The sequence below is a fragment of the Ruegeria sp. AM5 genome (assembly GCF_056540645.1).
The window spans coordinates 449,362-562,807 of sequence record NZ_JBQFXC010000001.1; the positions used below are offsets into that span (position 1 = coordinate 449,362).

Sequence of the window (113,446 nt, forward strand, 5' to 3'; positions counted from 1 at the left end):
GCTTACAGGTGGTCAGTTGACACTTAGAAAGCGGCACAAGCTGAAGGGCAATGCAACAACGTTCAAGTTGGTTCCTGGGCCGCATCGGTTAGAGATTCAAGTGAACGGCCGCGTGCACGCAGGCGTCGATTTCGACCTGCTCGCCTGAGCCCTGTCACGGTTTCGTCAGATCGGGCGCTGGTGGATTGCGTGGTGTGGATTGCTGCACTAGCTGCAAAAGACCAGTGACAAAAGGATTGCCCCGATGAAGCACGAGGCTGTGCAGAACTACTACGGTGAGGTGTTGCAAGGCAGCGCGGATTTGCAAACAAATGCCTGCTGTACTCCGGATGATATGCCGGATCACTTCAAGAAAATTCTGTCGCAAATTCATGATGATGTGCTGACACGTTACTATGGATGCGGGCTGATTGCTCCGTTGGATCTGGAGGGAATGCGTATCCTGGATCTGGGCTGTGGTGCGGGGCGCGATGTGTATGCTTTATCCGCGATGGTCGGTGAAAAGGGCCGTGTCGTCGGCGTTGACATGACGCCTGAGCAGCTCGACGTGGCGCGTGCGCATCAGGACTATCACGCGATGGCATTCGGACATTCGGCCAGCAATGTCGAGTTTCACCACGGCTATATCGAAAAGCTGGATGAGCTGGACCTCGAACCGGGATCGTTCGATATCATCGTCTCAAACTGCGTGATCAATCTGGCGACCGACAAGGCTGCTGTGCTGCGCGGTGCGCATCGGCTGCTGAAAGAGGGTGGCGAGATGTATTTCTCGGACGTCTATGCCGACCGCCGGGTGCCCAAGGCGATGGCCGAGGATGAGATCCTGTATGGCGAATGCCTGTCGGGTGCGCTCTATTGGAACGATTTTCTGTCGATGTCGCGTGCTGCCGGATTTGGCGATCCCCGTCGGGTGACGCATCGGCCTTTGGCCATCGAGAACCCAATTCTTGAAGAACGGGTCGCACCGATGAGCTTTATCTCGGCCACCTACCGTCTGTTCAAGCTGCCGGAGTTGGAACCTGCGTGCGAGGATTACGGTCAGGCTGTGATCTACAAGGGCACAGTGCCGCATGCGCCGCATGAATTTGTTCTGGATGACCACCATACGATCGAGGCCGGCAAAGTATTCCCGGTCTGTGGCAACACGTGGATGATGCTGCAAGACACCCGTTTTGCACGACATTTCGAGTTTATCGGCGATTTCTCGACCCATTACGGGATTTTCGAAGGCTGCGGCGGGGATAGCCCGTTTGTTGTACAGGGCGAAGCTGCCTCGACCGGGTGCTGCTGATCCCTTGCGCCTGATGGGCGGGGTTGTTATCCCCGCCTAAGCCCGATGGAATTGATCGGGAAAGGCAATGGGGTCCATCGGTGACAGTGACGACAACTCCTCCTCGATTGGAAATCCGCAATCTGATTGCGCGCTTTGGCGGGCGGACGGTCGTGGATGATGTATCGTTGACCGTACACGCGGGGCAGGTGACTTGCCTGCTGGGGCCTTCGGGCTGCGGAAAGTCGACCACATTGCGGATGATCGCGGGGGTCGAAATGCAGACCTCGGGCGAGATTTATGTAGATGGCAAGCTGATCTGTGACACGGTGTTCCGAGTACCGCCCGAACGGCGCGAGATTGGGCTGATGTTTCAGGATTTTGCGCTGTTTCCGCATCTCAGCGTGGCGGATAACGTCGCGTTCGGCCTGAAAGGCAGCAAAGAGCAGAAACGCGCGCGGGTCGAGGAACTGCTGACCAAGGTCGATCTGATGCGGTTCATCGATGGATTTCCGCATCAGTTATCTGGGGGTGAGCAGCAGCGGGTTGCTCTGGCCCGTGCTTTGGCCCCACGTCCGCGGATCATGCTGATGGATGAGCCGTTCTCGGGCCTCGATAACCGTTTGCGCGACGGCATTCGGGACGAAACGCTCGCAGTCCTCAAAGAAGAGGACGCTGCTGTTCTGTTGGTCACGCATGAGCCGGACGAGGCGATGCGAATGGCTGATGAAATCGCGCTGATGCGGCGTGGCAAGATTGTGCAGCAGGGGGCGCCATACAATGTCTATACCCGGCCTGCAGACAAGGCAGCAGTTTCGTTTTTTAGTGATATCAATGTGTTGAAGGCCCAAGTTAATGGTGCGTTGGCGCATACTCCGTTTGGCCGTTTTCTTGCGCCCGGTGTGCCGGACGCGACCGATGTTGAAATCGTGTTTCGACCCCAGCACGTCAAGCTGGACTTCGACCGCAATGGCAAAGGGCCTGCGCCGACGCCGACAGACGGCATTGCCGCCCGAGGCGTGGTTGAGCGTGCTCGGTTTTTGGGAAATGAAAGCCTTGTCGAGTTTCGCATGGACTATGATGGCTCGATCCTGAAGGCGACGGTTCCGAACGTCTTTGTGCCCAAAGAGGGCCGTGTCATGTGGCTGACCATTCGCCGCGACCGGTGTTTTGTGTTCCCGGCCTGACGCTCAAATCCTGCATTTTCATCCAAGTGGTGCGTGAAAGCCTCAGATTGCGCATGTGCATTGCTTGTCGCAGCGCTGAGGCGGGTCTATCAAGGGCAAAACGAGGGGTGGACCGGGCATGCGAATTCTTCTGACCAATGATGACGGCATCAATGCGCCGGGACTGATTGTACTTGAAGCGATCGCGGCTGAACTGGCCGGTCCCGATGGCGAGGTCTGGGTCGTCGCGCCTGCCTTTGAACAGTCGGGCGTGGGCCATTGCATCAGCTATACCCACCCGATGATGGTCGCCAAACTGGGCGAGCGTCGCTATGCCGCCGAAGGGTCTCCGGCGGATTGCGTGTTAGCCGGTTTGCACGACGTTATGAAGGACGCCCCGCCCGATCTGGTGTTGTCAGGGGTGAACCGGGGCAACAACTCGGCTGAAAACACGCTGTATTCGGGTACAATCGGCGGCGCGATGGAGGCGGCGTTGCAAGGTGTGCCCGCGATTGCCTTGTCTCAGTATTTCGGGCCGCGCAATCTGGGGCTGGACGATCCGTTTGAGGCGGCTGCCAAATTTGGGGCCGATCTGGTGCGCCGCATTCTTGATGCGACACCCGAGCAGCAGGGCGACTATCGTCTGTTCTATAATGTGAATTTCCCTCCGGTTCCCGCAGATGAGGTGCTGGGTACGCGCGTGGCCCCGCAGGGGTACCGACGCGATACACATTTCTCTGTCGAGCCGCACAGCTCGCCCTCGGGTCGCCGGTTCCTTTGGATCAAGGGCGGGTATCAGCATAACCCGACCGCTCCGGGCACGGATGCGGCGGTCAATCTGGAAGGGTATATCTCGGTCACTCCGATGCGCGCTGATCTGACAGCATATGACACGCTCGAGGCGCTAAAGGTCATCGAATGACTGGGCCAAGCGCAGAAACCATAATGCAGTTCCTGTTTGCCCTGCGCTCGCGCGGGGTAACGGATGCACGTGTGCTGGCGGCGATGGAGCAGGTTGACCGGGGGCAGTTTGTCAAAGGCCTGTTCGCGGACCGGGCCTATGAGGACACTCCGCTACCGATTGCCTGTGGACAGACCATCAGCCAGCCTTCGGTTGTGGGGCTGATGACGCAGGCGCTGCAGGTGCGTCCGCGTGATACGGTTCTAGAGGTCGGCACCGGCTCGGGCTATCAGGCGGCGATCCTGTCCAAGCTGGCGCGCCGGGTCTACACGGTTGAGCGGCACAAGAGGCTGGTGCGCGAATCGGGAGAACTGTTCCGTGAGCTGGGGCTGACGAATGTGACCGCGATGCTGTCGGATGGATCGTTTGGCCTGTCCGAACAGGCCCCGTTTGACCGTATCATTGTGACCGCGGCCGCCGAAGATCCTCCGGGGCCGCTCTTGGCGCAGTTGAAAATCGGCGGTATCATGGTGTTACCCGTGGGCCAGTCGGACGCGGTGCAGACCCTAATCCGGGTCACGCGCACTGAAACCGGTCTGGACTATGACGAATTGTTGCCGGTCCGTTTTGTGCCCTTGCTTGAGGGGCTGGGAAAAGACGGAGCGTAAAGGTATATTAGAGGCGCCAGAACCCCGGAGAACAGGGGCAGGCGTTGAGGACAGTAAAATGAGAGCAGTTTCCAAATCAGCAATGCGCCGCTATGCGACAGGTGTTGCCGCACTGGCAATTCTGGCCGGGTGTGAAGGGCCATATGACTATGACCTGCGCGGCAATGTCGGCGGGTTCTCCACTGCAGATGCCGCCCTTGCAGCGACCGCCAACCGCCCGACGCCGGATGCGCGTGGCGTGATCACCTATCCGAACTATCAGGTCGCGGTAGCCCGCCGTGGGGATACAGTTGGCGATGTCGCCACCCGGATCGGCATGCCGGTGGCCGAATTGGCCCGGTTTAACGGATTGCAGCCAAATGACAGCCTGCGAGACGGTGAAGTTTTGGCCTTGCCGCGCTCGGTCGGTGGGACGAGCAATGTTGATATTGCGACCATTGCCGGAACCGCGATTGACGAGGCACCGGACACAGGATCTGTACAGACATCGACATTGGAGCCCGCGCAGCCTGCTGCGGCTCCGGCACCGGTTGCTACGGGGCCTGAGCCGATCCGGCACAAGGTCAAGCGGGGTGAGACAGCCTATACAATTTCGCGGCTCTATCAGGTGCCTGTGGAGTCTCTGGCAGAATGGAACGGTTTGGGACCAAACTTTATGGTGCGCGAAGACCAGTACCTGTTGATCCCGGTCAAGAATCAACCGGCACCTCGGGCAGCAGCGCCGGCCGCCACGGCAACTGCGGTAACCCAACCGGGCGAAGGCTCACCAACTCCTACGCCGCCGAGCGCGACGCAGCCATTGCCGGATGAGAAAGTTGCCGCGGCAACGCCTGCGCCGGATATCACAGCCGAGGCCCCGACCAATTCGGGAAGCTCGGCGCTGGCAAGCCCGGTGAGCGGCACCATCATTCGGACCTACAAGAAGGGTAAGAATGAGGGGATAGATATCGCCGCAGCGCCAGGCGCGTCGGTCAGTGCGGCCGAGGCAGGCACGGTCGCCGCGATCACCGCGGATGCGGATCAGGTTCCGATCATCGTTGTGAAACACAACAATGACTTGCTGACTGTTTATGCCAATGTCGACAATATCACCATCAAGAAAGGTGATCGGGTGCGACGGGGACAGAAGATCGCCTCGCTGCGCGGGGGCGACAATGCATATGTGCACTTCGAAGTGCGCAAAGGGTTCGAGTCGGTTGATCCCGAGCCTTACCTGAAGTGACCGAAATGGCCCGTTCCGGGCCATGCCTCCGGCGGAGGTATTTGGGGCCAGTTGAAGGACGGATCACGCATTGGGATCGTAGTCGCTGAGCCGTTTACCCGGTTCGTCAGTAAAGAGTTCCGGCAGAGGCGTGACGTTTTCTATCAGGTCGATGCGGAAGACGCGGAAGTCGTTGCGCAGCTCGCACCAGGCAGTCAGTGTCCAGACACGGCCCCAGTATTCCATATGTAGCGGTCGGATGGTGCGTCCGGTCAGCGCGCCGTCAATGCGACGGTAGCTAAGCTGCAATTTCTGGCGCGATTTGATCGCGGCGCGGATCGGGGCCATATGTGCCATTCCGCGTACGACATCAGCGAAGGGATAGACCGCGAATTTCCAGCTGTCGGCCTCGGCAATGACCTGCGTGGGCAGGACGGCGTCGATTTTCTCGGCTAGAGATTCTGCGGCGGATTTAAGATCGGGATCGGCGGCCTCGGCAACGATCGCCATGCCGAGGTTCAGAGCCTCAAGCTCGGCGGGTGTCAGGTTTAGCGGGGGCAGCGTGATCTGTTCACGCACCATGTAACCTACGCCGCGTTCGCCTTCTACAGGTACGCCCGAGGCCACCAACGTGTCCATATCGCGATAGATCGTACGGACCGACACCTCAAGTCGGTCCGCGATGTCCTGCGCGCGGTGCAAGTTACCATCGCGCAGGATCTGTATGATGTCGAACAAGCGGTCAGTGCGGCGCATGACACGCCGTCTGAGCCGCCCTTAGGCGGTCATGTTCCATAGCACGGTCTCGTGACGCATCTGGGCGCTGTCGGGGTTGATTGCCGCCATCAGAGCGGGTGCAAAATCCTGTTGCATGAATGCAGCAGCGGCATCCTTTGCGGATTTCATATCGGTCCAGACGACATAGTCGGTCCAGCGGCCATCTTCGCCATGACTTAGCTGGCGGTGGGTAAAGCCGGGAGCCGCGCGGACGAAGGCTTCGGAGGCTTGGCTTAGCCTGACGAACTGTTCGGGCTTTGTGCCGTCAGCAAGGGTAAAGGTGACGATTTCTGCGACATGGGTCATGTGGTTCTCCGTAGACCAGGTTTCGATATCGTCCTTCTAGGTGATGCCAACTGACATAAACCTGTCAGTTGAGAAATGCGAGTCCGCAAAAACCGCATGATCCGTTCAATTTTGCGCGCGGATTTGATCTGTCGCACTTTTGCTGATGCCCGTACGGGCGTAGACACGGGGCCAGACATATTCACGGCGCGCTGCGCCGACGTAGAAGGAGACAAGTCATGCTCAACAATATTGGCCTTCCGGGTATCCTGCTGATTGCTGTTGTGGTTCTCGTCCTGTTTGGACGCGGGAAGATCAGCTCGCTGATGGGTGAAGTGGGTAAAGGCATTACCTCGTTTAAAAAAGGCATCAAGGAAGGTTCGGAAGAACTGGAGCAGGATGCGTCCGAGCTGGCCAAGGACGTCACGCCTGAGACTGACAAAGACAAGGTCTGAGCCTAGATGTTTGATCTGGGCTGGACCGAGCTTCTGGTCATCGGCATCGTCGCGTTGATCGTGGTGGGGCCAAAGGACCTGCCTGTGCTGTTTCGCAATGTCGGACGATTCGTCGGCAAGGCGCGCGGCATGGCGCGCGAATTCAGCACGGCAATGAACGAGGCTGCGGACGAAGCAGGCGTCAATGAGATCAAGAAGGGCCTGAACGCGGCGACCAACCCGGTTAGTACAGCGATGGACGGGATCAACGAAGCCGCGCGCGACGTGGCCAAATCCATCGACCCAACCAAGTTCGACCCTGACAGCGAGACCGGCAAGCTGGCCACCGAGCGAGCAGAGCAAGCCAAGAAGATCCAAGCCACAACGGCCCGCGCTGCCGCTGAACGCAAGGCCAAGGAAGCCGCGGATGCGCTGGCCAAGGCGGAAGAGGCCGAAGCAGCGCTGAAAACCGAAAGCAAAACATGACCAAGACCGACGAGATCGAGGACAGCTCGGCACCCCTGATCGAGCACCTGGCCGAGCTACGTACGCGGCTGATCCACTGCGTTGTGGCGTTTCTGATCGGTATGATCATCTGTTTCACCGTGGCCACGCCACTGTTCAACTTCCTCACGCAACCGCTATGTGAGGTGTTGACCGAGCGTGGACAGGATTGCGGGCTGATCTTCATCTCGCCGCAGGAAGGGTTCTTTGTAGCGATCAAGGTTTCGCTGCTGGGCGGGTTCATTCTGGCCTTTCCCTATATCGGGATGCAGATGTGGAGGTTCGTGGCGCCGGGCCTGTATAAATCGGAAAAGAACGCGTTTCTGCCGTTCATGCTGGCCTCTCCCTTCATGTTCCTGCTGGGCGCAAGCTTCGCTTTTTATGTGGTCACGCCATTGGCCTATGACTTCTTCCTCGGTTTCCAGCAATTTGGAGCGGAAGGGGAAGCTGTAGCAGAAGGCGCAACCGCACCTTTGAGCGTGGTGTTTCAGGGTTCGGCGCAGGAATATCTCAACCTGACCATCAAGTTCATCGTGGCCTTTGGCCTGTGCTTTCAATTGCCCGTATTGCTGACACTGATGGGTAAGGCCGGACTTGTCAGTGCCGAAGGTCTGGGGGCAGTGCGTAAATATGCGGTGGTAGGCATTCTTGTGTTGGCTGCGATTGTCACCCCGCCGGACGTGATCACCCAGATCATCCTCTTTGTCGTAGTTTACGGTCTCTATGAAATTTCAATATTCCTGGTCGCCCGTGTCGAGAAGAAGCGCGAAGAACAGTTGCGCGCCGATGGATACTACGACGATGAAGAGGCCGAAGCCGACGCAGACGTGATGCAGGATTACGAAGAGAACAAGTAACCTGTTCCAATAGCTTTAAAGGCGCGCCCAAGGTAGGCGCGCCTTTTTCAATTGCTACTCTTGTTGTGTTGATCGGAACATGGTTGAACTCCGCCAGAACATCCCGGAGGAGCCGATGGACGACCAAGCCCTGAATCGCATTGCGGACGCGTTGGAACGCATGGCGCCCGCGCCGCTGGCGGCACCTGATTTCAACGCGGCCCCGGCTTTCGTCTGGCATGTCGAGCCTGACCGGCTGGAACCCGTCACACAGGTCAATCGGGTCGACCTTGATCTATTGGTGGGGATCAACCGCTCCCGCGATACGTTGCTGGACAACACGCGCCGCTTTGCTGCGGGTTACAAGGCTAACAACGCGCTCTTGTGGGGCGCGCGCGGAATGGGGAAATCCAGCCTCGTCAAAGCGGTGCACGGTACGTTGCAGGATGAGCATCCTGACCTGAAACTGGTCGAATTGCAGCGCGAGGATATGGGCTCGGTCGCGCGTTTGCTGAACCACCTGCGTGCCGCGCCGCACAGGTTCATCCTGTTTTGCGATGATTTGTCGTTCAGCCACGATGACCAGCATTACAAATCGCTCAAGGCCGTGCTGGATGGCGGTATCGAAGGTCGCCCGGAAAACGTTGTGTTCTACGCCACATCAAACCGCCGCCACCTGATGCCGCGCGACATGATCGAAAACGAACGCTCCAGCGCCATTAATCCGTCCGAGGCGGTTGAGGAGAAGGTCTCACTCTCTGACCGTTTCGGCCTGTGGCTGGGGTTCCACCCCTGCGATCAGGACGAATACCTAGCGATGATCGATCGTTACTGCGCCGCTCATGGCGTCAAGGTTGATCCAAAAACTCTGCGCGCGGAAGCCATCGAGTGGCAAGCCACCCGGGGGGCACGCTCGGGCCGCGTCGCCTGGCAATTCTTCGTCGACCTCGCCGGGCGAAACGGCGTCCATATCGGTTAGTCCGCCCGCTTCATCTGGCCAGAGATACCTCTGCCGGAGGCATGGCCCGTCAGGGCCATTCTCACAACAGTGCTATAATCCGCGCCGCCTCATCCGCAGTGCTGGTTAATACATCCCGATCCTCACCGGGATGGAAACGCGCACGTACGGCGGTCGGCATCGGTGCAGGCACAACAATCGACACGCGCGGTCCCGTCCGCGCGGTCTCGGTCGCCCAACTGCGAGCCAGCGCCATCTGCGCCGCTTTGGTGGCGCCGTAGATGCCATAGAACTTCTCGCCTGCCTTCGGGTCATCGAAGAACACGGCATGGCCAGTTTCGCCCAACAAAGGCGCGACATACGGGATCAGAACCGAGGTGGCGTTTGCATTGATGCTGACTGCCTTGTTCCATTCCTTCGGATCAACGAAATGCACTGGCGTCAGGGCTGAGGTATGGATTGCAGTATGCAACCACAAATCGATCTTGCCCCAGCGATCGTGAATGCCCCGGCACAGGGTCGCCATCGCATTGGGATCGGTGATGTCCATGGGGGCCAGAGTGGCCGAGCCACCCTTTGCCTGGATGCGGTCATCCAGCTCTTCCAGCCCGCCCTGAGTGCGAGCGACAGCGACGATGTGATAGTCGGGGGCCAGCGCTTCGGCCAGCGCCGCGCCCAACCCACGAGAAGCCCCGGTGATAAGGGCGATTTTGGTCTGATCGGTCATGAGGGGGGTTTGAACCTGCACGCGCAGGGCGTCAAGTCAGGATCAGCTGCCGGGGATGTCGATCCTTCGGTTCTGGCCGCTTTGTCGCAGCACAACACCATTTTCATCAATGGCGACGACCTTACCCGGGCCGACACGACTGCCGGGTTTCACTTTCTTAATGCGCCCCGACGACATGCGGACCAGGGCTTGCAGGTCCGCCTTGGGCCCAAAAATGCCCAATACCGAGACCGCGTTCTTCTTGAGCGCTCCCGCCTGTGTGGCGGCGCTTTTCACCGTTGCGTTTGCCATGATCTGTGGCCGAGCTGCGCGCCCGGACCCCGTTTTGTGAGTGGTTTTCGGCATTCGGGTAACACGGGCTTTGCCGGACCAAAAGGCCGGCAGCACTCGGTTGGAAGCGGTCCGAATGCCGCATACCGAACCCTTTGCAAATGCAGCCTGTTCAGCAATAGGTTGTCGGCGGATTCTGACCTATGGCCGCTAGCGCAAGTCTCTTGGCCGGCGCCTCAGGACAAAGCGATTCGCCCGATCACCCCGAGGCAAGTTTCGCCGCGTTCCACGAACTGCCGACCACCTGCATATCCTCACGCTTTTTGCTGACCCGACTGCTGTTTTCCAGACTACCCAGATATTCCTCATCGACGCCGGTGACGTAGTTGCCGTCAAAGCAGGAACAGTCAAAGGCTTCGATCTCGGGGTTGCCTTCCTTGGCAGCCCAGATCAGATCGTCGAGATGTTGGTAGAACAGCGCATCCGCACCCAGTTCTTCGCGAATCTCCTCGATCTCTTTGCCATTCGCGACAAGCTCGTGTCGGGTTGGCATATCGATGCCATAGACATTGGGGTATTTCACCGGGGGCGAGGCGCTGGCGATATAGACCTTTTTGGCGCCGGCCTCACGGCACATCTGGACGATCTTTTTGATTGTATTGCCGCGCACGATCGAATCGTCGATCAGCAGTACGTTATGACCGTCAAACTCCAAAGGCACCGCGTTCAGTTTGCGACGCACGGATTTCTGCCGTTCTTCCTGGCCTGGCATGATGAAGGTGCGGCCAACATAACGGTTCTTAACAAGCCCCTCGCGATAGGGAATGCCTGTGATCTTTGCGGCCTCAAGCGCGACAGGGCGGGCGCTATCTGGCACAGGGATGATCCGGTCGATCTCAAGTCCCGAGTCCTGAATTTGCTTGGCCAGCGTCTGCCCCATTCGCATCTGGGTTTTGTAAACCGACACCCCATCCAGCAGCGAATCCGGTCGGGCTAGATAGACATACTCGAAGATGCAGGGTGTCAGTTTACCTTCAACGGCCTGGAACTCGTGCATATTGCCGTCGAGGTCGATAAGGATCGCCTCGCCGGGACCTAGGTCGCGCAGCTTGTCAAAACCGTTGATGCCGAATGCCACATCTTCGGACGCAAAGGCGTAATCATCGCCGTCACCAGTTGCAGCACGCTTGGCAACAGACAAAGGTCGGATGCCGTAAGGATCGCGGAAGGCCAGCATCCCTACGCCCGCGACGAGGCAGATCACCGAATACGCCCCCTGAACCCGCTCCATCGTCATTTTGACACCGGCAAACAGGTTGCGGATCGGATCAGCATTACCATTGACCTTGATCGCATCAGCGACCTTGTCGGCCAGTACGTTCAGAAGGACCTCTGAATCCGAAGTTGTGCGCAGGTGACGGCTGTATTTGGCAGTTACCTTTTCGCGCTGTTCTTCGGTATTGGTGATGTTGCCGTTGTGAACCAGATAGATGCCATAAGGCGCGTTCACGAAAAATGGTTGCGCCTCGGCCGCGCTGAGCGAGCCAGCGGTTGGATAGCGGACATGGCCCATGCCGACCTTTCCCAACAGGGTTTCGGCGTCACTGGCATTGAACACGTCTTTGACGAGACCATTTGCTTTCTTCTCACGGAAGAACTCGCCGTTGTAGGTGACGATCCCCGAGGCGTCCTGACCTCGGTGCTGAAGCATCAGCAAGCCGTCATAGATTTCCGCAAAGACATCATGTGTCCGGCTTGCGATCCCCAAAATCCCACACATACACGGGCTCCAATTTCTATGACTTGCTTAGGATGGCGTTCAGGTCGGATCGGGTGCGGACGGGTATCTGAATGGTGTGTTTTGGTCCGTTTGCACGGGACTCAGGCACAAGCACGAAAGCGGCTAGCGCATAAGAAAACAGATACAGCAAGGTCGGCAGCTCCGATTCCATGTCGGTATGGCCTCCACATAATGCCAAACGATGCGTGTGTCATCAAAGGATCACATTCGCGATTTGACGCAGGTGCGAATTGTACACGCCGCGGGTTTAGGATGACAAATGTACAGACCTATGCTGTCATATCATTACGAAGGTTTTTTGCATGCAGTCCGGCAATACCTGGTGGAGCAGACGCCATGTGGCAACACAAGCAAAACACACCGAAGGACAAACCTGTCAAGCGGCGTTGCCACCGATGTCGTGGGGCAGGGCGCGCACCCTGCGAGATCTGCAAGGGAACCGGTGAAGTGATCAAGAGCCGAGACCAGTATGGCAAGCCGATCTCAAGCCGATGTGACGGATGCTTTGGCCTGAAGACCATCCGTTGCAATATTTGTGGTGGCGAAGGGTTTATCTGATTTTTCCGAACCAAACGCAAAAAAGCCCGGCTGAAACCGGGCTTCTCGTTGGAATTTGGTTTGATTAGCCCTCAGAGGCGTTGTCGGCGGTGCAGCTTGCGACCAGCTCTTCGTACTGGGCGGTAACCCAACCCAGCGCCGCCTCGGGGTTTTGTTCTTCGATCTGTCCGCTGAACTGTTCGAACACTTTGGCAGAGCGGCTTTCATCAACCATGGTATAAGACTGGCCGGTCATCACCGTGTCGTAGACAAAGAACGCGATGGCAACCAACAGGATGCCGCGGGCGATGCCGAAGAAGAAGCCAAGCGCCTGATCCAGCCCACCAAGCGCAGAACGCTGCACCAGTGAAGAGAATAGCGGCGTGAAGATGCTGACCACGATCAGTGCAATGGCGAAGACGGCGGCAAAGCCGGTAATCACCGAAAGCTCACAACTGTCGCGCAGGAATTCACCGACCACTGGCACTTCTTTGACCAGCGGCACAGCCTGCGGCGCAAAGATGAATGCTAGAACTGCCGCGGCGACCCAACCTGCGATGGCCAAAACCTCGCGCATGAAACCGCGCGAATAGGCCAGCAAGCCCGACAGCACGATGATCAGGGCCACAACCCCGTCAATTATTGTAAAACCTTCCATGGCCCTCGCCTGTTCGTTTTCTGCCCCTCAAGGCGCGACTTTACCCTGCTCCGAAGGTTTCGCCAACAAACCCCACCAAATCAGAGGGTCGGGTGAGTGTCAGACCTGCCACAGTACCGGTTTTGCCGCCTGCCGGAGCAATTGCCGCTGTGAAACCAAGTTTTTGCGCTTCTTTCAACCTGTTTTCGGTCTGTGGGGCGGGTCTAAGTGCCCCGGATAGCGAGATTTCTCCGAAAACAACCGTATCAGCGGGCAAGGCGGTGTCTTCTCGGGCGCTGAGCAGCGCAGCGGCTACTGCGAGGTCGGCGGCGGGTTCGCTGACTTTCAGCCCTCCGGCGACGTTCAGATAGACATCGAGCCCGGCAAAGGGAATGCCGCATCGGGCCTCGAGCACCGCAAGGATCATGGCGAGCCGCCCGCTATCCCATCCCACAACGGTGCGCCGGGGTTGAGAATGGGGGGACGGGGCGACCAAAGCTTGGAGTTCGACCAAAACAGGCCGGGTGCCTTCGATGCCTGCGAACACCGCCGAACCGGGGCTCGGTGTGCCGCGTTCCGACAGGAACAGGGCCGACGGGTTGGTGACCTGCGCGAGGCCCTTGCCGGTCATTTCGAACACACCGATCTCATCGGCAGGGCCAAAGCGGTTCTTGACCGCGCGTAAAATGCGGAACTGGTGTCCGCGCTCGCCCTCGAAATAAAGCACGGTGTCAACCATGTGCTCGACCACACGCGGGCCCGCGATCTGGCCTTCTTTGGTGACGTGGCCGACCATGATGATCGAAACGCCGTGGCGTTTGGCAAATGTCGTCAGTTCATGGGCCGCAGCGCGGACCTGACTGACCGAGCCCGGCGCGCTGTCCACATTGTCAGCCCACATGGTCTGGATCGAATCGATGATCGCAAGGCCGGGCTTTTCCGCCTCAAGCGTGGTGAGGATGTCGCGCAGGTTGGTCTCGGCCGCGAGCTGCACCGGTGATTCCTCAAGCCCCAAGCGACGTGCGCGCATTCGGACCTGTGCGCTGGCCTCTTCGCCTGAGACGTAGATGGTTTTCACGCCCTTGCGCGCAAAGCGCGCGGCAGCTTGCAGCAATAGGGTGGATTTACCGATGCCCGGGTCTCCGCCGACCAGCAGGGCCGAGGCCGGGACGAGACCTCCACCGAGAACCCGGTCGAGTTCTTCGACACCGCAGAGGGTGCGAGGCGGGGGTGTTTCTTCGGTCGACAGGTCCGTGAGCGCGATTGACTGCCCGCGTTTTCCGCCGAGGGATTTCTTGGCCGGTCCAGCCGAGAGCGGTGTATCCTGAACGATGGTATTCCATTCGCCGCAACCGTCGCAGCGGCCCGACCATCGTGTATGTGAGGCACCGCAGGCGGAGCAGGTGAAGGAAGGTGTCTTTGCCATGTCGCCCTTCGTGCCCGAGGCGGGGCGGTTCTTCAAGCCCTTGCGGGCTTTCCTCACCGCCGGGGGCGCGCCGCATCGTCAGGCCCTGCGGGCCATCCTTCGCAGCGGGCGCTAAACGCGCCTATTCTGCGGCCCGAGGTGGGGTCATGGCGACCACGCTGGCAGCTGTTTTGTCGTCGGGGGAAGACTGCAGTTGTGCCGAGAGTTCGGGCAGTAGGTCGAAAAGCTCATCCCTTAAGCGCGCGAGTTGGGATTTGGCGATCGACTCCTCGATCTCGATATCGCGCGTCCATTGGCGCAGTTCATGCTGGATGATTTGGGCTTCCTCGATGCGCTGCTGGAATTGCTCGATCTCTTCCTGCCGTTGCTGCAGGAAGGTACGAGCGCGGGCGACCTTTGCCTCGGAATAGGTATCGGCAAGCTCCTGACTGATCTGGCTCATCTGGGCGGCCAGTTCCAGCACCTGCGGTTCCAACGATTGCAGATCGGGGTGATCGCGCAGAAAGGCCATACGTTCTTTCACGGCGTCGAATTCGGAAGACAGTGCAAAGGCACCGCTTCGGTCGGCGGCATGGGCGACCTGATAGGCCCCGGCCACGTCCTGCATGTTCATTGTGAACTTACGATGGGTGTTTTCAAGCGCCATCATGCGGGCGTTCGATGGCAGATAGAAGACCAGCATCAGGATCAGGGCGGTCAATCCGGCCTGAACATATAGACCAGCGTCAATCGTTGCACCGTTGCTGAGACCGGCCTGCAACGAGAGCCAGGGCAGGATGCCAAACGCGGATAAAATGGTGGTCGTCACCGCGAACAATGCTGCGGCGCAGATCAGGAAAAAAGTGAGCCTTAATAAGGTATTCTGAAATTGCAATGTTATTGTGTGGAGGGCGGCCATGATCGTCGTTCTCCTTCTTCAACCGGTACAAAAACCGGGCCGAAGCGGAAAGTTAAACAGACGCGAAGTGATCCGCTACGGACCCATAAACTACAAAATTTACTGCTCGAAATATTAAGATGATACTCAGAAATCTGTTTTCAATCAATTAGGTCTGAGGTTTTCGTGATCCAAATGTCATCTCTGTAATATGGCCCAGTGCAAGTGAAGCCAGAATGCAGCCGGTAAACAGGTAGAGACCCCATGCGGTTTCGATGGTGGCGTATGAGATGCCTTTGGCCAACGTGATGTAAAGCGCGATGAGGAAGATATCGGCCATCGCCAGCTTGCCGAGGATGTTGAGCGCGGGCTGGACGCTCGGATCCAGCAGGTTCCATTGGATCAGCGCGGTCCCGATGGTTTTGATGTAGGGCGCGAAGAGGGCGAAGACGGTGACGATCAGCGCGAGGAAGATGTCTGATTTCCATAAGGACTGGAGGCCGGTGATAACGCTGATTTCGCTGAGGCCGAAGATCGGCAGGAGGCCTGCGCGCATCAGCGGGGCGAACCACGCGATGGGGTAGAGGATCAGCAGCGAGAGGGTGGCGAGGCGGAGGGTCATATGTACTTTTTAGGTGTTCCGCCGCCTATCGGGCGACGCGTTTCAGTTATGTGTTAGCTTAATTCAAGAATTCAAACTCGTTTTTGTCAGTGGGGAGACCTCAGATGCCAGCTTTTGTGGCTTTCAAGTCAATTGTTGATCCTTCGGATTGCGATTTTCTGGGGCATATGAATGTCTCGCGGTACTTTGCGGCTTGCTCAGATTCGGTGTTTGCTATCCAATCGGAGATGGGATTGAACGCAGACGATATGCGTTCGGGACGGAAGCTATCATTTGCGGTGGTACATGCGAAGAGTAGTTTCCTCGCCGAACTTCGAGCGGGGGAGGCTATTCAGATGGAGAGTGAGGTACTCGAGATAGGCGGGAAGTCGGTCACCTTCCGACACAGATTGCTGCGCTCTGCTGACAGAAAAACTGTATTCTCAACAGTGTTCAAATGCGTCTTGTTAAATCTCGAATCTCGAAAAGCCGAATTGCTTCCAGATGAGGTTGTCGCAAGCGCGAAAAACTGGCTAGTGAGTGAGAAAGATTAGCGCACTGCCTCAATCGGCCCCTCTGCACTCCCGCTGATGAACTGCTCCACATAGGGATCGCCCGAGGCGTCCATCTGGCTGACCGGGCCGGTCCACTGGATCACGCCTCCGTGCAGCATGGCCACGTTGTCGGCAATGGCGCGGACCGAGCTCATGTCGTGGGTGATGGTCATCGCGGTGGCGCCCATCTCGGTCACGATTTCGCGGATCAGGTCGTTGATGACGCCGGACATGATCGGGTCAAGGCCGGTGGTGGGTTCATCGAAAAAGATGATCTCGGGCTCGGCGGCGATGGCGCGGGCGAGGCCGACGCGTTTTTGCATGCCGCCCGACAGCTCGGCCGGGAACCGGTCGGCGACGTTGGATTTCAGGCCCACACGGCGCAGTTTCTCGATGGCGATCTCGCGCGCCTCATCCGCCGGGCGCTTTAGTGAGCCGCGCAGCAGGCGGAAGGCGACGTTTTGCCAGACGGGCAGGGAGTCAAACAGGGCCGCCCCCTGAAACAGCATGCCGAAACGCGCCAGAAACGCATCCCGGTCACCTTTCTGGGCGTCCTTGCCGTCGACATAGATCATGCCGCTGTCGGGCTTGATCAGGCCGAGGATACATTTCAGCGCCACTGATTTACCGGTGCCCGAACCACCGATGATAACCATCGAGGTGCCCTGTGGGATATCAAGGTTCATGCCTTGCAAGACGTGGTTGTCGTCAAAGGCCTTATGTACGTTCTCCATTCGGATCATAGCGAGAAGAACACCCCTGTAAGAACGAAATTGGCGGCGAGGATCAGCACAGCAGCAGCCTCGACCGAGCCCTTGGTGGCGCGGCCCACGCCCTGCGCGCCGCGGCCCGAGGACATGCCGTAATAGCAACCCATAATGGCGGCGATCACGCCGAAGGCAGCACCTTTGACGAGTGACGAAACGATATCCCGCGCTTCAAGGAAATCGACGGTGTTTTTCAGATAGGCTGCCGGATTGAAGCCCAGATTTTGCGTCGCGACCGTGTAACCGCCTGCGATCCCGATGATATCTCCGACCCCGACCAGCGCTGGAACTGTGATCAGGGCGGCCAGCACGCGTGGGGCGGTGAGGTATTTCATCGGATGGGTGGACAATGTGACCAGAGCGTCGATCTGTTCGGTCACTTTCATCGTGGCGATCTCGGCGGCGATCGAGGATGTCACGCGGGCGGCGATCATCAGACCGACGAGTACCGGACCCAGTTCGCGCACCATGCCGATGGCGACGATCTGGGGCACCACGGCCTCGGCGTTGAAACGCGCACCGCCTGCATAGATTTGCAGCGCCAGCGCGCCGCCGGTGAAGATGGCGGTCAGGCCGACCACGGGCAGGGACAACCAGCCGATATTCAGCAGGGCGATGCCGAACTCGCGCGGATAAAACGGTGGTCGAAAAATGTGCGAAACCGCGTCGAGCGCGAACAGCGCGACGCGGCCAAACGCGGCGAGCATGGTCAGGATAGAACGCCCCAGCTCACCCAGCAATGAAACGGGATTCATTCCACGTAGCCCCGCGAAAAGCGACTGCCGAGCGAGGTCAGAATTTCATAGCCGATGGTGCCAGCGGCTTCGGCCAGATCATCGACGGTTTGGTGCCCGTTCAGGATACGCAGGCGATCAGGTTTATACGGCAAGTCAGTCACATCCACGGTGATCAGGTCCATCGAGATACGTCCTACCACCGGGCAGGGCTGATCACCAGCGAATGTATCGATGCCGCCCCCAATGGCGCGATGCAGCCCGTCGGCATAACCGGCCGCAACGGTCGCAATCTTCGACGGGCGGCGCGCGCTCCAGCTGTTGCCGTAGCCGACGGTCTCGCCCACGGCGACGTCGCGCACTTGAATCACCGGCAGATCGACGGTGACGACCGGCTTGGCCCCGGCAAAAGGCATCCCGCCGTACAGGCCAATCCCTGGGCGGCAAAAGTCAAAGTGGAATTCCGGCCCCATCAGAGTACCACCCGTCGCCGCAAGCGAGCGCGGCGCGTCGACGCCATCGGTCATCTGTTTGAACGTGTTCAACTGTTGGCGGTTCATAGGGTGTTCAGGCTCATCCCCGCAGGCCAAATGCGACATCACGACCAGCGGGTCCAGGGCAAGAGCTTCGTGCCGCAGTTCGGCCCAGACCGCAGGCTCAAGCCCAAGGCGATTCATACCGCTGTCGAGCTGGATACCAAAGCCATGATCGGGCAGGGCCTGACGATGACGCTTGAATTGTTCGGGCGAGTTGATCAACGGCGTGAGATCATGCTGGCGCAGCAGATCCGTGTCACCCTCCATATGTCCGGAAAACACCGCAACCAGCGGGCCGGGGCCCACAGCCTCACGCACGGCCACGCCTTCCTCGGCAACGGCGACGAAGAATTTTGCAACGCCTTCCTCAGCCAGCGCAGAGGCGACCGGACCGGCACCTAACCCGTAAGCGTCAGCTTTGACCACTGCGCCGGTCTCAACCTGGGTCTTTGCGTCAAGCGCCTGCCAGTTCTGGGCGAGCGCGTGCAGATTTATCGTCAGATGTGCGGTACTCATAAACGCCGTTCATCACATAGGATTGGCCCAGGTCAAGGGGGGAGCACCTTAATTCTTGGCGGGTTTATGCGCCTCATAGGCCGCTTCCAGCTCGGAACGCAGGAAATCCGCAAATAATAAGGGGCTAAACTGAGGTTGGCCGGTCCCGGGTAGGGGTTCGATGATTGTGCTGACATGAGGATCAAAGAAGAACGGAACGCTATATCGTTCACGGCCCGAACGGTTGATGACCCGATGCGGCGTCGAAAGCAGGCGGCCGTTCGACATCCGGTGCAGCATATCCCCGACATTGACGACAAAGGCGTCGCGACGGGACGGAACGTCAACCCAATGCCCTGACGGTGTTTTGACCTGCAAGCCGCCCACCTGATCTTGAGCGAGCAGCGTTAGGCATCCGAAATCAGTGTGCGGGGCCGAGCCGAACAGATCATCGGGGCTGGTCTTTGCTTGCGGAGGATAGTGAAGCAGACGCAGCCAGAATGTAGGCTCATCAAACGCGGAAAGGACCGAGAAATCCTGCGCCTCGCAAGCGATCAGCGCGATATGCATCAATCTGCGTCCAAGGGCCGACATAGCCTTAACGTAGGTTTCCAGGGTGTCGCGAAAATCCGGTAGATCAGGCCATCGGTTTGAACCCGAGAGGTAGATATCGGGATCAACGCCAGCATCCTCGCGCATCATCATGAAGCTGGCGGATTGGTTGGGTTTTTTTACATCGGCCAGTGTTGAGTTCACATCTGTCGATGTGTTGATGACGATGTATCCGCGATGCGTGTGGTCGACTGCGATTGCCAGCTTTTGATCCAGCGGCAGCGCGTGAAACTGTTTTGAGGCTTCGAACACATCGCGCATCAGCTGCGGGTCTATTCCGTGATCTTCGATATAGCCGAAACCAGTCGTACCGTAGGCCGAACGAAACTCGGCCGCGATTTCCTCATCAGGGCGTGCACCCAGACGAATAACGGGGATCTCTGTGAACTCAGTCATGTCTCTCTCGCTTATATTGGGAAGATTGCAGGGGCAAAAATGCCCCCGGTCTATCCCGCAAAGCGTTTGCGGCGATGCCCGAAATGACGCGCCAGAATCACGCGCCGGGGTAGGGGATTGAGACAAGCTTGCATGGCCCGATCCGTACACATCGGACCGGGCTGGTCAAGGGATCAATAGCCCTCGATCTGGCTGTCCTGTTGCCAAGGTTTGACCAGATTGCCAAATCGGGTGAACTGAGCTTCGAACGACAGCTCGACTGTGCCGATGGGGCCGTGGCGCTGCTTGCCGACGATGACCTCGGCCTTGCCATGCAGGCGCTCCATGGCCTGTTTCCACTCTTCCATCTTTTCCAACTCGTGATCGCCGGGTTTTTCGCGTTCCTTATAGTATTCCTCGCGGAACACGAACATCACAACGTCGGCATCCTGTTCGATCGAGCCCGATTCCCGCAGGTCAGACAGCTGCGGGCGTTTGTCGTCACGGCTTTCTACCTGTCGGCTGAGCTGTGACAATGCGATGACCGGGATGTTGAGTTCCTTGGCGATGGCTTTCATGCCCATCGAAATCTCGGCGATTTCGTTGACCCGGTTGTCGGCCATTCCGCGGCAGAGCTGAAGGTAGTCGATCACCAGCAAATCCAGCCCGTGCGTCCGCTTCAGCCGCCGTGCACGGGCAGCGAGTTGCGAGATTGGCAGGGCGGGGGTGTCATCAATGAACAGCGGGCAGGCTTCCAGTTCTTTCGCGGCGTCCACGAAGCGGCGGAACTCGGACTCGGTCATGTCGCCCTGGCGGATTTTGTGACTGGAAATCTCGGAAGCCTCGGCCAGAACCCGGCCCGCAAGTTGCTCGGCGCTCATTTCGAGTGAAAAGAACCCAACCACACCGCCGTCGATCGCACCTTCAGAGCCGTCCGGCTTGGTGCCGCGCTTGTAGGCCTTGGCCACGTTAAATGCGACGTTTGTTGCCAGCGATGTCTTACCCATCGACGGACGCCCGGCCAAAATGATCAGGTCGGACGGGTGCAGGCCACCCAATTGCTTGTCGAGATCGGCCAGACCGGTGGAAATCCCCGCCATGCCGCCACCGCGTTGGTACGCCTCGTTGGTGACGTTGACGGCTTCTGTGACCGCCTTAAGGAAGGATTGAAAACCCTGTTCGGTCTGGCCCTGCTCGGATAACTGATAAAGTTGTTGCTCGGCCTCGACGATTTGCTCTTTGGGCTCGCTGCTGACATCGACCCTCGCAGCCTTGTCTGAAATGTCCCGGCCCAGCCGGATCAGCTCGCGCCGAATGGCGAGGTCATAGATCATTTGGGCGTAGTCATGCACCGCAAAGGCACTGATCGAGGCACCGGCAAGCTTGACCAGATAGGCCGGACCGCCCAGTTCCTTCAGGCCCTCATCCTCGGCCATGAAAGACTTCAGCGTGACGGGTGAAGCCAGCGCATTTTTAGCGATACGGGTCGACGCGACTTCGTAGATGCGCGCATGAACCGGATCATAGAAATGCTCGGCCCCAATAATCGATGCGACCCGATCATACAGATCGTTATTCGTCAGAATCGCACCCAGAAGCTGCTGCTCGGCCTCGATGGAGTGCGGCATTGTTTCTGGGTTCTGAATCTGTGCGGCGGCCTGCTCGATACTGCTGATCTCGTTCATTGCTGTTCTCTTTGTCCCCTGGACAGAGGCCATAGCGCGGCCCTGTGAGTCGGCGCAAATTGTATGTTTTCTGGGGATATGCTGTGCATATCTCTCTGCCCCATCATATTGAAGGATGAGGCAGGGTTGCGTCAACATCTTGTGGATGAAGCGATCGATGCAGCGGTCAGTGTTTCCATTCTGAAAACAGTTTGCGCAACGTCAGCTTTTATGTGCGTCCTGCCAACCGCGCGGGTCGTTCAGGAAGGCCTCGACGCCATCAAGCGTCTCTTCGTCAAAGGCCTTTTGCGCTTTGGCTTCCGCCAAAACATCCCACCAAGTACAAAGCGAGTGCAATTTTACGCCGTGATCGCCCAGCGTTTTCTCGGTTTCGGGGAAAATACCATAATAGAAGATCACAGCCGTATGCCCACAGGTCGCACCGGTTTCGCGGATCGCGTCGACAAAGGACAGTTTTGAGCCTCCATCGGTGGTCAGGTCTTCAACCAGCAGTACCCGCTCACCCTCGCTCATCGCGCCTTCGATGCGGGCGTTCCGGCCGTAGCCTTTGGGTTTCTTCCGCACGTAGGTCATTGGCAGTGACATGCGCTCGGCCACCATTGCAGCGAAGGGAATACCTGCTGTCTCGCCACCAGCGATATTGTCAAACGCTTCGAACCCCGCGTCGCGCATCACGGTAACCGTCAGGAAGTCCATCAGGGTCGAGCGGATGCGCGGGTACGAGATCAGCTTGCGGCAATCGATATAGGTCGGGCTTGGTAGACCGCTGGCCAGCGTGAAAGTTTCGCGGGAATTAAAGTGTACGGCTTTGATCTCCAGCAGCATCCGTGCGGTCAGGCGGGCGATTTCGGTGCTGTCGGGGAAGGAACTGGGGATCATGGCGCAAACCTCTGGGCTGAAAGGGTGTCGCAGGCTGATAGCCTGACCCCCGGCCCAGAGTCGAGAGGGCACGCTAAAAGAAAAGCGGACCCCCAAGAGGTCCGCTTGATGCCCTTGCGGGCAGAGCAGCCAAGGTGGGCTTGACTGCTCATTTCTCAGGCTCGCTTTCCGCAATCGGCAAGACCGTGCCTTCAATCTCGGTATCGACGTGTATGCGAGGCGAGGTAAGAAGCGCAACCACCATTGCCGTCACAAATGCGTAGGCTGCCGCGCAGTAACTGTATACAGCGCCCAGTATTCGAAATGATGCGCTGTAGACTGCAGGTATTCTTAGGTCTGAGCCAGATCAGCAAGAGCGTCTCTCAAAAGGGTCAAAGCGTGGTCCCGCGCAGCGCGACGTACGTCATCCCGTCCCTGCGCTCCGAATTCCACGGTCTCGGTTCGGGTCGGTTGACCCTGTGCAGCGAGGCCAAAGCATACGCGGCCTTCGGGTTTGTGTTCGGACCCGCCGGGGCCCGCGATGCCGGTGATCGAGACCGCCAACTGCGCCCGCGAATTCCGCAGGGCGCCATTGGCCATTTCTTGGGCGACTTCTTCTGAAACTGCGCCACATGTCTCAAGCGTATCGGCGCGCACGCCCAGCATCTCTTGCTTTGCGGTGTTGGTGTAGGTGACAAAGCCGCGCTCAACCACGGCAGAGCTGCCAGGGATGTCAGTCAGTGCAGCGGCGACCATACCGCCGGTACAGCTTTCAGCAGTGGCGATCATCATGCCCTGCGCCTTGGCGCGATCCAGCAGGTCGACAACGGTCATAGACCCATGACTCCATGTGAGATACCGGCGAGGACGACCACACCGATGGCCGCAAAGACGCCAGCGATCACATCATCCAGCATGACACCCATCGGATCTCCACGCCCGTCGGCCCAGCCAATGGGACCGGGTTTGGTAATGTCGAAGAGGCGGAACAAGAGAAAACCCGCGATCCAGCCGGGCCAGAGCGCTGTGATGTCGATCCCATGCGCCCAAGCCGAGTAGGAAATCGCCCATATCGCGATGAACTGGCCCGCGACTTCATCAATGACAATTTCGGACGGGTCGTGGTCATCTTGTCCAGCTGTCATCACTTGCGTAGCCCACAGGCCCCCGAAGAAAACCGCGAGTGTTGAGATGACCAGCAAGGGGAAGCCACCCAGCGTATGCAGAACCCATGCCAGCGGCAAAGCAGCCAGCGATCCCCAGGTGCCGGGGGCAGGGCGGAGGTAACCGACGCCGCAGACGGTTCCGATTAGACGAGCCGCTGTCATGACTTCACCAGACAGGCAGTTGCGAGCGAGGCAATGCCTTCGCTGCGACCGGTAAAGCCCAGCCGTTCGGATGTGGTGGCCTTGACCGAGACCTGATCGGTGCGCAAGCCCATGATCCGTGCCATTTCGGCACGCATGGTATCGGCATGAGGGCCGATCTTGGGAAATTCGCAGACCAGTGTGCAGTCGACATTCGAGATCTCATAGCCCAACTGCCCAGCCAATTCGACTGCGTGGCGCAGGAAAATTTCACTCGCTGCACCTTTCCACTGCGGATCGGAGGGCGGAAAATGCTGTCCGATATCACCCCGCGCCAGGGCGCCATAGATCGCGTCGGTGACCGCGTGCATCCCCACATCTGCATCGGAGTGACCTTGGAGCCCACGATTGTGCGGCACCTTCACACCGCAGAGGATCACGTGATCTCCGTCACCAAAGCGGTGCACGTCGTAGCCGTTGCCCAGCCTTACATCCATATTCATACCCATTGTACGTTCGGCCCGTGCGAAATCCTCGGGCCGTGTGATTTTCAGGTTATCCGCATCGCCCGGAATAATCGCGACTTCGATTCCCGCAGCGCGCGCGACTTCTACATCATCCGCTGCACCTCCGGGATGGGCTGAATGGGCGGCGGTGATTGTGCCATAATGAAATCCCTGCGGTGTCTGCGCAGCGTAAAGGCCGGATCGATCCTGCGTTCCTGTGACCACTGAACCGTCGCCTGTCCAGAGCGCATCCGTGACGGCCAAGCCCGGAGCAGCTGCCGCATGCGTGTCGAGTGCTTTCAGAACATCGCCGATTATCCGAGCGCTGACGCAGGGTCGGGCGACATCATGTATCAAAACCTTTTCAACGCTGTACGCTTCCAAAGCCTGCAACCCGTTGCGCACTGATCCGGCGCGGTCTGCACCGCCGGGCGCAAGGATCAGGTTTGTCGCGCTGAATTCTTCCCAAACGGCTGTGTCCTCTTCGGCCAGCACCAAAACGACGTGATCAACCAACCCTTCGAAGCGGTCAATCGCCCAATCGGCCACGCGCCTCCCGCTCAACGCACGCCACTGTTTGGGCACTCCGCCTCCGGCGCGCAGGCCGCGCCCGGCGGCGACGATGATGGCGGCTGTGGTCATCTGAAAGGCCTCCTGATTGGGGCATTGTTTAGGGGTCGGTGAATGCAGAGGCAATCACCCGCGTCAATTTGCTTAAAAAATAAGCATATGATGATTTTGCGGGCTTGAATGCTCCCGTTTTATTGTTCATATGCCGCAATTTCGATATCAAATGCGCAACTGCTCAAGGATTAAGCACATTGGCCCTGCGTCTTGCTGAAAAGGATCTGACCCCTCCGGTGCTGTTGGCGCCAATGGCCGGAATCACCGACCGGCCTTTTAGGGACCTTGTGATGCGCTTCGGCGCGGGGATGGTTGTCAGCGAAATGGTCGCCAGCCAAGAGATGGTGCAGGCCAAACCAGGCGTACGTGAACGGGCCGAGCTTTCGGCGGATGTGGAAAACACCGCTGTGCAACTGGCCGGACGCGAGGCGCATTGGATGGCCGAGGCCGCCCGGCAAGTCGCTGACCGGGGCGCGCGCGTGATCGATATCAATATGGGTTGCCCAGCCAAGAAGGTAACCAACGGCTATTCCGGTTCGGCTTTGTTGAAAACTCCGGACCATGCACTGACGCTGATCGAGGCCGTTGTGGGTGCAGTTGATTTGCCTGTTACGCTGAAAACGCGGCTAGGCTGGGATGACAATCTGCTGAACGCGCCGGATGTGGCGCGGCGTGCGCAGGACGCAGGCATCCGGATGGTGACCATCCATGGGCGTACGCGCTGTCAATTCTATAAAGGCCGGGCAGATTGGCGGGCGATCCGGGCGGTGAAAGAAGCCGTCTCGATCCCTGTCATCGCAAACGGTGACATCGTCGATACCGAGGCAGCGCAAATCGCGCTGAATCAGTCCGGGGCCGATGGCGTCATGATAGGTCGGGGGGCGCAGGGCAAGCCCTGGCTGCTGGCGCAGATTTGCCATGATCTCTATGGCGCTGCTTCTCCAACCATTCCCACGGGCACTGAACTGATCGAGATGGTGCGTGGCCACTATCTGGCGATGCTGGAGTTTTACGGTACCGATCTGGGCCTGCGCGTCGCACGCAAACATCTCGGTTGGTACATGGATGAGGCTGGAACACCCGCCACCTTGCGGCGGGCTGTCCTGACATCCCGCGACACCAATGATGTGTTATGGCTTTTGGCAGATGCGCTTAGTGGCACGGCGGAGGCAGCAGCATGACCTCTGACCAGAGCATCTGGACCTCGCTTCCGGTTCCGGCGTTCATTATCGATGCCGAAGATCGGATATCGGACGTCAACTCCTCGGGTGAGGGGTTTCTGAACGCCTCCCGCAAGGCAGTGATTGGACACCCGGTCTGGGATCAACTCGCGGTTGACGCGCCGTTGGAAGAGGCGTTTTTGCGCGCGCGTCAACAAGGTACACCGCTGTTCGTGAACGATGTGGACGTTGGGTCGGGCAATCGCGCGCCGCTGCAATGTGCGCTGCAAATCGCGCCGCTGATGGGGCATCCCGGTTCAATGATCATGATCATCTCGCCGCGCGAACTGGCCGGTCGGATGACCCGTGGCAACACTGTGAAATCGGCAGCGCAGTCTGCGATTGGCATGGCCGAGATGCTGGCGCATGAGATCAAGAACCCTTTGGCAGGGATCACCGGTGCGGCGCAATTGCTCAGCATGAATATTTCGCAGCAAGATCTTGAGCTCACTGACCTTATCGTTGAGGAAAGCCGCCGCATTGTGAAGTTGTTGGAGCAAGTAGAACAGTTCGGCAACCTGTCTCAACCCGATTTCAAACCGGTCAATATCCACGATGTACTGGATCGCGCGCGCCGGTCAGCGCTGTTGGGTTTTGGCGCGCATATGACGATTATCGAGGATTACGACCCCTCGCTGCCCTTGGCCTATGGGGACCCGGATCAGTTCCTGCAGGTGGTTCTGAACTTGCTCAAAAACGCTTCGGAAGCTGCTGATGGCAACGGTACAATCCGGCTGCGTACCTATTTTGAGCATTCATTCCGACTGCGGCGCAGTGACGGTTCGGGTCATTCGCTGCCTCTGCAGATCGAGATTATTGATGATGGGCCGGGCCTGCCGGAAAATATTCGCAGTGATATTTTCGACCCCTTCGTGTCGGGCAAGGAGAACGGCACCGGGCTTGGGCTGGCGCTGGTCAGCAAGATCGTTTCCGACCACGACGGCTGGATTTCGGCTGAATCTGTGCCCGGACGCACTAGTTTTCGACTGTCCCTGCGGCGTGCACCGAACGACGCGTATGAAAAGGAGAGCATCTGATGGATGGCACAGTTCTGGTTGCCGATGACGACCGCACGATCCGCACGGTTCTGACACAGGCCCTGACGCGGGCGGGGTGCAAGGTTCACGCGACATCTTCGCTGACCACGCTGATGCGCTGGGTAGCCGAAGGCAAGGGCGACGTTGTGATCTCGGATGTGGTAATGCCGGATGGAAACGGGTTGGAGATGCTGCCAAAGATCGCGCAGGACCGTCCCGGTTTGCCGGTCATCGTGATCTCGGCCCAGAACACCATCATGACAGCCATTCAGGCGGCTGAGGCGGAAGCTTACGATTATCTGCCAAAGCCTTTCGATTTGCCCGATCTGATGAAGCGCACCGCGAGGGCGCTGGATCAAAAGCAGCGGGTACAGGCTGAGCCGGTGATGGCCAGCGAAGACCGACCTGATGAACTGCCGCTTGTCGGGCGCACCCCGGTGATGCAGGCGCTTTATCGTCTGGTCGCTCGGGTGATGAACACGGATCTGTCTGTGATGATTTCTGGTGAAAGTGGGACGGGTAAATCTCTGATAGCACGCGCTATTCACGATTTCTCTGACCGAAGGACACTGCCCTTTGTCACCGTGACAGCTGCCGATCTGAGCGATTTGGAAGGCCCGGCACGGGTGATGGCGCGCGTACGTGGTGGTACGCTGCTGATCGATGAAATTGCCGATATTGATGATGAGATTCAGGCCCGTATCGTACGCATGATGGACACGCCGGGCGATCACGTACCGCGTTTCATGGCCACAAGTCAATCAGATCTGACCGACGCGATGGAAAGTGGTCGCGTACGACAAGATCTCTATTACCGTCTCTGCGGTGCGACGATCCACGTGCCTGCGTTGCGCGAGCGGGTTGATGATATCACCTTGCTGACCGATCACTTTCTGGCGCGGGAGGAGCGGGAAAGCGGCGCGCAGCGTCGTCTCAGCCCCGAAGCGGTCGAGTTGGTGCGCCGGTATTCCTGGCCCGGCAATGTCCGACAGCTTGAAAATGCGATCCGGCGTCTTGGTCTAACCAGCCGTTCTGATGAAATCTCGCGCACCGAAGTTGAGATGGTGCTGGGTAGCCAGCCCGAGGCCGAACCAGTTCTGGGTGATGGCGAGCGTGAGAAGCTGTCATCTTCGGTTGGTCGTCACCTGCGCCGGTATTTTGATCTGCACGGAAACATCCTGCCGCCTCCCGGCCTCTATCAACGTATTCTACGCGAGGTCGAGGCACCGTTAATCGAAATCGCGCTGGATGCGACTGGTGGAAATCAGGCAAAATGTGCTGATCTCCTGGGGATTAACCGGAATACGCTGCGGAAAAAGATTACTGACCTCGATATTCAGGTGACACGCCGTCGCAAACTGATGTAATATCGCCACACAAACAGTGGCATTCGGGTTCGACCCCGGGAACGACCACGATATATGGCGGTAAGCCGCGCAAGCGGCACATCAGAATGAGGGCAGACGGTGGCAACCCGGGCACAGAACGGGCCGATCCTATCGATTAACCGGTGGCGCAAGTCCCGGAGGATGCGCAATTTCAGTACATTGGGATTGGTTATACTGGGCCCGGTTCTGGCGCTTGCAACCTATCTCGTCATTGGCCCTTTTGATCTTGGCGCGGCGGCACCGACGCTGCGGCTGATTTTGTTGGCTGATCTGGTCTACGTGCTGGTCGTAGCTGCGCTGGTGTTGGGCCAATTGTTCAGTCTGATCGCCGCACGTCGCGCGAAATCTGCGGGCTCCCGTCTTCACCTGCGCCTGATCGGCGCTTTCACGCTGTTGGCTTTGGTGCCGACGGTCACCGTGGCGATTTTCGCCGGGCTGACGGTGAATATCGGCCTTGAAGGTTGGTTCTCGGACCGTGTGCGGCAGGTGGTTGGGTCGTCACTAACTGCAGCCGAAGCTTACGAACAGGAACACCGCGAGGGCCTGACGCAGGATGCGGTTGTTCTGGCGCGTTTCCTCGATAACGCGCGATCGTTGGATTATTTTGTCTCAGACGCCGAATTGCGAGAGGTTCTGGCCCAGGGGCAGGCCCAGATACAACGCGGTTTGCGAGAGGCCTATGTGATCGATGGCAGCGCCGAAATCCGATCGCGCGGTGATCGGTCCTACCTGTTCGACTACGAGGCACCAACCCCCGAAGAGATGATCGAGGCCAATGATCAGGGCGTGGCCATCATTGCCGATTGGGAGAACAGCGAATTCCGCGCGCTTGTTCCTTTGCACGCCTATCTTGACCGGTATCTCTATGTCAGTCGCGAGGTTGATGGGCAGCTTCTGACCCTGCTTGATGAAACCAAAGAGACAGCACAGTTCTACAGCCAATTGGAAAGTGAGCGGGGCAGGGTCCTGTTCGAATTCGGCCTTCTTTATCTCGGCTTTGCTGTGATCCTGATTCTGGCCGCGATGTCGCTGGGCATGTGGTTCGCCGAACGTCTTTCTCGCCCTGTTGGACGGCTGACAACGGCGGCGCAGCGCGTTGGTGCTGGTGATCTGAGTGTTCAGGTCATCGAAGAGGCCAGCGATGACGAAATCGCGATGCTGGGCCGCTACTTCAACCAGATGACTCGTCAGTTGAAGGGGCAGCGCGACACGCTGTTGGAAAACACCCGCCATATCGAACGTCGAAGGCGGCTGTTTGATTCAGTTCTAAGCTCGGTGACATCCGGTGTCGTTGGCGTTGATTCAGAGGGCTGTGTGACCTTCGTGAACCGATCCGCCGAACGTCTTCTGGGCTGGTCTGGTGGAGAGCAGAACCTGGCTATCGGCATCGCTGTTCCCGAATTTTTGCCTTTGTTCGAAGCCCTTAAGGACAGCGGGCAAGAGGCGGTTCAGGGGGAGATCAAGGTAACCCGTAAAGGCCGGTTGGAGAACTTACTGGTACGCATGGCGACGCGGCGTGGCGAGGATGGAAGGCTGGAAGGCTACGTTGTGGCCTTTGATGACGTGACCGATCTGGTAAGCGCGCAGCGCATGGCGGCGTGGGGTGATGTGGCCCGTCGCATTGCGCATGAGATCAAGAATCCGCTGACACCGATCCAACTGAGCGCCGAGCGAATCAAACGCAAATTCTCGCGCAAGCTGGACGAGGACGATTGCGATAGCCTGGAATCGATGACCGACGTGATCGTGCGGCAGACCAATGATCTGCGGCGGATTGTTGACGAGTTCTCGAAATTCGCACGCATGCCCGAACCGGAACGGCGCGAAGAGAATATCGTGACGCTAGTGCGTGAGGCGGTTCTGTTGCAGCAGGCGGGTCAGCCTGATGTTCAGATCGATGCGGACTTACCTAAACAGCCCATTTTGGCGGATGTGGATTCGACCATGTTGAGCCAGGCGTTGACGAACCTGATCAAGAACGCGGGCGAGGCTATTGAAACGCTGAAAGAAAAAGGCGCACCGGACAATCTGAAACCTCAGATCAAAGTCGTTGTCTCCACTGACGATGCAGGAACGCAGATCACCATTGCGGACAATGGCATCGGTCTGCCCGAGGACAGGGCACGGCTGTTCGAACCTTATGTGACCACGCGTGACGAAGGCACCGGCCTTGGCCTGCCCATCGTAAAGAAGATCATCGAAGAACATGGCGGAGCGCTGACATTGGAAGACGCGCCCACATTCGACGGACAGGACCATTTCGGCGCAATGGCTGTCATTCGTCTACCCGGGGCCTCAGGCGGCCCGACAAATGCGCCGGAAAAACAGGCGATTAAAACAAACAAACTGAAAGCAGGCCAAAGATGAGCGACATTCTGATCGTAGATGACGAACGCGATATTCGCGAATTGGTGTCCGACATTCTGGAGGACGAAGGCTATTCAACTCGGCTGGCGGCAAACTCGGATGAGTGCATGTCGTCGATCAATGCCGAACCTCCGGGGCTGTTGATCCTGGATATCTGGCTGAAAGACAGTCGAATGGACGGGATCGACATCCTGAAAGCTGTAAAACGGGACAACCCGGATGTTCCGGTGGTGATCATTTCCGGACATGGCAATATCGAGATTGCAGTGGCGGCTATCAAGCAGGGGGCGTACGACTTTATCGAAAAGCCCTTTAACATTGACCAGTTGATGGTGGTGATCCGCCGTGCGATGGAAACCTCGCGCCTGCGTCGCGAGAATGCCTCGCTGAAGCGGCAGGAAGTCAGCTGTTCAGACATGATTGGCAATTCTGCGTCGTTCCGCGCGATGCAGGGGCAGTTGGACAAGGTAACAAAGTCGAATGGCCGGGTTATGCTCAGCGGGCCGGCTGGGTCGGGCAAGGAAATTGCCGCGCGCTATATCCATGCCCATTCCAACCGGGCGAATGCCCCATTTGTGACGGTCAATTGTGCGGGGATTGAACCTGAGAGGGTTGAAGAGGTTCTGTTCGGACGAGAATCGTCTGAGCGCGGAATCGAGTCAGGCCTGCTGGAAGAGGCGCATGGCGGCGTTGTCTACTTCGACGAAGTCGCTGACATGCCGCTGGGGACGCAGTCCAAGATTCTTCGCGTGTTGGTTGATCAGCAATTCCAGCGTGTTGGTGGCTCTGACAAGGTGCGGGTTGATCTGCGGGTCATTTCCTCGACCAACCGCGATCTGGAAGAAGAGATCGCCGCCGAACGGTTCCGCGAAGAACTGTATCACCGGCTGAATGTGGTGCCGATTGCGGTTCCCTCGCTGGAGGAACGGCGAGAGGACATCCCGGTTCTGGCGCAACATTTCATCGAGGTGTGCAACGATACACAGGGTCTGCCGATGCGCGAGCTGTCGGATGAGGCTATTGCTTTGCTACAAACGATGACATGGCCGGGCAATGTGCGTCAGCTGAAGAACCTGATCGAGCGGGTGCTGATCCTAGGCGACAGCACTGGCCCGATCGAGGCCCGCGAGTTGCCCAACGAAGAAGAGAAATCCGACGAGTCCGGGCGCGTGGTACTGTCTGGCGCACTGGCGACGCTGCCGCTGCGTGAGGCGCGCGAAGCGTTCGAGCGTGAATATTTGCTGACCCAGATCAATCGGTTTGGTGGCAACATAAGCCGCACGGCCAGTTTTGTCGGCATGGAACGCAGCGCCTTGCATCGCAAGCTCAAGTCGCTGGGCGTAGTGACCTCGAACAAATCCGGTGCGCGGGTGGCTCAAATTGACGAGCCCGAACCAGCCGAGTGAGTACCGCGCCGAATAAGAAGACCGTAGCCGTTTCCATCGGTTTTCCCGCCTTTGGTAAACGGTTGAAGCGGTTGCGGCGGTCGGTTGGACTTAAGCAATCCGCCCTCGCAGATCTGATTGAAGTCGACCAAACCACGATTTCCCGGTGGGAAAACGGGGGTCAAACGCCATCGCCGTATATTCAACAGTCCGTTTTTGCAGCGTTGGGGCCGGTTCGGGTGCAGGATTCTGCGCTGAAACGTCTGGTCGTTCATTCGGCAGAGTGCTTGCACCTTGTCGAAGAGGCCAGCCATATCTGCCTTGCTTATTCGGGCAGCCGGGCGCTGGATTGGAAGACCTCACAGCGCGCCTTGCTGGGCGTGTCGCTTTGGCAATTTGCAACGGATGAGATCCGACAAGCCGAAGCAGAACTGCAGAACGATGGCTGGTGGGATTTGCATTCGCCTTCACCCAAAGCGTTTCTGACTTCCGAGGCTGTGCATGATCAAATCAGGATCAGCGCCGGGCAAATCGTGTGGGAGCGGTTGTATCTGGGTGATGGCACTCCGGTCCGTCTGGTCAGCGGGCGGCGCGAAGTCACCGCATAATTTATGCGTTCCGCTGGCAGGTTAGGCGCGATAGACCGGCTGCATGAGTGACTCTTTTCGTACATTCTTGCAGGTCATGCTGATCTGGTTTGCTGGCCTCGGTGCGGCAACCCAATTTGCAAAGATTGCCGTACCATTTTCTGATGTGGGGCTGTTGTACCCGGACAACGCTGCCGTGATCGGCTGGTTGCTGTCCATTATCAGTCTAATGGGGGCTGCTTTGGGCGCGATATCCGGAGCGATCACAGCGCGTATTGGGCCAAATCGTCTATTGCTATTAGGGCTTGTGCTCGGTGGCGCGTTATCTTTGCTGCAAGCAAGCTTGCCGGTTTTTCAACTGATGCTGCTCAGCCGGGTGATCGAGGGGCTGTCCCATCTTGCGATTGTGGTGGCGGCACCGACGCTGATTGCTCAGATCACATCCGGTCGGGCGCGGTATAATTCCATGGTGCTGTGGAGTACATTCTTTGGCGTTGCATTCGCATTAAACGCTTGGGTTGGGCTGCCCATCGTCGATCGTTTCGGACTGCCCACATACTTTGCTATGCACGGGGGTCTGATGCTGCTGATCGCCGCGCTGATCGCGCTTAGCAATCTGAAAACCGACATGGGCCAGACGGAGGGTACCGGGTGGGGGCTCTCCGCCTTCCTTGATGTGCATATCAGGACCTACCGCTCACCCTTTATTTCGGCCCCGGCAATTGGCTGGTTCTTTTACACGCTGACATTTGTTTCTCTGTTAGCGATCCTGCCGGGTCGTTTACCCGAAGGGCAGGGTGCATCGATTGCAGCACTTATGCCCCTGGCAGGGATTGTACTGTCATGGCTGCTGGTGCCCTTGCTGTTGACCGTCCTGTCCTGCGTCAGCGTCGTCAATCTGGGCTTTGTGCTGGGGATCGCGACGATCATCGCATTGTTTCTGGGGGCGCCCCTTACGTTCGGATGTATCGCCTTGTTTGCCGTGCTCGGGCTTGTACAGGGCGGCAGCTTCGCCGCAGTGCCAGAGTTAAACGATACCACCGAAGCCCAAGCCCTGAGTTATGGTGCGATGGCGCAGATGGGCAATGCCGGAAACCTGCTTGGAACCCCGGTATTGCTGGCGATATTGCTGGGCGTCGATGAGGCTGGCATGTTTGTAGCCGTCGCCGCGTTCTATAGCATCGCGATCATAGCGCATCTGCTGCTGGCGCGGCGTCGCAAATCAGCCGGCTTGTCCCGGAGTGACGATCTGAAATGACCCGTCGTCAAATTTCACGAAACAGGACGCGCTGTTCAGCGGCGGGAGCGTCGTGGTGCGCGTGGGCGTGACCCGCGATTTGACACCCTGTTTGCAAGGCGGAAGGCTGACCGGGCGATAGCCCTTTTGGGCCATGCACTGCGCCTCGACCTTGTTTCTCAGCCCCTGATTCACGTCGACGGTATAGACCCGCCCAGGCTCCCACCATCCGGGGTTGCGATAGCAGCGTCCTCGGCCATCGCAATAGGTGCGCCCAGGCCAATAGACTGGCGGGCTCTGCCGGACCTGATTGGCGACAGGGGCGTCCTTGAGGGCTTGCACCTGACAGTTCGTGGTCTCGGTCTGCATCCGCGAGACGCTCTCACCTTCGCGATAATACAAAGAAAGCGGACCACAGGCGGACAGCGTCAGCAGGCAAATCAGGGCAGGCAGAATGGTTTTCATATGCTTACTTTGGCGCAGCTTAGGAGGCATGACAATTCAATTGACCGCTTTGGGGGCATCTGTCATTCAAAGATTTCAGGCAGAAAGGCCAAGAGCATGAAGGTCATCATATGCGGTGCCGGTCAGGTCGGCTGGCAGATTGCGCGTCACCTTTCGGGCGAACTGAACGATGTGACGGTGGTCGACAACAATCCCGATCTGGTACGTCGCGCGACCGAGACGCTGGACGTGCAGGGGATCGCCGGTTTCGCCAGTTATCCGGATGTGCTGGATCGGGCAGGGGCGCGGGACGCCGATATGATCATCGCCGCGACCCATTCGGACGAGGTGAATATGGTCACCTGCCAGATGGCGCACTCGGTTTTTTCGATCCAGCGCAAGATCGCGCGTTTGCGATCAAAATCCTATCTTGAGGCGATCCACTCCGATCTGTACCGTCGTGATCATCTGCCCATCGATGTCGTAATTAGCCCCGAGCGCGAGGTTGCCGCCGCAGCGATGCGCCGTCTTTCGGCACCCTCTGCTTTCGATACCGAGATTTTCATGGACGGTAAGGCGCAGCTGCTGGGCATTCGGGTCGAGGAAGACTGTCCAATCGTCAACACACCGCTGCGACAATTGACCGACCTGTTTTCCACGCTCAGCTCGATTGTGGTTGGTGTGCGCCGCGAAGGGACGCTGTTTGCACCGGAATCCGAGGATCAGCTGTTTGTAGGCGACGAATGCTACGTCTTCACCAGCGTCAAGGACGTTGAACGTACGATGGAGGTGTTCGGCAAGGCTCAGCGTAAGCAAGATCGTGTGGTGATCGTCGGTGGCGGTAATGTCGGGTTGGAAGTGGCCCGCACACTGGAAGAGCGCGAAAGCCGGGTGCGTGCCAAGATTATCGAGCGTGACCGCAAATGCGCCGAAATCGCTGCCGAGGCATTGGAGCGGACGATTGTTCTGAACGGCGACGGCCTAGATTCATCTTTGCTGAGCGAAGCAGGGATTGAGCGCGCCGACGCGATGTTGGCGGTCACGGATGACGATCGCACCAACATGCTGGCCGCGGTACGCGCCAAGGGAGAGGGTTGTCCACTGGCCATCGCCCTGATCAACGACCCCAGCATGGTCGCTTTGATGGGACCGCTGGGGATTGATGCATATATCAACCCGCGCGCCACCACTGTCAGTTCGATCCTGCGTCACATTCGGCACGGGCGCGTGCGTCAGGTGTATTCCATTGGAGATGCCGAGGCCGAGGTAATCGAGGCCGAAGTGCTATCAACCTCGCCCATGGCTGGACAAAAACTGCGCGACATCGATTTCCCAGAAGGCGTTCTGGTCGGCGCAGTACGCAAAGGTGACGAGGTTCTGCGCCCGACCGGCAGCCTGCGCATCGACGAGAAAGACGTGGTGGCGATCTTTGCAATGGCCAAAGACGTGCCCGAGGTTGAGCGTCTGATGCAGGTTTCAATCGATTTCTTCTGATGTTGCAAGCACGCGGACAGCAACGGATCGGAGTATTGCGGCGATTGCCGCTGCTGCTGATGATCTGGGGTATCGTGTCGCTGGCAATGTGGATACCCGCAGTTTATGCGCTGGCGCTGGATGATCACGCCACCTCACGGTCATTCTTCTATTCCGGATTGCTGGGTGTTTTTGCGGTGTCGATCATAGCTCTGGCCATGTCGAACCGACGACCACGGCGGGGAACGCTTGGCCAATTGGCGGTTCTGCTGGCCGCCTTTACCGTACTGCCGATATTTCTTGCTATTCCGTTTCATGATGCGCTGGGGACAACCAGCTTCCTGAACGCCTATTTCGATATGGTCAGCGCGCTGACCACAACCGGCGCTGATCTGTTCCCCGATCCCGCACGCCTTTCGGCGCCGTTGCACTTATGGCGCGCGTTGGTCGGTTGGATGGGCGGATTGCTGATGTGGATCTCGGCGGCCGCGATTCTGGCACCCTTGTCGTTGGGCGGTTTCGAAGTCACAGCCCGGGGGCAACCAGGGCGTCCCGTCTCGGGCGTGGCACAGAGCGAGAAGTCCGATCCACGCGGCCATCTGATCCGCGTGTCGCGCACATTGGCACCCGTCTATGCGGGTTTGACAGCTGTGATCTGGATCCTGCTGTTGATCGCAGGTGAGCAAGGGCTTACTGCCGTGAGCCACGCGATGTCAGTGATTGCGACTTCCGGCATATCACCCGTCGGTGGATTGGAAGGATCGACCGCAGGAATCACTGGCGAGGCGATCCTGTTCCTGTTCCTGTTCTTTGCCCTGTCGCGGCTGACCTTTTCGACCGATACAGCGACCTCAGGGTATTCGCGGCTGGACAAAGACCCAGAATTTAGGATTGGCATCTTCATCGTGCTGGCGGTCGCTGTGCTGCTGTTCATCCGGTTTTTGGCTGGAACGGCCGAACTGAACATTGCCGTCGAAGTGCGGCAAGCACTTGGCGTTTTTTGGGGGTTCATGTTTACGGCGATGTCGTTTCTGACCACGGCCGGATTTGAAAGCGCCAACTGGAACGACGCGCAGCAATTGTCGGGCTTGAGCACACCGGGCCTGATTCTGATGGGGCTAGCCCTGGTCGGAGGAGGCGTGGCGACGACTGCGGGTGGGGTAAAGCTGTTGCGGGTTTTTGCGCTCTATCTGAATGGCAAGCGCGAGATTGACCGACTGATCTATCCTTCTTCGGTCAGCGGAGAGGGTGGCGGCAACCGCCGCATTCAAAGCGACGGTGCCTTCATCGCCTGGATCTTCCTGATGATGTTCGCCCTGACGTTGGCCTTGTTCGATTTGTTGCTGGCCGTCATGGGCGTAGGTTTTGAACAGGCCATGCTGCTCAGCGTTGCCGCACTCAGCACCACGGGGCCGTTGATGGAATTGGCAACGGATGTGCCCATACGTCTGATTGATCTTTCCAGCGGGGCCAAGTTGACGGTCTGCGCGGCGATGGTGATCGGGCGGTTGGAAACTCTGGCGATCGTGGCACTGATTACGCCAACGCTGTGGCGCGATTGACCCTGCGTCAGGCACCTGGTGTTACTGCCTGATTTTTCATCTGGAATATCTGTGCGCGGCACTCCATACTCTGCCGGAGGGAGCGCGTTGGTCCGCAGCGCGTAGCAAGAACAATGGCGAGATAACAAAATATGGCTTCGGACAGACAGAATCTGCAGGACGCGTTCCTGAACAATGTACGGAAAGCAAAGGTCCCGGTCACAATATTCCTGATCAACGGTGTGAAATTGCAGGGTGTAATCACCTGGTTCGATAACTTCTGCGTGCTGCTGCGCCGCGACGGACAGTCGCAGTTGGTGTACAAGCATGCGATTTCGACCATCATGCCGTCACAGCCGATCAACCTGTATGAGGGCGAAGACGCCTCTTGATGGAACATGAGAGGGCGCGCACCCGGGCTTGGGTGCTGCATCCCGAAATCAAATCAGATGAACAGCGCCGTGTCCCCGAACCAGCGCTGGAAGAGGCGGTGGCACTAGCTGCCGCTTTGCCCGATCTGGATGTGGTCGGTTCCGAAATAGTGCGCCTACCGCGCGCGCAGGCTGGTTTTCTGTTCGGCAGCGGCAAGATCGAGGAACTGGCCGAACGCCTCCACGACAATGAGATCGAGCTGGTTCTGATCGACGGGCCAGTGACTCCGGTTCAGCAGCGCAATCTGGAAAAAGCGTGGAAGGTCAAAATCCTCGACCGGACCGGTTTGATTCTGGAAATATTCAGCGACCGTGCGCGTACCCGCGAAGGTGTGCTGCAAGTTGAGATGGCCGCGCTTAGCTATCAGCGTACGCGACTGGTTCGGGCCTGGACCCACCTGGAACGTCAGCGCGGTGGCCTTGGGTTTGTGGGTGGTCCCGGTGAAACTCAGATCGAGGCCGACCGGCGTGCCATTGATGAACAACTGGTCCGCCTGCGCCGCCAATTGCAAAAAGTGGTGAAGACCCGCACCTTACACCGCGCAGCGCGCGCGAAGGTTCCATACCCGATTGTTGCACTTGTTGGCTATACAAACGCCGGGAAATCCACGCTGTTCAACAGCCTAACCGGGGCCGAGGTGATGGCAAAAGACATGCTGTTCGCCACGTTGGACCCAACCATGCGACGGGTTGAGCTGCCGGATGGCCCCGAGGTGATCCTGTCCGATACCGTGGGTTTCATCTCGAACCTGCCCACGGAACTGGTTGCGGCCTTCCGCGCCACGCTGGAAGAGGTTCTGGGCGCTGATCTGGTCGTGCATGTCCGCGATATCAGCCACGAAGAAACCGAAGCACAGGCACGGGATGTTGAGGCGATCCTGAACTCTCTGGGTGTCGAGGACAGTCGCCCCCGGTTGGAGGTTTGGAACAAGATCGATCTGCTGAGCCCGGAAGACCGCGAAGCCGCGCTTGCCCGGGCCGAGCGTGATCCGGCGATCTTTGCCATATCGGCCGTAACGGGCGAAGGTGTTGATCCGCTGCTGTCTGAAATCGCCACGATCCTGCAGGGCGCGCGGCATGAGACTATCCTGAAACTGGGCTTTGCCGATGGTGACAAACGCGCGTGGCTCTATCGTCAGGATGTGGTCAGGTCTGAAGATCAGACCGAAGAGGGGTTCGAGATCACGGTGCTCTGGACTGACAAGCAGGCGTCCCTCTTCGCGGCGTTCTAGGTACCGTCTATCTGGCGCTGGTAATCCTCTGCATCGAACCACCCAAGCGATGATAGCACCTTGTTGTCCTTTGAAAGCTCCCACTCTTCCCAGCCGCGTGTAACGACACGGTTGCCGGTCTCGGCGTGATGGCCTTCGAGAGTCCAGACAAAAATGGCATGCCCTCCGGCCCAACGCATCATATCGCAACGCACCTCAAGATCGGGGAATTCTGCATAGAACCCGCGGGCCATTTCAGCGATTTCGGCATGGCCGCGCAGGGGCTTACCGCGATTAATGCTGATCTGACCTTCGGGGGCGAAAAAACTGGCGACCAAGTCGGGATCGCCCGAGCTCCAGGCGATGGCATAATCGCGTGCGAGATTGTTTAAGGTGTCTCGAAAGCTGCCCATGCATTTTCCCCCTTCGTGCAATGCGACGGCCAGACGAGTTTAGGCGATAACGAAGGGGTGCGCCACGCGAGGTTCAAAAAGGGGCGGGGATTTGCCGATCAGATCAGCGCGGGTTCAGGACGGTCACACCAACTGCCGCTGCACGGGCAAGCCCGATATCCAGCGACATGGGGATGTATTCTCCGCGCCGCCATAGTTGGGCCTGATCGTCATAATAGCGGGATAGGAAATGGCCTGACTGGCCAGTTGCGGTGATGAAAACCGAACTATCGGGGTCCGCAAAATCGTAGACGCCACGATAACCTGCGCCATGCACATTCTGGAACGGGTCTGGTCCTTCGCCTGACGTGCGCCCGCGCAGCAGGGTGTTATCGCCGCCGCTGGTGGATTGGCGGATGTTGACGAAAAACCGCAGCACCGGAACCTGGCCCAGCGCAGGGTGGTCCTGGGTGGCCTGATGCGCATCGCCCCAGCGTAAAGATTCGAGTGCGGGGCCATAGCGCTCGGAAATCCAAATGATCGCGTCATCCAGGGCCAGTCGTGCCATGTCGGTGCAGTTTTCAACGGGCGCGCTCTGAACCACGTCGCACCAGACCGAGGCACCGTCGATATCGCGATACACCCGCTCGATAAACAGCGGCTCGACATGCTTGTATTCGGCAGCCAGCGGGCCAAGTTCGTCCGAGATCAGGCGGATTTGCAGCGCGCGCAACCATGCGGCGTAGATCAGGGGTTCCGGCAGATGCTCGTTCATCTCACCGTTCCAGTTGGCCAGCAGATCCAGCGCGATCTGACGCTGCCGTTCGGGCGTACCTTCGGGTGCGGATTCACCGGTAAACCAGAGATCAGCGCCGATCAGGGGCAGCAGTGATCGCGCAGTAAAGCTAACCGTGTCCAACTGCGCTTCGATAAAACTGTCACGCGTATGTACCTCGCGCGATTGCATCAGGCGTTCCCAGCGATTGACCCGCTGGGTGTCGCCCCACTCGTACGACACATGGCGCGGGAAGGGCCGGTCGATAATCTTGTTGTTGGTGTTACCCAGAACTCCGCCGACCGGGGCCACGAATTCAGGATTGTCTGAATAGGGCAGGCGGCCCTGCCAACGGTTCCGTTCCAGCCAGCCGGGGGTGGGAATGCGGCCTCGGCTTTGATTGTTCAGATCGCGCCGGGGCATTGCGCCGACCAGTTTCATGCCGATCGTGTCTTTATCGACAAGCGACAAGTTTTGCGAAGGGGCAATATAGTCCTCGGCCGCGTCAATGGCGTCTCGAACTGAATCGGCATTCATCAGCGCCAAAGAGGCGCTCATGGATGTATCGCGGGGGCTAAGCGCGCTCCACGACAGAGACGCGACATGGCCCGGTGGTGTGATGGTTTCCAGATCATAATGCGTGCCCGGCAGAACTGGGCCATTCTCGGTCCAGCGCAGGGTCAGGGTAATTGGGGCGGCGTCTTTGATCTCGATAATCGAAGGGCGGGTCTGAAAGCGTTTGTAGCCGTCTGGAGTAAGGTATTCTTCGGGATTGTCGGGGTTCAGTTGTTCGATGTGAACGTCCTGATCGTCCAGATAGGAGGAGGTAAGGCCCCAGCCCAAGCGCTCACTCCGTCCGGCTGAGATTGCCGGTACGCCTGGAATGGTTGCACCGATAACGCCGCCTTTGGCCAGTTCCAGCCGCGCCAGATACCAGATACCCGGGGCGGTGAGGCCCAGATGCGGATCGTTTGCCAGCAACGTGCCACCGCTGGCCGAGCGGGACGGCGCGGCGGACCACGCGTTTGACGCACCTGCCAGCCCGCGCTGCGGGAAAGGCGACAGCGGCGTGTCGGGCATCGGGGTGCCTTGGGCATAGCGCGGAAGGTCTGGAAACAGATCAGCATACTCGGGCAGCGCGGCAATACCGGGACCGGGGACGTCGGGCAGAATGTCGGCCAGCCGTGCGGGATTATCCAGCATCAGCGATGTGCGTGCGCGCAACACTTCATCAGCAAGATGGCCGGAAAGCTGCAGGCTCATCAGCTTGATAATCGCTACGCTGTCGCCCGGCTGCCATGGGGGAACGGGGGCGTTGAACAGGAACATCTCGGGGGCGCCACGTCCAAGCGCCTGTTCGTTGATCTCGGTAAGCCGGGCGTTGATCCCTGCGGAATAAGCGCGAAGCGCGGCCTTGGTATAGTCGTCCTGAAACTCGACTGAGCGATGAGCGAGCCCGTAAAGATCGAAACGACGCAGTAATTTGTCGATGGCTACCGTGCGCTGGCCGAACACTTCGGACAAGCGGCCCTGTGCAGTCCGACGCAGAATGGTCATCTGCCACAGCCTGTCTTGTGCATGGGCATAGCCCAGACCAAAGAACACGTCCGGGTCAGACTGGCCCAGTATATGCGGCACATTTGCAGTGTCGCGAACGATCTCGACAGGGGCAGTTATTCCTTCAACTTCAAGGGTTTGATTGTATTCAGGCAGGGATTGGCTGGCCAGAAAGTAGACCAACCCCACAGCAGCGATTGCCAGCAGGATCAGGCCTGTCGTAAGTCTCACCAGCCAGCGAAAAACCAGGCCCATCTGTCCCCCGAGAATTCTATGCGGTCATTTGCGCCAAGGTTACTGGAACCTCCGCCCGACCGAAAGGGAAATGCCACTGGAATTTGTGGAAAACCGCGAAAACACGGAGCCCCGCCACAAGATGTAGCGGGGCTCGTCAGAGGGGGGAGGGTGGTATCTGGGGTCTTAGGGGATGATGCGCGTATATTTGGTGCCTTCGACCGTCGCGCCGAACTTCAGACCCGCCTGTCCAAAGACTGCGGCCAGCACGGGTTTGCGCAACTGAGTGGTGTCGGTCGACAAGGATTCTCCGGTCGCGTCGACGACGTATCCGATATCTGCACCGGCCGTCCAACCGCTGGAGCGGCGGAAATCGTTCAAGGCCTCTTCGGTCATAAAGAACAGAACATGCGCATATTGCTGTGCGCCGATCTGCAGACCCGCAGTACCGGAGATGGCGGAATAATAGTCGACCGTCGCGCCCTGAATACGCAGTGCACCCTGACCATAGGCGCCACCAAAGATAAATCCAGCATCTGTAATCAGTGGCATGACCAACATTCCGTTGGCCTTGTTGGCAATCTCAACGGTGTTGGGATACTTGCTGTACATCTCGTTCAGCGTCGCGTCGACGCGCGCGTCGAGTGTGACTGCGTTGGAGTTGCCAACGCCGTTGCCGCAGGCGGCGGTCAGCGTCAGTCCGGCCATGCCAAAAGCAAAACCGCGACGGCTAAGTCGGGGGGAGTTTGAACTGCTCATGTTTCTCTGTCTCTGTGTATGTGCCTGATATGTCGGGTGTTCCCGATCTTGTCTGCAAGAATACGCCGATTGCACCGGCCTGTCACGGGAAAGCTGTGCTGCGCACGCAGCAAATCGGCGAAAAATTGCGACAATCTGAAGTGTTAGCCCTGCAGGATGCGCGCGGCTTCGGGTGCAAAATAGGTCAGAATGCCGTCACACCCTGCGCGCTTAAAGGCCAGCAGGCTTTCCAGCATCACCTTTTCGCCGTCGATCCAACCGTTTTGTGCAGCGGCTTGGATCATCGCGTATTCGCCAGACACCTGATAGGCATAGGTCGGTGCACCGAAGCTGTCTTTGACCCGTCGGCAGATGTCCAAGTATGGCATCCCCGGCTTGATCATGACCATATCTGCACCCTCGGTCAGATCACGCTCGATCAGACGGAGGGCTTCGTTCGAGTTGGCAGGGTCCATCTGATAGGTCTTCTTGTCACCGGTCAGAGCGCCCGATGCCCCAACGGCGTCGCGGAAAGGGCCGTAGAAAGCGCTGGCATATTTGGCGGCATAACTCAGGATCATGACATTGTGGTGACCAGCCGACTCAAGTGCGCTGCGCATGGCGCCGATACGGCCATCCATCATGTCGGACGGGCCGATGATGTCAGCTCCGGCTTCGGCCTGCGCCAGCGTCATGTTCACCAGCGCCTCAACAGTCTGGTCATTCACAATCTCGCCATCGACCACATAGCCGTCATGGCCGTTGATGTTGTAGGGGTCCAGGGCCACATCCGTCATCACCGCGATTTCGGGCGCAGCGGTCTTGATCGCACGAATGGCGCGGTTGGACAGGTTGTCGGGGTTCCAGGCCTCGGCACAATCCTCGGTTTTCAGGCTCGGATCGGTGTACGGGAAAATACATATTGCAGGAATACCAAGGGCTTGCGCTTCAACCGCGGCTTTGGCGATCAGGTCGACCGAGCGTCGCACGACCCCGGGCATCGACGGGACGGGTTCTTCGATGTTTTCACCGTCGCGCACAAAAACAGGCCAAATAAAGTCATTCACGGTCAATGTGTTCTCGCGCACCAGACCCCGGATCGCCTCAGATTGGCGGGCCCGGCGGAAACGTGTCCGGGGATATGGGGCGATGGTCGGTTTCATGGCGCACTCTCCTTGAACAATTGCGCATTGGGTGGCATGAATTCCCGGTGGTCTCAAGGGTAACAATGGACGCATCGCTACGATGACGGTCCCTGCGGACGTTGAACAAAGGGCAGACGCTTGGACATATACTCTTCGATTTTCGAACTCATCGACATGCGGAGTTTTTCGAATCTGTGGTACTGGATCGGTCTGGCCGTTCTTTGGTCATCTGCCAGCCACTGGACGATGGGGGTGCCCTATGATCTGGTGATGCGCGCCCGTCGTGTAGGTGGTCAATCAGAACAAGACCTTCTCGATGTCGCGCGGATCAACTCGAACAGAGTGTTGTACATCGTCGAAACCTCGGGTCTGGTATTGATGGCAATTTGCTGTTTTGTTTTGACAGGCCTTGCAACGTTGGGATTCTTCTACGACGTGGAATTTGCACAGGCCGTATTCCTTCTTCTGCTCCCGATGTGTTTTGTCATGATGATCAGTATTGCGGCAGCGCGTCGATTGCAGACTCAAGAAGCGACCGTAGAAAATGTTTCCAAAACGCTGACGCGCAGTCGGACCTTTACTCAGATCATCGGTATGTTCTCGATCTTGATCACTGCGTTCTGGGGAATGTATCAGAACATTTCGATTGGTGTCCTGGGTTAGTAATCCCTGAAAGGCAAGGTAATGACGGCTCCGAACCACGTAACAGTCGGCGGCGGCCCCGAGGGGTTTGATGCACAGCTTGTGCTGAATGAGATCGCGCGCTCGGGCGGTCCAGTCTGTCATATCGCCCGCGATGACAAACGGATGGAGGCGATGCGGGCAGCGTTGGCATTCTTTGCGCCGGACATGCCCGTATTTGTATTCCCCGGATGGGACTGCTTGCCCTATGATCGGGTGTCGCCCAACGCCGACATTTCTGCTGCCCGCGTGGCAACACTGGCTGCTTTGGTGCATCAGATGCCGCAGCGGTTCGTGCTGCTGACCACGCTCAATGCCGCGACCCAACGGGTACCCGCGCGTGCAGTATTGCGAGAGGCCGCATTCACCGCTCGCGTAGATCAGCGCATCGACGAAGATGCCCTACGCAACTTTCTGGTGCGCATGGGCTTTACCCAAAGCCCCACGGTGATGGAGCCCGGAGACTACGCTATCCGAGGCGGTATCATCGACATCTTCCCACCCGGTGAGAGCGGTCCCGTGCGGCTGGACTTGTTCGGGGATGTTCTGGATGGTGCACGCCGGTTTGATCCTGTCTCGCAGCGAACGACTGAAAAACTTGATGTGGTCGAGCTTGCCCCGGTGTCCGAGGTCATACTGGACGAAGCCGCCATCACCCGATTCCGTCAGAACTATCGCATCGAATTCGGCGCGGCGGGTACGGATGATCCCTTATACGAAGCTGTCAGCGCAGGTCGCAAGCACCAGGGGATTGAGCATTGGCTGCCGTTTTTCCATGAAAAACTGGAAACCCTGTTCGACTATCTTCCGGGGGCCTCAATCTCGCTTGACGATCAAGTCACGCCTGCTCGGCTGGCGCGCTGGGATACGATTGCGGATCAGTATGAGACGCGAAAGCTCGCTTTGGAAAACCGCTCGCGCATGGATACGGTTTATAAACCGACGCCTCCCGGTCTGCTCTATATGGACGATGCTGCATGGGAAGATGCAGTGGGCGATCGTCGCGTTTTGCAGTTCAGCCCGCTGCCGCAGGCGAGTGGTCCGGGCGTGATCGATGCAGGCGGACGGATCGGGCGCAACTTTGCACCCGAACGTCAGCAGGAAAGCATCAGCCTGTTTGGCGCTCTGGCGGCGCATATCACCGAAAAGATGGACAAGGGGCCGGTCCTCATTGCCTCTTACTCCGAAGGCGCTCGTGAACGACTGACCGGCTTGATCGAAGATGAAGGCCTGGCCGAGGCGATCCCGGTGACCGACGGAACCCGGGTTGGAAAGCGCGGCCTGCATCTTGCGGTTTGGGCATTGGAACACGGGTTTGAAGCGCCCAATCTGACCGTGATCTCGGAACAGGACGTTCTGGGCGACCGTCTGATCCGCCAACCCAAGAAACGCCGCAAGGCCGAGAACTTCCTGACTGAAACGCAGTCGCTGTCGCCCGGTGATCTGGTGGTGCATGTTGACCACGGGATCGGGCGGTATCAGGGGATGGAGGTCGTTACGGCTGCGGGGGCCGCGCATGAATGCCTGCTGCTGGAATATGCTGAACAGTCCAAACTCTACCTGCCGGTCGAAAACATCGAACTGCTTTCGAAATATGGCCATGACGAAGGTCTGCTTGATCGCTTGGGTGGTGGCGCTTGGCAGGCCAAGAAGGCCAAGCTGAAAGAGCGCATCCGCGAAATGGCGGACAAGCTGATCCGCATCGCCGCCGAACGAGCCCTGCGGAAAGCTCCTGTCATGGACCCACCGCCGCATGCATGGGAAGAGTTCAGCGCGCGTTTCCCATATCAGGAGACCGACGATCAGTTGCGCGCCATCTCCGAAGTGATGGAGGATATGCATTCCGGCGCGCCGATGGATCGCCTGATCTGTGGGGATGTAGGCTTTGGCAAGACCGAGGTCGCCATGCGCGCAGCCTTTGTCGCCGCGATGTCGGGCGTACAGGTTGCCATTGTGGCACCGACCACGTTGCTCGCGCGGCAACACGCGGCGTCCTTCAAGGAACGCTTCCGGGGTTTCCCACTTGAAGTCCGGCAACTGTCGCGCTTTGTCTCGGCCAAAGAGGCGCAGCAAACCCGCGATGGGTTGGCGCGAGGCACTGTAGATATCGTGATCGGCACCCATGCGTTGCTGGCGAAAGGGATACGGTTCAATAATCTAGGCCTGCTGATCATCGACGAGGAACAGCATTTCGGCGTGGGCCACAAAGAACGGCTGAAACAGCTGCGTTCAGATGTACACGTCCTGACCCTGACAGCGACACCGATCCCACGAACTCTGCAACTGTCCCTGACAGGCGTGCGTGATCTGTCGATCATAGGCACGCCCCCCATCGACCGGCTTGCGATCCGCACCTATGTCAGCGAATTCGACGCGGTACCGATCCGTGAGGCGCTGCTGCGCGAGCATTATCGTGGCGGGCAGAGCTTCTATGTGGTGCCGCGCATCTCTGACCTGCCTGAGATCGAGGAATTCCTGAAAGAGCAGTTGCCTGAATTATCCTTCGTGGTCGCACACGGGCAGATGGCTGCGGGTGAGCTTGATGACCGGATGAACGCGTTCTACGACGGTAAATACGACGTTCTGCTGGCCACGACGATTGTGGAAAGCGGGCTGGATATTCCAACTGCCAACACGATGGTTGTGCATCGGGCGGATATGTTTGGCCTAGCGCAGCTCTATCAGATCCGGGGGCGGGTGGGGCGCTCAAAAACCCGCGCCTATGCCTATCTGACCACCAAACCGCGCCAGCGCCTGACGGCGACGGCTGAGAAACGGCTGCGGGTTCTGGGCTCGCTGGATACGCTCGGGGCCGGGTTCACACTGGCATCGCAAGATCTCGACATTCGTGGTGCGGGCAACCTGCTGGGTGAGGAACAGTCCGGCCAGATGCGTGATGTGGGCTACGAACTCTACCAATCGATGCTGGAAGAGGCGATTGCCAAGATCAAAGCCGGCGAGATGGAGGGGCTATCGGATGCCGATGACCAATGGGCGCCGCAGATCAATCTGGGTGTCCCGGTTCTGATCCCCGAGGATTATGTGCCCGATCTGGACGTGCGTCTGGGCCTCTACCGCCGCCTGTCGTCACTGTCGACGAAAGTGGAACTGGAAGGATTCGCTGCCGAGTTGATCGACCGCTTCGGCAGCCTGCCGAAAGAGGTGAATACCCTGATGCTTGTCGTGCGCATTAAGGCGATGTGCAAACGTGCCGGGATCGCCAAGCTGGACGGCGGGCCAAAGGGCGCAACGATACAGTTCCACAATGATAAGTTCGCCTCACCCGAGGGGTTGGTCGAGTTCATTCAGAACCAACGCGGGCTGGCCAAGGTCAAGGACAACAAGATCGTTGTGCGGCGCGACTGGAAGAAGGACAGCGACAAGATCAAAGGTGCGTTTGCCATCGCCCGTGATCTGGCCGAAAAGGTCGTGGCTGTGAAGAAAAAGGCGAAAGCCTAGTCCCCTGTCACAAAAGTGCAGAGCTGCCAGTCACCCGCTTCGGATTTTACAAACGCAGCGCGGTAACCGACCATTGATGCCAGAAAATCGCTGAGTAAGTAGCCCGATGTCCCATCGGTCAGTCTGATTTTCTGGTATTCCTCATCAGGTTGATAGTCAGGGACGATCACGATTTCATGACTGATCAGCGCGAGGATGGGCGCGCCACGAGACGGTGCTTGACGCAGTGTGATGCTTTCGCCCGAAACGTAGAAGGCGGTGAAAGGGTCCACTGTAGCGGGAAGAATGATCCGCCAATAGTGCGGCATCCAGAATTCACCCTGATCGTCAAAATATCCCGGTTGGGAAACCGTTTGCTGCAATTGCGACCAGTAAAAATCACGTAGCTCCGCAGCCTCGTCCTTAAATTCTTCACCAAGCGTTTCCGGAGGCACAGTCAAGTTGGTGCGAAACTCTTCCGGTCCACCTGCTGTACCGTGGCTGAGATAGATGTCGGGACAAGCGGCGGCGACAACTGCATCGGTATCGCGTGCCTCGATTTTCGCCAGCAAGTCAGCTCGGAATGCGACCAGTGATGGATTTTGACCTGCCTCGTCGATAGGTGGAAAGGTCTGGCGCTGTGCCAGCGCTGGAGTGGCAAGCAGCAGGCCTGCCACCAAAAGGAATAGCTTCATTCCGCAGCCCTCATAGCGGCTTGGGCACAGAAGCATGACGCGCCGACGGTGCGGTCCGCGCGCGCCAAGGCAAGATCAAGGCGTTGCTTGATTTGGCGGATTTCTACTGTCTCGCCGCGTGCTTTCAGGCAATCATGCAAACCCTTCAAACTCCAGACATTGTCAGGGTGGATCGAGGCGCGGCTGAGCGTGCCACCCAAGCCTAGATCTTCACGATAGACTGCCTCGGCCTCGTTCACATGCCCTTGTTCGAACAACAACGCACCAAGCGCATGGCGTGTTGGTTGCATCCAACCCCATGGCTCGTCATAGGGCAGCGTGTCATCCAACTCGACCGAGCGGCGTAGATGTGCATAGGCAATCTCGTAGTTGCCTTTGCGATACTCGATTTCTCCGCGCAGCATTTCCGCTGCGATCTCCAGAAGGTCGATGACCCGATTGTTGTGCAGGCGGCGGGTCTCGGGCACGCAGGTTTTTGCGGCAAGGAACAACTGCTCTTCGGCCTCGGCTTGCGCCACCTCATCAGTGGCCGCATGGGCGATGGCGCGAGCATAATGTGTTGTTGCTGTCAAAGTGCGATAAAGGTCAGGGTCGTCTGGCAAATTCAGTGCCTTGGCCTCTTCCCAGCGGCCAAAGCGGATCAGGATATGCGGGCCCATGGACATGTAGCTTTCAAAATAATCCGCCATGGGCGGGCTTTCGATCCGAAGCATATCTTCGGGGGTGGTATCCCACAGGCCCTGATTGGCACGCAGGGCTGGTTCCATCTGACCGAGGAACAGCGCGCCATAGATAGTGAAGTGATAGTTGTGCTGTCGATAGCCGGTATAAATGTTGAACGCGCCTTCACGCTCATAATATTTTAGATCGGCCTCTGTAGCCTTTTCGTTCCAGTATGCAACATTGTGGTAATGGCCGCACAGCACATCGATATGGGTTGGCATATGCACCAGATGCCCGGCATCGGGCACAAGTGTGCGCAGGATGTCTCCGGCCTGCAGCGCCTTTTCTGGCGTCGGCGACATCTCCATCAGGTGCACATATAGGTGAAGTAGACCGGGATGAGACATCGACGCCGGGTCATTGACCATAGCGCTCTCCAAAGCGTCTTGCGCTTCAAGGGTCGCGGCACCCTCGGCCGGTTGGCCCGTTTTCAGGTCCCACATCTGCCACGGGGTGAGGTTCATCAGCGCCTCAACATGGATCGTGCGCAGGTCCAGATCATCAGGCTGTTCGGCAAATGCGGCGCGCATGGCGTCCGCATAGTCATAGTCCCACTGGCGCATGTTTTCGGTGGGCGCGCGCTGAGGGTATCGGGCGGGTAGGGCGCGGATCAACGCTTGCTCAACCGCTGTGCACCCGTCGAGCAGCGACAGCGCCTTCTGTGTTGCATCATAGGCGATGGCCAGTGATTTGGCCCGGCCCTGATCGTCCCGCAATTCCCAAGGCAGGTTATAGTTTGGGCCTGCTGCATAGGCGACGCCCCAATGGGCCATGGCGCAATCCGGGTCAATCTCGGCAGCTTTCTGAAAGCAGGTGACCGCTTCGTCGTGGTTGTAGCCATACGTCCAGACCAATCCGCGATCGAACCAAAGCTGTGCTTCGGGTGATGCTGTGGTGACGGCACAGGAATACGTGCCCAGATCATAATAGTCGCTCATGGCGCCCCCCCCACGATTTGCGGGAAGGTTAGCGTGTTTCAGCGGCTCTGCACAGATCAGGCGGGCAGTCTGTTTTCGATCCGGCCCATATGTAGCATCAGGCCGAAGCCAAGGATGCACATCGTTAGCACGCCGGTCGTCAGCGGTGTGATCGACCCGTCAAATAACAGCCCAATAGGGGCCGCGATGGCAGCCGCCAGAATTGTGGCGATCGAGCCAATGACCGAGGCAGCCATTCCCGCGATATGACCCATAGGTTCCATGGCAATGGCGTTCAGGTTGCCCATGGTTACACCGGCCATAAAGAAGATCGAGGTCTGCCATGCCACGAACACAGCAAAGGATGCGCCCGGTGGTAGCGGTGTCATGTTCAGGATTATCACAATGCTTGTTATCAGAATTTGCCCGCCCAAGGCCCAGGTCACCATGCGGCGCATGCCAACGCGCACGACCACGGCAGCGTTCAAAAGGCTGGCCGAACCCGAGATCAGCGCCACGAAGGCGAACCAGAAGGGAAAGCTGTCTGCCCGATCATGGATGACGTCAAAAACCGGCTGAACCATCGTTAGCATGGTGAACAGCAACCCCATGCAAAGCGTCTGCACCAGGATCGAGAGGCGCACGGTGGGGTGTGCGAACATCTCATGCACTGCCGCAATCATCAGGGGCAGGCGGAAGGGGCGCCGGTTTTCGGGCGCCAAAGATTCAGGCAGGCGCGTGGCCATCCAGATCACGATGATCGTGGCGAATATGATGAAGGACACAAAGATGCCGCGCCAGCCGACCAGTGCAATAACGCCTGCGCCTAGCAGCGGTGCCACGGCGGGGACCAGAGTAAAGATCATCATCGCAATCGAGATGATGCGCGCCATCTCGCGCCCTGAAAACAAGTCACGAATGATCGCCATAGCCACAACGCGCGGCCCGGCCGCCCCGAGGCCCTGCGCGATGCGCGCAGCCAGCACCAGTTCAAGCGATGAGCTGGACCACGCAACAGCGCAGGCCAGTATATAGAGAGCGGCACCACCATAAATCACCGGCTTGCGCCCGACCGCATCGGAAATTGGCCCAGTAAAGAATGTGCCGATCCCCATGCCCAGCACAAAAGAGGTCAGGATCAACTGTGCTTTGTTCAGATCGTAGGGGCTGAGCTCTGCGCCGATCTCGGGCAGGGCTGGCAGCATTGAATCGATCGAAAAGGCTATCGTGGCGAACATCATCGCGATCAACGCAATGAATTCGCCCCGGGACATGCGGTCGGCCATGGGGAACTCCTTCCCGAATGCGCTATCACGGCGTTTCGGGTTGGACTAGATCAGAAATGCACAGAGGTATGTGCTATTCTGCAGGGGAAGCCTCAATCTGAGACATGATCTCAGAGATCACTTTTGCCCACAATTCAGGAGGTTGCGCGCCCGGAACGGCGTGCTGGTTTGCAACGATGTATGTGGGAACCGAATTTACGCCCATTTCGCGTGAATGGCTGTCGCGGTTACGGATATCTTCTCGGTCGGCGTCTGACTGCAGCAGTTTCAGTACGACCGCTGCGTCCATGCCGACGCTGTCGGCGACATCAGCCAACACCTCATGATCACCAATATCACGCGCCTCGACGAAGTAAGCATTAAAGAGTGCATCGACCACGGCATCCTGCTTGCCCTCAATCCCCGCCCAGTGGATCAGGCGGTGGGCATCCAGCGTGTTGGGCGTGCGTTTCATGCCTTCGAAATCGATATTCAAACCTGCGTTTTCGGCATGTTCAACAACGGGCGCGTATGCACGAACTGCTCCGTCCTTGCCGCCGAACTTCCGTTCAAGGTATTCGCGCCGATCCATGCCCTCGTCGGGCATATCGGGGTTCAGCTGAAAGGGGTGCCACTCGATCACAAAGGGGTGGTCTGGCACTTCGGCGAGCGCTTTGTCCAGATGGGTCTTGCCGATATAGCACCAGGGGCAAATCGGATCGGACATGATGTCGAGCTTTACAGTGTGTGTCATTCGGACGTCGCCTTGAAATAGGCCGGCAGGGCGCGGCGCAGAAGTTTGCCGTTGCCTCCGGTGGGTAAGGCGGGCAGATGGACAAAGGCACGCGGCTGTTTGTAGCGCGCCAACTTGTCAGACACATAGGCGTGCAGGTCCGCCGCGTCCAGTTCTTCGGGGCCAGTGTAGAAGGCAACGATGATCGAACTGTCCTGTTTTACCTCAACCGTAGCCGCCCCGACCTGGGTGATCTCGGGATGGGTGGATAAGGCCGCCTCGACTTCGACCGGGGAAACGCGATATCCGCCCGCATTCATCATGTCGTCATCTCGACCCAGATAGGTGATTTGCCCATCAACGGCCATCGCGCCTTGATCACCGGTCAGGAACCAATCTCCCTGCATCCGAGCAGCGGCCTCGTCGGGGGCATTCAGATAGGTTAGCATCAGGCCCGGATCTTCGCGATGTACGGCTATTGTACCTTCCTGACCTTGTGGCACAGGGCCATCCGGCCCGAGGATGGCAATCCGACGCCCGGGCTGCGGCTGCCCCAACGCTGTGCCGCGTGCCGGGTGGCTTGGGCTGGATGAGATGAAGGTCGAGCATTCGGACATGCCGTAAGCCTCATAAAGCTCGGTGCCGGTGGACTGCACCCATTGTTCATGCAGGTGTCGCGACAGCTTTTCCCCGGCGCAAAGGCCGTGGCGCAGATCGGGAAGGCCGGGATGCGCGTCACTTTGCATCATCTTCCGAAAGACCCCCGGTGCGGCTGCAAAGATGGTGGCGCGATGTTGTTTCAACAGGGCAGGCAGATCGCGTATGTCTGTCCCGGGTTCAGGGATCAGAGCCGTTGCACCAATGGCCCAGGGGTCCATCAAGCCGGTGCCCAGCGTGTAGGTCCAATTGAATGCCCCCGCATGGCACAGCCGGTCCGAGGATTTCAGGCCATACCAGCCGTCGACCATCATCTGCCGAGCCCAGATGGCGCGGTGTGCATGCGCAACCGCACGGGGTTTGCCCGAAGTGCCCGAAGTGTAGACCACGTAGGCAAGCCGCTCGGGATCACCCATGGCAAAACTTGCAGGCGGCAATGATCGCATCCGGGCCAGTTCAGGCAGCATGATCTGATCCGGGTGCGGCGCGCAGCCGACCTGAGGATCTCGCAAAATGGCGGCTGGTTTCAGATCGTCGATGATCTTTGCGGTCTCTTGCTCGGTCAGTTGTGATGAGGTGGGCACGGGGACCAGCCCCACGGCGATTGCGCCCAGATAGGCGATCGGAAAATCGACGGTATTGCCCAATCGCATGAGAACAATGTCTTCGGCGCGAAGGCCGCTCTGCAGCAATCCTGAACCGGTGCCCATTATCGCCGAATGCAGATCGCCATAGGTCCAGTCTGTAGCACCATCCGATCTCAGCACTGAAAGCGCGGTCTTCTCAGCTGAACTTTGCGCATGGCGCAGCACATGCGCGGCAAGATTGAACGGGCGCGGGCAGGGCGCGGGCGGCCCCTGATCAAAGATCGACAACATGAGAACTGGCTATCGCCGTGCGAGGCGCGTTGCAAGCAGGGCATGCTCGCCCTATAGAAAGACCCATGGCCACCAATGATCATAAATCTATCGTCAGAATTGCTCGCGACAATGGTGTCAACACCGAGTTGGAGCCGGTCGATCTGGGCGCGCGCGTGCGCGAACTGCGTAAAGCCCGCAACTGGACGCTGGAACAGGCGGCGAGTCAGGCGGGTCTGGCCCGGTCGACACTCAGCAAGATCGAAAATGGTCAGATGTCTCCGACCTATGATGCTTTGAAAAAGCTGGCGACCGGATTGGAGATTTCGGTGCCTCAGCTTTTTACGCCGCCACAACGCGATCAGGTGATCGGTCGAATGGCAGTGACCAAGATGGGCGGGGGGGCGGCCCATGCGACCACCACCTACGAACATGAGTTGCTGGCAGAAACGCTGACCAAAAAGCAGATGCTGCCCTATCGCGCCCGTGTACGTGCACGCTCGATGGAAGAATTTGACGGCTGGGTGCGTCACGATGGTGAGGAATTTCTGTATGTCCTGACCGGAGTGGTGCGGTTGTTTACCGAGTTCTATGAGCCGGTCGAAATGCGCCGCGGCGACAGCGCTTACTACGACGGCAGCATGGGGCATAACGTCATTTCGGTCAGTGATGAGGATGCGACGATCCTGTGGGTGACGTCACTTGCTTAGGGATTGGGCCGCTTCACGGTTCAATGCTTCGGTGAACAGGAAATCCTCAAGCTCTTCGCGCGCCTCGTTTACGGTCAGGTGGTGACGCTCGGCCAGGTAAGCTTCGAACTGTTTGCGATCTTCGCCAACGCGCGCCATATCCCTATCCCGCAGGTTCGGGAACCTACGTTTTGCACGCGCATATGACGCGTCCCAGTCTTGCGTCAGATCAGCCCAGTTTAGCATCTGCGAGCCTTCCTTAGTTGGTGTTTCAGGATTGCTCTCCCCCAAGACAGCCTACGGAGCGCCGTGCGTTGCTGCAGACATGACAAAATGTCGCAGCCGCAGTCGGGAGATAAGATGCAAAAAACCCGCTGCGGAGATACCGCAACGGGCCCACGGACCTGCTGTAAAGTGAGTGGCGGCCGGTCCGTTATTCTGCTGGTTCGAATAACCAGTTCAGTATTTTGTGTCCGATAAATACAGCAATTAACTGCATAATTATGAACATCGGAATGTGCGCAGGGTATATCCCCGCAAAGGTATCCGTAAAGCCCCTTGCGATTGTAACGGCCGGATTAGCAAAACTTGTGGAAGACGTATACCAGTAGGCGCCGGTAATATAGAGGCCCACAAGGGCTGGTACCGTGTCCGGCTTGTGCCGAATTCCGCCGAAAATCACAAACAGCAAACCCAAAGTGGCGACAATTTCCGAAAACCACTGATGAGCCCCGGTACGATGCATCGTTTCCGAAGTTTGCAGAATCGGCAGGTCAAACATGTAATGGCTGGCCCAGACCCCCGCGATACCTCCGGCAATCTGAACAAGCATGTAAGGGGTGACCGCACGCCAGGGATGTTCACCGCGCAGCGCAAAGGCCAATGTCACTGCAGGGTTGAAGTGAGCGCCCGAGACAGGGCCGAGCGTAGTGATGATAGCGTAAAGGATGCAGCCGGTCGCAATTGCATTGGCCAACAACGCCAGCGCGATGTTCCCGTCGGACAAGGTTTGCGCCATGATGCCTGATCCGACAACGCCGATCAGCAGGAAGGCGGTTCCGAGGAATTCGGCAAAGTATTGGCGGGCGCTCACAGCAGGGCTCCTATACGTTTGAGATGGGCCGAGAGTTCAACGCTGTCCATGGTTTCAATGGGCAGCTCCAGAAGTGCTTCGGCGCGGCGCCCAAGAATGTCATATGCGGTCCTAAAGGCGGTTTCCCAGTCTGACTGAGACGCGGCAGCCGGGTCCTCGACACCCCAATGCGCGCGTACAGGGGCGCCGGGCCAGACGGGGCATGTCTCTTCGGCGGCTGAGCCGCAAACCGTGATCACTATGTCCATTTCCGGAGCATCTTCTGCTGCAAACTCATCCCAGCTTTTAGAGCGGGAATCGCGGATGTCATGGCCTTCGGCACCAAGCAGCGTCAAGGATTGCGGATGCACCTTCCCGGTCGGGTTGGAGCCTGCTGAATAGGCGCGTACACGCCCTTCGCCGGTGTGATTGAAGAGCGACTCCAGCAGAATCGACCGAGCCGAGTTGCCGGTGCATAGAACCAGTATGTTCATGGGGGTATCCTTGGATTGATCGAGGACTATTCGGCCATTCGACCGATATCATCCACCTTGTGCTGTAGTGAGATGCGGTCGAGCGTTTCGAACGGGAGGCTTGCAAAGGCGGTGATACGGTTGCGCAGCAATCCGTAGGCCTGCTGGAATGCCAGCTGCTTTTGCGCGTCGGTTCCTTCAACTTTGACCGGATCGGGCAGACCCCAATGCGCGCTTATCGGTTGTCCTGGCCAAGCGGGGCAGGCCTCGTTCGCCGCGTGGTCGCAGACGGTAAAGACAAAATCCATCTTTGGGGCATCAGCAGCGGCAAATTCTTCCAGTGATTTTGAGCGGAGCGAGGTCGTGTCGTAGTCTTTTTGCTTCAAGAGTTCCAAAACGATTGAATTTGGTCCGTCCGATGGTGCCGTTCCTGCCGAATAAGCGCGAAACAAGCCGTTACCTTCATTGTTCAGGATGGCCTCCGCCATGATCGAACGGGCCGAGTTTCCGGTGCAGAGGAAAAGCGCATTCATTACGCGGTCAGGGGACGCCATAACGGGGTCATCCGAGGGTTGCATGCACAAATCAGGACGATTTTGACAGCAACCGCCCAGCAACTCATCAAACAGCCCGCGCACCGCTGGTAAGTTGGCGGCATATTGCAATGATGTCCCGCTGCGCGACTGCTGGATCAGCCCGGCGGATTTCAATGCATTCAGGTAGGTTGACGCAGTATTGGGTTTCAGCGCTAAAGCCTCGGCAATCTGACCCGCAGCTACGGAATCTGGATAGCGACGCATCAACAGCCGGAACAGATCCAGCCGCTTGGGATGTGCGAGTGCGTTCAGCCTGTCATGAATCTCTATTTCCATAATTCATGAAATATGGAAATAGAGAGGATTCGTCAATCCTGAAACCACCAGACCTGTGGCATATATTCTGGCCCATCGCCATAAATTGGCAGAGTGTCGGGTTGTTTCAGCTCTTTGACATGGGCGATACGGCCGACATCAAAGCTCCAGATAGGAATGACATAGCGACCCGCTGTCAGAACACGATCCAGCGCGCGCGTTGCCGCAACAAAATCCTCGTGGCTTTCCGAGGCCAGCATCGCGTCGATCAGCCCGTCCACGGCGGGCGAGGTCAGGCCCATAACATTCCGCGTCCCGGGAGCATTTGCGTTTTCGCTGCCCCAATACAGGCGTTGTTCGTTGCCTGGCGAGAGCGACAGCGCACGACGGAACGGGGTCATGTCAAAATCTTGCGCATCGATGCGTGAAGTATATTGCGCGTCATCTACTTTCTCGACTGTCAACTGGATACCCAGGCGTTCGAGGGCGCGGGCGAAGATTTCCGCGATCACGCCGACATCCTGCACCACATTCAGGCTGCCCTGGCTGATGACCAGATCAATCACAAACGGCTCACCGCTGGCGTTGCGAAGCTGGCCGTCCTGAATTGTCCATCCGGCCTCTTCCAGCAGTTTAAGCGCTTTGCGGATATTGCGACGGTTGCGTTCGGTTCCATCGCTTTGAGGCAATTCATATCCATCCAGCGTGCCCGGTGCCAACTCGGCGGCGTAAGGTTGAAGCAATTCCTCGACACGACCAGTGGCCGGTCCGGGTTGCATCCCCAATTCCGATCCCGAGAAATAGGAGGTGATCCTGGGCTGCGCGCCGCCTGTAATGGTGTCGTTGATGAACTCGAAGTTGAAGGCCAGCGTTAGTGCCTCGCGTACGCGCCAGTCATCGAATGGGGCCTTGCGCGTGTTCATGACAAAGCCGGTCATGCCTGACGGCTTTTGATGGGGAATTTCCGTCTTCACAACATCACCGCGCTGAACCGCTGGGAAGTTGTACTGCGTGTTCCATTTATCCGCGTTGAATTCACGAACGGCCGAAAGCTCGCCAGCTTTGAACGCTTCAAACGCGACTGTGCCGTCTCCGTAGAACTCAACCCGCATGTCATCCAGATTCATCGTGCCCTTGCGGTAGGGGATATCGGCACCCCAATAGTCAGGATTGCGACGCAGGTTCACATAGCGGCCAGCCTCATAGTCATCGATTACGTATGGTCCGGAACCGATGGGTATATCGTGTAGTTGAGCGTCAGCGAACGACTTTCCCTCCCACTGCGCTTTTTGCAGGATCGGGCGCATTCCGGCGATCAGGGCCAGTTCGCGATCCGGTTCGTTAAAGGTGATCCGAACGCTGCGCGGTCCAGTCTTTTCAATGCTATCAATCTTGCCCCACAGCCCGCGATATCGCAGGTGGCCTTCGGTGCCCAGTGTCTCATACGACCAGATCACGTCATCGACAGTGACCGGCGATCCATCCGAGAATTCAGCATTTTCGCGCAGCGTGAATTCGACCCAGGTTCGGTCCGAATCCGTCTCAACTGATTCGGCTAACAACCCGTAAAGAGTGAAAGGTTCGTCCCAGGAGCGGCCCATCAGGCTTTCATGAGTCCAAAATCGCAACTGCCACGGCGCGGTGCCTTTTTGCACAAACGGGTTCAGACTGTTATAGCCGCCGGTATTGCCAAATACGACCTTGCCGCCCTTGGGCGCGTCAGGATTTGCGTAGGGTAGCGACACAAAATCCGGTGGTAGGGCCGGGTCACCATACATAGCTATGCCATGGGCCGATTCTGCTGACGCCATTGAGGCGGCGAAAATACAGGTGATTCCCACAATCGCGGGACGAAGGGGGCGGAGATAATCGGGGCTCATTTTGGAAACAATCCTGCTCTGGCCTTATTTTGTTTGGGATTCACCGTAGCCATGATTTTTCTTATTATCAAACTTTTAGCTTGGACGAGGGCGTGGAATTGCTTATAAAGGTTCTACTGCTCGATAGGTTTCTTGCCTGTATGAAACCTGCCTCAATAACTTAACGCCCGCTTCGTGCGGGCGTTTTTTTTGGCAAAACTCGTGCGGGTGCGCGGATCAGATCATTCCCCGTTTTCTTTGCAGGTGCAGCATGGCACTGTGTTTGAGAAACAAAAACTCATAAGGAGAGTGCCATGAGTCTGTCGGGCAAAACAGCCGTCGTCACGGGGTCGAATTCGGGGATTGGGCTGGGCATCGCGCGTGAGCTGGCGAAGGCCGGGGCGGATGTGGTGCTGAATTCGTTCACCGACCGTGATGAAGATCATGCGCTGGCCACCGAGATTGGCAAAGAGACGGGAACCAACGCGCGCTATATCAAGGCAGATATGTCCAAGGGCGATGAATGCCGTGCACTGATCGAACAGGCAGGTGCTTGTGACATTCTGGTGAACAACGCCGGCATTCAGCATGTGGCTCCGATCGATCAGTTTCCGTCGGACAAATGGGATGCGATCATCGCGATCAACATGAATTCGGTCTTTCATACGATGGCGGCAGCGCTTCCGATGATGCGCGCGGCGGGCTGGGGGCGGATCGTGAATATTGCCTCGGCTCACGGTCTGACGGCCTCGCCCTACAAGGCGGCTTACATCGCGGCAAAGCATGGTGTCGTCGGCATGAGCAAGACCGTGGCGCTGGAGACTGCGCAGGAGCCGATTACCTGCAATGCTATTTGTCCGGGATACGTACTGACTCCATTGGTTGAGGCGCAAATTCCCAACACGATGAAAGAGTACAATATGAGCCGCGAGGATGTGGTGAAGAACATCCTGCTGGAGCGGCAGCCGTCGAAGGAGTTTGCCACGGTCGAGCAGCTGGGCGGAACTACGATCTTCTTGTGCTCGGATGCAGCGGCACAGATCACAGGAACGACGATATCCGTGGATGGGGGATGGACGGCATTGTGAGGGACCATGGGGGCTCTGCCCCCATACCCCCGAGGTATTTCTGGCCAGATGAAGAGGCGGAACCATGAAACGGATCAATCTGGCATTGCAGGGCGGTGGGGCGCATGGCGCGTTTACCTGGGGTGTACTGGATCGATTGCTGGATGAAGAGGATATCGAGGTTGCCGCGATCACTGGGACTTCGGCCGGCGCTTTGAACGGGGCAGCGTTCAAATCAGGGATGGTGCATGCAGGGCGCGAAGGGGCGCGGGCGTGTCTGGATGGGCTTTGGAAACGCATGGGTGCCGTCGGCGATATGCGAATTGCCCATTGGATGCGGGGCATTGAGCCTGCTCATGTTGCACAAGCGTTGGAGTACTCCGTTCCGTTCTCGATGGCCGAAGCATGGTCGCGGCTGGTATCGCCTTACGCCTATGGGCCGTTTTATCGCAATCCGCTCACCCCGGTTGTGGATCGGTTCAACTTTGATGAGATTTGTGCAGACGAAGGGCCCGCGCTGTTTGTCTGCGCCACCTGTGTGCGCAGCGGCAAGATTCGCGTGTTCACAGGCGAGGAGATTTCGACCGATGCGATTCTGGCCTCGGCCTGCTTGCCGAACCTGTTTCAGGCGGTTGAAATCTATGACCCGAAATCCGAGCGGACCGAAGCGTATTGGGATGGCGGCTATACCGGAAACCCGGCGCTTTATCCGTTGTTCGGTGGGGATTTGCCAGATGATGTGGTGATTGTGAACATCAACCCGCTGGAACGCGATGAGGTGCCTAAAACGCCGCAGCAGATTCAGAACCGGATCAATGAGATCAGCTTTAACTCATCGTTGTTTCGCGAGCTGCGTGCGATCAATTTCGTTCAACGGCTTCTGGCCGAAGGCAAGCTGAAGGCTGGTGAGATGAGCCGGGTGCTGGTGCATATGATCGCTGATGACGCCTTGATGAACGACCTTTCAGCGGCCACCAAGATCGTGCCAAACCCGGTTGTGCTGAACCGGCTGAAACAGTCCGGGCGCGATGCGGCGGATCAGTTTCTGAGCGTGCATAAGGACGATCTGGGTCAGCGGAGCACGGTCGATTTGCCCGCAATGTTTGGTTGATTATTCAGGCGGCTGGGTTGGGTCTTTGTCATTCGGGTAAACCAGACCCGCTGAGATCACCAGCTTGGCTGCATCCTCGATGGACATATCCAGCAGGATCACATCCTCTGCGGGGAAAAACAACAGGAACCCGGATGTGGGGTTTGGGGTTGTCGGGACAAACACGCTTAGCAACTCGCCCCCGGTTTCGGCGCGATCGCTCACTTCACCGCGCGCTGTTGTCGAGACGAAGCCGATTGCCCAGATGCCCCGGCGCGGATACTGGATCAGGCAGGCTTTTTCGAAAGACCGCTCGGTCTGGGCGAACACAGTTTCCGAGATTTGCTTGATCCCGGAATAAACCGAACGGACCACGGGCATGCGGTCGACGACACTTTCGGCGAAATGGATCAGCGAACGGCCCAGGATGCCCTTTGCGATCCAGCCGACGATAATCGTGAACAGCAGGAATATGACCACGCCAACGCCGCGCAGGTTGATGCCGACATATTCCGAGGGTTGGAACCGTTGCGGGATCAGTGGCAGGACGGCACTGTCGATCCAGCCAACCACAGACCAAATCAACCAGATGGTCAGCCACACCGGAGCAATGACGACGATACCAGTCAGAAAGGACGCGCGTAGCCGGGAGAACAGGCCGGGGCGTCGGTGGGGTTCTTCGTCAAACGGAGTGTTCATTGCGGTCCTGAGTGGTTTGCGGAATTAGGTAAGCAGTCCGGGCGCTTGGTGCAATAGCTGGGGTCAGTGGGCTGATTCCGTTAGCGCACGCGCGATGACCGCTGCCAGTCGGGCGTTGTTGCGCACCAAAGCGATGTTGGCGGTAAGCGAACGGCCTTCGGTCTGTTCATAGATACGCTGTAGCAGATAAGGTGTGACGCCTTTGCCAGTGATCCGGTGAGTTTCTGCATCGGCCTGTGCGGACGCGATGATCGGGGCCAGCTCCTCGGACGGGATCTGGTCGGCTTGCGGGATCGGGTTAGCGACCAACTGACCACCCGGCAGCCCCAACGCACGCCGTGCTGCGTGGGCTTTTGCTATGTCAGCGGCATCATCCATGCGCAGCGGGGCTGCCAAGGGTGATTTTGCGGACCAGAAGGCTGGGAACTCGTCCTGTCCGTGGGCGATGACGGGGACGCCGAGCGTTTCCAGAACTTCAAGCGTTTTGGCGAGGTCGAGGATGGCTTTGGCCCCGGCCGCGACCACAGTCACCGGGGTCTGCGCGAGCTCGTGCAGGTCAGCGGAGATGTCGAAGGAGGTTTCGGCCCCCTGATGCACCCCACCGATGCCTCCGGTGGCGAAGACCTCAATGCCTGCATAATGTGCGGCGATCATTGTTGCGGCGACGGTGGTGGCCCCGGTGCCGCCTGTGGCGAGGCAGGCGGCCATGTCAGCGCGTGACAGTTTGGCGACGCCTTGCGCCTGACCCAGTGCGCTCAGCTGGTCGGCTTCGAGGCCGACGTGCAAAACTCCGTCAACAACGGCAATCGTTGCTGGAACGGCGCCCGCATCGCGGATGTCTTGTTCAACCTGTGCCGCGACCTCGATGTTCTGGGGGTAGGGCATGCCATGGGTGATGATGGTGCTTTCCAATGCCACGATTGGTTGGCCCGCATCCTTGGCGGCGCGGACCTCTGCGGAATAGTGAATGGTGATCACAGTGGGGTTTCTCCGGAAACATAGGTTGCAGCGGCGCGCAGCGCGCGGCTGAGTGCCGCGTCGCTGTCGGCACCATTCGCCTCGGCGGCGATATGGGCGGCCATGAAAGTGTCACCCGCGCCGGTCACGCGGGTGACCAGAACGGACGGGGGTGTTTGGGTCAAGACAGCATCAGCATCCCCGACGGTGGCCGAGTTGCCGCCATCGGTCACAAGAACCCGCAACGCGCCACGGTCCAGCAGGCCTTTGGCGGCGCTCTCGGAATCGGTGAACTCGCGTTGGCAAAGCAGTCCGGCCTCTTCGAGATTCACATAGAGCGTTGCACGGGCGTGTTTGAGGAAGGGCAGCAGCCGTTCTGCCTTGCCGGGCGACGCCGGGGCGACGCGCAGGTCGGCTTTGGCGAAGGCGGGGCTTTGGGCGATCTCTTCAAGCAAGGTAAGCGTCAGGTTACCGTCCAGCGCGATGGGCCCTTCGAATGGCGTATTTTCATAGCCCAGCGGACCATGCATCAAGGGACGCAGGATTTTGGCTCCGGCAGCTTCAAGCGAATGGGCGTCGGCAATGGCGGCGATCAGCCCGTTGGCTCCTTCAACCGCCATATATCTGTCGGTTGGCAGGTCTTGCGAGCGATAGATGTGATCGGTGACCATCCCCAAACGCGCGCAGGACCGGACCAATTCGTCGCCTTCAGCGTCGCGGCCAATTGCGGTCAGCAAAGTCGGGGTCATTCCGAACCGCACCAGCGTCATGGCGATGTTCATGGCGACGCCACCCGGCAGGCGAGTAATGCGGCCGGGTACATCCGAGCCCTGTCGCATGGCGCTGGCCGAGCGTCCGATCACGTCCCAAAGGACCGAGCCGATGCACAAAATTTCGCTGTTCTTGTTCATGCCTTGTGTCATGCCGCAGCCCCGACGCGGGTGCAAGGGTTAACGCTCGCATCCCTCAGCGCATTGCGGCAATCAGAGAGTTCAGCGCCTCCAACGGGTTATCTTGCGACCAGATTTCCTCTCCGATGCCGAAGAAATCGGTGCAGGGGGTGAGGTCTCGGATCAGATCGGACGTCAGGCCGCCCTCGGCCACGACGGGAACCTCGATCATTTCGGACCACCATTGGAACAGGTCCTTTTCGGCCTGAGTACCATCGCCCAGCGTGGCGGAACCAACCGGGCCAAAGGCCACGTAATCCGCGCCACTTTCACCAGCAGTCATCCCGTCATGGCTGGAGGCTCCGCAGAAGCTGCCGACAATCGCATCCGCGCCCAGTTCCTTGCGGGCCGCCCGGATAGACCGCGCGCCGTCATCCAGATGCACCCCGTCCAGACCCAACCGTTGCGCCAGCAGGACGTGGTTGGAAATCACGATGGCCACGTCGCGCGCATGCGCAACTTCGCGGCAGGCATCGGCAGCGCGTGCAATGGTGTCTTCGTCGTTGCCCGCCAAAGCAAGACGGATACAGGCAACATCGGCCCCGTCCAGCACGCGGCCCAATTGGTCGGGGAATGTGCTCAGCGCGATGGTCGGAGGCGTGATCAGGTAAATCTGCGGCTGCTCGGGGGGTTCCATGGCGCGTCCTTCGGGTTTGTCATCTTTCGCGCGGTTTAGCGGATTGCGCGGGGGAAGCAAACTTTTATGCCTGCCAAGCGGGTATTTGGAAACAGAAGAAAGGGATCGGGTTGCTATGGCCATGTATGCGAATTAGAGCAGGCGGAGTTTTTTGGAGTAAGCCATGCCCAGCGATACATCCCAGCCTTCATTTGTGCTCGTGCGCCCGCAGATGGGTGAAAACATCGGTGCTGCGGCGCGGGCGATGTGGAACTTCGGACTGGACCGGATGCGGATCGTGGCACCGCGTGACGGGTGGCCAAACCCCAAGGCGGTAGCCATGTCGAGCGGGGCGGGGCGGCTGCTGGACGAGGCGCAGTTGTTCGACGATCTGGCCGGATCTCTGGCAGATAAAACCTTTGTCTTTGCCACCACAGCGCGGCAGCGCGGCCTGACCAAACCAGTCTATAGCCCCGAACGCGCGATGCAGATCGCGGCTGAGAAAGTGGCGGCGGGTGAAAAAGTGGCCGTGCTGTTTGGCCCGGAACGGGCAGGGCTTGAGAATGAGGATATCGCCAAGGCTAACGCGATAATCTCGGTACCGGTGAATCCGGAATACGCCTCATTGAACCTCGGACAATGCGTGTTGCTGACGGCCTATGAATGGATGCGCCAGACCGGGGACGTTGTTCACGAAGCCACCGATCTTGGCAAGGGTGACTGGGCCACCGGGATCGAAGTGGAGAAACTGGTCGAGCACTACGAAGACCGTCTGGAAGAAGCCGGGTTCTTCTACCCGCCTGAAAAAGCCGAAGGAATGAAGGTGAACCTGCGCAATCTGTGGTCGCGGATGCGGATGACACGGGCCGATGTGCAGATGCTTCACGGGATCATGCGGCAGATGGTCCGCTGGAAAGACAAAAGCTGAGGCTGGACCTATCTTCCGCCAAACCATAGCTTGCGACGAAAACAGGACATGAGGACAGCATGAGCGGTAAGCGCAGCATCTTCGAAGAGGTCTCGGACAGCGAAAAACAACAGGCCGTCCAACCCGGTATGATCGACCGGGGGCGTGGCGGTGCGCGGGCCGCGATCCGGGTTTGGCTGATGATCCTGTTCGCGCTGGTCGTGATCATGATTGCCGTGGGCGGGCTCACGCGGCTGACCGACAGTGGTCTATCGATCACCGAATGGCGACCTATTACGGGTGCGATCCCGCCGATGAACGCTGCCGACTGGCAAGCCGAATTCGATAAATACAAGCAGATTGACCAGTGGCGCATTCAGAACCAATGGATGGAGCTGGATGATTTCAAAACCATCTATTGGTGGGAATGGGGCCATCGCCAGTTGGGCCGCGTGATAGGATTGGTTTGGGCCGTTGGATTTATCGGTTTCCTTGTGACCCGCAAGATTCCTACAGGATGGGCTGGTAAGCTGCTGATCCCCGGCTTGCTTGGCGGTGTTCAGGGTGCTGTAGGCTGGTGGATGGTCGCCTCGGGCGTCACACAGGGTGAAGGCATGACCGCCGTTGCCAGCTATCGTCTGGCAACGCATCTTGGCTTGGCCTTCGTGATCCTCGGCTTTCTTGCCTGGTACATCTTTGAACTTGGCCGTGACGAACGTGACCTGATGCAGGCCCGCCGCGCGAAAGAGGCTAAGCTTTTCTTGATATCGACCGGACTGCTGCACTTCACCTTCCTGCAAATCCTCATCGGTGCGCTGGTGGCCGGGATCGACGCGGGGAGGTCCTACACTGACTGGCCTCTGATTGGCGGTCAGTTGCTGCCGCCCGATGCGGCCATGCTGGAACCGATGTGGCGTAACTTCTTTGAAAGTCCCGGTCTGGTGCAGTTTATCCACCGTTGCGTCGGCTATCTGCTCTTTATTTTCGCCATCATAGTCTGGCGGCGCGGTGGCAGCAGCGCGCACCCACAGACCCGCTTTGCCTTCAACGCCATGTTCGCGGCTTTGTCACTGCAAGTGGTCGTGGGCATCATCACAGTCGTCTATGCGGCACCTTGGCAGATCGCCATTTTCCACCAGTTCATGGCCGTGGTCGTCTGGACACTGATCCTGCGCGCCCGCTTCCTGACAGCTTACCCTATCGCAACATCTGTGCGCGGAGCATGATCCCATGACAGCATACAATGACCTGATGGCCTTTCAGCGCGAAACCTCGGCCCTGGGCCAGATTGCCGGTAGGCTCGGCTGGGACCAGGAAACGGTGATGCCGCGCGGTGCCGCGCCGCAACGGGCCGAGGAAATGGCAGCGATCGAGGCTGTATTGCATGCTCGCCGCTCTGACCCTCGCGTTGCCGAATGGTTGGAGCAGGCCGCACCGCAAGATGAGGTCGGCAAGGCACAACTGCGTGAGATACGCCGCGCCTATGACCGCGCGGTGAAGGTGCCCGCCGATCTGGCGACGGCGATTGCACGCGTGACATCCGCCGCGCAGGGCACATGGGCCCAGGCGCGAGCGGACGAAGATGTCTCAGCCTTCCTGCCGGTGCTGGAAGAAGTTGTCTCGCTGAAACGGCAAGAAGGTGAAGCGCTGGCACAGGGTGGCGACGTTTATGATGCGATGGTTGAGGATTACGAGCCCTACACAACCGGCGCTCAGATCGCCGCGATCTTTGACGAAATGCGCCCACGTCTGGTGGCTCTTCGCGCCGCAGTTCTGGATCACCCGGAACCTGCCGCGCTGACCGGCAACTTTGACGAACTGACCCAGTTGCGCCTGACGCAGAAACTGGCAACGACATTCGGCTATGACCTGAACTATGGCCGCGTCGACAAAGCGGTGCATCCGTTCAGCTCGGGCAGTGGGCTGGACGTTCGGATCACCACCCGCACGAGCGAGACCGATCCGTTCAACTGCTTTTACTCGACCATTCACGAGGTTGGACACGCCGCCTATGAGCAGGGCATCGACCGCGATTACCTGCTGACCCCGTTAGGACGTGGTGTGTCGATGGGTGTGCATGAAAGCCAAAGCCGGATTTACGAAAACCAGCTGGGCCGCTCGCGCGCCTTTACCGGATGGCTGTTTGACCAGATGAAAGAGGCGTTCGGTGATTTTGGCATCGCCGATGCGGATGCGTTCTATGCCACCGTCAACCGCGTCCACAACGGCTATATCCGAACCGAGGCGGATGAGGTGCAGTACAATCTGCACATCATGCTACGGTTTGATTTGGAACGCGCACTGATGGCCGGTGACTTGCAGGTCGGCGACCTTGAAGCCGCCTGGAACAACCGCTTCAAAGCAGATTTTGGTTATGCGGTCGACAAGCCCTCGAACGGGTGTTTGCAGGACGTACACTGGTCGGTTGGCCTGTTTGGCTATTTCCCGACCTATTCGCTGGGTAATGTCTATGCGGGATGCCTGTATCAAACACTGCGCGCGGCAATTCCCGGACTTGAGGGGCAGTTGGCAGCTGGCGATACTTCCGGGGCGACCGGTTGGCTTCGAGAGCATGTGCAGCAGCATGGAGGACTGTACGCGCCCCGCGAAATCATTCAGCGCGCCAGTGGGGTGGAACCTGGGCCGGAGCCGCTGTTGGCTTATCTGGAGCAGAAGTTCGGGGCGTTGTACGGGCTTTGAGGCGTGTTCGTGGCGCTCCGGCGTTACACTGGTCCTGACGGTACCATTTCGATACGCAAGGCAACAGCGGCGAAGAAAAGGCCGCTTCCTGCCAATACAAACACGTGCCAGATTGTGTTGTGGTAGGGCAGCCAGTCCAGAAGGTAGAATACCACGCCTGCGGTATAGATGAGGCCTCCGGCGATCATCAAAGTAAGGGTAAGGGGTGAAAGTTCGGCCAACATGGATTGTCCGGCCCAAACCGCGGCCCATCCCATCAGAAGATACAGCGCCAGCCCGAACCAGCGGAAGCGGTTCGGGTCGATCATCTTCAGAACAGAGCCCAGCGTCGCAGAAGACCACAGCCCCAGCAAAAGCCCCGGAGGTTGCGAAGCCGAGAGCAGCAGGAACGGCGTATAAGTTCCTGCGATCTTCACGTAGATACCCGAGTGATCAAGGCGGCGCAGAAACTCTGCCCACTCATCATGCTCGATCATGTTGTAGAGCGCCGAGAACGTCAGCATCAAAACCAGAGTTATTCCATAGATCGAGGCGCCCAAAACCGCCGCCGGGTCTGACCGATAGAAGACTGTCATGATGATCAGCATAGGCGCTGCGATCACCGCCGAAGAAACACCCAGCACATGAACAACACCGTCACTTATTCGCTCAGCACGGCTATAGGCAGGTCGGATATGGGCGAATGACCACATATCGAAATGCTAGGCTTGCCGGGTCTGCAGGGGCAAGCCCACCCTCGTGCCGTTGGCAGGAACGTGACCCTGAGTAACAAAAACGCCCGCAATACGGGCGTTATGTTACACTTCTGTAGTGCTTTGTTATTCCTCGGCTTCTTCGTCACCCTGGTCGGCGATCCAAGCCACACTAACGACTTCTTCGCCTTTGCCGGTGTTGAATACCCGCACACCACCCGCGCTGCGGGAGCGGAACGAGATTCCCTCGACCGGCACCCGGATCGATTGGCCTTTCGAGGTAGCCAGCATGATCTGATCGTCGATTTCTACGGGGAAGGAGGCAACCAGCTCGCCACCGCGCATGGCTTTGTCCATCGCCGCCACACCCATGCCACCGCGACCGCGGACAGGGTAGTCGTGACTGGAGCTCAGCTTGCCCGCGCCGCCCGACGTGATGGTCAAGATCAGGTTCTCGGCTGCCGACATCTCGGCATAGCGTTCCTGCGTGATACTGCCAGGCGCGGCTTCGTCCTCGTCCGTTTCGCCGTCATCCGCAATGCCCGCGACTGCGCGGCGCATCTTGAGGTAGGCGGCGCGCTCGTCCGGGTCGGCCTCGAAATGGCGAATTACGGACATCGAGACGACACGGTCGCCATTGCTCAGCCTGATGCCGCGCACACCGGTAGATTCGCGTGAGTTGAAGACACGTACATCAGTGGTCCGGAAGCGGATCGCACGGCCCGAATTGGTGACCAGCATCACGTCTTCATCTTCTGAACAGATGCGAGCGTTTACCAGTTCCACATCCTCGGGCAGTTTCATCGCGATCTTGCCATTGCGGCGGACGTTCGTGAAATCTGACAGACGATTGCGGCGGACGTCACCTGCACTGGTGGCGAAGACGATTTGCAGGTTCTCCCACTCTTCATCCGGCACATCCACGGGCATGATCGCCGCGATCGAGACACCGGTCGGGATCGGAAGAATGTTGACGATCGCCTTACCCTTACCGGTCCGGCTGGATTGCGGCAGACGCCAGGTCTTGAGCTTGTAGACCATGCCTTCGGTGGTGAAGAACAGCAGTTGCGTATGCGTGTTCGCCACGAAGAGATTGGTGACAACATCCTCTTCCTTGGTCTGCATACCCGACAGGCCTTTGCCGCCACGCTTTTGAGCCCGGAAATCGGCCAGAGGGGTGCGTTTGATGTAGCCGCCTGAGGTGACAGTCACGACCATATCTTCGCGTTCGATCAGGTCTTCGTCTTCCATATCACCGGACCAGTCAACGATCTCGGTGCGGCGGTCGACGGCGAACTGCTCGCGCACGCTGCGTAGCTCATCGGCGATGATGCCCATGATGCGCTCACGCGAAGACAGAATATCCAAGTATTCCTTGATCTTGTCGGCCAGTTCTTCCAGTTCGTCCGTGACTTCCTTTACACCCAGTTGGGTCAGACGCTGCAGCCGCAGTTCGAGAATGGCGCGGGCCTGTACCTCGGTCAGGTTATAGGTGCCGTCGTCATTCATCTTGGACAGCGGATCGTCGATCAGGCGTAGATAGCCTTCGATCTCGGATGCAGGCCAGCGGCGGGTCATCAGTTTCTCGCGCGCTTCAGCAGCGTCTGCCGACGAGCGGATCGTGGCAACCACTTCGTCAACATTCGAAACGGCCACGGCCAGACCACACAGGATGTGACTGCGCTCACGCGCCTTACGCAAGTCATAGGCTGTACGGCGGGCAACAACATCTTCGCGGAAGTCGATGAACGAGGTCAGGAAGCGGCGCAGGGTCAGCTGTTCAGGCCGACCACCGTTCAACGCCAGCATGTTGCAACCAAATGAGGTCTGCATCGGCGAGAAGCGGTAGAGCTGGTTCAGCACCACTTCGGGCGTTGCATCGCGTTTCAGTTCGACCACGACACGCACACCATTGCGGTCGGATTCGTCCTGTACGTGGCTGACGCCTTCGATGCGTTTTTCGCGCACGGCTTCGGCGATCTTTTCGATCATCGAGGCTTTGTTCACCTGATAGGGGATCTCGTCGACAACGATGGCATACCGATCCTTGCGCAGCTCTTCTACGCGGGTCTTGGCGCGGATGATAACGCTGCCACGGCCTTCAAGGTAGGCTTTGCGCGCACCTGAGCGGCCCAGCATCACACCGCCAGTCGGGAAGTCGGGGCCGGGCACATACTCGATCAGTTGTTCTGATGTCAGATCCGGGTCGTCGATCAGCGCCAGCGTGGCATCGACCACTTCGCCTAAGTTATGCGGTGGGATGTTGGTTGCCATACCCACGGCGATACCACCGGCACCATTGACCAGCATGTTCGGGAAACGGGCGGGTAGGACGGTCGGCTCTTTGTCTTTGCCGTCATAGTTGTCCTGAAAATCGACAGTCTCTTTTTCGATATCGGCCAGCAGGGACGCGGCGGGTTTGTCCATCCGTACTTCGGTGTAACGCATCGCTGCCGGGTTATCGCCGTCCATTGAGCCAAAGTTGCCCTGACCATCAAGCAGCGGCAGCGACATCGAGAAATCCTGCGCCATCCGCACCAGCGCGTCATAGATCGCACTATCACCATGCGGGTGGTACTTACCCATCACGTCACCAACCGGACGGGCCGACTTGCGATAGGACTTGTCATGAGTGTTCCCGGTCTCATGCATCGCGTAGAGAATACGCCGATGCACCGGCTTCAGCCCGTCGCGCAGATCGGGGATCGCACGGCTGACGATGACCGACATCGCATAGTCCAGATAGGACGTGCGCATTTCGGATTCGATGGAGACCGTCGGGCCGTCATAAACGGGGCGTTCAGGCGGGGTTTCGTCCATGTTTTCAGGAATTTCTGGCGTATCGCTCACGTAGGCTGCCCGTGTCTTGTTCTTGATCTATATCTTGTGGATGCACTTTATCAGACCCGGCATATAAGGTGCAAGCAAGCAACCGTCCCCCGGCCAAATTAGCTCGGTAACACCAGAGTAACATATTGTTATCTAAGTATTAGGAGAGTTCCGTGTTACCCTGAGTAGACCTTGTAACAAGTTTGGAGGTCTGCATGGCGCAAAGTGAAACTGAACTCATGCTTAAGGGGTACGGGCTGACCACGGCGGAATTCTTCTACCACATGCCAGACTATATTCACGTGCTGAACACGTTCATCTGGCAGGATTACGACCTTGCTCCGGACCATCCTAAGCTGTTCGAATTCGTGGAATTCTGGCAGAAAGAAATTGAAGGGCCATTGCACTCGGTCCGGTTTACGCACCGCAAGATGATCGCGCCCGGAGAGTGGCGGAACATGGTGGGTGAGTTTCGGGTGAACTGAACCAAGGTTCAATTTATCCACGGCACTTCAAAGCTTGCTTTCAAATGAGGTGAAATGGGCTAAGGTCATGGCCGATCTGTCGGTTTAATTCGGATGCATGCGATGCCCAGAATTCTGCTCCTTGCCGCTGCGCTTTGTCTAAGTGGCCCTGTTTTCGCCGAAGGGCTGTTAGGAAAGATCAAGAAAGGTGCGGAAAACACAGCAACTGCGATCGGCCTAGGGGCTGAGGCCGTGGGAACGACGATTGAAAAGGGTGCAGCTGCCGTTGACGAAACCATTGATTCGACAGCGGATTTGCTGAAGAACGATGCCACGCCGGAAGAGACTCGCGCTAAGCTGGACGCAATGGCTGGCGAAATTCTTGATCAGTTATTTGCCGAAGACCCAGAGGCGCAGGCGCTTTATGAGGTTAGCGCGGGATATGCGGTGTTTGACTCGCGAAAAGTAACTGTGTTCCCAGTTTCGGCTGGGTATGGGCGCGGTGTGGCGGTTTCAAAGGACACCGGACAACACACATACATGAATATGGGGACCGGGGGCGTCGGCGCCGCCATTGGTATCGGCGGATTTGAAACCAAGTTCGTGATCATGTTCGAAACACCCGCCGATTTGGACAAGTTTATCAACGAAGGTTACGACGCGACCGCAGAAACGGACGCGATGTATGGTGAAGAGCGATCAGGCGATACGCTTCACTTCACCGATGGCCGGTCATTCTTTGTGCTGAGCAAGAAAGGTTGGCGTGTCTCAGCAGGTGCGTCCGGAACCAAATTCTGGAAATCACCGGAGCTGAACTGACTAACCGGAACAACTCGCCCCACCGAGCACACAGAATTTTGCGCAATGTGGATGGTTCAGATACACGTCGGCCTCGGCTTCGGCGAGCGTTTCGCCGAGTTCAAATTCCGGCGAATAGGGCAGTAGGGTGCAGGCCAACACAGCTGGCCGTTTTGCCCCTTTGCGTTTGACCACCATACGTGAGCTGGCGCACATAACTGCATCGTGGGACTTATTCAGAATACCCCAGCATGCGGTTGTAATCTCGGGAACTTCTACGGTTTCGTCCATCTCGGGGAACAGCACGGTCTGCGCTGGATTTTGTGCATCAATGTCAAAGCCGTGCTCGGCAAAAAACGCAGCATATCCTTCACGGCTTTCGGCGTCGCTATCCCCCCAGACAGTGCGCCCGGCGATGGCCATCTTGAAGCCGTTATCCCGCAGCCACTCCATCCCCGTCAGGGTTTTGGCAAAACTGCCTTTGCCGCGTTCTTCGTCATGAAGATCAGCGCAGTAGTGATCGACCGAGATACGCAGCGTCAGTTTATCCGCGTAGTCGCGTCGCAATTCCAGCAGCCCCTCGCGCATTCTGCGACGCATCATTGGCAGCATTGCGTTGGTCAGGATCAAGACTTCATATCCGCGTTCCAGCGCGGCGCGGGTCATCTCGATCATTTCGGGGTTCATGAAGGGCTCACCACCGGTAAAGCCAATCTCGCGGATCGGCCATTGCCGCTGTTCGATCTGATCCAGATAGCCGCGGACTTCGTCGGCGGTGATGTAAACCAGTGCATCGTTGGTCGGGCTACTGGCGATATAGCAGTTCACGCATTCGATATTGCACAGCGTACCGGTGTTGAACCACAGGGTTTCGGGATGGGTAAGCGCAACGGACGCGCGCGTTTGCCCATCTGCTGTCACTAAACTGTTCTGAAACTTTCCGATATTCGCGGCCTGTGGGGCGTTGTCTTTCATTCCGGCATCCGGTTCTGTGCTTGTGCCGAACCGACTTAAACGTTTGTGCCGGTTTAGTTAAGAGTATCGGCCCCTCGCTGACAGAGTTTTGATGTGGGAAGAAAGTTGCTGATTGGTTGCGCTAACATTGGACATGCCTCAAGCGGCAAGGTAAGGAAAAGCCATGGTTTCTCGCGTCATACCTGTTGACCCATTTGATCTGGTCATATTCGGCGGAACCGGCGATCTGGCACAGCGCAAGATCGTTCCGGCCCTTTTTCGGCGTTACTGCGCCGGGCAATGGCCCGAGGACACCCGGATCATAGGCGCAGCGCGGGGCGCTCTGACCGTTGAGAGTTTTCGCGAGATGGTGGCCGAATCGCTGCGCCAGCACGCACCGAAGCGGGCAAAAGACCCGGAGGCTGTGAACGGCTTTCTACAGCGTGTGGAGTATGTCCCGCTTGATGCTTTGTCCGAAGATGGCTGGGCCCAGTTGGCCGAAATGCTGAATGCGGATCGTATCAGGGCCTTCTATTTCTCGGTAGGCCCCCGATTGTTTGGCCCGCTGGCCGAACAGATCAGGGCGCACAATCTGGCCACCCCGCAAACCCGTATCGTCGTCGAAAAGCCTTTTGGGCACGATCTGGAAAGTGCTCGCGCGTTGAATGCGACACTGGCGGCGCATTTTGACGAAGGGCAAATCTATCGGATCGATCATTATCTGGGTAAGGAAACCGTTCAGAATCTTATGGCCGTTCGGTTCGGCAACATGCTGTTCGAACCGCTTTGGAACAGCCAGTATGTCGATCACATTCAGATCACTGTGGCCGAGACCGTCGGCATTGACGGTCGTGAAGAGTATTACGAGCGCGCTGGCGCCATGCGCGACATGATGCAGAACCATCTGATGCAGCTTTTGTGTCTGATCGCGATGGAACCACCCGCAAAATTTGATCCGGACGCGGTGCGCGATGAGAAACTCAAGGTCATACGTGCGTTGGATTCGGTTGAGCCGCATCATATCGTACGAGGTCAGTTTGCAGGCGGTGCCGATGGCCGGGGGTATCGTGAAGTTGTCGGCAATCAAAGGTCGACGACGGAAAGCTACATCGCATTGCGCGCGCATATCAGCAATTGGCGTTGGGCGGGCACACCGTTCTATCTGCGCACGGGCAAAGAGCTGGTGGCGCGGTCCTCGGTCATCAATGTGATGTTCAAGGATGCTCCTCATTCGATTTTTGGCGAAGAGGCCGGGCGTCATGCGAATGCTCTGTCGATCCGGTTGCAGCCCAATGAAGGCATCACTTTGAAAGTGACAATCAAAGAGCCGGGGCAGGGAGGCATGCGTCTGGTTGACGTTCCGCTGGACATGAGCTTTGCCGAAGCGCTTGGGCCTGAAAACCAGGACCCACCTGACGCTTATGAGCGGCTGGTGATGGATGTCATTCGCGGCAACCAAACGCTGTTCATGCGCGGTGATGAGGTAGAAGCCGCATGGGCCTGGACCGATCCGATTATCGCGGGCTGGGAGGCGCGCGGTGATGTTCCCAAACCCTATGAAAACGGCAGCACCGGCCCGGGCGACGCCGAGCTGCTGATGAAACGAGACCACCGCCGCTGGCAAGGAATAAATCCATGAATATCAAAGAATACGCCGATCGCGACATGCTGGCGATTGATGTCGCGAATGCATTGGCCGGAGATCTTGAGGCCGCATTGCTACATCATGATACTGTCTCGTTGGCCGTTCCGGGCGGAACCACACCGGGGCCGATCTTTGATGGATTGTGCGCTGCGGATCTGGAATGGGATCGTGTGCACATACTGCCGACCGATGAAAGATGCGTGCCGGGTGATCACGAGCGTTCGAACGAGAGGTTGATCCGGGAACGGTTGCTGACCAGTCGCGCATCCATTGCACAATACATGCCGCTCTATGTTGCGGAACATGAGCCTGAGGCGGTTTTGCCCGAGATCGAAAGCCTGATTAACCCGCATCTGCCGCTATCGGTTCTGGTGCTGGGTATGGGTGAGGACATGCATACCGCCTCGCTCTTTCCGGGGATGCAGGGCTTGTCTGCTGCTCTGAACAACAACGCCCCGACACTGGCGGTAGCGCGGACCGATGTGCAGCCCGAAGCGCGTATCACGCTGACGGGTCCGGTTCTGGACGGCGCTCTGTCCAAGCATCTCGTCATATTCGGAGAAACTAAACGGAATGCCCTGGATCGTGCCATGTCATTGCCACCCGAGGAAGCTCCGATCGCGGCCGTGCTCAGCGGCATGACCGTACATTGGGCGGAGTAATCACGATGCAGCTGGATCAATTGAACTCACTCGCAGCCACACAGACAGGCCGTCGGATACTCGATCTGTTTGACGCCGATCCAAACCGGGCGCAGGGTTTCTCGGCTTCGACCGGAGATCTGCTGTTTGACTATTCGAAGACACAAATCGACGAAGATATCCGCGCGGCACTGATCCAGCTTTGCGATCAAGTCGAATTGGCAGAGCGTCGGGCCGCGATGTTCTCCGGTGAAAAGATCAACGAAACCGAAGGCCGGGCTGTATTGCATACCGCGCTACGCAATCTCGACGGAGGCCCGGTCGAGGTCGATGGTCAGGATGTAATGCCGGACGTACTGGGCACTTTACAGCGAATGCGCGTCTTTGCCGAAGAAGTGCGTGGCGGGGCGATCAAAGGGGCAGGGGGCAGCTTTACGGATGTGGTCAATATTGGCATCGGCGGCTCGGACCTTGGGCCGGTGATGGCGACGCATGCCTTGGCACCTTATCACGACGGGCCAAGGCTGCATTATGTCTCCAACGTGGATGGTGCGCATATTGCGGATACGCTGCGCCCGCTTGATCCGACACGGACTCTGGTGATTGTCGCGTCGAAGACCTTTACGACCATCGAGACGATGACCAATGCGCGCACGGCGCGGGCTTGGATGGTCGATGGTGGTGGTGATCCGGCGCGGCAATTCGCAGCGGTCTCCAGCGCTGTTGACAAGACTCAGGCCTTCGGGATTCCCGAGTCGCGGGTGTTTGGCTTCGCGGATTGGGTCGGCGGGCGGTACTCGGTCTGGGGGCCGGTCGGACTGCCGGTAATGATCGCCGTTGGCTCGAACGCGTTTGACGCGTTTCTGCGGGGCGGTCAGGCGATGGATCTGCACTTTCAATCCGCCGAATGGGCAGAAAATCTGCCAGTTATGCTGGCGCTTGTGGGGGTCTGGCATCGTCAGGTGCTTGGGCATGCCAGCCGCGCAGTTCTGCCATATGATCAGCGTCTGCTGCGCCTGCCTGCCTATTTCCAACAACTTGAGATGGAATCGAACGGTAAATCCGTCGCGATGGATGGCAGCGCGCTGACCATGCCTTCAGGACCGGTCGTCTGGGGCGAACCGGGCACCAATGGACAGCACGCCTTTTATCAGTTGATCCATCAGGGCACCGATGTGATCCCCTGCGAATTCATGGTGGCGGCAAACGGGCATGAGCCGGAACTGGCCCATCATCATCGCCTTCTATTGGCCAATTGCTTGGCCCAGTCCGAAGCGCTAATGCGGGGTCGGTCGCTTGATGTTGCGCGCGCACGCATGGCCGAAAAAGGCCTGACAGGCGACGAGTTGGAGCCTCAGGCACGCCATCGTGTGTTTTCGGGCGACCGCCCGTCAACCACGCTGATCTATCCGCAGCTTACCCCGTTTGTGCTGGGTCAAATCATTGCGCTTTATGAACACCGTGTGTTTGTCGAAGGCGTGCTGCTTGGAATCAACTCGTTCGATCAGTGGGGTGTTGAGCTGGGCAAGGAACTGGCAACGTCTCTGGGACCGATCGTGGACGGTGAGGTTAGCGCCGAAGGCAAAGATGGCTCGACCTCGGCGCTGGTTGGATACGCATTGCGACATCGCGGTTGACGCGGCACCCTGCCGCACTCTCTTATTGTCAGACAATTGAATTCTTGGCAGGGTTGTTGCCAAGACATAACGGCGCGGCCAAGCGCTGACGATGGGAGGAATGTCCATGCTGGGACAGATGATGACGCAGCCTTTGCTGATTTCGTCGCTGATTGAACATGCTGAACGTTATCACGGGCAGACCGAGATCATCTCGGTCGAGACCGACGGAACCGTCACCGAGACCAACTGGTCCGGGATCGCGCAAAACGCCCGACGGATGGCTTCGGCGTTAGAGAAACTGGGGCTGCAACCGCAGGATCGCGTGGGCACGCTGGCCTGGAATAACCGCCGCCACCTTGAGATCTACTATGCAGTGTCCGGCGCGGGCTTTGTCTGCCACACGATAAACCCGCGTCTGTTTCCCGAACAACTAACCTATATAATCAACCACGCGCAGGACCGGGTCCTGTTCTTCGATGCGACCTTCCTGCCTTTGGTCGCCGCGCTGCAAGAGCATCTGACCGAGGTGCAGTACTATGTGCTGATGGGTGCGCGGGACGAGGCTGCGCTGTCTCAGGTGCCGGGGTTGGTTTTTTATGACGAGCTGATTGAAACCGGCGATACAGACTACGGGTGGCCCAGCTTTGATGAAAACACTGCCTCCAGCCTCTGTTATACTTCGGGTACCACTGGGAACCCCAAAGGCGTTCTCTATTCCCACCGCTCTACAGTTCTGCACAGCTTCGCGTCGAACACGCGCGACGTAATCGGCTATTCCGCTATGGATGTGGTGATGCCGGTGGTGCCAATGTTCCACGTCAATGCTTGGGGCTCGCCCTATGCCAGCGCTATGTCTGGTTCGCGAATGGTGATGCCGGGGCCGGGATTGCATGGCGAGGCATTGGTCAATCTGATCGACACATATGGCGTCACGCTGGCGATGGGCGTACCGACCATTTGGCAAGGTCTGCTGGCCCATGCCGCGACATGCGGGACCAAGTTGAAAAGCCTCAATCGTACTGTAATCGGTGGTGCGGCATGCCCGCCCTCAATGATTGAAACGTTCCGCGAAACCTATGGCGTCGATACCGTCCACGCCTGGGGCATGAGCGAAATGAGCCCGCTGGGCACGACGAATTATCCGATGGCCAAACATCTGGACATGCCCATGGAAGCACAGCACAAGCTGCGCGAAAACCAAGGCCGCCCGCCCTTTGGGGTTGAACTAAAAATAGTCGATGATGATGGCAGAGATCTTCCCCATGACGGTGAAACGCAGGGCGATCTGATGGTGCGCGGCCATTGGGTGCTGGACAGCTACTTCCACATGCAGGATGAGGCCTTGTTGCAGGATGGCTGGTTCGCGACTGGCGACGTTGCCACACTGGACCCGGATGGGTACATGACCATCCGCGACCGATCGAAGGACATCATCAAATCGGGGGGTGAATGGATCAGCTCTGTCGAGTTGGAGAATATCGCGGTCGCACACCCTCAACTAGCGACGGCTGCCGTTGTGGGTGTGCCGCATCCGAAATGGGACGAACGCCCGCTCTTGGTAGCAGTGAAGGCCGAGGGCGAAGAACCGACCGAGCAGGATTTGTTGGCGTTCTTCGACGGCAAAATCGCAAAATGGCAGGTACCCGACAAGGTCGTGTTCGTCGACGCCTTGCCCCTTAACGCGACCGGAAAGGTCCTGAAACGCACGTTGCGCTCGGATTTCAGTGATGCGCTGATGGTATAAGTGCCAGTCTGGGAAGAATGGCTCCGGCGGTAGGGATCGAACCTACGACCAATTGATTAACAGTCAACTGCTCTACCGCTGAGCTACGCCGGAACGGTCCGCGCCGTATAGCAACCTCAAATTGCGGCGTCCAGTGGGGTAGTGGAGTTTTTTCTGCGAAAAAACTTCGCCGTGGCTCACGCAGCTAATTATGAAGAATTTGGTGTGATTTGGCTCCGGCGGTAGGGATCGAACCTACGACCAATTGATTAACAGTCAACTGCTCTACCGCTGAGCTACGCCGGAACTGAGGGGCGTATAACAACCCGTATTTTCGGCGTCCAGAGGGGAAGCGCACGGGCCGTCAATTTTTTCCGATTCACGCGATGCGCTTGAAACGAGACGCAACTGACAGATCCCCCAAGGGCGCTACACGGGATCTGCCGGTCAGATCAACCAGATGGGCGAAGACATTACGCTCGGCCGCGGGAAGCAGCGCGGCGGGGGTTTCGATATAGATTCGCTGGGCAAGCTGTTGGGCCGTTTCTGGGCCATTTTCCAGGGCGTCGAGTATCTGTGATTCCCGCTGCAATCGGTGGTCTATCAGCCAATCCAGGCGCTTGGCAGGATTCGTGATAGGGGCACCATGGCCCGGATGAAAAACCGACCACTCGCGCGCACGCAGGCGGCGACAGGCCGCCATGAAATCCGTCAGGTCTCCGTCCGGGGGCGAGACCAGAGAGCTGGCCCAGCCCATGACGTGATCAGCCGTAAAGCAGACATCCCCCCAGGCCAACGCGATATGGTTGCCCAGATGGCCGGGTGTGTGGATCACTTCGAGTTGCCAGCCTTCTGCCGCGACGCGTTCACCGTCTTCAAGCTCGATATCAGGGCGGAAATCGGCATCGATTCCCTCACCACCTCCGGCAAGCCCGTTCTGGGCCAGCTCGGTCATGACTTCGCTGCGTCCAGCTTGCGGACCACCAAAAGCCAGAATCGGAGCGCCGGCGCGGGATGCGAGCGGGGCGGCCAAAGGCGAGTGATCCAGATGGGTGTGCGTAACAAATATGTGGCTGATCCGCTGCCCGGGTTCCAGCGCATCAACAATGGCTTGCAAATGGGCATCACTCAATGGCCCAGGGTCGATGACAGCAATGTCCTCATCGCCCAGAAGGTAGGTATTCGTACCACGATAAGTCATTGGCGAGGGATTGGGCGCAAGAATGCGCCTTAGCCCCGGGGTGAGCACGGCAACCTGTCCAGGGAGAGGGTTGAAATCGTCGGGGGCTTGCATTCTGTCCTCTTCCTCTTGCCTGGGCAGCCCGCTAGGTTTAGCGCATGTCGACCCAATGGCTCAAACCCTATATGCCGCGTAGCCTATATGCGCGTGCCGCACTCATTCTGGTACTGCCGGTCATTGTCGTGCTTTTGGTGGTGGCGATTGCCTTTTTGCAAAAACATCTTGAAGAAGTGACCGCCCAGATGACCCGCACGGCGGCGCGCGAGGTGACACTGGTGCTGGACGTGATGGAGGGTGCGGAAACCCAGCAGCAGGCATTGGCAGCTGCGCGGCAGGACTTGTCGGTCTTGAACATGACCGCCCGCTTTCTGCCGCCGAATGAAGAGCCGAAAAACAGTCCGCGTCGATGGTACGATTTCATTGCCCCGCAGGTGGATGCGGAAATGCGCAGCTTGTTGCCTGAAACCCAGTATGTGGCTCTGCCAAATGGACAGGAAGTGAGTCTTTTTCTGGCAACCAATCTGGGCATGCTTGAGCTAGAGTTTGATCGCCGACGCCTGTCGCCGACTGCACCGCATCAGCTGATTGTGACGATGGTGTTCTTTGCGGCTCTGATGACAACGATCTCGTTTCTCTACATGCGCAATCAGCTGCGCCCGATCACGCGCCTTGCGGACGCGGCGCAGGCCTTTGGTCGCGGGCGGGTCGTGCCTTATTCACCCGGTGGTGCAATCGAGGTACGCGCTGCGGGCAATGCCTTCGTTGACATGCGCGCCCGAATCGAGCGGCAGATTGAGCAGCGCACGCTCATGTTGTCGGGGGTCAGCCACGATCTGCGCACACCTCTGACGCGTCTGAAGCTTGGATTAGCTATGTTGCCCGAGGACGAGGCCGCACCGTTGTTGCAAGACGTGGACGAGATGCAATCGCTGCTGGATGCATTCTTGGACTTCTCGCGTGGCGCTGCAGAGAGCGCACCCGAAGAGATTGAACCCGAAAACTGGCTGAACCAAATCGTTGACGATGCACAGCGCGCGGGCCAGCACGTTGAACTAATCTCGGTCGAGGGGCGTGGAACCGCAATGCTGCGCCCATCGGCCATGCGCAGGGCGGTAGAGAATCTGATTGGAAACGCGAATCGCTATGGTTCACGCGCCGAGGTCAGCCTTTCGATGACGCCAAAGTCACTACGCATTCGGGTTGAAGATGACGGCCCCGGTATCCCGATCGAACAACGCACCGAGGCCGTCAAACCCTTCACGCGACTTGATCCGGCGCGAAACCAGAATCAGGGCACCGGCGTGGGTTTGGGCCTTGCAATTGTTGCCGATATCGCCCGCGTACATGGTGGTATTCTGCGACTGGGCAGCAGCGAAAGGCTGGGCGGATTATGCGCGGATATCGTGATTGGACGGTGAATTGGTAGGCCCGGAGGGACTCGAACCCCCAACCAAAGCGTTATGAGCGCTCTGCTCTAACCAATTGAGCTACAGGCCCGCCTGAGGGCTTTGCCTATCACGATGGCAGCCCGCGTCAAGCCTGACCGTTGCAACATGGCCCACAATCGAATAACCCGCGCGCAAAGCACTCATGAGGGATTGGCCATGACAGCGGGCAAAAACGGAATCACCTATGCCGACGCAGGTGTGGATATCGATGCAGGCAACGCTCTGGTCGATCGGATCAAGCCTGCGGCCAAGCGCACCAACCGTTCGGGAGTGATGAGTGGGCTAGGCGGATTTGGCGCTCTGTTCGACCTGAAAGCGGCTGGCTATCAAGACCCGGTTCTGGTGGGCGCAACCGATGGTGTGGGCACCAAGCTGCGGATCGCAATTGATACCGGCGTTGTCGATGGCGTGGGAATCGATCTGGTGGCGATGTGCGTCAACGATCTGATCTGCCAAGGTGCTGAGCCGCTGTTTTTCCTGGATTATTTTGCCACCGGTAAGCTGGACACCGATACTGCCGCGCGGATTATCGAAGGAATTGCCGAGGGGTGTGTCCAATCCGGCTGCGCCCTGATTGGTGGTGAAACCGCCGAGATGCCGGGTATGTACCCTGACGGCGATTTCGATCTGGCCGGTTTCTCGGTTGGCGCCATGGAACGCGGGACCGCATTGCCCGAGGGCGTTGAACAGGGTGATGTCCTGCTGGGGCTGGCTTCGAACGGGGTGCATTCCAACGGCTATTCGCTAGTGCGCAAGCTGGTCGATATCTCGGGGTTGGGCTGGGAGGAAGAGTCGCCTTTCGGTGGCGGAACATTGGGTGAGGCTCTGCTGACCCCCACGCGGCTGTATGTGAAACCAGCGCTGCAGGCGATCCGGGCTGGCGGCGTTCGCGCGCTTGCCCATATAACCGGCGGCGGCCTCACCGAAAATCTGCCGCGCGTATTGCCCGAAGGGCTCGGGGCCGAGATTGATTTGAGTGCTTGGGACTTGCCGCCTGTGTTCAAATGGATGGCCGAGACCGGTGGCATCGCCGAGTCCGAGATGTTGAAGACTTTCAACTGCGGCATCGGCATGATTGTTGTCTGCGCTGCAGATCAGGCAGATGATCTTACAACACTGCTTGCAGAGGCAGGCGAATCCGTTGCGCGCATCGGAACGGTCACCGCAGCGCCGGGTATGGCCTATTCAGGCAAACTGCTGTGAGCCACAAGCGCGTCGCGATCCTGATCTCCGGGGGCGGATCGAACATGCTGTCGCTGGTCGACAGCATGAATGGCGATCATCCAGGCCGACCATGTCTGGTATTGTCGAACGACGCAAATGCCGGAGGGCTGAAGAAAGCTGCACAGCGCGGAATTCCGACCGCAGCCGTCGACCACAAGCCCTTTGGCAAAGATCGCGCTGCGTTTGAGGCAGAACTGCTTAAACCGCTTATGGCAGCCCGGCCGGATGTTGTCTGTCTGGCCGGTTTCATGCGTGTATTGACGGGTGAATTTGTATCGCGTTTCCAGGGCCGGATGCTGAACATTCACCCATCGCTTTTGCCTAAGTACAAGGGTTTGAACACCCATGCACGCGCAATTGAAGCAGGCGACGCCGAACATGGCTGCACCGTTCACGAAGTTACTGCCGCGTTGGATGACGGACCGATTCTGGGTCAGGCGCGCGTGGGTGTACGGGTAGGGGACACGCCTGAGGAGCTCGCCGCCCGCGTGTTGACCTGGGAGCACAAACTCTACCCTGCCGTGCTTCGCCGTTATTGTATGGGCAACAAAGACCCAGTTCTTCTGCCCTAACGCGGCGGGGTGATTTACACGCAAAGGATATTCGTCTTATGGTCGCATATCGCTCGGGACGAGGACGGCACGGGCAGTCACAATAACCAAAAGCAAGAACAGCACCGCGCATGAAAACCCTGACGACGACGCAAGAGCTGGCCGCATTCTGCTCGGCTGCTGCACAATATCCTTATGTCACTGTAGATACCGAATTTCTGCGCGAACGGACCTATTATTCGAAACTCTGTCTGGTGCAGCTTGCGGTGCCATCGGAAGATGAAGACAGCGCCGTTCTGGTTGATCCATTGGCTGACGGCATGTCGTTGGAGCCTTTGTACCAGCTGTTCAGCGACGAAAGCGTGGTCAAGGTTTTCCACGCCGCGCGGCAGGATCTTGAAATTTTTTGGGTCGACGCGGGCGTCTTTCCGACTCCGTTGTTTGATACTCAGGTCGCTGCGATGGTCTGCGGTTTTGGTGAACAGGTTGGCTATGAAACTCTGGTCCGTAAGATCTGCAAGGAAGGGGTCGACAAAACTTCTCGCTTCACCGACTGGTCACGGCGCCCTCTGACGGATGCGCAGAAAACATACGCACTGGCAGATGTAACCCATCTTCGGAAAATCTATGAGCATCTGGCTGCAGAACTTAAGAAGTCGCGCCGGGATCACTGGGTCGCAGAAGAGCTTCGCATACTGACCCGACCCGAGACATATGACATTCGCCCGGAAGAGGCGTGGCGGCGGGTCAAAACGCGGACCAACTCTGCCAAGTTTCTGGCCGTGGTTCGAGAGCTGGCGCAGTTCCGTGAGGCCTATGCGCAAGAGAACAATGTGCCACGAAGCCGTGTGTTCAAAGACGATGCGTTGATCGAGATGGCCTCGACCAAGCCCAAGACGCCCTCTGATCTGGGCGGGTCGCGCTTGTTGCTGCGCGAAGCGCGCAAAGGGGCGATCGCAGAAGGCATTCTGGAGGCGGTAAAACGGGGCGTAGGTTGCCCGCAAGACCGATTGCCGAAAATTGACAACAGCCGCGACAAACTGAAGGTCAACCCGGCACTTGCAGATTTGCTGCGCGTTCTTTTGAAATCAAAGACCGAAAGCGCAGGCGTTGCCGCAAAATTGATCGCCTCCAGCGCGGAATTGGATCAGATCGCTGCAGGCGAACGAGAAGTTCCCGCCATGTCCGGTTGGCGGTTCGAGGTTTTTGGCGAGGACGCGCTGAAGCTTTGCGAAGGCAAGATTGCTTTGGCCGCCAAGGGACAGGCCGTGCAAGTTGTCTCGCTTTAACGGCGACGAGATTCCAACGCGTTCTGCTGGCCCTTGACCCGAACTAAACGAATGCCTTCCAGTTCTTTCCGGCTTACATTGACGGCCTCTGAAACCATCCGCGACCGTTCGGTGCCCTGCGCAGTGGCGTAGTCCGGGTAATCCACGCGGAAGGTGAACTCCATAACGCCATTTTTGCTGAGTTCTTCAGATCTTACGCGCGCGAGCTGTGCGTTGAACGCACCCTGTCGAATGGCTGTGCCAGCCGCATAGATGATTGCGCCCGTCGAGGTTGGGTCGATCCGCAATTCGTTGATCACGGCGATTGGAACGCTGTTATCCTCGGCGTCCGGACGCTCGAACAGGCCTTTTTTGTCGGCATTTTCGGGAACCAATGCATTGGCGTCATCGGCTGATACTTCGGATGGGCTGGGTGTGCTGCTGCCAAACCAGTTCGATGGATTCGCGCTTGAGTTGCTCCAGTTGCTACAAGCGGACAGAGCCATTGTGAAGATCATCAGAACAGGCAGAGTTTTGTGCATGGACCCAGTACTTTGTGCAACTTTACCTGCATCGGGTTAACGCAAATTCGATCGTTTGAAAAGCCACGCTGGGGACTGGACAGTCGGTAGCGCTGAGCATAGTTCACAATTGTGAATGCGTAACGCAAGGACGGACCCGATATGGCAACGCCAGCCTTCGAAGAGATAGTCGAGGATTTCGAGTTCCTGGAGGACTGGGAAGACCGCTATCGCCATGTGATCGAGCAGGGCAAAGCGATGGAGCCTCTGGATGATGCATTCAAAGTCCCTGCGACCAAGGTGAATGGTTGCGCCAGTCAGGTCTGGCTGCATCCAACCATTGAGGGCGGTCAATTCCGCTTTGACGGTGACAGCGATGCCCTGATTGTTCGGGGCCTGATTGCGGTTCTGCGTAGCCTGTATAACGGCTTGCCGGTGGCCGAGGTGCCCAGTGTTGATGCCGGTGGAGAACTCGCGCGACTGGGGTTGCAGGATCATTTGTCTGCCCAACGTTCGAACGGGTTACGCGCTATGATAGAACGTATTCGCGAAGTGGCATTGGCCAGCGCCTGACTTTTAGGTGGATTTGCGCGCTGCCCAGTCAGCAAGCGTGGTTTCCAAATCGCCATAGCCGGTTTGCCGACGTTCGAATTCCAGCCCCATCCGTTCGGCACACTCCTGCGCGCGGCGAGTGAGGTTGGGATCATCAGTTTGTGCTTGATAGACGAGCTTGGTGTAATTGCCGAAATACATCTCTCGCAATTCAGGATGCCGGTCCAGACCCAGCGGTTTCCAGACAAACGCATCAAACTGCCGCGCAAGGAAATCTGTCAGATAAAAAGCGGTGGTTTCATCGTCGCCATGCGCGGCAAAGGCCAAATTGCCCTCGAAGAAAGAATAGCAATGGGGCCCTTGGATCATCTCGACCCCCAGTCGCTCGCACGCTGCTTGTAGCAACCCACCGGTTCCGCAATCAGCATAGACAACGTAGATGCGATCGTAGGAGTCCCGATGCTTGGCAACCGCATCCTCGACCGCCTGTGTGATCTTTTCCGGGTGCACATGCAAAATGGCGGGCAGGCAAGTCAGCGCCATGTGATCCCAGCCGTTCCGTTCTTTCAGGTCCAAAATCTCGCGCGCCAGTGCGCCGCATGCGATCAGAAGAATTGACTCGGTGCTGTGCGGTGCGACATAGCCCTGACGGGTCAGGCTGTCATCGTCTGGGATCTTTGAGCCGGTCATCTGATCTCTCTGGCTGGTCTTTAGCAATATATGTGCCCGAGGTTCGGACAAAAAAGGCCGCCCCAAAAAGGACGGCCTGTCTCACGATATGATCTCGCGCCTTAGCCGGCCAGTTGGTTGTGCTTGCGCGACATGAAGTCCTTGGCCATTTCCACCGCCACGGCTGCGTCGCGGCAATAGCCGTCAGCGCCGATCGCCTTGCCAAACTCTTCGTTCAGCGGAGCGCCGCCAACCAGAACGGTGTACTCATCACGCAGGCCTTGTTCGACCAACGTGTCGATTACGACCTTCATATAAGGCATCGTCGTCGTCAGCAGAGCGGACATGCCCAGAATGTCGGGCTGTTCGTTTTCCAGCGCTTCGAGGTAGTTCTCGACCGGGTTGTTGATGCCGATATCGACAACTTCGAACCCGGCGCCTTCCATCATCATCGCAACAAGGTTCTTGCCGATGTCATGGATGTCGCCCTTGACGGTGCCGATCACCATCTTACCAACGCGCGGAGCACCAGTTTCAGCCAGCAGAGGTTTCAGGATCGCCATACCGCCTTTCATGGCGTTGGCCGCCAGCAGCACCTCAGGCACGAACAGGATTCCGTCGCGGAAGTCGTGGCCGACAATTGTCATGCCGCCAACCAGCGCTTTGGTCAGGATGTCATAGGGTTGCCATCCGCGCTCGAGCAGGATGTTCACACCTTCTTCGATCTCTTCCTTCAGGCCGTCATAAAGGTCATCGAACATCTGTTCGACGAGTTCGTCGTCATTCAGTTCGGACAGGACGATGTCTTCTTCATCAGACATGGGTATTTCCCTGAGCTGTGCGGGCCTGCGGCCCGTGGTGGCATTTTCACCGTTTTGGCCATTTCGTCGCAGGTCTACTGTGACGATTGCGACCTAGGTCGTTCTGAGACCGACCTATAGGCCGAATATTCGCACTCAGCGACATCGAATTTTGCAAGATCATCCTGCATTGGTTTCATTAGCCACGGTAAATTCACCTGCAGTCTAATGCGTCGCCGGTTTCGAGCATCTGATGATTTTTGGGAAACGAAACATGAATCTTGCCAGTGAAACTGGTTTTAATTACATCTAGTGATAGGAACAAAAGGCGAACAAATGACTGCTGCCATCAAAAGCCCTGGGCGCGGAGCAACCTCAAACGAAGCAGGTCGATTCGAGAGGTTTACAACCGAGTTGACCGAAGATGGCTGGGATTTGCCAGACGAACTGCCCCCTTTGCGGACCGAAGTTCGGGAAGAAATGGCGCGCAATCTGATTACCTATAACAAGTCGCCGGACTTACCTTTTGACAGATCCATAAACCCATATCGGGGCTGCGAGCATGGATGCGTGTATTGCTTTGCTCGCCCAACGCATGCGTATCTCGGGCTGTCTCCGGGCTTGGATTTCGAAACCCGCCTTGTTGCGCGACCAAATGCGGCTGAGCTATTGCGTCGCGAACTCTCGGCACGTTCTTACAAGGTGGCCACGATTGCACTGGGAACCAACACCGATCCCTATCAACCGATCGAAAAAAACCGCAAGATAACAAGAAGCTGTCTAAAGGTTCTGAGAGATTTTCAACATCCGGTCGGTATTGTGACCAAGGGGACTCTGATCGAGCGTGATCTTGATATTCTGGCACCGATGGCCAGCAATGGTCTTGTCCGGGTTGGCATTTCGCTGACCACATTGGACCGGGATCTTTCCCGGCGGATGGAACCACGAGCACCTTCGCCGCAGCGCAGGCTCGGAATGATCCGAAACCTGACCGAGGCTGGCGTGCCTGTGCGCGTTATGACGTCTCCAATCGTGCCCGGATTAACCGATCATGAGCTGGAAAATCTGCTGGAGGCCGGAAAGCAGGCCGGCGCAGATTCCGCGAGCTGGATCATGCTGCGGCTACCGCGTGAAGTATCCGGGCTTTGGCGCGAATGGCTGAGTGAACATCAGCCAGGCAGAGCAGAGAAGGTGATGGCACGGCTGCGCGAAATGCATGGGGGTAGGGAATATGACCCCCGGTGGGGCCACCGCATGCGGGGCGAGGGGACCTATGCCGAGATGATTGCGCAACGGTTCGAGGCCGCAGTCAAACGTCTCGGGCTGTTGACAGACATGCCGCCTCTGAACTGTGCGGCGTTTGCACCTCCACCCCAGCCCGGTGATCAACTGGCTTTGTTTTGAAGCCTTGGTTCAGAAACTAATGCCAATACCGGCCGAGAATCCGTTGACGGTATCGCTGCCGTAGTAGCGGACCATAAACCGTGTCGTTGATACCCAAGGCACCCATGTGTCAGACAGATCGACCTCGATCCCACCACCTACGCGGGCCAGCCAGTCGGTGCCCAATACAAGTGACTGATCCCCGATCAGATAGGACAGGGACAGATCGCCCACCCAGCGGACCGGGCGACCGAACATGCGTTTTCCAGTTGGAAAGCGGTAGCGTGACCACAGAACTGCATTTGCGGCAGTTGATTCAACCAACAAGTCCTCGTTGTCTCCGATAGGCCAGTATTCGATATGGGTATAGCGCAGGCTTGCCTCGAATTCCCGGTCGTTGGACAGAGCTTTCTCGTACGAGACCGTCATCGATCCGCCTGCGCCACCAGCCCAGATGCCGCCGCTTTCGAGAAAGTCTCGATCAAGCCCCAGGCGGTTGGCGATGGCTTGCGCACCGACAGATGCGTCGGATTGCGTACGTCCGACCGAGATATGGGCCATCGGGGTCATTTTCCAATACTCGCCGATGTCGAACTGATAGCCGACACCGCCGGTCAGGGCGAGGCTGGTCCATTTCAGCGGAATACGCGTGGTATCTCCGGTGCCGCTGAAGGTCAGAACGGGGTCATAGCGCGCGTAGCCTATATACCCCTCAAGATAGATCGGCACGCCCTCAGCAAGGCGAAACCCGCCGCCCAGCTGGGCGGATTTGAAATCGTAATCGCGATTGTCTGTATTTGACTGCAGCGAGATTGCGCTGGCAGAATCGTCCGGGATGCCTGCTAGCCCTAAGATTGCCAACGACCCGGCGGCGTTTTCCTGCTGCTGCTTCTCAAAAGCACGTTCCAGCACGCTTTGAGCGGATGCCGATTGCGCAAGTAGCAACATAATGAACAAGAGGATTAAACGCATGAGAACCAAACACTATTCGCCGGACGCGGCAACATTAGGCGGACTAACGCAGTGCGGAAAGATGCATCGAAACAGTCATTTACGTTTGGTTTCGAACGGTCTCATTTTGGTAACGCTACGGAAAAAAGACCCCGGATAACCGGGGTCTTAACATCGATATTGTGTGTGGATCAGCGGTTTTCGATGTCCACGTAATCGCGGTTGGTCGCGCCCAGATAAAGCTGACGTGGGCGTCCGATCTTATTCTGTGGATCGGCAATCATTTCTTTCCACTGGCTAACCCAGCCAACGGTACGTGACAACGCGAAGATTGGCGTGAACATCGAGGTCGGGAAGCCCATCGCTTCCATCACGATGCCCGAATAAAAGTCGACATTCGGGAACAGTTTCTTTTCGATGAAATACGGATCTTCCAGAGCCTGTTTTTCCAGCGCCTTCGCGACCTGTAGTTTGGGATTGTTTTCTACGCCCAGCAGGTCAAGTACTTCGTCTGCCGATTGCTTCATCACTTTCGCGCGTGGATCGAAGTTCTTGTAGACGCGGTGGCCAAAGCCCATCAGACGGAACGGGTCATCTTTGTCTTTGGCGCGCTCGATAAACTCGGGGATGCGGTCCACGCTGCCGATCTCTTCCAGCATTTCAAGGCAAGCCTGGTTCGCACCACCATGGGCCGGACCCCAGAGACAGGCGATACCGGCCGCGATACAGGCGAACGGGTTTGCACCCGAAGAAGATGCCAGACGCACCGTCGAAGTCGAGGCGTTCTGTTCGTGATCCGCCTGCAGCATGAAGATACGATCCATGGCGCGTGCCAGAATCGGGTTCACCTCGTAATCTTCGGCAGGAACGGCAAAACACATGCGCAGGAAGTTTGACGCATAGTCCAGGTCGTTGCGCGGATACACGAAGGGCTGACCGATATGGTATTTGTAGGCCCAGGCCGCGATGGTCGGCATTTTTGCGATCAAACGGTGCGAAGCTACTTCACGCTGACGCGGGTCCGCGATGTCGGTCGAATCGTGATAGAACGCAGACATGGCACCGACAACACCCACCATGATGGCCATCGGATGCGCATCCCGGCGGAATCCGCGATAGAAATACTGCATCTGCTCGTGCAGCATCGTGTGGCGGGTGATTGTGGTCTCGAAGTTCTCCAGATCCTTCGCCGAAGGCAGCTCGCCATACAGCAGCAGATAGCTGAGTTCGAGGAAATGCGACTTCGAGGCGATCTGTTCGATCGGATAACCGCGATGCAGCAACTCGCCCTTGTCACCGTCGATGAATGTAATGGTGCTGTCACAGCTTGCGGTGGACGTGAAACCCGGATCATAAGTAAAGACGCCAGCCTGACCATAGAGCTTGCGGATATCGATCACATCGGGCCCAGCGGTCGGAGAAAACACCGGCAGATCATAGCTTTCGCCGTGGACAGTCAGTTTGGCTGATTTTTTGCTCTCGGTCATGTTTGTCCCTTCTTCATTCGTGCGCATGCCGGATCGCTGTCCGACAAAGCAGGCAACGACTGCGTTCCGTCGCGCAGTCCGTTCTTAACGGAGCAGCGTTACCCTTATGTGAAATCAGGCCGGGTTCGCTGCATCAGAAAGCCGCGCCAGGGTTTCATCGCGCCCAAGCACAAGCATCATGTCAAATACCGAAGGTGTAACTGCCCGGCCCGCTAGTGCCGCCCGCAGCGGACCAGCCAATTTGCCGAACTTAACCCCATTCGCCTCTGCGAACGAATTCAGGGTCTCCTCCAGTTCGTTCCGGGACCAGCTAGCATTTTGCAGCTGCGGCGTCAATTCTTTCAGTATACCGTCGGATACAGATGCCAGCGCCTTTGCGGCCTTTTCATCTGGCTGGATAGGTCGCGACGTAAGCACAAAATGAGCTTTTTCAATGAGTTCCGGGAACGTGCGTGCGCGGTCCTTGAGGCAATACATCGCACGGACCAAATCACTGGATTGTGTTTCGGAAAGCGGCGGCAAACCAGCTGACTTCAGATATCCCTGAATTTCATGCTGCAGCGCGGCATCTTCCCCGACGGCAATATGTTGTCCACAAAGGTTTTCAAGCTTCTTCACATCAAACCGCGCCGGGCTTTTGCCAATGCCATCCAGATCGAACCACTCTTTAGCTTGGGCATCGGTAAAGAACTCATCATCCCCATGGCTCCAGCCCAGCCGAGCCAGATAGTTGCGCATTCCGGATGCCGGATATCCCATGGCCTGATATTCTTGCGCCCCCAACGCACCGTGACGTTTGCTGAGCTTTTTCCCATCGGGTCCATGGATCAAAGGGATATGCGCCCAGACTGGTACATCCCAACCCATCGCCTCGTAGATCATCATCTGACGGGCGGCGTTGTTGAGGTGATCGTCGCCCCGGATCACATGAGTCACGCCCATATCATGATCGTCAACCACAACGGCCAACATATAGACCGGAGTCCCATCCGAACGCAGCAGGATCATGTCATCCAACTGATCGTTGCGAATGGTGACATCGCCCTGCACCTGATCGCGGATCACAGTGGCACCGTCTTGCGGAGCCTTGATGCGGATCACGTAAGGTGCGTCGGGATGTGTGGCAGGGTCAGCCTCACGCCACGGGCTGCGAAACAGGGTCGACTGCCCCTCGGCCCGCGCCTGTTCACGGAATGCAGCGATTTCTTCCTGCGTCGAAAAGCACTTGTATGCCTTGCCGTCGGACAGCAATTGATGCGCGACCTCTGCATGTCGAGGGGCACCCTCGAATTGGCTGACGACCTCACCGTCATGATCAAGCCCTAGCCAGTCCATGCCTTGCAGTATGGCCGCTGTTGCTTCCGGCGTGGAACGTTCCCGATCGGTATCCTCGATCCGCAACAGGAACTTGCCGCCGCGACCCCGCGCATAAAGCCAGTTGAACAGAGCAGTGCGGGCGCCACCGATATGCAGAAATCCGGTGGGAGAGGGGGCAAAACGGGTGACGACCTGATCGGACATGGTGTGGATTAACCTTTTGGTAACCTTAGCGGGCATAGTTTGGCGACTATCTACCCAGCCCGAAGGACGGGGGCAACCATGCGTGTTCTGACACGGGTCGAGACCGCATTGCTGACCCAGCGGGGACACTTGTTTCCGTGGTCCCCGATCTGCCTGGCGGTCGGGATTGGTTGGTATTTCAGCCTCAGGTTCGAACCCGAGGTTGAGCTCTATGCCGGCGTTCTGGCGCTTGCCTTGCTGGCGCTTGCCTCCACCCGTTGGATGGGGGCCGCGTGGTCACCGCTGGCCACTGGCTTAGCCCTGATCGCGATGGGGTTCGCTCTGGCCGGGGCGCGGGCACATATGGTTGCAGAGCCGGTCCTGCAATGGCGTTACTATGGCCCGGTCGAGGGGAGGGTCGTAGCGCTGGACCGCTCTGCGTCGGATGCGCTGAGGGTGACATTGGATCAGGTGCGGATCGGGGACGTTCCTGCTGATCAAAGACCCCGGCGCATCCGGCTGTCTATTCACGGGGAGTCAGTTGCGCTGTCCCCGGGTCAGCGGATTATGACCACAGCACATCTTTCGCCGCCGCAAGGGCCAGTTGAACCCGGAGGTTTTGATTTTCGCCGCCACGCCTGGTTCCAGCAACTCGGCGCTGTTGGATACACTCGGGTTCCGGTCCTGACGTCGGCTGCGGCGCAAGATGGTTTGGACGGAGTGCGTATCACGGCCTTGCGCATGGAGATCTCGGATCGGGTGCGCACGATCCTGCCGGGCGAAGTCGGGGGCTTTGCCGCCGCCGTAACTACCGGTGATCGCAGCGGGATGGGGCAGGCCTCGTTAGAGGCGTTGCGCGCGTCCAACCTGGCTCATCTTCTGGCGATTTCGGGCCTGCACATGGGTTTGCTGACCGGTTTCGTTTTTGTGGCGTGCCGCATGGGGTTCTCAATGGTACCTGTCATCGCGCTTCGCATGCCCGTACGCAAGGTGGCAGCGCTCTGCGCGTTATTCGCGTCGACAATCTACCTGCTTCTGTCTGGTGGGAACGTCGCGACTGAGCGCGCCTTTGTGATGGTCTGCGTTATGCTGGGGGCCGTATTGCTGGACCGGCGCGCGATTTCGTTGCGGGCGGTGGCCGTGGCTGCGCTGATTGTTCTTACCTTTCGTCCAGAAACTCTTTTGAGCCCCGGATTTCAGATGTCTTTTGCAGCCACAACCGCCTTGGTCGCAGGGTTTGGCGCGTTGCGGGGCTATGGCCCAATGCCAGGCCCAAAATGGCTGCGGCCTATGCTGGCCTTGTTGACATCCTCGGCGATCGCGGGGATCGCGACAGCTCCGATCGGGGCGGCGCATTTCAACGCTATTTCACACTACGGGTTGTTGGCAAATCTCGTCTCCGTGCCCGTCATGGGAACGCTGGTCGTTCCAAGTGCGGTGGTCGCCGCCCTTCTTGCACCTTTTGGGCTTGAAGCGATTGCATTGCACGTAATGGGTCTTGGGCTGAGATGGATCCTTACCGTTGCCAATTGGGTCGCGGGACTGGAGGGCGCGCGCGGGTACGTGGTAAGCCCAGACTATTTCGTATTGCCTGTTCTGGCTCTGTCTCTTCTGTGGCTAATGCTGTGGCAAGGGCACGCACGGTGGCTCGGCATCGCCCCGGCGGCATTGGCGATAGCGCTGTGGGGTCAGGGAAGCCGCCCAGACGTGCTGATCGCCGATACCGGCGGGCTGGTCGGAGTGATGACTGAACACGGGCGCGCGCTGAGCAAACCGAAAGGCAGCGGATTTGTCGCGTCGGTTTGGCTGGAAAATGACGGGGACGGGGCAGATCAACCAAAGGCCGCTTTGCGATGGCCAGAGGCACCAGCGGGAATTCAACGTTTTCTTCTGGGAGACAAAGAGCTTGTCCACTTGACTAGCAAGCGGGCTGCGAGCGCCTTTCAGGAATGCAGGAAAGATCAGATCATTGTCGCCCCGGTGTCGTTGACTTTGACCGGTGAATGCAGCGTTTACGATACGGAATTTCTGCGGAAGACAGGCAGTCTTGCGTTATCCAAGGGGCGTTTGTTCGCGAGTTCTGATATCTCAGGCCGCCGCCTATGGTCCCCCAAGCTGCCTCAGTAGCTTCGGATCAAGCCTACCAGGCGGCCCTGAACTTTCACCTTGTCCTCTGGCAGCACGCGGGTCTCATAGGCCGGATTCGCCGCTTCCAGCGCAATGGCCTGACCTCGGCGGAAAAACCGTTTCAGCGTGGCTTCCTGATCTTCCACCAATGCCACCACGATGTCACCGTTGTCAGCGGCCGTTGTTTCGCGGATCACCACGACATCGCCATCGTTGATACCGGCGTCAATCATCGAGTCGCCACGAACCTCAAGCGCATAATGTTCACCACGGCCCGAAACCATCGAGCCCGGTACAGCGACACGGTGCGACACATGGCTGATCGCTTCGATCGGTACACCGGCAGCAATCCGGCCCATAACAGGCAATTCCATCGCATCAACTGTGACGGGTTCAAAGTTCGCGGGGCGTGGACCTTCAGGGCGATCGCCTTCAATCACACGGGGTTTGAAACCTGTAGTTGGCTCTCCCCCAAGGCTTTCGGGCAGCTTGACAACTTCGATGGCACGGGCTCGATGGGCAAGGCGGCGGATAAAGCCACGTTCTTCCAGCGCGGTGATCAGTCGATGAATCCCGGATTTTGACCGTAGATCCAACGCGGCCTTCATCTCATCAAAACTGGGCGGAACACCGTCCGCTTGCACGCGTTTGTGGATGAATTCCAGCAAATCCAATTGCTTCTTGGTCAGCATTGCTCATACCTCGTCGCTCATGCGTTTTCTTTTGTTCTACGCATGTTCACGTTTTGTGTCAACGGATTTGCTAGATCGGCAGGTAAAGGACCTCATCCCCGGCCTCGCGCGCGGGATCGTGGGGTTGGCGTACCAATAGTGCATTGGCTTGCGCCAAAACACTTAGCAGCGAGCTGTCCTGATCATCACAGGCGCGGATGCCGCCGTTGTCCAACACCGCCCGCATATAATGCTCACGCGGGCCATTTTTTCCGAGCGGGGCAGAAAGGCGGGCGCGTTGGAATGGCTGTAGGGCCTGTTCAATCCCCAACATGCGGCGCACCATTGGGATGAGGAACAGGTAACCGCACACCATGGCACTGACCGGGTTTCCGGGTAGACCGACCATCGCAGCATCCCCAAGCCGCCCGGCCATCAGTGGTTTACCCGGTCGCATGCGAATCTTGTAGAACGATTGCTTCAGCCCAAGACCTTCCGAGACATCCGCAACCAGGTCGTACTCGCCAACCGACGCCCCTCCGATGGTCACCACGAGGTCAGCGCCCTGTGCCAAGCCAAAAGCTGTTTCTAATGACGCTAAGGTATCTTGTGCGATAGGAAGTACACGAACTTGTGCGCCAGCATCTTCCAGTAACGCCTTAAGACCAAAGGTATTTGAGGCGATGATCTGATCGGGGCCGGGTGTTTCTCCGGGCATCACCAGTTCGTCACCGGTTGAGATTAGTGCAACCACGGGTTTGCGGTTCACAGGGACCGAAGCGATGTTCATCGCTGCCATTAATGCGACATCTTCGGGTCTGAGCTGGCGTGGGGCCGTGATCTGCGTACCGATGCTGAAATCGATCCCCGCAGGGCGGATATTGGCCTTTTCACCGGGGGCGTCGGTTATGGTGATCAGATCACCGCGTCGGTCGACATCTTCCTGTATGACGACGAAATCTGCGCCATCCGGCACAGGCGCACCAGTGAATATCCGCACAGCTTGGCCGGGTCCGACGCTTCCAGCAAAGCGACGTCCGGCCGCAGCTTCGCCAACCACTTTGAACATTGCATGCAGTTCGACTTCGGCCGCCTTGACGGCGTACCCATCCATCGATGACGCAGCAAAGGGCGGCTGATCACGCGTTGCTGCAACGTTTTCTGCCAGGATACGACCGGCAGCCTCGGCAAGGGCAACCGTTTCTGCGGGCAGCGGTGAGACCAGATCGAACAGCAGAGCCCGCGCTTCTTCAACCGAGATCATGATGCCTCGTAACGCCCTGATTTTCCGCCGTCTTTCAGTAGAACACGAATACCGCCGATCTCCATCGATTTGTCCACGGCCTTCGCCATATCGTAAACCGTCAGTGCGGCTGTCGAGACTGCTGTCAGCGCTTCCATCTCTACGCCGGTCTGGCCGGAAGTCTTTACAGTCGCTTCAATCTGAACGCCGGGAAGGTCCGTGTCTAAGCTCAGTTCAATGGCGACTTTGGTCACGGGTAGCGGATGACACAGAGGTATCAGGTCAGGCGTTTTCTTGGCGCCCATTATGCCCGCAAGTCGGGCAACACCAAGAACATCGCCTTTCTTAGCGCGTCCTTCTGAAATGATATCAAAGGTTTCCTTCGCCATCTTGATGTATCCAGATGCAACCGCAACCCGGTCGGTGACAGCCTTGTCGGACACGTCCACCATATGGGCCTCACCTTTGGCATCAAAATGGGTCAGCGGCATCACATCACTCCGGGAATGAGCGGGTTGGCGAGCAGTGCTCGAGTTGCCGAAGCTACATCATCCTGACGCATCAGGCTCTCACCAATAAGGAAACAGCGCGCACCGTAGCGGGCGATATCTGCGAGGTCCGCCGGAGTGCTAAGGCCGCTCTCGCAGACGATCGTGCGATCCGCTGGAACCAGCTTTGACAGATGACGAGTTGTATCAAGAGTCGTCTCGAAGGTCTTGAGATTGCGGTTGTTTATCCCGATCAGCGGGCTTTTCAGCTGCGATGCCCGCTCAAGCTCGTCTGCGTCATGGACTTCGATCAGAACATCCATGCCCCAGTCAAACGCGGTTTGCTCAAGCTCGGCGGCCTGTGCATCGCTGACCGATGCCATGATGATCAGGATGCAATCCGCACCCAATGCACGCGCTTCGACCACCTGATAGGGGTCGTACATGAAGTCCTTCCGCAATGCTGGCAACGAACAGGCCGCGCGCGCTTCGGTCAGAAAGGACTTGTCACCCTGAAAGCTAGGCGTGTCCGTCAGAACCGACAGGCAAGCCGCGCCGCCCTCTTCATAAGCTTTGGCAAGCGCGGGCGGATCGAAATCAGCGCGGATCAGACCTTTGGACGGGCTGGCCTTTTTGACCTCGGCGATCAATCCGTACCCCTTGCGCATAGCCGAATGCAGGGCTTCGGCAAAACCGCGTACCTCGGGTGCGTTCCGTGCCTCAGATTCTAGTGTTTCCAGAGGCTTATGCGCCTTATCCGCAGCGATCTCTTCCAGCTTGTACGCTTTGATTTTGTCCAGAACGGTCTCGGTCATGCGGCTTCCTGTGTAATGCGCGCCAGCGCGGTGATCTTTTCACGGGCCTTGCCGCTATCAATGCTTTCTGTGGCCATCGCAACGCCCTCGCGCAGATCGCTTGCCGCATCTGCAACGACCAGCGCCGCTGCCGAGTTCAGCAACACCGCGTCGCGGTAGGCTGAAGGTGCCCCATCCAGCAGGGCGCGGAAGGCGACCGCGTTCTCTTCGGGCGTGCCGCCGATGATATTTTCGAACGGATGCACCGGAAGGCCTGCATCTTCGGGGTGAAGCTCGACCTCTTTGACAACGCCGTCCTCAACCGATGCGACCCAGCTGACCCCGGTGATCGTAAGCTCATCCGTACCGTCTGAGCCGTGGACTAGCCAGGCATGTTCAGCCCCAAGCAGACCCAGAGTTTCGGCCATCGGGCGGATCAGGTCGCGGCTGAACGCACCGGTCAGTTGGCGCTTCACTCCGGCGGGGTTGGTCAGGGGGCCCAGAATGTTGAAAATCGTGCGCGTCCCCAGTTCTTGCCGCGAAGGCATGACATGGGCGATCGCCGGGTGGTGCATTGGGGCCATCATAAAGCCGATACCGACCTCTTTCAGCGCTTTCTCAACGACTTCCGGGCCGACCATTACGTTGATACCTAGCTGCCCAAGAGCATCTGCTGCGCCAGATTTCGAGCTCAGGTTCCGATTACCGTGTTTTGCAACGGTGACTCCGGCGCCAGCCGTCACAAAAGCCGTGGCTGTCGAGATATTGAGTGTTCCTTTGCCGTCGCCCCCCGTGCCAACGATGTCCATCGCGCCAGCGGGAGCTTTCACTGCATTGCATTTCGCGCGCATTACGGCAGCGGCGGCGGCGTATTCCTCGACCGTCTCGCCGCGCGTGCGCATTGCCATCAGCAACCCGCCGATCTGGCTGGGCGTGGCGGCCCCATCAAAGAGGATGCCAAAGGCCTGTTCAGCCTCGGCACGGGTCAAAGGTCGATCGGCCGCAGCACCGATCAGAGGTTTCAGAGCGTCGCTCATGCGGGGACTTTCATTTCGTTCAGGAAGTTCTTAAGCAGGGCGTGACCATGCTCGGACGCGATGGATTCCGGGTGAAACTGGACGCCGTGGATCGGCAGTTCTTTGTGCTGCAGACCCATAATCGTGCCATCCTCAAGCTCGGCCGTGATCTCAAGGCAATCGGGCAGGCTTTCGCGTTCTACGACAAGCGAATGATACCGGGTGGCCTCGAAGGGCGAGGGCAGGCCAGCGAATACACCTTTGCCGGTGTGTTTCATCGTGCCCATTTTCCCGTGCACGATCTCATGACAGCGCACAACCTTGCCGCCAAATGCCTGACCGATGGTTTGATGCCCCAGACAGACCCCCATCAGCGGTGTTTGCGTTTCGGCCGCGGCTTCGGTCAAGGCCAGACAGATGCCCGCCTGATCGGGATCACAAGGGCCGGGGCTGAGCAGAATACCAGCCGGGTTCATCGCCATTGCTTCTTGCACATCCAGCGCGTCATTCCGGCGCACGACCATCTCGGCCCCGAGCTCACCCAGATAATGAACGAGGTTGTAGGTAAACGAGTCATAGTTGTCGATCAGCAGCAGCATTTGGGCACTTATCTTCCTATGGGCATTTCGGGCTGGCGATGCAGTCCCTGAGCGCGGTATAATGTCGGGACATACATGCTCAGGCTTGTGCGGCAGCGTCAAGAGGACATACCCAACTTGACACCGTACAGGTGAGCGTCGCGGAAGATGGCGTCTGGGCAGATGAGGCACGAAACAACGCGAGAGGCGAGATTTCGATGAGCGGATTTTACGGTGGAGCGATCGCCGGGGCGGTCTCGGTATTGGCACTGGGCGCAGTTCTTTCGCTGACAACTCCTTTGTCACGTAAACCAGATGTGACGGCAACAGCGCCCGAAGTGGCTGATACTCCGCAGCCCCTGGAGGCTGCGAAAGTTGAGGAAAGCAATGCCGATGCTGATCTGGTTGAGTTGCCACCATCCGGCCCTGAAACCCCCGATCTATCATCAGATTCGCTGGATGGCTTGGCAGGTATCGAGCTTGAGCCCGGTGCCCGTCCTGAGGCGGGTGGAGCACCGACCGTAGCCGAGGCACCTGCAGCGATCTCATCTTCTGACGTGACCGTTCAAACCGAAGCGCCCGCGGCACCGCCAAATCCACTTGCCGAACCGACCTCGCCACAACAGGAAGCCGAACCGGCAGCGCTCGCGGACGCTCCAGCAGCGCCTGCGCCCGAGGAAGCCCCGGAACCGCAGGTTGCGGAAGAAACGCCCAAGGAGGTCCCTCAGGTCGCAGCCCTGCAGCCTGAGACCGTCGAAGTGCCGGATGCCGCGCCAGAGGCTGAGGAAGCGGAACCCGTACCTGATGAAAATCCAATCGCGGTTGAGGGTGAAGAAGATACCCGCCCTGTACGTCAGCCGCGCGTATTGACCCTGCCGCAAATTGGCGGAGAGGGGGTTACAGGTTCCGGTTCGTTGATCGGCAAGCGTGTCGTGCCCCTAACCGAGAGGGATGACCCGCCCGTCGAACAAGCCGTGATTACTCCAGAAGTGGTGGCCAAGCCCATCGAAGCACATGCTGCCACCTTCGAAAACCCAGAATCCAAGCCATTGATGTCGATCATTCTGATCGATGATGAAGGGGCTTTTGGGGCCGAGGCGTTGCAGGATTTCCCATACCCGCTAAGTTTTGCCGTCAGCCCGTCTGACCCGAATGCAGCGGAAAAAATGGCCCGTCATCGCGAGGCTGGATTTGAAGTATTGGCCTTGGTTGACATGCACGAAGCCGCCAGTGCTCAGGACGCTGAGGTGTCGTTGTCGGTGTGGTTGGATCAATTGCCTCAAACCGTTGGCATTCTGGAAGGTGTCGGAAGCGGCATTCAGGGCAACCGAAAGCTGGCTGATCAGGTTGCGGCGATTGCTGGAGATACCGGGCGCGGGCTGGTGACGCAGGACAATGGTCTAAACACTGCGCAAAAGCTTGCAGCGCGCAACGGCATTCCATCCAGCGTAGTGTTCCGCGATTTCGATGGTGCCAAACAGGACCCCAAGATCATGCGGCGTTTTCTGGATCAGGCAGCCTTCCGCGCCGGACAGGAAGGTGCCGTGGTGATGCTGGGTCGTCTGCGTCCCGAGACGATCTCGGCTCTGTTGCTGTGGGGGCTTGAGGATCGCGGCAGCCGCGTGGCGATGGCCCCAATTTCTGCCGTGATGATGAAAGAAATCCAGCAGGGCGTTGCCGGATCGCTGACGGACGGGTGACGGCAGCGACCATCCGCCACCCCACTAGCTGTTTCCGCTGCCTGTAAACCGCGCCGCATCCGCAGCCGCGCCGCGAATGGCGTTCGATTTATGGACGGTCTCCATGTATTCCGCTTCTGGGTCGCTGTCATAGACAACGCCGCCTCCAGCTTGGATATACAGTTTGTGGTCTTTCACAATGGCCGTCCGCAGCGCGATGCACATATCCATGTCGCCGCCTGCGCTGAAATACCCGACACCGCCACCGTAGATGCCGCGCTTTTCAGGCTCCAACTCGTCGATGATTTCCATCGCGCGCACTTTGGGCGCGCCTGATACCGTGCCTGCAGGCATCCCGGCAAAGAACGCGTCCAGTGCATCCTTGTCTTCGGCCAGTTCGCCGACCACGTTTGATACGATGTGCATCACGTGGCTGTAGCGCTCGATGATGAACTCTTCGGTAGGACGCACGGTTCCAATCTTAGAAACACGCCCGGTGTCATTGCGGCCCAGGTCCAGCAACATGAGGTGCTCGGCCAGTTCTTTCTTGTCGGCCAGCAGGTCGATTTCGTTGACCTTGTCTTCTTCGGGCGTCGCGCCACGCGGGCGGGTACCCGCGATTGGGCGGATCGTGACCTCATTGCCGAAGACACGCACCAGGATTTCTGGGCTTGCGCCTACGACCTGAAAGCCGCCGAAGTTGAAATAGAACATGAATGGCGATGGGTTGGTACGCCGCAGCGAGCGGTAGAGGGCAAATGGCGGTTGTGGAAAATCCTGTGTCCAGCGTTGGGCCGGGACGACCTGAAAGATATCACCTGCACGGATATATTCCTTGGCCTTTTCAACGGCTTCCATATAGCCCGATTTGGTGAAGTTAGAGACAGGAGCCCCAACTTCGATTGCGTCACCTAGATCGCGCGTCTCAGCCGGCATGGCACGCTCAAGATCACGCACGGCATCCATCACACGCTCGGCGGCCTGCGCATAGGCGGCTTTGGCGCTTTGGCCCTCGCTGGCCCATGCGGGCGACACGACGGTAACCTCGCCTTTGACGCCGTCCAACACAGCAATGACCGAGGGGCGCAGCATGATCGCATCGGGCAGGCCCAACGGGTCAGGGTTCACATCCGGCAGGTATTCCACCAACCGGACCATGTCATAGCCCAGATAGCCAAACAGGCCAGCGGCGGCCTGCGGCAGGTCATCGGGAAGCGCGATGCGGCTTTCAGCCAACAAGGCGCGCAAGTTGTCCATCGGGTTGCCATCCTGTGGCTCGAACGCCTCGGCATCGAAGCGGGCTGATCGGTTCAAGGCCGATGTCTCGCCTTGACAGCGCCAAATCAGATCGGGCTTCATTCCGATGATCGAATAGCGCCCACGCACTTCACCCCCGGTTACCGACTCGAGCATGAAGGCGTCTTTCTGAGCGCCTGTCAATTTCAGCATCAGTGAAACCGGCGTATCCAGATCAGCGGCGAGGCGGGTATAGACGACCTGATTTTCGCCCGCATCATAAGCGCGCGCGAAACTTTCGAAATCCGGGGTCAGGGCCATGTTCTGTCTCTTTTAGTAACTGGCCCGTACCGCGTTCAGCGCTTGCTGATCCAGCACAGGGCGTGCGCGTGTCTGGGCATTGCGCACATAGATGTCAAAGATGTTCTGCGCCAGCGCCTGGCTCAATTGCGCAGCCAGTGCATCCTGCATCTGGCGTTGCTCATCGGTTTCCGCCGGAGGCAGCTCTTCATCCAGACGCACGATCAGGGCGTTACCGTTTCCGGGAATGACACGCAGCTCGCCAGGGTCCATTTCAAACACCTGAGTCATGAAGTCCACGGGAACATCCTCGAGGAATGCGGTACGTGTCAGCGCATTTTCGACGCGGAAGGGCAGGCCTGTGGCGGTAAAGTCGCCATCTGTTGCAAGTTGGGTCAGAACCGTGTTGCCCTGATTTTGCAGCGCTTTCGCAGTTTCTACCTGCAGCCATGCCTCGGCGACACGGTCACGGGCGCTTTCCAGAGGTTCCGGGCGCGGCTCTAGCACTTCATTCAAGCGCAGCGCAAAGATCGAACCATCTTCAAGGAACGCGACCTCTGGGAAATCACCTTCTTGCACAGCCTCAGCGACTGAGCGGAAGCCGTCATACGCGGCAACGCCATCGTCGCTTTGCTGGGTCCAGTCGATCTGACCCAGTTCCATCTCGGTCTCACCGGCCAGTTCTTCCAGTGTTGCGCCGCCTGCAAGCAGGTCGTTGATGTCTTCGGCCTGTGCTTCGATCTGACGGCGCGCTCGGTCGGCGGCGAGTTCTGCACGAAGTTCGGGTTCGGCGTCTTCGAAACTGACATTGTTCTCGGCCAGCGATCCATTGATCCGGAACAGGGCAGGGCCGAACACCGTGGGAAGCGGGCCGACCACATCGTCGATCTCGGCGGCAAACACGGCGTCGGCTGCATCGCCCAGATCTTCACGGGTGACATCGCCCAGATCAACATCGCTCAGCTCAAGCTGACGTTCGCGGACCAACTGTTCGAAATCGGCCCCGCCAACTTCAAGTTGTGCCAGCGCCTCGGTTGCGGATTCTTCGCTGGGATAGGGAAGGCGCTCGACCAAGCGGCGCTCGGGTTGGAAAAATTCGTCAGCGCGTTGGTCGTATAGACGGCGCAGAGAATCTTCGTCCACTTCGATCGTATCGAGCAGCATGTCGGGCGACAGAATGGCGTAGGTCAGTTGCTTGGTGCGGGGCAGTGTGAACTGATCGGTATTCTCATCGTAATATGTCTGAATCTGCGCGTCTGTGGGTTGGGCCACGGGCGTTTCGAGAAGGTCGGCTGACAGGGTCGCCACGGTAAAGCTGCGGCGGGCCAGCACATAGTTCGACAAAGCCTCGGTCAGCGTACGGGGCATTTCAACACCGCTCATGACCGCACCTTGCACGATGGTGCGTGAAGATTCTTTGCGCAGATCCGATTCGAATTCGGAATCGGTCATTCCGACCTGTTCCAGCTGAAAGCGATAGGCTTCGCGGTCGAATGTACCGTTTACACCTTGGAACGCCGGTATCTGTACAATCTCGTCCTGCAGGTTCTCGTCACCGATCGAAATGCCAAGCTGTCCGACCTCGTTATCGATTGCGGCCAGCGCGATCAGGCGCGAAAGGGCAAGTTGATCAAGGCCAAGATCATGTGCCTGCGAAATCTGCATTGCCTGACCGGTTTGCGCTTCGACGGCCCGGATCTCGCGCTGAAGCTCACGAAAATACGCGTCGACCGAAATGCTTTCATCACCGACCTGCGCAACCGTACGCACGGTTCCGGTCAGGCTGGTGGCGCCAAAGCCCGCAAGGCCCAGCATCAAAAGACCCATGAGAATCCAGACAAAGGTTTTGGATAGGTTTTTCATGCCTGCGGCCATGGTGCCCTCTTGGTTTTGTCGGCAAATGTCTGCCCAGTCGGTTGCGGCCCTGAATACGATGCGTGCAGCCGGGGGGCAAGCTTAGAAGGACAAGCCCTGCAATCGGTCGAACAATTGCGCGATACCGGCGCGGTCGAGGTTGGCAAATGCTACACGAACCTGCCGCTTTCCCGCGGAATCGCCCTCTGGCATGAACATGGTACCCGGCAAAAGCAGTATACCTGCCTCGGGTACCAGCCGTCGGGCCAATTCGTCGGAAGCGATGCCAAAGGGATGTTCGAGGTAGGCAAAGTAAGCGCCAAGTCCCAAAAGACGCCAGCCTTTGTCTTCAAGGCGTGGCATTCCTTCCGCGATGGCCTCTCTTCGGTCGAGAATTTCATCTCGTTCACCCGCAACCCATTGGGTCAAGTTCCGCATGCCCCAAAGCGCGGCAAACTGGCCGATCTGGCCGGGGCAGATTGCGACCGTGTCCAGAAATTTCTCGATCTCCGCCAAAAGGGCGGGGCTGGTTGAAATCGCGCCAACACGGTGACCGGTCAGGCGATAGGCTTTTGAGAACGAGTAGAGATGGACAAACGTATCGTCCCAACCCGATTGCTGGAACAGGTCATGAGGCGCGCCTGATCGGCTGTCGAAATCGCGATAGGTTTCGTCAACCAACAGACGAAGCCCCGTTTCCCGCGCAAGATCATAGAAGCGGCGCACCAAGTCCGAAGGGTATTCGACACCACCGGGATTGTTCGGCGTCACCAACGAAATCGCCCGTGTCTTTTCGGTGATAAGGGCGCGGGCGCGCTCCGGATCGGGAAGCAAATCATCGTCTGTGGGCAAATCAACGGCTTTTACCCCGGCCATATCCAGCCACATCTTGTGATTGAAGTACCAAGGGGTCGGAAGGATCACCTCATCCCCCTGATCGGTAATTGCCGAAATCACGGCTGAAAAGGCCTGATTGCAACCCGAGGTGATTGCGATCTGATTCGCCGATACCTCAGCCGCATAATGTGCGCTGATCTGAGCCGCGAGTTCGGACCGCAGGTCATCGTTGCCCAGAACCGGGCCGTATAGATGCGCGCTGTCCTGCTCGACCGCGAATTCGGCCATTGCTTGCCGCAGCGCTAACGGGGGCGGATCGACCGGAGCCGCCTGACTGACATTGATCAACGGACTGTCAACCGCGAACTCGACTCCGTCCAGCCAACGGCGTGCCTCCATCACCGGAGGGGCAAAGGTGGCGGAAGTGCGGGTCATTGTCATGGTGAGTCCGTGATTTCAGCGCTTATGAAAAACGCTTGATTAATCAGTGCCCCGATAGGGTTCGACATATTGCAGGGCCATGTCCCATGGGAAGAAAATCCATGTGTCCTGACTGACCTCGGTAATGAAGGTGTCTACCATCGGACGGCCTTTAGGCTTGGCGTATACGGTCGCGAAATGCGCTTTGGGGAACATATCGCGCACCAGTTCCAGCGTTTTGCCGCTATCGACCAGATCGTCGATGATCAGAATACCGGTGCCATCATCCATCAGATCAGCATTGGGCGCTTTGAGAATTTCTGCTTCGCCCTGCGCCTGATGATGATAGGATTTCACGCTGACAGTATCGACCGTACGGATATCCAGTTCGCGGCTGACGATCATCGCGGGGGCCATGCCGCCACGTGTAATCGCCACGACCGCACGCCAAGCGCCGTCATCTGGTCCTTGCCCATCCAGACGCCACGCAAGAGCGCGCGAGTCGCGATGAATCTGATCCCAGCTGATGTGGAAGCCTTTTTCGTGTGGCAGGCGGTCCTTGGCGCTCATGGTCTGTTATCCTTTTTCAACGTCCGGTGCGTCGACGGCCTTCATTCCGACGATGTGATAGCCTGAATCCACGTGCAGATTCTCACCTGTCACTCCGCTGCTGAGATCAGACAGCAGATACAGGGCCGATTTACCAACATCATCGATGGTCACATTCCGGCGCAGGGGCGAGTTATACTCGTTCCACTTCATGATGTAACGGAAATCGCCGATGCCGCTGGCCGCGAGCGTTTTGATCGGGCCTGCCGAGATCGAATTCACGCGAATGCCGTCTTTGCCCAAATCCTCGGCCAGATACTTTACGGATGCCTCAAGGGCGGCTTTTGCAACACCCATTACATTGTAGTGTGGCATGACCTGTTCGGCGCCGTAATAGGTGAGGGTGATCGCACTGCCGCCTTCGTTCATCATTTTTTCCGCGCGCTGCATAACGGCGGTGAAAGAGTAGACCGAAACATCCATCGTCAGGTTAAAGTTCGCGCGCGACGTGTCGACGTAACGCCCGCGCAATTCGTTCTTGTCAGAAAAGCCAATGGCGTGGACGACGAAATCAAGTTTACCCCATTTCTTTTCGAGCGCGCTGAAGAGTTCATTAATTGATTCTTCGTCGCTGACGTCACAGGGCAAAACGATCTCGCTGCCCAACTGCGCCGCCAATGGATCGACGCGTTTTTTCAGGGCGTCCCCCTGATAGGAAAAGGCCAGCTCGGCCCCGGCGTCGGACAAGGCGCGGGCGATACCCCATGCGATTGATTTGTCATTGGCCAGTCCCATGATGAGGCCGCGTTTTCCGGCCATCAACTGATTTGACATCTTCGGTTCTCCGCCTGTCGTCGCATTGTGTTCGGTTGGTTTATGCCATTGATTGTCCTGCTTCAAGGCCATGCGCTCTTGCCCGCAGCGGGTTCTCGCCTTAGGGTCATGTTAATTGTTTCCTGGGGATGGAAATGAACGAGCATAATGGCATCTTCGCCGGGGCTGATCCGTTTGAAATCGCGGATCGGTGGCTGGCCGAGGCAGAAAAGACCGAACCGAATGATCCTAATGCGATTGCTTTGGCAACCGTGGACTCGGAAGGTTTGCCGAATGCCCGTATGGTTCTGCTGAAGGAAATCGAGAAGGACGCGTTTGTTTTCTATACGAACTATCACAGCGCCAAGGCTCAGGAGTTGGACAGCGCCCACAAAGCGGCTTTTGTGATGCATTGGAAATCTTTGCGGCGACAAATCCGTGTTCGTGGTACAATCACCAAGGAAGATGGGCCGCAGGCGGACGCATACTACGCCTCGCGCTCGCTCAAAAGCCGCTTGGGTGCTTGGGCGTCACACCAGTCGCAACCGCTGGAAAGTCGTGCATCCCTGATGGCCGAAGTGGCTAAAGTGACCGCAAAGTTGGGTACCAACCCGCCTCGCCCTGAATTTTGGGGGGGATACCGTGTAACACCTGTCGAAGTCGAGTTCTGGGCCGATGGTGCCTTCAGGTTGCATGACAGGTTTCAGTGGAAGCGACAAAATGTCGATTCCGACTGGCAAGTGCTGAGGTTAAATCCATGACGTTCGCGTTGCGTGAAATGCAACTGTTTGCAGACAATAGCTTTTTTCAGCTTGAATTTGCGAGCCAAAACATAAACAAGAAACCCTTAACGACTTGCCTATCGTAATGGGAAAACAGTGCCAGAAGATCTGAACAGCATGTACCGCGTCCGTGGACACGTAAAATGGTTCGATCCCGCCAAGGGATACGGATTTGTTGTGTCTGACGAAGGCGGCCCGGACATTCTGTTGCACGTCAACGTGCTGCGAAACTTCGGGCAAAGCTCGGTCGCGGATGGCGCCGGCATCGAGATCATGACCCACAAAACTGATCGCGGTGTTCAAGCGGTCGAAGTGATCAGTGTTGACCCGCCTGTTCGCGCGGAAACCATGATGTTGGCCGATTTTGCCGAGCTTGATCCAACCGTGATCGGCAGCGCTCCGCTTGAGGCTGCGCGCGTCAAATGGTTCGACAAGGGCAAAGGGTTTGGCTTTGCCAATGTTTTCGGCAGCAGTGAAGACGTATTCCTGCATATCGAGGTGCTACGTCGTTCTGGGTTGGCAGATCTGCAACCGGGCGAAGCGCTGGCCATGCGGGTCATTGATGGCAAGCGCGGAAGAATGGCCGCGCAGGTTCTGGCCTGGGAAGCGGCCCTGAACGACTAGGTTCTGAATGATGAGAACGGCTTTCGTACTGGCGCTCCTGAGTTTTTTGATTGGCGGGATCGCGCGGGCTGAATGCCGTCCGGATCGTGTCGAGCTTCGAAATGATCTGGCAGAGGTTCGCTTCGACGTTGAGCTGGCCATCACACCGAAAGAGCGATCGCGCGGATTGATGTTTCGCGAAAGCATGCCGAACAGATCTGGAATGTTGTTTGTTTTTGATCCGCCGCAACCTGTTGCGTTCTGGATGAAGAATACCCTGATTCCGCTTGATATGATCTTTGTTGATCGCGCGGGCACGGTGACGCGTGTGCACGAAGGTGCAATTCCGGGGGATCTGAGCCCAATCGAAGGCGGCGATTCGGTTTATGCGGTCCTGGAAATCAACGCTGGCCTAGCCGAGCGTTACGCCATTCGGCCTGGTTCGCAGATGCGCCACGAAGTTTTTTCGCAAGGTCCTGCAATTTGGCCCTGTTAGGGCTTTTCAAATCAGATCGGCACGTTTAGGAAGGCGCACGGTCCGGGGCGTGGCGCAGTCTGGTAGCGCACCTGTTTTGGGTACAGGGGGTCGTAGGTTCGAATCCTGCCGCCCCGACCATTTTTCCTCTACACTGGCGTTCCGCCATAGTCGGTGTAGAGTTTGGAAAATTCCCTGTCCAAATCTTTGCTTTCAATAGGTATTCTAAGAGTTGAACCATCTTTCTGCGGAACCAGAAAGTACAACTCTGCGTCCACGCGATACCCGGCCTGATTCTTGGTCGAGCTCAGCCGCGTTACGATTTGCGGCAAGTTCTGCGGATAGCCGTTGAAGCTGAGAATCAAATACGCCGTTGCCTCGGGCGGCAAGGTCTCGCGGCATTCAAAGATGCTTGCGGTGGTCTTGATATACTTGTCGCCCGGCCCCGCGCAGTCGGTCCTGAAGGAATTGATAAGGTTCTGCGGATAACCGTCGAATTGCGCGCTGCGAGATGCAGGTGGTGCTTCCTGTGATGTGCAGGACACGATTAGCGCCACAATAGTTAACAATGAAATCAAACGCATGTAGAGTAGATTTCCCATCCAGAAATGTCGTGTGATTTCAAGTATGGCACGCGCTGCGATGTCGTGACGATGATTCTCTGAACATGTCCTTAACGCGGGATCGGTTGATCAATGACCTCTAACTGTGGCGGAAAACACGAGAAATCACTCTGAAACATCAAGGCGGAATAGGCTGCTCGTCCGGGACATGTCTGTGGAGGAATCGCGATGCGGCGAAATTCCGCCGGTTCAGCAAAACAGGTCAAGCTAAAAGATTCCAAAAATGACCGAAAAAGCCCGTTGACCAACTATGGGAATATACGTCAGATTGTATGGGCCGAAAGACGAGCCACTAAATCTGGTAGGCAATGACCGGAAAAGGCATCGGGCGAGGGACGGAAAGCATACCACTAAGACGTAGACCGTATTCGCGGTTCTGCGCTGTTCTAGGCAGCGTCCGGTCCCTTGCGTCTCAAATTCGTCGGTAGTGCGGGCGGCACCCCGCAGCATCAAGATTTAGTGCCGGGACTTGAAATTTGGACAGATCGAAGCTGGGGCAGCGGACATGAAGATTGACAGGAAATTCACCAAATCGGGGCAGGACGCATACGCAGAACTGGACTTTGTGTCTGCGACTTCGGAAATCCGGAACCCGGACGGCACCATCGTTTTCCGCCTCGACGATATCGAAGTTCCTTCAAAGTGGAGCCAGGTAGCCAGCGACGTCATCGCGCAGAAATACTTCCGCAAGGCTGGTGTTCCTTCGGCCCTGAAGAAGGTCAAGGAAAAGGACGTTCCCGAATTCCTGTGGCGCTCAGTTCCGGCCGAAGGTGCTGAATTCGGTGGTGAAACCTCTTCCAAGCAGGTGTTCGACCGTCTGGCCGGTGCATGGGCGTACTGGGGCTGGAAGGGCGGCTATTTCTCGACCGAGGAAGACGCGCGCGCTTACTTCGATGAGATGCGCTATATGCTGGCGACCCAGCGCGCCGCGCCGAACTCGCCACAGTGGTTCAACACCGGTCTGCATTGGGCATACGGAATCGATGGTCCGGCGCAGGGGCACCACTATGTCGACTATAAAACCGGCAAGCTGACCAAATCGAAATCCGCTTACGAACATCCGCAGCCGCACGCGTGCTTCATCCAGTCAGTCGATGATGATCTGGTGAACGAAGGCGGCATCATGGATCTGTGGGTGCGCGAGGCGCGCCTGTTCAAATACGGCTCGGGTACCGGGACCAACTTCAGCCATCTGCGTGCAGAAGGCGAAGCGCTGTCGGGTGGCGGCAAGTCCTCGGGCCTCATGGGCTTTCTCAAGATCGGCGACCGCGCCGCTGGCGCGATCAAATCAGGCGGGACAACCCGTCGAGCAGCAAAGATGGTGATCGTCGATGCAGATCACCCGGACATCGAGCAATTCATCGAATGGAAGGTGATCGAAGAGCAAAAGGTGGCCTCGATCGTTGCCGGATCGAAGATGCACGAGAAGATGCTGAACGGCATTTTCGAGGCCATCCGCAGCTGGGACGGTGCGCAAGACGATGCGTATGATCCCAACAAGAATGAAAGCCTGAAGAAAGCGGTTCGCGAGGCCAAAAAGGTCGCGATCCCTGAGACTTACATCAAGCGCGTGCTGGATTACGCCAAGCAGGGCCATGACAGCATCGAATTCCCGACATACGACACGGACTGGGATTCGGAAGCCTATAGCTCGGTATCGGGCCAGAACTCGAACAACTCGATCCGCGTAACCAACGCGTTCCTGACTGCGGTCGAGAAAGACGCGGATTGGGAACTGATCAACCGCACCGATGGCAAGGTCGCCAAGACCGTCAAAGCACGTGATCTTTGGGAAAAGGTCGGCCACGCCGCATGGGCTTGTGCCGATCCGGGCATCCAGTTCCACGACACCGTCAACGAATGGCACACATGCCCCGAAGACGGTCAGATCCGCGGCTCGAACCCGTGCTCGGAGTACATGTTCCTAGACGACACGGCCTGTAATCTGGCGTCGATGAACCTGCTGACCTTCCTGAAGGATGGTGAGTTCCAGGCAGCGGACTACATGCACGCCTCGCGTCTGTGGACCCTGACGCTGGAAATCTCGGTGACCATGGCGCAGTTCCCGTCTAAGGAAATTGCGAAACTCTCTTACGATTTCCGTACGCTGGGTCTGGGTTATGCCAACATTGGCGGTCTGCTGATGAACATGGGCTATAGCTATGACTCGGATGAGGGGCGTTCGATCTGTGGCGCGCTGACCGCGATCATGACCGGTGTGGCTTATGCGACCTCGGCAGAGATTGCAGGCGAGCTTGGCCCGTTCAAAGGATATGAGCGCAACGCAGACCATATGCTGCGCGTCATCCGCAACCACCGTCGTGCGTCGCAAGGAGTGACCGATGGTTATGAAAAACTGGCTGTTAAGCCGGTGCCTCTGGATCACGACAATTGCCCGGATAAGCGTTTGATCGATCTGGCCATGTCAGCTTGGGATGAAGCGCTGAGCCTCGGCGAAAAGAACGGTTATCGCAACGCGCAGGCCACAGTTATCGCACCAACCGGCACCATCGGTCTGGTGATGGATTGCGACACGACCGGGATCGAACCGGACTTTGCTCTGGTCAAGTTCAAGAAGTTGGCCGGCGGTGGTTACTTCAAGATCATCAACCGCTCGGTGCCTTCGGCGCTGGAAAAGCTGGGCTATTCCTCGGCTCAGATCGAAGAGATCGTGGGTTATGCGGTTGGTCATGGCACCATCGGCAACGCGCCGGGGATCAACCACACCTCGCTGACCGGTCATGGTTTTGGCCCGAACGAGTTGGCAAAAGTAGATGCCGCACTGGAAAGCGCGTTCGACATCCGGTTCGTCTTCAACCAGTGGACGCTGGGTGAAGACTTCTGCACCGGCGTTCTGGGCATCCCGGCGACCAAGCTGAATGACCCGACTTTCGATTTGCTGCGCCATCTGGGCTTTGCCAAGGCGGATATCGACGCGGCCAACGACCATGTTTGCGGAACCATGACGCTGGAAGGTGCGCCGCATCTGAAGGAAGAGCACTATTCGATCTTCGACTGCGCCAACCCGTGCGGCAAGAAAGGCAAGCGTTTCCTTGGGGTTGATAGCCACATTACCATGATGGCTGCAGCGCAAAGCTTTATCTCGGGCGCGATCTCAAAGACGATCAACATGCCCAATGACGCGACCATCGAGGACTGCCAGAAGGCATACGAACTCAGCTGGTCGCTGGGTGTGAAGGCGAACGCGCTGTACCGCGACGGCTCGAAACTGTCGCAGCCTCTGGCGGCGGCGCTGGTCGAAGATGACGATGAGGCAGCCGAAGTACTAGAAAGCGGTTCGACGCAAGAAAAAGCCGTCGTTCTGGCCGAGAAGGTGATCGAGAAGGTTGTGGTCAAGGAAATGATCCGCAGCCACCGCGAGAAACTGCCGCATCGCCGCAAGGGCTATACC

108 protein-coding genes and 4 tRNA genes (2 of these 112 running past the window's edge) are annotated in these 113,446 nt (G+C 58.0%); 49 read left to right on the forward strand and 63 right to left on the reverse strand.

All coding sequences use genetic code 11. The annotated features are described in order from the left end of the window. From ACR0AH_RS02280 to ACR0AH_RS02305, 6 genes are all read left to right on the forward strand, one after another. Positions 1 to 148, forward strand: the end of a protein-coding gene (locus tag ACR0AH_RS02280) for a hypothetical protein (RefSeq protein WP_480590153.1). Its footprint begins 965 nt before the window's first position; 148 of the gene's 1,113 nt are visible here — the last part of the coding sequence; its start codon lies beyond the left edge, outside the window; it ends in the stop codon at positions 146 to 148. A gap of 96 nt (positions 149 to 244) precedes the next feature. Further along, positions 245 to 1,291, forward strand: coding sequence for a methyltransferase domain-containing protein (locus ACR0AH_RS02285; protein ID WP_480590155.1), 1,047 nt, complete (start codon positions 245 to 247; stop codon positions 1,289 to 1,291). An 80-nt stretch (positions 1,292 to 1,371) separates the two neighbouring features. After that, entirely contained in the window at positions 1,372 to 2,457 is a 1,086-nt protein-coding gene (locus ACR0AH_RS02290; protein ID WP_170396795.1) for an ABC transporter ATP-binding protein, read from the forward strand. A 118-nt stretch (positions 2,458 to 2,575) separates the two neighbouring features. Then, entirely contained in the window at positions 2,576 to 3,358 is a 783-nt protein-coding gene (gene surE, locus ACR0AH_RS02295) for a 5'/3'-nucleotidase SurE (RefSeq protein WP_170406170.1), read from the forward strand. Then, the gene (locus ACR0AH_RS02300; protein ID WP_480590157.1) at positions 3,355 to 4,005 is read left to right on the forward strand and encodes a protein-L-isoaspartate(D-aspartate) O-methyltransferase; all 651 of its coding nucleotides are present in this window, start codon (positions 3,355 to 3,357) and stop codon (positions 4,003 to 4,005) included. Before surE ends, ACR0AH_RS02300 begins: the two co-directional genes overlap by 4 nt. Positions 4,006 to 4,063: 58 nt before the next feature. Beyond that, entirely contained in the window at positions 4,064 to 5,227 is a 1,164-nt protein-coding gene (locus tag ACR0AH_RS02305; protein ID WP_480590159.1) for a peptidoglycan DD-metalloendopeptidase family protein, read from the forward strand. 63 nt (positions 5,228 to 5,290) lie between these two features. Here the strand turns inward: ACR0AH_RS02305 and ACR0AH_RS02310 are convergent, their stop codons facing one another. Beyond that, positions 5,291 to 5,962, reverse strand: a complete 672-nt coding sequence (locus tag ACR0AH_RS02310) for a helix-turn-helix transcriptional regulator (protein WP_480590161.1) — start codon at positions 5,960 to 5,962, stop codon at positions 5,291 to 5,293. Between the two features lie 21 nt (positions 5,963 to 5,983). Beyond that, positions 5,984 to 6,289, reverse strand: coding sequence for a hypothetical protein (locus ACR0AH_RS02315; RefSeq protein WP_170406158.1), 306 nt, complete (start codon positions 6,287 to 6,289; stop codon positions 5,984 to 5,986). Positions 6,290 to 6,507: 218 nt separating this feature from the next. Between ACR0AH_RS02315 and ACR0AH_RS02320 the strand changes: the two genes are divergently transcribed. From ACR0AH_RS02320 to ACR0AH_RS02335, 4 genes are all read left to right on the forward strand, one after another. Next, a complete protein-coding gene (locus ACR0AH_RS02320; RefSeq protein WP_010440381.1) occupies positions 6,508 to 6,723 on the forward strand; it encodes a twin-arginine translocase TatA/TatE family subunit in 216 nt (71 codons plus the stop codon). Positions 6,724 to 6,729: 6 nt separating this feature from the next. Continuing rightward, on the forward strand, positions 6,730 to 7,188 hold the full coding sequence (gene tatB / locus ACR0AH_RS02325) for a Sec-independent protein translocase protein TatB (protein ID WP_170396807.1): 459 nt from the start codon (positions 6,730 to 6,732) through the stop codon (positions 7,186 to 7,188). Further along, positions 7,185 to 8,063, forward strand: coding sequence for a twin-arginine translocase subunit TatC (gene tatC / locus ACR0AH_RS02330; RefSeq protein WP_170396809.1), 879 nt, complete (start codon positions 7,185 to 7,187; stop codon positions 8,061 to 8,063). Before tatB ends, tatC begins: the two co-directional genes overlap by 4 nt. Before the next feature lie 115 nt (positions 8,064 to 8,178). Then, the gene (locus tag ACR0AH_RS02335; RefSeq protein ID WP_170732453.1) at positions 8,179 to 9,021 is read left to right on the forward strand and encodes an ATP-binding protein; all 843 of its coding nucleotides are present in this window, start codon (positions 8,179 to 8,181) and stop codon (positions 9,019 to 9,021) included. A 61-nt stretch (positions 9,022 to 9,082) separates the two neighbouring features. Here the strand turns inward: ACR0AH_RS02335 and ACR0AH_RS02340 are convergent, their stop codons facing one another. The 8 genes from ACR0AH_RS02340 to ACR0AH_RS02375 form a co-directional block, all read right to left on the reverse strand. Further along, on the reverse strand, positions 9,083 to 9,727 hold the full coding sequence (locus ACR0AH_RS02340; RefSeq protein ID WP_480561417.1) for an SDR family NAD(P)-dependent oxidoreductase: 645 nt from the start codon (positions 9,725 to 9,727) through the stop codon (positions 9,083 to 9,085). A gap of 42 nt (positions 9,728 to 9,769) precedes the next feature. Beyond that, positions 9,770 to 10,018 (reverse strand): hypothetical protein, encoded by a 249-nt coding sequence (locus ACR0AH_RS02345; RefSeq protein ID WP_170396813.1) that lies wholly within the window; start codon positions 10,016 to 10,018, stop codon positions 9,770 to 9,772. A gap of 238 nt (positions 10,019 to 10,256) precedes the next feature. Beyond that, complete coding sequence (gene purF / locus ACR0AH_RS02350; RefSeq protein ID WP_170396815.1) at positions 10,257 to 11,777, reverse strand: amidophosphoribosyltransferase; 1,521 nt, start codon at positions 11,775 to 11,777, stop codon at positions 10,257 to 10,259. Positions 11,778 to 11,793: 16 nt separating this feature from the next. Then, entirely contained in the window at positions 11,794 to 11,949 is a 156-nt protein-coding gene (locus ACR0AH_RS02355; protein WP_170396817.1) for a hypothetical protein, read from the reverse strand. 471 nt (positions 11,950 to 12,420) lie between these two features. Beyond that, positions 12,421 to 12,993, reverse strand: a complete 573-nt coding sequence (locus ACR0AH_RS02360; RefSeq protein ID WP_170406144.1) for a CvpA family protein — start codon at positions 12,991 to 12,993, stop codon at positions 12,421 to 12,423. A gap of 40 nt (positions 12,994 to 13,033) precedes the next feature. Continuing rightward, positions 13,034 to 14,398, reverse strand: coding sequence for a DNA repair protein RadA (gene radA, locus ACR0AH_RS02365; RefSeq protein WP_480590163.1), 1,365 nt, complete (start codon positions 14,396 to 14,398; stop codon positions 13,034 to 13,036). A gap of 121 nt (positions 14,399 to 14,519) precedes the next feature. Continuing rightward, a complete protein-coding gene (locus ACR0AH_RS02370) occupies positions 14,520 to 15,296 on the reverse strand; it encodes a DNA repair protein (RefSeq protein WP_480590165.1) in 777 nt (258 codons plus the stop codon). A 148-nt stretch (positions 15,297 to 15,444) separates the two neighbouring features. Continuing rightward, on the reverse strand, positions 15,445 to 15,897 hold the full coding sequence (locus ACR0AH_RS02375) for a paraquat-inducible protein A (RefSeq protein ID WP_480590167.1): 453 nt from the start codon (positions 15,895 to 15,897) through the stop codon (positions 15,445 to 15,447). A 104-nt stretch (positions 15,898 to 16,001) separates the two neighbouring features. Here ACR0AH_RS02375 and ACR0AH_RS02380 point away from each other — a divergent pair, with 104 nt between their 5' ends. Next, a complete protein-coding gene (locus ACR0AH_RS02380) occupies positions 16,002 to 16,430 on the forward strand; it encodes an acyl-CoA thioesterase (RefSeq protein ID WP_480590169.1) in 429 nt (142 codons plus the stop codon). On the opposite strand, the gene ACR0AH_RS02385 is transcribed toward ACR0AH_RS02380, so the two are convergent. From ACR0AH_RS02385 to ACR0AH_RS02425, 9 genes are all read right to left on the reverse strand, one after another. Then, positions 16,427 to 17,173: an ABC transporter ATP-binding protein gene (locus ACR0AH_RS02385; RefSeq protein WP_480590171.1), complete on the reverse strand. Its 747-nt coding sequence runs from the start codon at positions 17,171 to 17,173 to the stop codon at positions 16,427 to 16,429. The genes ACR0AH_RS02380 and ACR0AH_RS02385 overlap by 4 nt on opposite strands. Beyond that, on the reverse strand, positions 17,170 to 17,952 hold the full coding sequence (locus ACR0AH_RS02390) for an MlaE family ABC transporter permease (RefSeq protein WP_170396831.1): 783 nt from the start codon (positions 17,950 to 17,952) through the stop codon (positions 17,170 to 17,172). The genes ACR0AH_RS02385 and ACR0AH_RS02390 overlap by 4 nt, the downstream gene beginning before the upstream one ends. Then, positions 17,949 to 18,983, reverse strand: a complete 1,035-nt coding sequence (alr, locus tag ACR0AH_RS02395) for an alanine racemase (RefSeq protein ID WP_480590173.1) — start codon at positions 18,981 to 18,983, stop codon at positions 17,949 to 17,951. The genes ACR0AH_RS02390 and alr overlap by 4 nt, the downstream gene beginning before the upstream one ends. Before the next feature lie 48 nt (positions 18,984 to 19,031). Beyond that, entirely contained in the window at positions 19,032 to 19,970 is a 939-nt protein-coding gene (locus ACR0AH_RS02400; protein WP_480590175.1) for an isopenicillin N synthase family dioxygenase, read from the reverse strand. Positions 19,971 to 20,143: 173 nt separating this feature from the next. After that, positions 20,144 to 21,634, reverse strand: coding sequence for a replicative DNA helicase (locus tag ACR0AH_RS02405; RefSeq protein ID WP_170421945.1), 1,491 nt, complete (start codon positions 21,632 to 21,634; stop codon positions 20,144 to 20,146). 201 nt (positions 21,635 to 21,835) lie between these two features. Beyond that, the gene (locus ACR0AH_RS02410; RefSeq protein ID WP_480590177.1) at positions 21,836 to 22,513 is read right to left on the reverse strand and encodes an orotate phosphoribosyltransferase; all 678 of its coding nucleotides are present in this window, start codon (positions 22,511 to 22,513) and stop codon (positions 21,836 to 21,838) included. A gap of 330 nt (positions 22,514 to 22,843) precedes the next feature. Next, on the reverse strand, positions 22,844 to 23,326 hold the full coding sequence (locus ACR0AH_RS02415) for a CinA family protein (RefSeq protein ID WP_480590179.1): 483 nt from the start codon (positions 23,324 to 23,326) through the stop codon (positions 22,844 to 22,846). Further along, on the reverse strand, positions 23,323 to 23,820 hold the full coding sequence (locus tag ACR0AH_RS02420; protein ID WP_480590181.1) for a phosphatidylglycerophosphatase A family protein: 498 nt from the start codon (positions 23,818 to 23,820) through the stop codon (positions 23,323 to 23,325). The genes ACR0AH_RS02415 and ACR0AH_RS02420 overlap by 4 nt, the downstream gene beginning before the upstream one ends. Beyond that, complete coding sequence (locus tag ACR0AH_RS02425; RefSeq protein WP_480590183.1) at positions 23,817 to 24,947, reverse strand: bifunctional 2-C-methyl-D-erythritol 4-phosphate cytidylyltransferase/2-C-methyl-D-erythritol 2,4-cyclodiphosphate synthase; 1,131 nt, start codon at positions 24,945 to 24,947, stop codon at positions 23,817 to 23,819. Before ACR0AH_RS02425 ends, ACR0AH_RS02420 begins: the two co-directional genes overlap by 4 nt. Positions 24,948 to 25,126: 179 nt before the next feature. On the opposite strand from ACR0AH_RS02425, the gene dusB reads away from it, so the two are divergent. The 7 genes from dusB to ACR0AH_RS02460 all read left to right on the forward strand — a co-directional run bounded on the left by dusB (position 25,127) and on the right by ACR0AH_RS02460 (position 34,171). Beyond that, on the forward strand, positions 25,127 to 26,110 hold the full coding sequence (gene dusB / locus ACR0AH_RS02430; RefSeq protein WP_480590185.1) for a tRNA dihydrouridine synthase DusB: 984 nt from the start codon (positions 25,127 to 25,129) through the stop codon (positions 26,108 to 26,110). Further along, positions 26,107 to 27,186, forward strand: coding sequence for a two-component system sensor histidine kinase NtrB (locus ACR0AH_RS02435; RefSeq protein ID WP_170396849.1), 1,080 nt, complete (start codon positions 26,107 to 26,109; stop codon positions 27,184 to 27,186). The genes dusB and ACR0AH_RS02435 overlap by 4 nt, the downstream gene beginning before the upstream one ends. Beyond that, positions 27,186 to 28,553 carry a sigma-54-dependent transcriptional regulator gene (locus ACR0AH_RS02440; RefSeq protein ID WP_170396851.1) on the forward strand — a complete coding sequence of 456 codons (1,368 nt, stop codon included), beginning with the start codon at positions 27,186 to 27,188 and terminating at the stop codon, positions 28,551 to 28,553. The genes ACR0AH_RS02435 and ACR0AH_RS02440 overlap by 1 nt, the downstream gene beginning before the upstream one ends. A 162-nt stretch (positions 28,554 to 28,715) precedes the next feature. Next, complete coding sequence (locus ACR0AH_RS02445) at positions 28,716 to 30,941, forward strand: sensor histidine kinase NtrY-like (protein WP_480438593.1); 2,226 nt, start codon at positions 28,716 to 28,718, stop codon at positions 30,939 to 30,941. Beyond that, positions 30,938 to 32,347, forward strand: a complete 1,410-nt coding sequence (gene ntrX, locus ACR0AH_RS02450; RefSeq protein WP_170732348.1) for a nitrogen assimilation response regulator NtrX — start codon at positions 30,938 to 30,940, stop codon at positions 32,345 to 32,347. Before ACR0AH_RS02445 ends, ntrX begins: the two co-directional genes overlap by 4 nt. After that, entirely contained in the window at positions 32,344 to 32,934 is a 591-nt protein-coding gene (locus ACR0AH_RS02455) for a helix-turn-helix transcriptional regulator (protein WP_480590187.1), read from the forward strand. Before ntrX ends, ACR0AH_RS02455 begins: the two co-directional genes overlap by 4 nt. A 43-nt stretch (positions 32,935 to 32,977) precedes the next feature. Continuing rightward, positions 32,978 to 34,171, forward strand: coding sequence for an MFS transporter (locus ACR0AH_RS02460; protein ID WP_170732346.1), 1,194 nt, complete (start codon positions 32,978 to 32,980; stop codon positions 34,169 to 34,171). Here ACR0AH_RS02460 and ACR0AH_RS02465 read toward each other — a convergent pair. Continuing rightward, on the reverse strand, positions 34,136 to 34,615 hold the full coding sequence (locus ACR0AH_RS02465) for a hypothetical protein (protein WP_170732345.1): 480 nt from the start codon (positions 34,613 to 34,615) through the stop codon (positions 34,136 to 34,138). The genes ACR0AH_RS02460 and ACR0AH_RS02465 overlap by 36 nt on opposite strands. A 96-nt stretch (positions 34,616 to 34,711) precedes the next feature. On the opposite strand from ACR0AH_RS02465, the gene trkA reads away from it, so the two are divergent. The 4 genes from trkA to hflX all read left to right on the forward strand — a co-directional run bounded on the left by trkA (position 34,712) and on the right by hflX (position 39,271). Beyond that, the gene (trkA, locus tag ACR0AH_RS02470; RefSeq protein ID WP_170396865.1) at positions 34,712 to 36,088 is read left to right on the forward strand and encodes a Trk system potassium transporter TrkA; all 1,377 of its coding nucleotides are present in this window, start codon (positions 34,712 to 34,714) and stop codon (positions 36,086 to 36,088) included. Continuing rightward, positions 36,088 to 37,629, forward strand: a complete 1,542-nt coding sequence (locus ACR0AH_RS02475) for a TrkH family potassium uptake protein (protein ID WP_480590189.1) — start codon at positions 36,088 to 36,090, stop codon at positions 37,627 to 37,629. Before trkA ends, ACR0AH_RS02475 begins: the two co-directional genes overlap by 1 nt. Before the next feature lie 131 nt (positions 37,630 to 37,760). Next, positions 37,761 to 38,000, forward strand: coding sequence for an RNA chaperone Hfq (gene hfq / locus ACR0AH_RS02480; protein WP_005982826.1), 240 nt, complete (start codon positions 37,761 to 37,763; stop codon positions 37,998 to 38,000). Further along, positions 38,000 to 39,271 (forward strand): GTPase HflX, encoded by a 1,272-nt coding sequence (gene hflX, locus ACR0AH_RS02485; protein ID WP_480590191.1) that lies wholly within the window; start codon positions 38,000 to 38,002, stop codon positions 39,269 to 39,271. Before hfq ends, hflX begins: the two co-directional genes overlap by 1 nt. Here hflX and ACR0AH_RS02490 read toward each other — a convergent pair. The 4 genes from ACR0AH_RS02490 to hemB all read right to left on the reverse strand — a co-directional run bounded on the left by ACR0AH_RS02490 (position 39,268) and on the right by hemB (position 44,109). After that, entirely contained in the window at positions 39,268 to 39,663 is a 396-nt protein-coding gene (locus tag ACR0AH_RS02490) for an SgcJ/EcaC family oxidoreductase (RefSeq protein ID WP_480590193.1), read from the reverse strand. The genes hflX and ACR0AH_RS02490 overlap by 4 nt on opposite strands. 103 nt (positions 39,664 to 39,766) lie before the next feature. Continuing rightward, positions 39,767 to 42,229, reverse strand: a complete 2,463-nt coding sequence (locus ACR0AH_RS02495; protein WP_480590195.1) for a penicillin acylase family protein — start codon at positions 42,227 to 42,229, stop codon at positions 39,767 to 39,769. Between the two features lie 165 nt (positions 42,230 to 42,394). Next, complete coding sequence (locus ACR0AH_RS02500) at positions 42,395 to 42,967, reverse strand: lipid-binding SYLF domain-containing protein (RefSeq protein ID WP_170396874.1); 573 nt, start codon at positions 42,965 to 42,967, stop codon at positions 42,395 to 42,397. 143 nt (positions 42,968 to 43,110) lie between these two features. Beyond that, positions 43,111 to 44,109: a porphobilinogen synthase gene (hemB, locus tag ACR0AH_RS02505; RefSeq protein ID WP_480590197.1), complete on the reverse strand. Its 999-nt coding sequence runs from the start codon at positions 44,107 to 44,109 to the stop codon at positions 43,111 to 43,113. Positions 44,110 to 44,229: 120 nt separating this feature from the next. Here hemB and ACR0AH_RS02510 point away from each other — a divergent pair, with 120 nt between their 5' ends. Both ACR0AH_RS02510 and mfd read left to right on the forward strand, forming a co-directional pair. Beyond that, positions 44,230 to 44,754: a component of SufBCD complex gene (locus tag ACR0AH_RS02510; protein WP_170396878.1), complete on the forward strand. Its 525-nt coding sequence runs from the start codon at positions 44,230 to 44,232 to the stop codon at positions 44,752 to 44,754. Between the two features lie 21 nt (positions 44,755 to 44,775). Beyond that, positions 44,776 to 48,231 (forward strand): transcription-repair coupling factor, encoded by a 3,456-nt coding sequence (gene mfd, locus ACR0AH_RS02515; RefSeq protein WP_480590199.1) that lies wholly within the window; start codon positions 44,776 to 44,778, stop codon positions 48,229 to 48,231. On the opposite strand, the gene ACR0AH_RS02520 is transcribed toward mfd, so the two are convergent. The 5 genes from ACR0AH_RS02520 to ACR0AH_RS02540 all read right to left on the reverse strand — a co-directional run bounded on the left by ACR0AH_RS02520 (position 48,228) and on the right by ACR0AH_RS02540 (position 54,078). Continuing rightward, positions 48,228 to 48,905 (reverse strand): SH3 domain-containing protein, encoded by a 678-nt coding sequence (locus ACR0AH_RS02520; RefSeq protein WP_170567142.1) that lies wholly within the window; start codon positions 48,903 to 48,905, stop codon positions 48,228 to 48,230. The genes mfd and ACR0AH_RS02520 overlap by 4 nt on opposite strands. After that, positions 48,902 to 50,566 carry a hypothetical protein gene (locus tag ACR0AH_RS02525; RefSeq protein WP_480590201.1) on the reverse strand — a complete coding sequence of 555 codons (1,665 nt, stop codon included), beginning with the start codon at positions 50,564 to 50,566 and terminating at the stop codon, positions 48,902 to 48,904. Before ACR0AH_RS02525 ends, ACR0AH_RS02520 begins: the two co-directional genes overlap by 4 nt. A 56-nt stretch (positions 50,567 to 50,622) precedes the next feature. Further along, complete coding sequence (locus ACR0AH_RS02530) at positions 50,623 to 51,831, reverse strand: multidrug effflux MFS transporter (RefSeq protein ID WP_480590203.1); 1,209 nt, start codon at positions 51,829 to 51,831, stop codon at positions 50,623 to 50,625. A gap of 73 nt (positions 51,832 to 51,904) precedes the next feature. Beyond that, the gene (locus ACR0AH_RS02535) at positions 51,905 to 52,564 is read right to left on the reverse strand and encodes a DsbA family oxidoreductase (protein ID WP_480585187.1); all 660 of its coding nucleotides are present in this window, start codon (positions 52,562 to 52,564) and stop codon (positions 51,905 to 51,907) included. After that, positions 52,561 to 54,078, reverse strand: coding sequence for a class I adenylate-forming enzyme family protein (locus ACR0AH_RS02540; protein ID WP_480590205.1), 1,518 nt, complete (start codon positions 54,076 to 54,078; stop codon positions 52,561 to 52,563). Before ACR0AH_RS02540 ends, ACR0AH_RS02535 begins: the two co-directional genes overlap by 4 nt. A 65-nt stretch (positions 54,079 to 54,143) precedes the next feature. Between ACR0AH_RS02540 and ACR0AH_RS02545 the strand changes: the two genes are divergently transcribed. Then, positions 54,144 to 54,767, forward strand: a complete 624-nt coding sequence (locus ACR0AH_RS02545; RefSeq protein ID WP_170396891.1) for an XRE family transcriptional regulator — start codon at positions 54,144 to 54,146, stop codon at positions 54,765 to 54,767. Here ACR0AH_RS02545 and ACR0AH_RS02550 read toward each other — a convergent pair. The 5 genes from ACR0AH_RS02550 to ACR0AH_RS02570 form a co-directional block, all read right to left on the reverse strand. Next, positions 54,756 to 54,992, reverse strand: a complete 237-nt coding sequence (locus ACR0AH_RS02550; protein ID WP_170465312.1) for a hypothetical protein — start codon at positions 54,990 to 54,992, stop codon at positions 54,756 to 54,758. The two genes, ACR0AH_RS02545 and ACR0AH_RS02550, sit on opposite strands and share 12 nt — an antisense overlap. Before the next feature lie 187 nt (positions 54,993 to 55,179). Next, positions 55,180 to 55,839: an aquaporin gene (locus tag ACR0AH_RS02555; RefSeq protein WP_170465314.1), complete on the reverse strand. Its 660-nt coding sequence runs from the start codon at positions 55,837 to 55,839 to the stop codon at positions 55,180 to 55,182. Then, the gene (locus ACR0AH_RS02560) at positions 55,836 to 56,312 is read right to left on the reverse strand and encodes an arsenate reductase ArsC (RefSeq protein WP_170626896.1); all 477 of its coding nucleotides are present in this window, start codon (positions 56,310 to 56,312) and stop codon (positions 55,836 to 55,838) included. Before ACR0AH_RS02560 ends, ACR0AH_RS02555 begins: the two co-directional genes overlap by 4 nt. 26 nt (positions 56,313 to 56,338) lie before the next feature. Continuing rightward, complete coding sequence (locus ACR0AH_RS02565; RefSeq protein ID WP_170421885.1) at positions 56,339 to 57,163, reverse strand: arsenate reductase/protein-tyrosine-phosphatase family protein; 825 nt, start codon at positions 57,161 to 57,163, stop codon at positions 56,339 to 56,341. A gap of 32 nt (positions 57,164 to 57,195) precedes the next feature. Further along, a complete protein-coding gene (locus ACR0AH_RS02570) occupies positions 57,196 to 59,022 on the reverse strand; it encodes an extracellular solute-binding protein (RefSeq protein WP_480590207.1) in 1,827 nt (608 codons plus the stop codon). 293 nt (positions 59,023 to 59,315) lie between these two features. On the opposite strand from ACR0AH_RS02570, the gene ACR0AH_RS02575 reads away from it, so the two are divergent. Both ACR0AH_RS02575 and ACR0AH_RS02580 read left to right on the forward strand, forming a co-directional pair. After that, complete coding sequence (locus ACR0AH_RS02575; RefSeq protein WP_170421879.1) at positions 59,316 to 60,089, forward strand: 3-hydroxybutyrate dehydrogenase; 774 nt, start codon at positions 59,316 to 59,318, stop codon at positions 60,087 to 60,089. A gap of 64 nt (positions 60,090 to 60,153) precedes the next feature. Beyond that, positions 60,154 to 61,179, forward strand: a complete 1,026-nt coding sequence (locus tag ACR0AH_RS02580) for a patatin-like phospholipase family protein (RefSeq protein ID WP_170421876.1) — start codon at positions 60,154 to 60,156, stop codon at positions 61,177 to 61,179. Here ACR0AH_RS02580 and ACR0AH_RS02585 read toward each other — a convergent pair whose 3' ends face one another. The 4 genes from ACR0AH_RS02585 to ACR0AH_RS02600 form a co-directional block, all read right to left on the reverse strand. Further along, positions 61,180 to 61,857, reverse strand: coding sequence for a DUF502 domain-containing protein (locus tag ACR0AH_RS02585; protein WP_170396909.1), 678 nt, complete (start codon positions 61,855 to 61,857; stop codon positions 61,180 to 61,182). Between the two features lie 63 nt (positions 61,858 to 61,920). After that, positions 61,921 to 62,835 (reverse strand): pseudouridine-5'-phosphate glycosidase, encoded by a 915-nt coding sequence (locus ACR0AH_RS02590; protein WP_480590210.1) that lies wholly within the window; start codon positions 62,833 to 62,835, stop codon positions 61,921 to 61,923. Beyond that, a complete protein-coding gene (locus ACR0AH_RS02595; RefSeq protein WP_170509655.1) occupies positions 62,832 to 63,725 on the reverse strand; it encodes a PfkB family carbohydrate kinase in 894 nt (297 codons plus the stop codon). Before ACR0AH_RS02595 ends, ACR0AH_RS02590 begins: the two co-directional genes overlap by 4 nt. A 55-nt stretch (positions 63,726 to 63,780) precedes the next feature. Continuing rightward, positions 63,781 to 64,401 (reverse strand): thiamine phosphate synthase, encoded by a 621-nt coding sequence (locus ACR0AH_RS02600; protein ID WP_170732330.1) that lies wholly within the window; start codon positions 64,399 to 64,401, stop codon positions 63,781 to 63,783. Between the two features lie 163 nt (positions 64,402 to 64,564). Between ACR0AH_RS02600 and ACR0AH_RS02605 the strand changes: the two genes are divergently transcribed. The 3 genes from ACR0AH_RS02605 to ACR0AH_RS02615 are packed head-to-tail and all read left to right on the forward strand — an operon-like array spanning position 64,565 to position 67,987. Next, a complete protein-coding gene (locus ACR0AH_RS02605) occupies positions 64,565 to 65,308 on the forward strand; it encodes an RNA methyltransferase (RefSeq protein WP_480590212.1) in 744 nt (247 codons plus the stop codon). 59 nt (positions 65,309 to 65,367) lie between these two features. Beyond that, the gene (gene ctaA, locus ACR0AH_RS02610) at positions 65,368 to 66,513 is read left to right on the forward strand and encodes a heme A synthase (protein ID WP_480590214.1); all 1,146 of its coding nucleotides are present in this window, start codon (positions 65,368 to 65,370) and stop codon (positions 66,511 to 66,513) included. A 4-nt stretch (positions 66,514 to 66,517) separates the two neighbouring features. After that, the gene (locus ACR0AH_RS02615; protein WP_480590216.1) at positions 66,518 to 67,987 is read left to right on the forward strand and encodes a carboxypeptidase M32; all 1,470 of its coding nucleotides are present in this window, start codon (positions 66,518 to 66,520) and stop codon (positions 67,985 to 67,987) included. 23 nt (positions 67,988 to 68,010) lie between these two features. Here ACR0AH_RS02615 and trhA read toward each other — a convergent pair whose 3' ends face one another. Together trhA and gyrA are read right to left on the reverse strand one after the other, a co-directional pair. After that, positions 68,011 to 68,679, reverse strand: a complete 669-nt coding sequence (gene trhA / locus ACR0AH_RS02620; RefSeq protein ID WP_170406032.1) for a PAQR family membrane homeostasis protein TrhA — start codon at positions 68,677 to 68,679, stop codon at positions 68,011 to 68,013. Positions 68,680 to 68,805: 126 nt separating this feature from the next. Beyond that, complete coding sequence (gene gyrA / locus ACR0AH_RS02625; protein ID WP_170396932.1) at positions 68,806 to 71,529, reverse strand: DNA gyrase subunit A; 2,724 nt, start codon at positions 71,527 to 71,529, stop codon at positions 68,806 to 68,808. Positions 71,530 to 71,723: 194 nt separating this feature from the next. On the opposite strand from gyrA, the gene ACR0AH_RS02630 reads away from it, so the two are divergent. Continuing rightward, positions 71,724 to 71,993, forward strand: coding sequence for an usg protein (locus ACR0AH_RS02630; RefSeq protein ID WP_039535770.1), 270 nt, complete (start codon positions 71,724 to 71,726; stop codon positions 71,991 to 71,993). 102 nt (positions 71,994 to 72,095) lie between these two features. Beyond that, positions 72,096 to 72,791, forward strand: a complete 696-nt coding sequence (locus ACR0AH_RS02635; protein WP_480590219.1) for a lipid-binding SYLF domain-containing protein — start codon at positions 72,096 to 72,098, stop codon at positions 72,789 to 72,791. Here the strand turns inward: ACR0AH_RS02635 and ACR0AH_RS02640 are convergent, their stop codons facing one another. After that, positions 72,792 to 73,745, reverse strand: a complete 954-nt coding sequence (locus ACR0AH_RS02640) for a radical SAM protein (RefSeq protein ID WP_480590221.1) — start codon at positions 73,743 to 73,745, stop codon at positions 72,792 to 72,794. Between the two features lie 163 nt (positions 73,746 to 73,908). Between ACR0AH_RS02640 and zwf the strand changes: the two genes are divergently transcribed. From zwf to ACR0AH_RS02660, 4 genes are all read left to right on the forward strand, one after another. Beyond that, positions 73,909 to 75,363 carry a glucose-6-phosphate dehydrogenase gene (zwf, locus tag ACR0AH_RS02645; RefSeq protein WP_480590223.1) on the forward strand — a complete coding sequence of 485 codons (1,455 nt, stop codon included), beginning with the start codon at positions 73,909 to 73,911 and terminating at the stop codon, positions 75,361 to 75,363. Next, complete coding sequence (gene pgl / locus ACR0AH_RS02650) at positions 75,360 to 76,031, forward strand: 6-phosphogluconolactonase (protein ID WP_170396937.1); 672 nt, start codon at positions 75,360 to 75,362, stop codon at positions 76,029 to 76,031. Before zwf ends, pgl begins: the two co-directional genes overlap by 4 nt. A 5-nt stretch (positions 76,032 to 76,036) precedes the next feature. Beyond that, positions 76,037 to 77,647, forward strand: a complete 1,611-nt coding sequence (gene pgi / locus ACR0AH_RS02655; protein WP_480590225.1) for a glucose-6-phosphate isomerase — start codon at positions 76,037 to 76,039, stop codon at positions 77,645 to 77,647. Positions 77,648 to 77,753: 106 nt separating this feature from the next. Beyond that, complete coding sequence (locus ACR0AH_RS02660) at positions 77,754 to 79,373, forward strand: long-chain-fatty-acid--CoA ligase (protein WP_480590851.1); 1,620 nt, start codon at positions 77,754 to 77,756, stop codon at positions 79,371 to 79,373. A gap of 18 nt (positions 79,374 to 79,391) precedes the next feature. On the opposite strand, the gene ACR0AH_RS02665 is transcribed toward ACR0AH_RS02660, so the two are convergent. The 3 genes from ACR0AH_RS02665 to ACR0AH_RS02675 all read right to left on the reverse strand — a co-directional run bounded on the left by ACR0AH_RS02665 (position 79,392) and on the right by ACR0AH_RS02675 (position 80,646). Next, positions 79,392 to 79,466 (reverse strand) — tRNA-Asn (locus tag ACR0AH_RS02665). 117 nt (positions 79,467 to 79,583) lie between these two features. Beyond that, positions 79,584 to 79,658: transfer RNA gene (locus ACR0AH_RS02670), tRNA-Asn, on the reverse strand. Between the two features lie 73 nt (positions 79,659 to 79,731). Further along, positions 79,732 to 80,646: an MBL fold metallo-hydrolase gene (locus ACR0AH_RS02675; protein ID WP_480590227.1), complete on the reverse strand. Its 915-nt coding sequence runs from the start codon at positions 80,644 to 80,646 to the stop codon at positions 79,732 to 79,734. Positions 80,647 to 80,690: 44 nt separating this feature from the next. Here ACR0AH_RS02675 and ACR0AH_RS02680 point away from each other — a divergent pair, with 44 nt between their 5' ends. Further along, a complete protein-coding gene (locus tag ACR0AH_RS02680) occupies positions 80,691 to 82,010 on the forward strand; it encodes an ATP-binding protein (RefSeq protein ID WP_480590229.1) in 1,320 nt (439 codons plus the stop codon). 2 nt (positions 82,011 to 82,012) lie between these two features. Here ACR0AH_RS02680 and ACR0AH_RS02685 read toward each other — a convergent pair. After that, a tRNA-Ile gene (locus ACR0AH_RS02685) sits at positions 82,013 to 82,089 on the reverse strand. Between the two features lie 107 nt (positions 82,090 to 82,196). On the opposite strand from ACR0AH_RS02685, the gene purM reads away from it, so the two are divergent. From purM to rnd, 3 genes are all read left to right on the forward strand, one after another. After that, a complete protein-coding gene (purM, locus tag ACR0AH_RS02690) occupies positions 82,197 to 83,243 on the forward strand; it encodes a phosphoribosylformylglycinamidine cyclo-ligase (protein ID WP_480590231.1) in 1,047 nt (348 codons plus the stop codon). Next, positions 83,240 to 83,836: a phosphoribosylglycinamide formyltransferase gene (gene purN, locus ACR0AH_RS02695; protein WP_170509684.1), complete on the forward strand. Its 597-nt coding sequence runs from the start codon at positions 83,240 to 83,242 to the stop codon at positions 83,834 to 83,836. The genes purM and purN overlap by 4 nt, the downstream gene beginning before the upstream one ends. 110 nt (positions 83,837 to 83,946) lie before the next feature. Continuing rightward, a complete protein-coding gene (gene rnd / locus ACR0AH_RS02700) occupies positions 83,947 to 85,104 on the forward strand; it encodes a ribonuclease D (protein WP_170406001.1) in 1,158 nt (385 codons plus the stop codon). Here rnd and ACR0AH_RS02705 read toward each other — a convergent pair. Continuing rightward, on the reverse strand, positions 85,101 to 85,625 hold the full coding sequence (locus ACR0AH_RS02705) for a hypothetical protein (RefSeq protein WP_170392961.1): 525 nt from the start codon (positions 85,623 to 85,625) through the stop codon (positions 85,101 to 85,103). The two genes, rnd and ACR0AH_RS02705, sit on opposite strands and share 4 nt — an antisense overlap. 141 nt (positions 85,626 to 85,766) lie before the next feature. Here ACR0AH_RS02705 and ACR0AH_RS02710 point away from each other — a divergent pair, with 141 nt between their 5' ends. Then, entirely contained in the window at positions 85,767 to 86,177 is a 411-nt protein-coding gene (locus ACR0AH_RS02710) for a SufE family protein (protein ID WP_170392962.1), read from the forward strand. A 3-nt stretch (positions 86,178 to 86,180) separates the two neighbouring features. Here ACR0AH_RS02710 and ACR0AH_RS02715 read toward each other — a convergent pair whose 3' ends face one another. Then, positions 86,181 to 86,846: a DUF1638 domain-containing protein gene (locus ACR0AH_RS02715; RefSeq protein ID WP_480590233.1), complete on the reverse strand. Its 666-nt coding sequence runs from the start codon at positions 86,844 to 86,846 to the stop codon at positions 86,181 to 86,183. 101 nt (positions 86,847 to 86,947) lie between these two features. Beyond that, a complete protein-coding gene (locus ACR0AH_RS02720; protein WP_170392964.1) occupies positions 86,948 to 87,646 on the reverse strand; it encodes a corrinoid protein in 699 nt (232 codons plus the stop codon). Positions 87,647 to 87,961: 315 nt separating this feature from the next. On the opposite strand from ACR0AH_RS02720, the gene ACR0AH_RS02725 reads away from it, so the two are divergent. Beyond that, positions 87,962 to 89,029: a PA0069 family radical SAM protein gene (locus ACR0AH_RS02725; RefSeq protein WP_480590235.1), complete on the forward strand. Its 1,068-nt coding sequence runs from the start codon at positions 87,962 to 87,964 to the stop codon at positions 89,027 to 89,029. A gap of 9 nt (positions 89,030 to 89,038) precedes the next feature. Here ACR0AH_RS02725 and ACR0AH_RS02730 read toward each other — a convergent pair whose 3' ends face one another. The 3 genes from ACR0AH_RS02730 to gltX form a co-directional block, all read right to left on the reverse strand. Further along, complete coding sequence (locus ACR0AH_RS02730) at positions 89,039 to 89,980, reverse strand: autotransporter domain-containing protein (protein ID WP_170510120.1); 942 nt, start codon at positions 89,978 to 89,980, stop codon at positions 89,039 to 89,041. A gap of 170 nt (positions 89,981 to 90,150) precedes the next feature. Beyond that, a complete protein-coding gene (gltA, locus tag ACR0AH_RS02735; protein ID WP_170392967.1) occupies positions 90,151 to 91,446 on the reverse strand; it encodes a citrate synthase in 1,296 nt (431 codons plus the stop codon). A 114-nt stretch (positions 91,447 to 91,560) separates the two neighbouring features. Then, entirely contained in the window at positions 91,561 to 92,967 is a 1,407-nt protein-coding gene (gene gltX, locus ACR0AH_RS02740) for a glutamate--tRNA ligase (RefSeq protein ID WP_480590237.1), read from the reverse strand. Positions 92,968 to 93,045: 78 nt separating this feature from the next. On the opposite strand from gltX, the gene ACR0AH_RS02745 reads away from it, so the two are divergent. Continuing rightward, positions 93,046 to 95,073, forward strand: coding sequence for a ComEC/Rec2 family competence protein (locus tag ACR0AH_RS02745; RefSeq protein WP_480590239.1), 2,028 nt, complete (start codon positions 93,046 to 93,048; stop codon positions 95,071 to 95,073). On the opposite strand, the gene lexA is transcribed toward ACR0AH_RS02745, so the two are convergent. The 6 genes from lexA to ACR0AH_RS02775 form a co-directional block, all read right to left on the reverse strand. Then, the gene (gene lexA / locus ACR0AH_RS02750) at positions 95,067 to 95,765 is read right to left on the reverse strand and encodes a transcriptional repressor LexA (protein WP_480590240.1); all 699 of its coding nucleotides are present in this window, start codon (positions 95,763 to 95,765) and stop codon (positions 95,067 to 95,069) included. The genes ACR0AH_RS02745 and lexA overlap by 7 nt on opposite strands. Before the next feature lie 70 nt (positions 95,766 to 95,835). Beyond that, positions 95,836 to 97,008 carry a molybdopterin molybdotransferase MoeA gene (locus ACR0AH_RS02755; RefSeq protein ID WP_480590242.1) on the reverse strand — a complete coding sequence of 391 codons (1,173 nt, stop codon included), beginning with the start codon at positions 97,006 to 97,008 and terminating at the stop codon, positions 95,836 to 95,838. Then, positions 97,005 to 97,478 carry a cyclic pyranopterin monophosphate synthase MoaC gene (moaC, locus tag ACR0AH_RS02760; RefSeq protein ID WP_480585142.1) on the reverse strand — a complete coding sequence of 158 codons (474 nt, stop codon included), beginning with the start codon at positions 97,476 to 97,478 and terminating at the stop codon, positions 97,005 to 97,007. Before moaC ends, ACR0AH_RS02755 begins: the two co-directional genes overlap by 4 nt. After that, positions 97,478 to 98,290 (reverse strand): indole-3-glycerol phosphate synthase TrpC, encoded by an 813-nt coding sequence (gene trpC / locus ACR0AH_RS02765; RefSeq protein WP_170392973.1) that lies wholly within the window; start codon positions 98,288 to 98,290, stop codon positions 97,478 to 97,480. The genes moaC and trpC overlap by 1 nt, the downstream gene beginning before the upstream one ends. Further along, entirely contained in the window at positions 98,287 to 99,306 is a 1,020-nt protein-coding gene (gene trpD, locus ACR0AH_RS02770; RefSeq protein ID WP_170646154.1) for an anthranilate phosphoribosyltransferase, read from the reverse strand. Before trpD ends, trpC begins: the two co-directional genes overlap by 4 nt. Beyond that, the gene (locus ACR0AH_RS02775; protein ID WP_170392975.1) at positions 99,303 to 99,884 is read right to left on the reverse strand and encodes an anthranilate synthase component II; all 582 of its coding nucleotides are present in this window, start codon (positions 99,882 to 99,884) and stop codon (positions 99,303 to 99,305) included. Before ACR0AH_RS02775 ends, trpD begins: the two co-directional genes overlap by 4 nt. A gap of 197 nt (positions 99,885 to 100,081) precedes the next feature. On the opposite strand from ACR0AH_RS02775, the gene ACR0AH_RS02780 reads away from it, so the two are divergent. Continuing rightward, on the forward strand, positions 100,082 to 101,563 hold the full coding sequence (locus ACR0AH_RS02780) for a divergent polysaccharide deacetylase family protein (protein WP_480590244.1): 1,482 nt from the start codon (positions 100,082 to 100,084) through the stop codon (positions 101,561 to 101,563). 24 nt (positions 101,564 to 101,587) lie between these two features. On the opposite strand, the gene trpE is transcribed toward ACR0AH_RS02780, so the two are convergent. The 5 genes from trpE to fabI all read right to left on the reverse strand — a co-directional run bounded on the left by trpE (position 101,588) and on the right by fabI (position 107,572). Beyond that, entirely contained in the window at positions 101,588 to 103,099 is a 1,512-nt protein-coding gene (trpE, locus tag ACR0AH_RS02785; RefSeq protein WP_480590246.1) for an anthranilate synthase component I, read from the reverse strand. 12 nt (positions 103,100 to 103,111) lie between these two features. Next, positions 103,112 to 104,953, reverse strand: a complete 1,842-nt coding sequence (locus ACR0AH_RS02790) for a peptidyl-prolyl cis-trans isomerase (RefSeq protein ID WP_480590248.1) — start codon at positions 104,951 to 104,953, stop codon at positions 103,112 to 103,114. 81 nt (positions 104,954 to 105,034) lie between these two features. Further along, positions 105,035 to 106,210, reverse strand: a complete 1,176-nt coding sequence (locus ACR0AH_RS02795) for an aminotransferase (protein WP_480590250.1) — start codon at positions 106,208 to 106,210, stop codon at positions 105,035 to 105,037. Between the two features lie 39 nt (positions 106,211 to 106,249). Next, positions 106,250 to 106,759, reverse strand: coding sequence for a xanthine phosphoribosyltransferase (gene gpt / locus ACR0AH_RS02800; RefSeq protein WP_480590252.1), 510 nt, complete (start codon positions 106,757 to 106,759; stop codon positions 106,250 to 106,252). Between the two features lie 6 nt (positions 106,760 to 106,765). Further along, positions 106,766 to 107,572, reverse strand: a complete 807-nt coding sequence (fabI, locus tag ACR0AH_RS02805; RefSeq protein WP_170405951.1) for an enoyl-ACP reductase FabI — start codon at positions 107,570 to 107,572, stop codon at positions 106,766 to 106,768. Between the two features lie 134 nt (positions 107,573 to 107,706). On the opposite strand from fabI, the gene pdxH reads away from it, so the two are divergent. From pdxH to ACR0AH_RS02825, 4 genes are all read left to right on the forward strand, one after another. Next, positions 107,707 to 108,312 (forward strand): pyridoxamine 5'-phosphate oxidase, encoded by a 606-nt coding sequence (pdxH, locus tag ACR0AH_RS02810; protein ID WP_480590254.1) that lies wholly within the window; start codon positions 107,707 to 107,709, stop codon positions 108,310 to 108,312. Positions 108,313 to 108,429: 117 nt separating this feature from the next. Beyond that, the gene (locus ACR0AH_RS02815) at positions 108,430 to 108,957 is read left to right on the forward strand and encodes a cold-shock protein (protein ID WP_170392983.1); all 528 of its coding nucleotides are present in this window, start codon (positions 108,430 to 108,432) and stop codon (positions 108,955 to 108,957) included. Positions 108,958 to 108,964: 7 nt separating this feature from the next. Continuing rightward, entirely contained in the window at positions 108,965 to 109,432 is a 468-nt protein-coding gene (locus tag ACR0AH_RS02820) for a DUF192 domain-containing protein (RefSeq protein ID WP_170392984.1), read from the forward strand. Between the two features lie 43 nt (positions 109,433 to 109,475). Next, a tRNA-Pro gene (locus ACR0AH_RS02825) sits at positions 109,476 to 109,552 on the forward strand. An 8-nt stretch (positions 109,553 to 109,560) separates the two neighbouring features. Here the strand turns inward: ACR0AH_RS02825 and ACR0AH_RS02830 are convergent. Next, on the reverse strand, positions 109,561 to 110,013 hold the full coding sequence (locus tag ACR0AH_RS02830; protein WP_480590256.1) for a hypothetical protein: 453 nt from the start codon (positions 110,011 to 110,013) through the stop codon (positions 109,561 to 109,563). 526 nt (positions 110,014 to 110,539) lie between these two features. Between ACR0AH_RS02830 and ACR0AH_RS02835 the strand changes: the two genes are divergently transcribed. Further along, positions 110,540 to 113,446 carry the 5' portion of a vitamin B12-dependent ribonucleotide reductase gene (locus ACR0AH_RS02835; RefSeq protein ID WP_480590258.1) on the forward strand. 711 nt of this gene lie beyond the right edge of the window, so only the first 2,907 of its 3,618 coding nucleotides appear in the window; it begins with the start codon at positions 110,540 to 110,542; its stop codon lies beyond the right edge, outside the window.

Bases quoted from the DNA above. Each gene is read 5' to 3' on its own strand.
- ACR0AH_RS02285 (WP_480590155.1), top strand. From the start codon at position 245: ATGAAGCACGAGGCTGTGCAGAACTACTACGGTGAGGTGTTGCAAGGC.
- surE (WP_170406170.1), top strand. From the start codon at position 2,576: ATGCGAATTCTTCTGACCAATGATGACGGCATCAATGCGCCGGGACTG.
- ACR0AH_RS02300 (WP_480590157.1), top strand. From the start codon at position 3,355: ATGACTGGGCCAAGCGCAGAAACCATAATGCAGTTCCTGTTTGCCCTG.
- ACR0AH_RS02305 (WP_480590159.1), top strand. From the start codon at position 4,064: ATGAGAGCAGTTTCCAAATCAGCAATGCGCCGCTATGCGACAGGTGTT.
- ACR0AH_RS02310 (WP_480590161.1), bottom strand. From the start codon at position 5,962: ATGCGCCGCACTGACCGCTTGTTCGACATCATACAGATCCTGCGCGAT.
- ACR0AH_RS02315 (WP_170406158.1), bottom strand. From the start codon at position 6,289: ATGACCCATGTCGCAGAAATCGTCACCTTTACCCTTGCTGACGGCACA.
- ACR0AH_RS02320 (WP_010440381.1), top strand. From the start codon at position 6,508: ATGCTCAACAATATTGGCCTTCCGGGTATCCTGCTGATTGCTGTTGTG.
- tatB (WP_170396807.1), top strand. From the start codon at position 6,730: ATGTTTGATCTGGGCTGGACCGAGCTTCTGGTCATCGGCATCGTCGCG.
- tatC (WP_170396809.1), top strand. From the start codon at position 7,185: ATGACCAAGACCGACGAGATCGAGGACAGCTCGGCACCCCTGATCGAG.
- ACR0AH_RS02335 (WP_170732453.1), top strand. From the start codon at position 8,179: ATGGACGACCAAGCCCTGAATCGCATTGCGGACGCGTTGGAACGCATG.
- ACR0AH_RS02340 (WP_480561417.1), bottom strand. From the start codon at position 9,727: ATGACCGATCAGACCAAAATCGCCCTTATCACCGGGGCTTCTCGTGGG.
- ACR0AH_RS02345 (WP_170396813.1), bottom strand. From the start codon at position 10,018: ATGGCAAACGCAACGGTGAAAAGCGCCGCCACACAGGCGGGAGCGCTC.
- purF (WP_170396815.1), bottom strand. From the start codon at position 11,777: ATGTGTGGGATTTTGGGGATCGCAAGCCGGACACATGATGTCTTTGCG.
- ACR0AH_RS02355 (WP_170396817.1), bottom strand. From the start codon at position 11,949: ATGGAATCGGAGCTGCCGACCTTGCTGTATCTGTTTTCTTATGCGCTA.
- ACR0AH_RS02360 (WP_170406144.1), bottom strand. From the start codon at position 12,993: ATGGAAGGTTTTACAATAATTGACGGGGTTGTGGCCCTGATCATCGTG.
- radA (WP_480590163.1), bottom strand. From the start codon at position 14,398: ATGGCAAAGACACCTTCCTTCACCTGCTCCGCCTGCGGTGCCTCACAT.
- ACR0AH_RS02370 (WP_480590165.1), bottom strand. From the start codon at position 15,296: ATGGCCGCCCTCCACACAATAACATTGCAATTTCAGAATACCTTATTA.
- ACR0AH_RS02375 (WP_480590167.1), bottom strand. From the start codon at position 15,897: ATGACCCTCCGCCTCGCCACCCTCTCGCTGCTGATCCTCTACCCCATC.
- ACR0AH_RS02380 (WP_480590169.1), top strand. From the start codon at position 16,002: ATGCCAGCTTTTGTGGCTTTCAAGTCAATTGTTGATCCTTCGGATTGC.
- ACR0AH_RS02385 (WP_480590171.1), bottom strand. From the start codon at position 17,173: ATGATCCGAATGGAGAACGTACATAAGGCCTTTGACGACAACCACGTC.
- ACR0AH_RS02390 (WP_170396831.1), bottom strand. From the start codon at position 17,952: ATGAATCCCGTTTCATTGCTGGGTGAGCTGGGGCGTTCTATCCTGACC.
- alr (WP_480590173.1), bottom strand. From the start codon at position 18,983: ATGAGTACCGCACATCTGACGATAAATCTGCACGCGCTCGCCCAGAAC.
- ACR0AH_RS02400 (WP_480590175.1), bottom strand. From the start codon at position 19,970: ATGACTGAGTTCACAGAGATCCCCGTTATTCGTCTGGGTGCACGCCCT.
- ACR0AH_RS02405 (WP_170421945.1), bottom strand. From the start codon at position 21,634: ATGAACGAGATCAGCAGTATCGAGCAGGCCGCCGCACAGATTCAGAAC.
- ACR0AH_RS02410 (WP_480590177.1), bottom strand. From the start codon at position 22,513: ATGATCCCCAGTTCCTTCCCCGACAGCACCGAAATCGCCCGCCTGACC.
- ACR0AH_RS02415 (WP_480590179.1), bottom strand. From the start codon at position 23,326: ATGACCGTTGTCGACCTGCTGGATCGCGCCAAGGCGCAGGGCATGATG.
- ACR0AH_RS02420 (WP_480590181.1), bottom strand. From the start codon at position 23,820: ATGACAGCGGCTCGTCTAATCGGAACCGTCTGCGGCGTCGGTTACCTC.
- ACR0AH_RS02425 (WP_480590183.1), bottom strand. From the start codon at position 24,947: ATGACCACAGCCGCCATCATCGTCGCCGCCGGGCGCGGCCTGCGCGCC.
- ACR0AH_RS02435 (WP_170396849.1), top strand. From the start codon at position 26,107: ATGACCTCTGACCAGAGCATCTGGACCTCGCTTCCGGTTCCGGCGTTC.
- ACR0AH_RS02440 (WP_170396851.1), top strand. From the start codon at position 27,186: ATGGATGGCACAGTTCTGGTTGCCGATGACGACCGCACGATCCGCACG.
- ACR0AH_RS02445 (WP_480438593.1), top strand. From the start codon at position 28,716: ATGCGCAATTTCAGTACATTGGGATTGGTTATACTGGGCCCGGTTCTG.
- ntrX (WP_170732348.1), top strand. From the start codon at position 30,938: ATGAGCGACATTCTGATCGTAGATGACGAACGCGATATTCGCGAATTG.
- ACR0AH_RS02460 (WP_170732346.1), top strand. From the start codon at position 32,978: ATGAGTGACTCTTTTCGTACATTCTTGCAGGTCATGCTGATCTGGTTT.
- ACR0AH_RS02465 (WP_170732345.1), bottom strand. From the start codon at position 34,615: ATGAAAACCATTCTGCCTGCCCTGATTTGCCTGCTGACGCTGTCCGCC.
- trkA (WP_170396865.1), top strand. From the start codon at position 34,712: ATGAAGGTCATCATATGCGGTGCCGGTCAGGTCGGCTGGCAGATTGCG.
- ACR0AH_RS02475 (WP_480590189.1), top strand. From the start codon at position 36,088: ATGTTGCAAGCACGCGGACAGCAACGGATCGGAGTATTGCGGCGATTG.
- hfq (WP_005982826.1), top strand. From the start codon at position 37,761: ATGGCTTCGGACAGACAGAATCTGCAGGACGCGTTCCTGAACAATGTA.
- hflX (WP_480590191.1), top strand. From the start codon at position 38,000: ATGGAACATGAGAGGGCGCGCACCCGGGCTTGGGTGCTGCATCCCGAA.
- ACR0AH_RS02490 (WP_480590193.1), bottom strand. From the start codon at position 39,663: ATGGGCAGCTTTCGAGACACCTTAAACAATCTCGCACGCGATTATGCC.
- ACR0AH_RS02495 (WP_480590195.1), bottom strand. From the start codon at position 42,229: ATGGGCCTGGTTTTTCGCTGGCTGGTGAGACTTACGACAGGCCTGATC.
- ACR0AH_RS02500 (WP_170396874.1), bottom strand. From the start codon at position 42,967: ATGAGCAGTTCAAACTCCCCCCGACTTAGCCGTCGCGGTTTTGCTTTT.
- hemB (WP_480590197.1), bottom strand. From the start codon at position 44,109: ATGAAACCGACCATCGCCCCATATCCCCGGACACGTTTCCGCCGGGCC.
- mfd (WP_480590199.1), top strand. From the start codon at position 44,776: ATGACGGCTCCGAACCACGTAACAGTCGGCGGCGGCCCCGAGGGGTTT.
- ACR0AH_RS02520 (WP_170567142.1), bottom strand. From the start codon at position 48,905: ATGAAGCTATTCCTTTTGGTGGCAGGCCTGCTGCTTGCCACTCCAGCG.
- ACR0AH_RS02525 (WP_480590201.1), bottom strand. From the start codon at position 50,566: ATGAGCGACTATTATGATCTGGGCACGTATTCCTGTGCCGTCACCACA.
- ACR0AH_RS02530 (WP_480590203.1), bottom strand. From the start codon at position 51,831: ATGGCCGACCGCATGTCCCGGGGCGAATTCATTGCGTTGATCGCGATG.
- ACR0AH_RS02535 (WP_480585187.1), bottom strand. From the start codon at position 52,564: ATGACACACACTGTAAAGCTCGACATCATGTCCGATCCGATTTGCCCC.
- ACR0AH_RS02540 (WP_480590205.1), bottom strand. From the start codon at position 54,078: ATGTTGTCGATCTTTGATCAGGGGCCGCCCGCGCCCTGCCCGCGCCCG.
- ACR0AH_RS02545 (WP_170396891.1), top strand. From the start codon at position 54,144: ATGGCCACCAATGATCATAAATCTATCGTCAGAATTGCTCGCGACAAT.
- ACR0AH_RS02550 (WP_170465312.1), bottom strand. From the start codon at position 54,992: ATGCTAAACTGGGCTGATCTGACGCAAGACTGGGACGCGTCATATGCG.
- ACR0AH_RS02560 (WP_170626896.1), bottom strand. From the start codon at position 56,312: ATGAACATACTGGTTCTATGCACCGGCAACTCGGCTCGGTCGATTCTG.
- ACR0AH_RS02565 (WP_170421885.1), bottom strand. From the start codon at position 57,163: ATGGAAATAGAGATTCATGACAGGCTGAACGCACTCGCACATCCCAAG.
- ACR0AH_RS02570 (WP_480590207.1), bottom strand. From the start codon at position 59,022: ATGAGCCCCGATTATCTCCGCCCCCTTCGTCCCGCGATTGTGGGAATC.
- ACR0AH_RS02575 (WP_170421879.1), top strand. From the start codon at position 59,316: ATGAGTCTGTCGGGCAAAACAGCCGTCGTCACGGGGTCGAATTCGGGG.
- ACR0AH_RS02580 (WP_170421876.1), top strand. From the start codon at position 60,154: ATGAAACGGATCAATCTGGCATTGCAGGGCGGTGGGGCGCATGGCGCG.
- ACR0AH_RS02585 (WP_170396909.1), bottom strand. From the start codon at position 61,857: ATGAACACTCCGTTTGACGAAGAACCCCACCGACGCCCCGGCCTGTTC.
- ACR0AH_RS02595 (WP_170509655.1), bottom strand. From the start codon at position 63,725: ATGAACAAGAACAGCGAAATTTTGTGCATCGGCTCGGTCCTTTGGGAC.
- ACR0AH_RS02600 (WP_170732330.1), bottom strand. From the start codon at position 64,401: ATGGAACCCCCCGAGCAGCCGCAGATTTACCTGATCACGCCTCCGACC.
- ACR0AH_RS02605 (WP_480590212.1), top strand. From the start codon at position 64,565: ATGCCCAGCGATACATCCCAGCCTTCATTTGTGCTCGTGCGCCCGCAG.
- ctaA (WP_480590214.1), top strand. From the start codon at position 65,368: ATGAGCGGTAAGCGCAGCATCTTCGAAGAGGTCTCGGACAGCGAAAAA.
- ACR0AH_RS02615 (WP_480590216.1), top strand. From the start codon at position 66,518: ATGACAGCATACAATGACCTGATGGCCTTTCAGCGCGAAACCTCGGCC.
- trhA (WP_170406032.1), bottom strand. From the start codon at position 68,679: ATGTGGTCATTCGCCCATATCCGACCTGCCTATAGCCGTGCTGAGCGA.
- ACR0AH_RS02630 (WP_039535770.1), top strand. From the start codon at position 71,724: ATGGCGCAAAGTGAAACTGAACTCATGCTTAAGGGGTACGGGCTGACC.
- ACR0AH_RS02635 (WP_480590219.1), top strand. From the start codon at position 72,096: ATGCCCAGAATTCTGCTCCTTGCCGCTGCGCTTTGTCTAAGTGGCCCT.
- ACR0AH_RS02640 (WP_480590221.1), bottom strand. From the start codon at position 73,745: ATGAAAGACAACGCCCCACAGGCCGCGAATATCGGAAAGTTTCAGAAC.
- zwf (WP_480590223.1), top strand. From the start codon at position 73,909: ATGGTTTCTCGCGTCATACCTGTTGACCCATTTGATCTGGTCATATTC.
- pgl (WP_170396937.1), top strand. From the start codon at position 75,360: ATGAATATCAAAGAATACGCCGATCGCGACATGCTGGCGATTGATGTC.
- pgi (WP_480590225.1), top strand. From the start codon at position 76,037: ATGCAGCTGGATCAATTGAACTCACTCGCAGCCACACAGACAGGCCGT.
- ACR0AH_RS02660 (WP_480590851.1), top strand. From the start codon at position 77,754: ATGCTGGGACAGATGATGACGCAGCCTTTGCTGATTTCGTCGCTGATT.
- ACR0AH_RS02675 (WP_480590227.1), bottom strand. From the start codon at position 80,646: ATGCAAGCCCCCGACGATTTCAACCCTCTCCCTGGACAGGTTGCCGTG.
- ACR0AH_RS02680 (WP_480590229.1), top strand. From the start codon at position 80,691: ATGTCGACCCAATGGCTCAAACCCTATATGCCGCGTAGCCTATATGCG.
- purM (WP_480590231.1), top strand. From the start codon at position 82,197: ATGACAGCGGGCAAAAACGGAATCACCTATGCCGACGCAGGTGTGGAT.
- rnd (WP_170406001.1), top strand. From the start codon at position 83,947: ATGAAAACCCTGACGACGACGCAAGAGCTGGCCGCATTCTGCTCGGCT.
- ACR0AH_RS02705 (WP_170392961.1), bottom strand. From the start codon at position 85,625: ATGCACAAAACTCTGCCTGTTCTGATGATCTTCACAATGGCTCTGTCC.
- ACR0AH_RS02710 (WP_170392962.1), top strand. From the start codon at position 85,767: ATGGCAACGCCAGCCTTCGAAGAGATAGTCGAGGATTTCGAGTTCCTG.
- ACR0AH_RS02715 (WP_480590233.1), bottom strand. From the start codon at position 86,846: ATGACCGGCTCAAAGATCCCAGACGATGACAGCCTGACCCGTCAGGGC.
- ACR0AH_RS02720 (WP_170392964.1), bottom strand. From the start codon at position 87,646: ATGTCTGATGAAGAAGACATCGTCCTGTCCGAACTGAATGACGACGAA.
- ACR0AH_RS02725 (WP_480590235.1), top strand. From the start codon at position 87,962: ATGACTGCTGCCATCAAAAGCCCTGGGCGCGGAGCAACCTCAAACGAA.
- ACR0AH_RS02730 (WP_170510120.1), bottom strand. From the start codon at position 89,980: ATGCGTTTAATCCTCTTGTTCATTATGTTGCTACTTGCGCAATCGGCA.
- gltA (WP_170392967.1), bottom strand. From the start codon at position 91,446: ATGACCGAGAGCAAAAAATCAGCCAAACTGACTGTCCACGGCGAAAGC.
- gltX (WP_480590237.1), bottom strand. From the start codon at position 92,967: ATGTCCGATCAGGTCGTCACCCGTTTTGCCCCCTCTCCCACCGGATTT.
- ACR0AH_RS02745 (WP_480590239.1), top strand. From the start codon at position 93,046: ATGCGTGTTCTGACACGGGTCGAGACCGCATTGCTGACCCAGCGGGGA.
- lexA (WP_480590240.1), bottom strand. From the start codon at position 95,765: ATGCTGACCAAGAAGCAATTGGATTTGCTGGAATTCATCCACAAACGC.
- ACR0AH_RS02755 (WP_480590242.1), bottom strand. From the start codon at position 97,008: ATGATCTCGGTTGAAGAAGCGCGGGCTCTGCTGTTCGATCTGGTCTCA.
- moaC (WP_480585142.1), bottom strand. From the start codon at position 97,478: ATGCCGCTGACCCATTTTGATGCCAAAGGTGAGGCCCATATGGTGGAC.
- trpC (WP_170392973.1), bottom strand. From the start codon at position 98,290: ATGACCGAGACCGTTCTGGACAAAATCAAAGCGTACAAGCTGGAAGAG.
- trpD (WP_170646154.1), bottom strand. From the start codon at position 99,306: ATGAGCGACGCTCTGAAACCTCTGATCGGTGCTGCGGCCGATCGACCT.
- ACR0AH_RS02775 (WP_170392975.1), bottom strand. From the start codon at position 99,884: ATGCTGCTGCTGATCGACAACTATGACTCGTTTACCTACAACCTCGTT.
- ACR0AH_RS02780 (WP_480590244.1), top strand. From the start codon at position 100,082: ATGAGCGGATTTTACGGTGGAGCGATCGCCGGGGCGGTCTCGGTATTG.
- trpE (WP_480590246.1), bottom strand. From the start codon at position 103,099: ATGGCCCTGACCCCGGATTTCGAAAGTTTCGCGCGCGCTTATGATGCG.
- ACR0AH_RS02790 (WP_480590248.1), bottom strand. From the start codon at position 104,953: ATGGCCGCAGGCATGAAAAACCTATCCAAAACCTTTGTCTGGATTCTC.
- ACR0AH_RS02795 (WP_480590250.1), bottom strand. From the start codon at position 106,210: ATGACAATGACCCGCACTTCCGCCACCTTTGCCCCTCCGGTGATGGAG.
- gpt (WP_480590252.1), bottom strand. From the start codon at position 106,759: ATGAGCGCCAAGGACCGCCTGCCACACGAAAAAGGCTTCCACATCAGC.
- fabI (WP_170405951.1), bottom strand. From the start codon at position 107,572: ATGTCAAATCAGTTGATGGCCGGAAAACGCGGCCTCATCATGGGACTG.
- pdxH (WP_480590254.1), top strand. From the start codon at position 107,707: ATGAACGAGCATAATGGCATCTTCGCCGGGGCTGATCCGTTTGAAATC.
- ACR0AH_RS02820 (WP_170392984.1), top strand. From the start codon at position 108,965: ATGATGAGAACGGCTTTCGTACTGGCGCTCCTGAGTTTTTTGATTGGC.
- ACR0AH_RS02830 (WP_480590256.1), bottom strand. From the start codon at position 110,013: ATGGGAAATCTACTCTACATGCGTTTGATTTCATTGTTAACTATTGTG.